This window comes from Yersinia bercovieri ATCC 43970 (assembly GCF_013282745.1).
In the GTDB taxonomy this organism is placed as follows: Bacteria; Pseudomonadota; Gammaproteobacteria; order Enterobacterales; family Enterobacteriaceae; genus Yersinia; species Yersinia bercovieri.
Genome location: NZ_CP054044.1, coordinates 3108958 through 3224300, shown reverse-complemented (window position 1 = coordinate 3224300; position 115343 = coordinate 3108958). Strand labels below are relative to the sequence as shown.

Genomic DNA, 115343 nt, shown 5'->3' with positions numbered 1-115343 from the left:
GTACCAATTGCGCCACCCAGCGCAATCAGTTGAATATGGCGATTTTTTAAACCGCGTTTTAGTGTTGAATCCTGCAACTGCTGTTCCATCCTGTCCTCTGCCGCACCTATCCCCCACTAGCGTGGTAAACAGTGCCTGATAAATGAATCTGCGGCGGTTTTTTAACACTTAAAACTGATTGCATCAAGGATAAAGGTGGTTAGTGAACGATAGGAGAGGCACCAATCAGTTTACGTTATATAAACCCCTGTTGATGCTAGCCGTCGAGAGTTTGACTCTCATTCAGGGCTATACTGCGGACATGCCACATAACTTACTCAGATTGCGGGCACCAATCATCAATGTGGCCACATATGACTGACGTCGGGTGACCACTTCAACCGCAACGCGATTATTCTTATAGCGGATAAGATAAGTTGAAGGCCAGCCCTGACGCCGCTCGCCGTAAGATTTTTGATGGTGGTCAATTGCCGCATGAGCAATAACCAGATGTGATAAATTTGAATCCCCTTTAATAATACGTTTCATCATCAGCTCCACGAAAGTCGTTAAAGAACTTCTTACCGTTTGTTATTCCCGCCACTTAATGCGCGAGGGGTATTCACTCTTGCTGAAAATTATCGATATGGGTACGAAGTGGCATCGTTAATTAAGCTTCCTGACTCAACAAATAGCAGATCATTGCCGCACGCAATGGGCTTTGGCTATAAGCTTGCCACTCGCCCCGTGGGTTAGTGATTCGGGCATTCCACTGATTATTATCATCAATTTCTGGCGAGTAGAGGCCAATTTTATTGGCATAGATGATAGGCCATGCATCAATTGGGTTTTTGCAGTAATCCTTACCTTTAATACCACCGTAGGGATACCACTTATCTGGTTCTTCACCGGTAAGCAACGCAATGCTTCTGTTTACTTCACTATCACTCTCTTCATACCATTTAATCATCCGAATCACCGTTATCTTAAAAAGTTCTGGCTACATTACGGCGAAAATAAGACAAATTTATGACAGTCAACACGGTTTATTTCGGCTTGATAAAGAGGACGTTAAAATCTGCAGGAGGAGGAAAAGCGCGAGGTCTCTCGACTCAATATAGGCAAGTGCCTACTGGATTGAATATCACTCTGACACGTCCTTGCGGCAGCGCCAGAGTCTAAATGAGTTTAGCGCTCAGGAATAAAGCCTTTAAAATCGAGAGGAGAAACTATATCACTGTCATTTTGCTCATCACTGCTGCCAGTGGCGTTGACTAATAATGCTTTAAGCAACTCTGTTTGCTGTTTCTGCTGTTCGACCATCTCTTGCAGCAGATGAATTTGTTCATTGGCTCGCACACTGGCACGGCTCAAAAAGAACCAAACTATCAAGAAAAAAATGACAGTAAACAGTGACAGTGCGATTGGGACGACACCTAGCCCGCCCATATTGGTCTCTAACATTGACTCCCCTATTACATGCGTGACGAAGAGAGTATCTTATCACTCTGCCCACAACAAAGGTGAATCTAGAGGGCGATTAACTGTTAATAGTGGTAACAGTTAAAAATAGTTACGTACTGAAACTATAACAAGAGTAGCCAGCAGCACTTACCATGGAATAATCGAAGTAATAGTACAAATACCCGTTGCGAAAGTTCCCCCTTGATCGCAATAGCTATCAAGGGCTAATAGATAAAACAAGCAACAAACGGCAATGATCCCTACCGTTGCGACAAGTTTTTTTATGTTCAAATCAGGCACCTTCTTCACTGTTTTTTTAAATTATACTGGATCGAACATCAACCATTTATAGCCAATATGTAATTACTAATGTCACTATCGCCCTATGACACTACTTTAACTAGAGTTTTTACTGTTTCGTCTTATAAATCAATATAATTTAGGATTTTTACTATTAATTAACACACTATTATAAGCTAAAATATTAAATATATGCACAACATAATAAGTAAAACTAATTACATGGAGTGACTACATGAGTTTATTCAGACTGTTTTTGGTAGCAGCAATCATATATCTTGGCCTACTCTTTTCAGGTTATGGTGTCCTTATCGGTAGTGAGAAGAACGCGGCAGGCCTGGGTTTACAGTGTAAGTACCTAACAGCCAGAAATATCGTCACCGCTCAATTTATAAACGGCGAAAATGGCCTCATTGGTGTCAGTAACTGCCCATTAGTGAAAAAAATAGGTAACAACATATTTGAATAATCAATCTGCGGGTTTGCTATTAACCCGCGGACTATTTTACCCATTACTGGTGGAAATACCCGCCGCAGCGTTGATTTGCATGCTATATGCGGATAAATCACTCAGCATAAATAGCTAATCAACTATTTTTGTGTAAATTTCATATCAATCAATGCAATTGCTTTCTCAACTGCACGTTTAGTCACCGGATCAGCACCTGCTGGATGGGTTGAGAAATCAATAGATTTCAGCTGCTGTGACATTTTATCCCGCACCTCAGTTGGTGCGATAATATCAATTACATCAAGAAGTTGCTTAATCACCAGTTGGCAAGCAACCAGATCAGAGACCAGTTCTTGGTCATTAGTGAACATATCAGACATCAGTAATTCCTTCACAGTAATATCGTGTAAGAGTATCATGCTGCCGAGAATATTTCTTTATCCTCTCGTGTCATATCACCACCTGACGATCAACTGATCAAAATTATCGCTGGCTCATTAATCAACGGAGATTAATGGTATTGGGCGCTAAATAAGTTGGCGGATTGATTATATTATATACAAAATAGGTTGTCGGAATACGACTTATCATCATGCTGCAAAGAGTTGGATATAAAAAAACCAGGTACGATTATCATCAGTTACCTGGTTCTAGGGATAAATCATTGCATCTATGCCGTTCACAATATTCCTAATCTCACAGTTCATCACCTCCTGCGCCTTTACCTTTATGCAGGACCATCACTGGCATCTTTAGAAAAACGGTTACACCAACAACCGCTATCAGAGTCATAATCACTGTTATCAACATGCGATCACCTCATCATTTTTAATTTCTATTTTTCCAAACTCAACCTTCTACCCTCGGGATACACCCCTTCCAGATGACACTACCCTTTTACTATGGCACCAGAAAACTCTTTTGCAAATACTCCCTGAAAACTCTTTATGTCCCATCTCGTGTCGTAGCGGATAATTTGGTGTTTTGTGTTGTTCGATTCAACTTGTGTATACTGCACTACTCCTAACCTGAAAAAACAGACTAAATAATGTCACAAGAAAATCATCTCGCGTTAGTCTGCGCCCTCAGTAAATGGGTCGAAACCCATCTAGGGCGAGTTATCTACCTCGAAGAGTTAGCCGTATACTCAGGCTACTCACTTTGGCATATGCAGAAAATATTTAAAGAAGTGACCGGAATATCATTAGGTAAGTACATTAGGGAGAGGCGCTTAGCAGGTGCGGTTTATCAACTAAGAAGCAGTGATAGCACCATTTTTGACATTGCTTTGGACTTTGGCTTTGGTTCTCAGTCACACTTTACTTATATGTTCAGAAAACGTTACGGCATAACGCCCTATGATTTTAGGCAAAATACGGATATTGATCTTAATATCGCACTGCCCTTGCATGCCATTCACCAGAAACTGGCATAGTCGGCCAAAGGCCCCGCTATTTGCCTGAAGTTATCCCATCGTTATTCGGCGAATATCAACTCTTTTTGTAGCAATTCTGCACATCAATGGGTTGTGCTTCGTTACGCTGGCGATCAGCCATATAGGTCATAACAAACATGGTGCTAACCACAATCAACGCGGCCAACAGCAAACCAATCAGTGCAATGACTTTATTGTCATCAAACAGGCCCTTATCCATACATTCTCCCTAATTTCTATGGCAAGTCAGATTAACCATAGGATCACAATCAACGTTATTGCAATCAGCAAACATGATGTTGTTAGTAAAACCACGAGCGCAAATTGCGCATCGCCAATCCCTGCCAGGTAATCGCCATTTTTGGTGACATTTTGTTGTTTTTTCAAATTGATGCCTGCTGGTGAATACGCACCTGTCATGACCGTGCATTAAAATTTTGCACTTTTTATTGGCTGCATTTTATTAAATACCGCGCCAAAACCAACTTAATAGCAGGCCACTCCAACGCGATCCTGTCGTAGTCTGACTTATAGATCAAGCCCATCCATTGTAAAGTTAGGGGCATCCTCCTGACACATTAAAATTGATTATGTATCACCCCCCTTTTTAGATCGACATTAACCATCCGATCACACCGAAATTATTCCGGTTGCCAGGCTATATAGCGCCACAGCGGCAGCGAAAATGGCTACGGCAAAAAGGCATTTCTCGATAGGGGTAAATATTGGCTTATTCTGCTCACGTTTAGCGATAATAAACAACACGGTACCGGGGCCGTATATCACCGCTGACAATAAGATATATTTCAAACCACCAGCATAGACCATCAATATGGCATACAGTGTGGCAATCAATGCAAAAATAAAATCTTTCCGCTGATCAACTGAACCTGTCGGGTAGGTTTCTCGCGTCCAGGCTAATTTCAATCCATAGGCGGCAACCAGCAGATAAGGGATCAAAACCAACGAACTGGTTAACTCCAGTGCGAGCTGGAATGCATACTCAGTAAAAAGCGTAACAATTAAGAATAATTGGATAAAAATATTCGACATCCAAACCGCAGCAGAGGGCACACCTCGCTTATTTTCAGTCGTAAATACCCGAGGCATGATATTACTTTTAGCGGCCGAATAGAGTGCTTCCGCCGCCAAAAGCGTCCAAGAGAGATAGGCGCCCATCACCGAAATAATGAGTCCAATACTGATAAATATGGCCCCCCAGCGACCGACAATATGCTCTAACACACCAGCCATTGAAGGTTGACGTAAAGCCGCGAGGTCTGGGCGCAGCAACACACCATAGGATAGCATAGTGACTAAAACCAGCAGGCATAGTACACCAATAAACCCTAACACCGTCGCAATACCAACATGTTTTCTCTCTTTGGCATAGCGGGAATATACACTCGCCCCTTCGATGCCAACAAAAACAAATACCGTGACTAGCATGGTGCTACGAACTTGCGAAAAGAGAGACTCAGAACCAGCACCTATTTCTAATGCAGCATGTCCCGTATAACCATAATCATCAAGATGGCTGAGATCACCAATGGCCCCCAGAGGTTGAGTTCCCCAGAAGTTTAATGCGAAGGTATCAGTATGAAATGCAAATGCCAGCACGATGACAAAAATAAATATCGGAATAACCTTGGCGAAAGTGGCAATGGTATTAATCGCGGCAGCTTCTTTGATGCCACGTAACACCATAAAATGGAAACTCCATAAAATTAATGAGGCAATTAACACGGCGGACAGGGTATTGCCATCGCCAAATAGCGGGAAAAAGGCGCCCAATGTCGATTTGATCAAAACAAAATAGGAGACGCTGCCAATACACGCCCCAGACCAGAAACCGATAGCTGAAGCAAAACCAGCATAATCACCGAATCCTGTCTTGGCATAAATATAAACGCCGGAATCTAAATCCGGTTTACGCTGGGCTAAAGTTTGAAAAACAAAAGCCAGTGTCAGCATACCACCCCCCGCAATTATCCAGGCGATGATAGCGCCGAAGCCCCCCGTGGCGCGGCCAAATGTGGCAGGTAAAGAGAAAATACCGGCACCAATCATTGAACCAACAACAAGTGAGGTTAATGACCATAGTGACAATTTTTTATTTGATGAGGCCGCCATTTTCATTCCCATTAACAATAGCTAATTTAATATAAAATAGGTTAACCTAATACGAGATTAAGTCCTATAGATGCTCTCAGTAAAAATGTGAACTTCCGTTAAAAGTTGAATATTGATAGTTTGAGTATAACAAGAGAAAATAATGCACCTAGCCGTCACTCTGAGGATATCGTGCATTGATTGGGGTTGAATTCAGTTGAGCGGTAGCCTATTAGATAGCCATTTTGGCATCATAATACGCTACCTATTTAACCCTATTTGCAGGGCACTCTAGCCAATCAGATTTTTAATCAAATAATAGCGATGATACTCATCTACGACATTTTCTAGTGCCATTTTCAATTGATAGCCATGCTTTTCATAAAAAGGCCGTGCTTGAAAACTGAATGTATCGACTTGGGCAAATTTACATCCCCGCTGTAGCGCCTCCTGTTCTACGCTCCGCATTAATTTACTGCCAGCACCGGTATGGCGTAATGTCTCTGACACCCACAGTAATTCAATACTCAGGTAATTACCTAATGTATAGCCAGTAATCCCCCCTAACTTCTCCCCCTGCTCACCGGTGATAAAAACAGCTAATGGTTTGCGGCTCTTGTCGCCAACAAAATCACGATTAAAGGTTCTCAATCCCGCCATAATTTCTGCAACATCTTCAGTCGTTGGGGTATCCGTCATCGTCAACTTCATTGTCACTACTCCTCGCTATGATCACACTAACATGGTTCAATTTTATCTTTTTTCTAGCCTATTTTCGCAGATAAGAGTTTTATTATTGGCGAATAATTGACAAAAATAAATGCTATTAATAACCATTTGCATTTATAATACTGGCACTGTTTTTTATATTTGTACCAATACCCCTCTGTAATTGTAAGGATGTCTCAATGCTCCGCCGTTTCTTCTCTTATTACACCCCATATAAAGGGCTTTTCTATCTGGATTTCGGCTGTGCCATTCTTGCCGGGCTGCTGGAGCTGAGCTTCCCGATGGCGGTAAAATTGTTTATCGATAAGTTGCTGCCAAATCAGGATTGGGTGTTAATTGTCTGGGCAGCAGCGGGCCTGTTAATGATTTATCTGCTAAATACCGCGCTAATGGCGATCGTTAACTACTGGGGCCATGCACTCGGGGTCGGCATCGAAACAGATATGCGCCGTCAGGCATTCAGCCATCTGCAAAAGCTCTCTTTTAGCTATTACGACAATGTGAAGACCGGGCATATCATTACCCATGTCACAAAAGACCTTGAAGAGGTTGGGGAAATTGCCCATCACGGCCCAGAAGATCTTTTTATTGCCGTCATGACCTTTATTGGTGCATTTATCCTAATGGCATCCGTTCATCTGCCACTCGCCATGCTCACTATCATTATCGTGCCGTTTATGACCTATCTGGTCAGTCGCTACGGCTCACAAATGACCGAGACTTGGCGCAAGTTATTTGGCCAGGTGGGCAATTTTAATGCCCGGATTGAAGAGAGCATCGGTGGTATTCGCGTGGTGAAAGCCTTTGCCAACGAATCCCACGAAAAGAAATTGTTCGCCAAAGATAACGAAAACTACCGCATCACTAAGTTGCGGGCTTACCGCATTATGACCACTAGCATGACCATGAGCTATCTAAGTACCCGTTTGGTGCAGTTGATTGTGATGGTAGCGGGCACTTGGTACGTGGTTCATGACCAGTTAAGTTACGGCGGATTTGTCGGTTTTCTGTTGCTAGTTGAAGTCTTTTTCCGCCCGGTGGCGAAAATAACCTCAGTGCTGGAGAGCTATCCTAAAGGTATCGCTGGATTCAAACGATTCACTCAACTGATTGATACACTGCCCGATATTGTCGATCAACCCAATGCGCGTCCAGTAGGCCAGCTGCGTGGCGATATTTGTTACCAGAATGTCAGTTTTGGTTATTCACCGCAGAATAAAATTTTCACCCATTTGAATCTGCAAATCCGCGCGGGGGAAACCGTGGCATTCGTCGGGCCATCTGGGGCCGGTAAGACCACATTATGCTCCTTACTGCCCCGCTTCTACGAACTCGATGGTGGTACAATCACTATCGACGGTATCAATATTCGTGATATGACCCAGCAGTCACTGCGTAATAATATTGGTATTGTGCAGCAGGATGTTTTCTTATTCGGCGGCTCTATTCGTGAGAATATTGCCTATGGCAAGCTGGAGGCCAGTGACGACGAAATCATGGCTGCCGCACAGCAAGCTCGACTCGATGAGTTGATTGAAAGCCTGCCTGATGGCCTCGATACCGTTGTTGGTGAGCGTGGTGTGAAATTATCTGGTGGTCAGAAGCAGCGCCTATCTATTGCGCGCATCTTCCTGAAAAACCCACCGATTTTGATTTTGGATGAGGCAACATCGGCGCTAGATACCGCCACAGAACAAGCTATCCAGCTCGCGCTCACTGAACTCTCTCAGGGCCGAACCACGTTGGTGATTGCTCACCGCTTAGCCACCATTCAAAATGCCGACCGCATCATTGTGGTCGATAAAGAAGGGATTGTTGAGCAAGGGGGTCATCACGAGCTGCTCGCCCGTCAAGGGGCCTATGCCAAATTGCATAATGCCCAGTTCAGTGCAGCTTGATGCAGTGTAAAAACCCACCCGCAGATGGGCGTGAATGATAAACTGGAGGAAAATTCAGCCAAAGCCATTCCATCGCGGGCTTAAATAGGGTACAAGGACGCCATGAAAATTCCAAAACGAATCCAACCGCTGGTTGATGACGGCTTGGTTGACGAAGTCATCCGTCGTTTGAAAAGTGGCAAAGAAGCTGATGTCTATGTTGTCCGTTGTGGGCAGGATATCCGCTGCGCTAAAGTTTACAAAGAAGCTGAGAACCGTAGTTTCAAACAGGCGGTTCAATATCAGGAGGGGCGCAAGGTTCGCAATAGCCGTGACGCCCGCGCCATGGCCAAGGGATCTAAATTTGGTCGTAAGCAGCAGGAAGAGACCTGGCAAACCGCCGAGGTTGATGCACTGTATCTGCTCGCTAACGCTGGTGTTCGCGTGCCACAACCCTATGCATGTCTTGATGGTGTTTTGCTGATGGAGTTAGTCACCGATGCCGACGGCCTTGCGGCCCCGCGCCTCAGCGACGTCCCCTTTAGCAAAGAGCAAGCCCTGATTGACCATGGGGTGATGATCCAATATGTGGTGCGAATGCTTTGTGCCGGTTTGGTCCATGGTGACCTATCAGAGTTTAATGTCTTAATCGACAAAGATGGGCCGGTCATTATCGATTTGCCACAAGCGGTCAATGCCGCAGCCAACAACCACGCTAAAGCCATGCTACAACGTGATGTTGCGAACATGACCCATTATTACGGTCAATACGCGCCTGAGCTACTTGGCCGTAAATATGCCAAAGAGATGTGGGCGCTCTATGAAGATGGTAAGTTGCATCCTGAGACCCAACTGACCGGTGAGTTTGCCGAGAGTACAGAAGCGGCAGATGTTGAGGGGGTACTTGAGGAGATTAACGCGGTTATCGCCGAAGAGCAGGAACGTCTGCGTGAAGCCCAAGATCCATATTAATCCGTTACCCTAGGCTAATCTGCAGCAACAACAATAAAGGGGCAGGTGAAATACTACACCAGGCTATTTCGCCCGCCCTACTTGCCCCAACCTTTTTATTCATTCAATTTAACCCACAAACAGGTTTAGCGCTTATGCGTGTGATTTACCGACGGTGCATATACTGTACGGCCATATGATCAGAGGCGTAGGTCAGTAAAGCGGCAATAAGCGGCACTGTCATCATGCCCCCTACAGCACCTCCCTGGTTCAACCTGCCTATCACGGCATAATCTATTGTGCCATTAGACTGGTGTGTGGCTCGATTAGGGGATGCTATCTGATAGGGATGGGTTAATTGCGGTTTTAGCTGCTTAAGAGAAGCCTCTAACTCATCAGAAGAGCGATTATAATCCCCCATCACAACCCATGTGGCTGCCGGTCTATTCGGCTGCACCGTACTCGTCATATAATTGTCTATAAATTGAATGATTTGTGGTGCTTCATTATTCCTTGCAGCTCTGGCATGTATAGTGAAAAAATAGTCGTCACCAATACGAATACCCAATGTTGGCCGGGTATTATCACCTATTGCCATCGGCGGTATAATAAGCACTTCATCTGCCCGAACTCGGGAAACCAGGGCTAGATTGATGCGCGATGCCGCATCAGTTCGCCCATTATCAAACTGATAAATATAAAAATCCCTGGGGCGAGTGCTTGAACCTAAATTTAGAATAAACTCTTTCACCATATTTGGATTCACCCCTCCGCTACCGGGATTTATTTTAGTTGTACTGCCCCCAGCAAGTGAAGTTATCAATGATTTCACATTTGCCCGAGGAATTCTTCTCACTATCTCTGGGTGTTGACCCGCTGATATGGGTAAAACGATAGCACTTGGCGGTGCCGCTCCGGTTTCTTGCAAAGCAACAATATCTATTTCATTAATGTTCAACATTCCGGCAACCCCAGTCACCCACTTAGAATTACTACCATAACCACTTTGTGCACCCTGCATATTCCATGAAGCCAATTTATAATCAGTAACATCCCCATGGGCTGCCAGAAATTGCAGTGAAAAGCTATAAGCGCACACCTTAAATAATCGTCTCATCTTTTATCCATTATATAATAATGCTAAGGTTCTAAGGGGGGAATAATAGCCCAATAAAAACCCTTATCCGTTCTATCACAAACATCACTGTAGATCGAATAATAGCGAATACCAGAGCTCATATAAATGCACTCGTTATTATGAGCAAACTTAATTAATATGGCGCCAGTATCGATCAACTCAAAATTAAATTTTTGCTTTGAATGAACGCTGGTACAGGTATGTTCTACAACCTGATAACCTGTACCATAGTGTTGAAGACATAATTGCGAATTTTGATTGGAAAAAGAGATCGTCCCATCGTTGTTATATGATACCGCCCAGTTAGCATTAGCTCTCCAGTCTCCTGATAAATTATGGGCATAATCAGCCCATATATATTGATTCACCCCACTATTATGGCTGTATATCACGGCGCCATGATTAACATTATAAATAGATTTGTATATTACTTTGCTCGATGCACTTGCATGATTTGTTAATAATGCCACTGATATGATAAATATATTTTTTATCGAAATAAATCTATTTAGCTCCTTATTCATATCACTACTCCTTTGTAAAAAAGCTCATCTTGCAAGCTAGACTAAGTATAGAAATAGTGAAATTTTAATTTTTGTTACGCGCCTACTCTTTATTGGCTAGAAACACCCGATTGACTTGCTCCACAAGCTCCTAATATTCAGCTCACTATTATCGTTTCAATGCGGTTTTTCCCCGAGGCTTTCGCGCGATATAGTGCTTTATCCGCCGCATCTGATAAGTCCATTGCGGCAATATGCTCATCTGGAGCGGAGATCGAAGCCACGCCAACACTAATGGTCACTCGCCCTTGCGGTGACATCCCATGGGGAATATCTAACTCCTCAATAGAGTGACGCATACGTTCCGCAATGGCTTTCGCATCAGCCGGGGTGCTAGGTGCCAGCAAGACGATAAACTCCTCGCCGCCATAACGGGCCAAAATATCTGAGCCGCCACGAATTGATTTTGACAAAGTTTCGACAATGGATTTCAAGCAAACATCCCCCATCGCATGTCCATAGAGATCGTTAAAACTTTTGAAATTGTCAAAATCGATCATCAATACCGACAATGTCCCCCCCTCAATGCGATTCTTCTGCCAAATGTGCTGATAGAGGTCATCAAAGTGACGACGATTCGCCACCCCAGTCAGCACATCAGTTTGTGACAACGCTTTGAGGATCGACTCAGACTGCTTAAGCTCCGTAATATCAAAAAATGAGCCATACCAGATCACGGAGCCATCATCCTGACGGGTTGGGAAAGACTCGCCATGGATCCAATGTGTCCCTTTCCCCGGCAATATTACGCGGAAATCACAGCGCCAGACGGAGAGATTTTGCTGCGAAAGGATCACCGCCTGTCTTAATATCTCTATATCATCAGTATGAACCCGGCTAAATAGCGGATTTATCTCTCTCGGCACATACAAAACATCGTCTGGTGACAGATCAAATATTTTTCGCACCCCTTCACTGCAATATTTAAAATAGGAGTCACCCTCGGAATTTAAATAATAAGCATAAATCATCGCCGGCAGATTTTTAGTGAGCCGATCCATCATCTGCTTACTCTCTTCCAACGCTATCAGCAGGGATTTTCTTTCTGACACATCCGCAATGACACTGATATAGCCAACAGTATTGCTATTATCGGATGTTATTTCGTGGACACTGAGTGCCCCCCAAAATCGTTTACCATCTTTACGTTGATAACACCACTCACTGGCATCGCGGCGGTTAAGCAATAAGTAATCCAGCTCAGCCTGCGCCTCGCCATTTTCTGGAATACGTAAAATATCCCGAATAGGATGCCCCAGCACCTCATCTTTCGAGTAGCCAAACATTCTCTCTGCGCCCACATTAAATATCGTGATGCGGTTATTCAGATCGGTGGTAATGATGGCGACCTGTTTTTCGGCATTTAGCAAAACATCCAGTTGAAGATTAGATAATTCATCATTCCCATTCTCTCTCTTCACTGGTTCGCCTTTATGGTGCCGACCAAAGACTTTTTTGATCATGGCACTCAGCTGGTTATGATAAAAAGAGAATAAAGACATAGATATAAATCACCTATTATTCAAAAAGTAATAACAAAAAAGTTAAAATATAGCTAATCCAATAAATACTACCAATAGCGACTAAATAAATTATAACATATAGTATTGAGTCGGTGTAGGTTTGGCGTATTGCTACCGACTATTAGATAAGCACTGACATTCAACTTGATAAAATCATTACAAATCCTGCCAAGAAAACTGAAGTAACAATCCGTTAGGCTGGAGGCCAACCATCTCATGATGGCAAACACGACTGCCTGCCACCACCATCAGATAAAAAACCCGAGGTTAGAGCGACATAATTATTAGCCTAGCTAATTCGGTGGTAAAAGTAGATAACTTGAAAATTTCACTTTCCTTTATCTGCTTTCTATTATGTGCTTAATTACCAGTCAATATATTATAAATCAATAAATCATAATAGCAGTTTGCCTTTCTCATTAGACTTATTAATATTCAGCGAAGAGTTAACCATAGACTTTACTACTCAAGTATAGAAATCAAAAAGATAGCACTCAAAACTTAAGTTTCATAATAAATTTAATTATCATTCACCTGCTAAATTATCTATTATGCTGGAAAAATATAGTTTTATATTCCATGCTAAACTATGAGAAGAAAACCTCTCACTCACGCATTAATAATACCAGCTGAAATATAATGGATAGATAAGGAAGTAACCATGTTTTATAAATCTCTGCTTAATATTATCATTGCAATACTCTCACTCGCAGCAATTAATACCGTATTTGCTGCATCATCTCCTACTATACCTAGCGATATGACATGTAAGGAGTTCCTTGATCTTAATCCGAAAAGTATGACACCTGTGGCTTTCTGGATCATTAATCAGGATACCCAGTATAAGAAAGGAGATACTCTCGATTTTCAGGAGGTCGATACGATTTATACACCCAAGGTGATTGAGATGTGTAAAAAAACACCCGATAAAAAGGTGGCTGAGATGAAGAAAGAGATTGAGGAGGCGACCAACAAGAAGCCAATGTAATATCATCCCTAGCCCCACGCTGGGTAAGTGGGGCTATCATTACTCTTGGTAACGATGAGGAGTAACCATGCTTAAAAAATTGATGGCGCTTTTCACTATCAGCCGCAGCCCATCATTTAACGGCAAAAGCCCTAATGATGAATAAACTCAATGCCATATAGTCCACCAATGGCATTAATCGTCTCAAGTAAATGAGCGCCATCAGCCTGCGCTAACGCGGTTTCCCCCTCTTCTTCATGCCCTAATTGCCACTGGGGAAGTGCGGAAAACCATGCAATTATCTTAGTCATTGTCACCTCTGCGTACTCTCAAATGGGCCGAACTGCTTATTTAAGAGTAGACGCTGAATCGGACAATAAATGAACTAATCATTATTGCTTTGAATATGCAGAATTTAGATATTACAAAACCGACTTGGGATAGCGATTTAGAATTTATCATTTTATTGATGCCCGCTAGCGGTCAAGACGCTATCTTTAGCTGATATTCCCCCCTAAAGGAGTTTCGCATGTTTGTTGTCAGCCTGACTTACCACCAACCTATCGCGATTGCGATTCTGACCGCTGTTGCCTTTGCTCCATAATGCGATGCAGATTCGCCTCCAGCCAGACTGTCAGCCCCTCCACCTGCTCCTGAACCTCCCTTCCCAACGGCGTCAGCTTATATTCCACATGTGGCGGCACGACTGGATATGCGATGCGCTCGACAAAGCCATCTTCTTCGAGATTTTGCAGGGTTTGCGCCAACATTTTCTCACTGACACCACCAATCTTGCGTCTTAGCGCACTAAAACGCAGGATTTCGTTGCTTAATGCAATCAGCACCAAGACCCCCCAGCGGCTGGTGATCCGCTTGAGTATCTCTCTTGAAGGACAATCGGCATTGAGCAATTCACCACGCCGGAGTTGTTCCGGAAATGACATATTGTTGTTCAAATTTTGCGGCTCCACTATTTTTATACTAACCTTTTGGTGCGTACTTACTTAAAGTTAGTATATTGCATATGATGCTGCTAAGGGCGAATTTTTGACGAATATTCCCTTTTATTCCGAACAAAAAGTTCGCCACCTGATTCTACAACATCAATCTGGAGCCTTATTATGATCGCAGTAACCGGTGCCACAGGCCAATTGGGCCGCCTTGTTATCAACGCATTGCTTAAAAAAGTGCCTGCCAGTGAAATCATTGCCACTGTCCGCAGCCCTGAAAAGGCCAGCGACCTGGCAGCATCAGGGATTGAAATCCGTAAAGCCGACTATAGTCAGCCCGCCACCTTGGATAGCGCGTTTCAGGGGGTTGATAAACTGCTGCTAATCTCATCCAGTGAAGTGGGGCAACGTGTTGCCCAACATACTGCGGTGATTGAGGCGGCCAAACGTGCAGGGGTCAAACTCTTGGCCTATACCAGCTTGCTACATGCCGATAAATCCCCCCTGGGATTAGGTGAAGAGCACCGCGCAACAGAAGCATTATTACGTGCTTCCGGCCTGCCGGTGGTGTTACTGCGCAACGGCTGGTACACCGAAAACTATGCCGCAAGTATTGCGCCCGCCTTGGCCCACGGTGCATTTATCGGATCAGTAGGCGATGGCCGTATCGCCTCAGCCACACGCGAAGATTATGCACAAGCGGCGGCGGTGGTACTAACCCAAGAAAATCAGGCCGGTAAAATTTATGAGTTAGCTGGCGATGAGAGCTATACGCTGGCTGAATTCTCAGCAGAGATTGCCCGTCAGTCAGGTAAGCCCGTGGTGTACCAAGATTTGTCTGAAGCGGATTTCCGCCAGGCCCTGATTGGCGCCGGGTTACCAGAGGGTTTCGCCAGCCTGCTAGCCGATTCTGATGCCGGAGCCGCCAAAGGTGGCTTATTTGATGACAGCCATACATTGAGCAAACTTATTGGCCGCCCGACAACCCCTTACGCGAAAGTGATTGCCGCAACACTGGCAGCTGTTTAAACCTTCCCACCATGCTAATGACCAGTAACCTGCGGGCGACTGGTTTTTTTTATATGAGATAAATTTTACCCCTTATTTCGCTTTGCCAGTGCCAGCGTCAGATCGTCGATAATCTCATCAATAGGCACAAATGGTCGGCAGAGAATAGGTATTACACTGGCACTTTCGATATCATACGAGCCATCACACTCACCCGCTGACTCTCTTAAGATAGCTGAATGTAATCATCCATCACTCTCAATTGATGGCGGAAGTTATAACGCACACTGATTAAATTAGCTGTAACAAATAGTTATTGTGAACTTCATATTTGATAAACATTGTAAATAAAAACCATCTAAACGTGATATTTTTTAACTTTTCAGTAAAATAGCGCCTATTAACCTCATAAAATGAGGCAATAAAATCACATTAGCCAATTCATTCAATAAACTCATCAATTGATGGTTAGTATCATCAAAACACATAAATACAACTCATTGATACTTAAAACTTTAACAAAAAAATCTATTTTAAAAATGGCACGTCTTAAATTTTAAACAAAAAGTAAACTCATCTAACCATTCGTCAACAGAATATAAAAATGCTCCAAATAAGTGCAGAAGCACTAATAATCAGCACTAACATTGGGCATTAATAAATTAATGAATAAAAGTATAAAGTTTTATCTTATCGGGCCGATTACCCTAAGCAATTGTTGTCTTCATCTGTTATTCGGGAACTCCCCCAATTTACTGAGGTTATTATGAGAGTGAACAAGCCTGTCAGTCGGCAGGAGTATCCCATTGATCGCGATACCACCTTGCAATCGACTACCGATACGCACGGCAACATCGCCTATGCTAACGCCGCATTTGTTCGCGCCAGTGGTTTTGAATATCAGGATTTACTTGGTCAACCACACAATATTGTGCGGCACCCTGATATGCCACCAGCCGCTTTTGCCGATATGTGGCAGACCCTGAATGCCGGGCTTTCCTGGTCATCACTAGTGAAAAACCGCCGTCAGAATGGCGACTATTATTGGGTACGCGCTAATGCCACCCCGCTACGCCATAATGGTCGCTTGACCGGTTATATCTCCGTGCGCATCGCGCCGACCCGTGAAGAGGTTAAGCAAGCAGAAGCCCTGTACGCTGATTTTAACTCCGGCAAGGCCAGGCAGCGCCACATCAGGCTATATCGTGGATTGATTGTACGCTCTGGCTGGCTCTCATGGATGTCACTGTTCCAAACGCTGTCATTACGATGGCGTTTGCGCGGTGCATTACTGACCGCGGCGCTGCTACCGACTGTCGCTGCGGGCGTAATGGGTATGACAGGTTCACCGCTAGTGATACTGGGTGCGGTTACCCTTGCCAGCAGCATCATCACCGCATTGTGGCTGGAGCGCCAGGTCGCCCGCCCGATTGCCGCGATTTTGCAGCAAGCACAAGATGTCTCTTCCGGGCAAGCTGGTGACTATGTGCAGCTAAACCGCGTCGATGAGATAGGCTATCTGATGCGTAGCGTGAATCAATTGGGGCTAAATCTCCGCTCATTAACCGATGATGTTAGTGGTCAGGTTGATGGCATTAATACCGCTAGCAGTGAAATAGCCGCAGGAAATCGGGAGTTAAAAGTCCGCACTGAACAAGCGACGGCTAACTTGCAACACATCGTCAGCGCGACTGAACAATTAGTGGCAACCGTGCAAAACAGTGCCAATAGCGCCAATGAAACCACCTCGCTGGCAGCGATGAGCAGTCATGCTGCGGAACAAGGCAGCGAGTTAATGCACCAGGTGATTGAAACCATGGGGACGATTAATGACTCCAGCCATCGTATTGTCGACATCATTAGTGTGATTGAAGGCATCGCCTTCCAGACCAATATTCTGGCACTCAATGCCGCGGTTGAAGCCGCTCGGGCCGGAGAGCAAGGCCGGGGATTTGCGGTGGTCGCCAGTGAGGTTCGTCACCTGGCACAGCGCTCATCAACAGCAGCCAAAGAGATTAAGCACTTAATTGAAACCAGTGTAGAGCGGGTTCGCGATGGCAGCGCACTGGTACAAAATGCCGGTGCCACCATGGACAATATCGTCAAGCAGGCAGGTCAGGTCTCAACCTTAATCAGTGAGATCAGCACCTCAACCCATGAACAGACACAAGCACTTGGCCAAATTAGCCAATCGATTGGCCAGTTAGACCAAATGACACATCAGAATGCCGCCATGGTTGAACAGTATGCCGGCGCAGCGGAAGAGCTGGCCCACCGTACCCTGCGCCTGACAGCGGCGGTACGAATCTATCGGCCAGTAAAGTGAGATAACTATTTGATGGCACAATGCTGAAATAACGCCGATAAATTAAGGGATTATGCATAACCGCTACATTATCTGTTATGGCTTCCATGACAGTTAATTCATCTGTCATAGCAATAACTAGAAACCCCGTTATAGTGGATAGGTGGTTATTCAATTATTAAATAAGGAGTTTTATGTCATCACTTAATCAAACATCTGTTCGCGCTCAGCAAGGTGGACCCGATGCAAACTTACCTGGTGAAGATCATTTGATCGCCCATGAAGCTTTGCTTATCGCATTAATGGTTGAATGCGCTAATGAGTCCGATAACGATCAATTTCTATCGAGTGTCCGCGGGACACTTAACGAAATCTTAGGTACCGCACGCTATCTTGATGCCAGCAAGATAGCTAATGGCTTGATCGATGAGGCTGATGATAAAGCCAACCGCTAATAGTTAGCCCTCTTATTGAGGGCTATCTTGGTTTATCTCTAGGCGCTGAATAGCTATATTTATCATCCAGATAGCAACAATAGGAGTTGTAATGTCCGGGCAAGATAACACCACCGGCTCCATGATATGGTGGGAAAAAACCGTTGAATACTACTTCGTGGCTAAATATTTAAGTAAAACCGCAGCTATAGCCCCATTAGATGGCAACCACGAAAAAGCCGGTGACAATATATTTGCTCAGGGTAATAAGTGGGTATTAATTGAATTTAAAAGAAGTAAAGCCGATCTAGACTCTGAAAAAGAAAAATTTATAAATTATGACCAAGCTAAAAATACATTGTCCGCGTTTGATAGCCACCACTTCCTAATATACGGTGGTCTGCTTAATCCGGGACAATTTGAACTCTGGGCACAAACCTACTTCTCCGGTAGAACCGGCATCGTCCTAGATGAAATTCTCAATAATGGTAAAGGCATAAGAGCTTTTATTCTTTATGTCAAAGCATTTATTGCATTTAAAAAAGGCGGTAATCCTGGTGGTTCAGGAGGACTGGGGCTAACAGATTATGCTCAAGTGGCTTGCATCAATAAGGATGGGGAGATATGCGCTTGTATGTCTCTTACTGATTTCCGTCGATCACTGGGTGTAAAACCGACACCTGAAGCCCAACATGAAAGTGCAGCACCGGGTATGTAATTATCCACCTGTTGATATTAAGCGTGGTACTCATTACCTAATGAGTAATAGTGCCACCTTATCTTTGTGCCATCCCCAGATATTATGAAAGGTGATTTCAGGCACAAAAAAACCGCCTCTCGGCGGTTAACGACATACTCATACTACTTTGTTTTACTTAGAATATTTTCCATGGTGCCCGGGGCGGGACTTGAACCCGCACAGCCATAAGCCGAGGGATTTTAAAATCCGCGTTAATTTGATTTAAATCAATAGGTTAGCCAGAATCATCCTAACATGGGCATTGATAACCCACCAAAACAATCAATAAGTTACCGCATTCTCATGCCGCAAGTTAGGAACAATATCTTGGATAAAACATCCTAATTTAAACCGAACAATTAAGCCCAGTTTGAATTTTACTCTTACGGTGCTACCGGCTACTCAATATCAGGTACCTTTGATGTATAAATGCGTATCGATGCTACTATCCATGCCCCCCACCCCCGTATAAACCTCAATCAACTTAATATGACTGGTACGCAGTCTTTCGGGCCGCGTCCATAATATCACTCTATTTTCAGAATATTCGGAGCTTAAATCATTAGGAGTAACCAGATAAAACCCAATATGCTTGAACGAAAAACAATGTCGTATTATCGGATGAGTCAATAAACACAGGGAGATAAAGAAATGGATGCGACGTTGCTTTCAAGGATGCGGTCAGGTGGCAGGATTACAAGCTGGTCAGAAACGATGGTGAACCTGGAGGCCCGTAAGCTAATTAATATCGCGAACACGCTGTCCGCTTCCCACCTTAGTGATAGTCTGACCCGGATAAATTTTATCCAGGAAATAAAGGAAGTTGTTGAGCAACAGTTCGCTGCCGCGCGGCGTGCTACATCGGACGAAGAGTGTATGACCTGCATACAAAATCTGAGAGTGGAGACGGAAAACCTTCAGGCACAGGACCAGATGTTGCGGCTGAAAACCGCGAAACTTTACGCCAAAGTGGAGTTCGTCCGGGAAAATAACAAAATTGTTGGGTATGTTATTTCAGCTGTACATATTGTTGTTTCCGGTGCTGCTCTATTCGGCGGATTTATAATGATTTCGACGATGAATCCAGTAGGGGTTTTAGCGGGGGCCACGCTCATTGTTGATGGTTTCAATGGAATCTCAAAAGAAATTATCAACCATTCATCTTATGGAGAAAACTCGCCATCTCAAGGTATTTTTGCTGATGGGGCTATGGAGATAGCTCAGTTTATGGGGTTCAGGCCGGAGTCTGGACTGGCTTTTTATAACGCAACAACGCTAGGTGCTAGCGTATATAGCATTTTCGGACTTGCGATTAAACCGGGGGCTTGGCGATTATTCCGGTGGATACCTCGGGACTACTATCGTAAGGTTGAAACGATAAGTCGCCCCAAACTGACGATGAAAATAGTGGGCTATGGTGTAAAGGCTAAAGTGATTTTCGATCTGCTTTCCACAAATGACCCGTCACATTAATTTCGGTTGGCTCTCCAGAATCGCCAGGACTTATAAGTAAGTACTGGTGGTTGAGCAAACATCATAATGGATATGCCTAAAAGAAAAGATAGGCCCCCGGCCACGATTTTTATCGTTGAGCTGAATATAACCAAAAAAATAAAAACCAATACACATCCCGTGGCTACCCAGGTCAGAGCCCGGAAGCGATTAGCTAGATCTTGAATGGCTTCTTCAAGGGTTCCGCCATAGCTTTCTACGTTATTTTTAATTTTCTGAAGATCTGTATGACTGAAGCCAGAGCTTAACAGTGCTTCCTCGCTTACTCTCATTTCCTTTTCATCCTTAAAAACGATTGACATTCCTTAGTCTATATACCAGAAAATAAACCGTTGGTCGATGAATATCAATTTTAATGTTAAGTAACATATAGTTATATTCTTATCGTGTTTTTTTGTACGGCCATCCCCATCAAATACAGGTGTAAGGATTTATAAACACGGGTTATTACAGTTAGGGAGTTATACCCGTAGACTGACTGAATAGACCGGACAATTAAGCCCGGCTTTGTATTTCAGTGGTCAATTAAGCCACAATGATCGTTTTCAACGATCAATCTCAAGAAATTGATCGTCACAAACAATTTGATTACATTCTGTGTTGCGGTGAGGATTGCTTATTCTTAAAAGAAGGGGCTGTGTACTTGAAAACGTTACTGATTGTGATCGCAATTTTGGCAGTTATTGGTCTGATAGCCTGGTTCATCTTTCGCTCAGCAGTTGAAGATACCAAAGATGACTACTTATAAAATCCGACAGTTACCGTAAGACAGAACTTATTACCATTTTCTATCTTTGCATCATTTGCAGATAGGAACATATTACCGTTAATATCAAACAAGGTAATTCGACAATTTTTATTCGAATCCCCTCCTCCATTAGATAAGCTGGCACCAAGTTCAATCCGATGCCCTGAAAAACCCGCGTTCATGCCAAAAGACCAACCGATCAGCGAAATGTAGGGTTTATATAAGTCAAAATATATTCCGAACTCATCATCAATATCATAACGAATAGCTACTCAATCTGACCGTCAGCTATGAGCGAGGTATAGTCATTCGGTCCCTGAGAATTACACTTTGAAGTGATTCAGGGTATGCGCTTACTGGTTACGAATATTGAGCGAGAATCACGTGATGATCGCCGCTTTTCTTTCGAGCCAGTAGGTGCTCCACGTTCGCTAACGAATACTCAGGGCATGCAGATAAACTGCTGGCTATATTTCTTTCGAAGAGCGTGGAATGCATACCAATCCCCGATAAAAAGGAGTTGGTGATGACTGTGACTAATCAATTTGCTGCGCACGTTGGTCTGGACTGGGCTGATAAAAAACACGATGTCTGTGTTCAGTTTAAAAACGGTGAACGCGTATTCGATGTGATTGAACATACAGCAGAAGCGCTTGATGCCTGGCTTACTGAGTTACACCAGAAAGTAAAAGGTAGAATCGCAATTGCTCTCGAACTGAAGAAGGGCCCTGTAGTATATGCTCTTCAAAAATATCCCTTTATCACCGTTTTCCCCGTCCACGCTTTGTCCCTGGCTCGTTACCGACAAGCCTTCTCGCCCAGCGGCGCTAAAGATGATCCGCAGGATGCCGAGCTGGCATTAGAGTTAATGCTGCGTTACCCCCAGAAGATAAAAGCTATTGAACCCGACAATGCGGATATTCGCTTACTTCAGCAACTGGTTGAGCAACGTCGTCAGTTGGTTGAAGATAAACGACGCTTTGTGAACCGGATAATCAACACGCTTAAACAGTATTATCCTCAGCCACTGGAGTGGTTCTCACATAGGGGTAGCTTACTGTTGTGTGAGCTGATTATCCGGTGGCCCAGTCTGCAACAACTGAAACGAGCCAGGCGCGACACGATCCGCAACTTTCTGAATGCCAAAGGTGGCCGCGCAATGGCCCTTACCGAGCAACGTGTTGCGAGTATTGATAACGCGATCCCATTGACTACAGACCCGAGTGTTATAGAGGCTAATGCTTTGATGGCAACAGCACTGGCGACACAAATTAAAGTCGTGAGTGAAATCATCAAAACCTATGACGAACGAATCGAAACGCTGTTTGACACATTGCCAGATGCGGGGCTGTTCAAATCACTTCCGGGCATGGGGCCGTGTATGGGCCCACGGATGCTTGCTGCACTTGGTGATAACCGTGACCGGTTTAACAGCGCTGAAGAAATTCAAAACTACGCAGGTATTGCACCGGTGACAGAACGAAGTGGCCAGAAATCCTGGGTTCACTGGCGATGGCAGTGTGCCAAGTTCGTCAGGCAGACCTTTGTTGAATGGGCTGCCAAGACGGTTAACTCATCATACTGGGCCAGACTTTATTATCAGGGACTGCGAGAAAAAGGAAAATCTCACCAATCTGCAATCCGGGCTCTGGCGTTTAAATGGATAAGGATCATTTACCGCTGCTGGAAGACCAGAACCCGCTACGACGAAGCGAAATATTTGCTGGCTCTCGAAGCGCGACACTCGCCCTTACTGAAGCCATAAAAAGCTTGTCGAATGTCTCAGGGCGTGAAGCGGACAAAATGTCTTACAAAACCCACTGCTCAGAACGCTACCGGTTTTAAATGTGTACTTTTCCAGAACCCGCTCAAGCGATACAATCGACTCTGTTACAGATAATTTGCAATTAAATGGTCAATCGTATTTTTCTAAGTCGGTCAATGCATATTTCCCCCGCTCTGCTACTGATTTGGATGTATCAGAAGCAAGTATATTTGCCAGTTTAAATGCTTCATCACCAATATTATCCAGTTCTTTTATAAGCATTGCACCAGCTATACGTCGAACCATAGGGGAGCGGTCGGTTGTTGCCATCCTCAAATTCTCAATAAAGGGAGTTGTAGAAGAAATTATTCGTTCTTTAAGAACAGGAATGCGTCGCCGTATACCGTTTACTTTGTCAACCCACTGCCATGTCATTCCCTCAGCCCAAACAAATTTACTTTCAAACTGACAACGATACGCTTTTGCTCGTAGGGAGGGTTGAATGGATGTTTCTGCAATCTCAGCGATGAAGTTGTCTAAAGCGGTTGTTCGCCCAGCTTGTACAAATATTGTAGAAACAGGCCCTGAAGATGATTTTAGAAGGCGCTTTTTCAATGACTCAGTTACTTTCTCCATTAAAATAACTTTCATCAACGCTTCTTTCTCTACACTCCCCATTCTTCCCCAAGAATCCCAGTAAGGCAGTGTTATAAACAAGACATCAACAATAAATTCAGGGTCAGATTTTTCAGCGATTAATGGCAGTGCATCACAAGCTGCAGCTCTTACTTGGGGAACCCAGTCATTTAGTTTTCTTACAACTAAAGCTAATAAAAAACTATTCGGTGCCCCACCTGATAATGTCCTTAATGCTCTCTCCCGCCTGAAACCATCGGCGTTACATAAGTCCATCCATTTGAGTGAACCGACCTGGGGAATCTCATTGCCACTTTGTTTCTGACTGTATTTTTGAAGTGAATAGAAAATCTCTTCTCTAATTAAACGCTCCCAGTCATCTAGGCTTCTTAAGGGCAACTTTGAGGTGACAGCGATAAACTTGGATATATCTGGCCTTATTCTTTGATACAATATATCAAAGGTTAGTGACTTTTTAACAGATTCAACAACTTCCTGCTTAAGACTATCCTGCGGCAACATGAATCACTTTCCTTGTAGAAATTTATCGGCTTTTATTTCTCTATAAAATAACAAGAAATCAAAGTCAATAAATATTTTCCTGCTGGGTTTTTCTTTGTATATAACCCCCTCCTAAAAGGAGCTAAATTCCGTAAAATAAAAGACTGTATAAGCAGTCTTTGTCTGGACCTTCCAGAACTATGTAAGTCAGGACTATATCTCTGCTCCTTGCACAAAATGGACAGGATCTTGGGACTCAGGGTCTGCTATGAGCAAACCCCCTTGATTGAGTATAATTATCCCATCCAGACGAACCGCGAGCTTTTAGATGTCTGACCTAACAAGCCAAAGATGTCCGTTCCTGGCACAGGGCCGACTGTCGGATCTCTAATTACATCCAGAACAGAAAAGTGTCAGATTAAGTATGAGTCAGTACAAGCTATTACTTATTAAAATACGGATTCACCCGCTCCATCGCCTGCTGTACCAGTTTGTTTCTGGTTGCCATCAGCCGGTCTATCTTTTCTCTTTTCTGATCCGCCGTGAGTATTCGGTCGCGCCGCATCATTTCAATCTGGGCATTCAGTGCTTTCACTTGTTTCTGCGTCGCTGTTAGCCCCTACCCTCACATTGTCATGACGTAATTATAGCCACTTAACAAATATAGCCCCTTGCCACCCAAGACCAAGCAACCATAATAAGGGCGTAGCATTGTCGCGCCCTTTCCTATTGAGGAAAGACCAATGACCAAACTACTGACTCACACTGAATTGAAAGAGATCACTGGTTTTGTTCAACCCAAGAAGCAGTGTGAATGCTTACGTGAAAATGGCATTTTTTTCATCGAGCGTAAAGATGGTAGACCTAGCACCACATGGGCGCATGTTGAGTACCCTCTTTCTTCACGCAATAGCACTCATAGCATGCCTGAAGACCAACCTAATTATGGGGCTATTTAATGTCACGTCCACGCAAGAATCCTACAGATAACTGGATGCCTCCACGGGTTCGTAAAGGCAAGTCTGCATATGAGTTCAGGGCAATAGACGGGAGAACAATCCGACTATGTAGTTTTGAATGCAGTCAGGCTGATGTATGGATTGCCTTTGAGAAATTAATGATCAGTCAAAAAGAGGATTCGACATTTGCTGGTTTGATTAATGAGTTTCTATTGTCAGGTGATTTCTGCGAACTGGCTTTCGATACTCAAAAGGATTATCGAAAATACTCATCAAAGATAATAGCTGTGTTTGGAAAAATGTCTCCAGACAACATAAAGCCAGAGCATATTCGAAAATATATGGATAAACGCGGAGCAAAAAGCAGAGTTCAGGCAAACAGGGAGAAGTCCTTTATGTCGAGAGTGTTTCGCTGGGGATATGAGCACGGAAAGGTAAAATTAAATCCTTGCCAGGGGGTGAAGCAATTTAAAGAAAAAGCCAGAACTCGCTATATAACAGATGACGAATACATCGCACTTTATGATGTTGCTCCTGCGGTCGTTAAGGTGGCGATGGAGTTGGCATATTTATGCTGCACCAGGCAAGCGGATATTCTAGATATGAAGATAGGACAGATACTGGAGAGCGGCATACTTATACAGCAAAGTAAAACTGGCGTTGCCCAAATTAAAGCTTGGACACCTCGGTTGCATGAGGTTATACGACTGGCAAGCACTCTTCCCCTAAACAGCGGCGTTATGAGCATCTACTTGTTACACCAACAATCAGGGTCACGTTTCACCCGTGATAGTTTTAATGCCACTGGATGAAAGCAAAAAAGGCAGCAACTGTGAAGTATCCCGAACTGGAATTTAATTTTACGTTCCACGATCTGAAAGCAAAAGGCATCTCAGATCAAACTGGTTCGCTATATGATAAGCAGGCAATTTCAGGACACAAAAATGCATCACAGACTGCAAAATATGATAGAAAAATTAATATTGTTCCAATCGTTGGCGGGCAAGATATGGCGAAGTGATATGGCGACACAATGGTGAAAGGTGATTTCAGGCACAAAAAAACCGCCTCTCGGCGGTTAACGACATACTCATACTACTTTGTTTTACTTAGAATATTTTCCATGGTGCCCGGGGCGGGACTTGAACCCGCACAGCCATAAGCCGAGGGATTTTAAATCCCTTGTGTCTACCGATTTCACCACCCGGGCTCTGGAAAACTGGAGGCGCGTCCCGGAGTCGAACCGAGGTAGACGGATTTGCAATCCGTAGCATGGCCACTCTGCCAACGCGCCTTATTCTCTGTGCCTTTACAGCTTAGGTCCGCTTACAGCCAACCTATTAATTTGGAGCGGGAAACGAGACTCGAACTCGCGACCCCGACCTTGGCAAGGTCGTGCTCTACCAACTGAGCTATTCCCGCAACATCAGAACTTACTGATTCTTTTGCTATCTTTCGACATTTTGTTACTGCCGTCTGATGCGATGCATTCTACTTACCTGACGCAATGAGTCAATAAAATTATCTGACTAATGCGTTCGTTTGCTGCTTTTTACGGCGCTTCGATCAAGGTTCGAGCAAATCTTTCCAGGCAGCGTTTAAATATTGAAACATTGACCAGAATGTCAGTACCGCAGCAATGTAAAGAAGAACAAAGCTGGCAAGCTCAATGTTATGGTCTGGGCGCCAAAGTAAGCCAACGAGTGATCCCATTTGAGCTGTTGTTTTAACTTTACCAATCCATGATACCGCGACACTACTGCGTTTACCGAGTTCCGCCATCCACTCACGGAGGGAGGAGATGATAATTTCTCGGGCTATCATAGTCGCAGCGGGTAGTGTAATCCACCAGACATGGTAATGCTCAGCAACCAGCACTAACGCAATGGCTACCATCACCTTATCCGCTACCGGGTCAAGAAAAGCCCCAAAGCGGGTTGTTTGCTTCCATCTACGGGCTAAAAAGCCATCAAACCAATCAGTGGCTGCTGCAAACACAAATATGATGGCACAAACCATCGGAGCCCATACGAATGGCAAATAGAACGCCAGAACGAAGAATGGGATGAGCACAACACGAAACAGGGTAAGCCAAGTCGGTATATTCAATTGCATAATGCTACGATAACTATCTGGCTGGTGTGGACATTATGAGTATGGTGCAACATTAGCCTCAGTGTTTCAATGCATTGTAGATTTTTTCTGCCAATGCTTGTGAAATACTCGGCACTTTTGCAATTTCCTCGACGCTTGCGTTAAGTAAAGGTTGTAGCCCGCCCATATATTTCAGCAAAATTTGCCGTCTCTTAGGGCCGATCCCCTCTATCATTTCTAACGCGCTGGTATTTTTTACTTTAGAACGACGCTGTCTGTGCCCGGTTATTGCGTGGTTGTGAGAGTCATCACGGATATGTTGAATCAAATGCAACGCTGGTGAGTCTGGTGGTAGAGAGAAACCTTCCCCTTCCGCCGCCAAAAACAGTGTTTCCAGCCCCGCCTTTCTATCACTCCCCTTTGCAACCCCCACTAATAACGGTTTTTGCTTATCCCACGGCACGTTGAGTGAAGCAAAGACGTCAAAAGCCTGAGACAGCTGACCTTTCCCACCGTCAATAAAAATAACGTCAGGGATTTTTTTCTCATCTAACGCCTTGCCATACCGACGCTTAAGCACTTGAGACATCGCGGCATAATCATCACCGGGCGTGATACCACTAATATTGTAGCGCCTATATTCTGAACGTACAGGCCCATTTGCATCAAATACAACACAAGATGCTACCGTTTGCTCGCCCATCGTATGACTGATGTCAAAACACTCCATACGATTGATCTCATCAAGATTAAGTATCTTGGCTAACTCTTTCATTCGCTGATGAATAGTTGATTGCTGCGATAAACGAGTAGTCAATGCAGTTGAGGCATTTGTGCGCGCAAGTTTCAGATAACGCGCCCGATCGCCCCGCGGGCGACTTTGGATCTGAATTTTCCTTCCGGCCAACTCAGAAAGAGATGAAGCCAGCAGCTCCTTCTCTTCAAGTGTGAAATCCAGCAGTATCTCGCCTGGGAGTGTACGCCCCTGACTTCCTTGCAAGTAAAACTGCCCGACAAATGTCTGGACCACTTCGCTTAGCTCAGTTCCCGCAGGAACTTTCGGGAAGTAACTTCGGCTCCCAAGCACTTTCCCCTGTCGTATAAACAGCACATGGACACAAGCCAGTCCGGCATCAAATGCAACACCGATAACATCGAGATCCTCACTGTCACCGGAAACAAACTGCTGCTCGGTAACTCGCCGTACAGCCTGTATTTGATCACGAATACGCGCCGCATCTTCAAAATGCAGCGATTTACTGGCTTCCTCCATACGAGAAATCAGTTGGGTTAAAACTTGCTGATCTTTGCCCGACAGGAACAAGCGCACATAATCAACCTGGCGCTGATACTCTTCATCACTCACCAGCCCCGTAACACAGGGGCCTGAACAACGACCAATTTGGTATTGCAGGCAGGGGCGTGAACGATTGCGATAAACACTATTTTCACACTGCCTGACCGGAAAAAGCTTTTGCAATAAAGCCAAAGTTTCGCGAACAGCATAGGAGTTTGGAAACGGCCCGAAGTACTCCCCTTTCTCGTGCTTTGCTCCGCGATGGATAGCCAGACGCGGATGGGTATCCGCGCTTAAAAAAATAAGTGGGTATGACTTATCATCTCGCAGCAACACATTGTAACGAGGCTGATAAAGCTTGATGTAATTATGCTCAAGCAGCAAAGCTTCCGTTTCTGTATGCGTCACGGTCACGTCAATCTGAGCAATATTTTTGACTAAAGTTTCTGTTTTACGACTCGCGACTTGGGCACGAAAATAACTCGTCAGGCGTTTTTTAAGATCTTTTGCTTTGCCGACATAAATAACTGTCCCCGCCTTATCATACATACGGTATACACCAGGCTGGCTGGTGACAGTTTTTAAAAACTCTTTAGAATCAAAACAATCAGTCACTATTAGATAACATCTCCGCGTTAAACAGACCATGGCGGATAGCCAAATGTGTCAATTCAACATCACCACTAATATTAAGTTTGCTAAACATCCGGTAACGATAGCTGTTCACTGTTTTTGGGCTCAAGTGAAGTTGCTCCGATATCTCATTCACCTTTTGGCCTTTCGTTATCATTAGCATAATTTGTAATTCACGCTCTGACAAACAGCTAAAAGGTGTTTCAGCAGGCGGCTCCAACTGACTCAGCGCCATCTGCTGTGCAATATCCGAAGCAATGTAACGTTGCCCCGAATGAACAGCACGGATAGCCGTGACAACATCCTGAGGTGCCGCACCTTTACTTAAATACCCACCAGCACCCGCCTGCATGACTTTCGCCGGCAAGGGATTTTCCGTATGAATGGTTAGCATGATAACTTTAGTATCCGGAGAGTAACGCAAAATCTTGCGCGTAGCTTCCAACCCGCCGATACCGGGCATATTCATATCCATCAAAACGATATCGACAACATGGCTACGGCACCATTTTACCGCATCTTCACCACACTGCATCTCACCCGCTACCTTGATACCCTTGATATCTTCAAGAATGCGTCGTATCCCTGCGCGCACCAGTTCGTGGTCATCAACAAGAAGAACGCTAATCAAAGAAAATTCTCCAAAAATAAGGGAGTAACCTAATCATGCTTTGTTTACGACAATGATATTACTTGTTTTCGACCAAATAATGAATACAGAAAAATTGCAAAATCATATCTATATTGTTTGACATATATTATTTTCATCAACATTTTAACTATGTACATAAATTTGCAGACATATCATTTAACAGCCTGATAAAAAAGAGAAGTTTTTTTAAGATTTTTCTTGCTGCAACTCAGCTATTCATACAAAAAAATAATTACCTGCATTAAGAGAATTAGTTTATACCCAAGAAACACAACGTATTGATACATCTAAAGATCAAGTGACGTGACACTCATTCTCTGATATAGGAATTATTCTTAGTTTTGTTTATTTATTGTTTATCTCTTATTCATTTTCACGGCGTGTGATTCTTGACACAAATTACCATTCGAAAATGATATGGTTTTTATGAACATAACTAACTTAATTAAGATAAAACGTACATTAAGATAAGAAATATTGATAAGCAGCGCCTGTCATCGGCACAAGTACGGTCGAATTTTGGGCTACCAATAAAAGATTGCGCACTTGTTATCAAAGCAAACTATCAGTTTATGGTATAATGCAACAACTGTTTAATAATGCCGCGAATGTTCACTGCGATACTGGGCTCCCCAACATCACCTTGTTCACTGGCAAGCTATCACTTCAGGAAAAAAAATGAGTAATCCAGACTTTACCACTTCTGCTGACCCAGAAACTTTAGCAAATGAAGTTGCGTGCTTAAAAGCAACATTGACTCTACTGCTAAAAGCAATCGGCCAAGCCGATGCTGGGAAAGTAATCTTAAATATCGAACGCTCTATTGCCGGTATCGAAGACACTGCTCAAGCTGAAGTTTTCACCAATACAGTAGCCCAAATCAAGAACGGTTATCGTCAATAGCAGCTAGAAATAACATGTAATAAGCCAATTTTACCCTGCTGCCTGATTTATAAGTTTCATTATTTTCATTGAAATATATTCAATCGGCAGCTTCTTTTTTATCTTTCGAGAGTGTCATGGGATTATTACTTAAGGCACTGATCGGTGCCAGTGTTGTGATATTGATTGGGATATTATCGAAAACGCGTAATTACTATATTGCGGGCTTAATTCCCTTGTTCCCTACTTTCGCCCTCATTGCACACTATATTGTCGGTAAAGAGCGTAGTATTGAAGCATTGCGCACAACAATTATATTTGGTTTGTGGGCCATCATCCCTTACTTTATCTACCTGATATCCCTTTATTATCTCATCGAGCATTTACGCTTATCACAAGCTTTAGTTGTCGCTGTTATATGCGGGACTATTGCTGCATGGGGACTTATCTCCGTCTGGAGTCAATGGCACAGCTAACGAAAAATCACACCCAAACCTCATATAATCAACGCAATAACAATAAGATAAGTGCATGAATAGCTAACATTGTCACAGAGAAAATAAGATTCAGGTTATTGATAGACCGCGACCTGAGCTCATCTGAAGACTCATCGCTTACCTGAATTTTCCTAATTCTGTAGATCCAATACCCGCCAAGTAGCACAAAAAGCAGCGCTAACGACACCGCCAATAGGGGATATCCCCACACTAGATACTCACTCAGCGCTGCAATAGCAAACCAAAGAATGACAAAGACCATAATGACCACCTAAATTTTTAGTCATTCGAGCTTAGCACACTCCTTAAAAACCATTAAGTTGTGCCAAGAAGAAAGTAGTAAAATTTCAAAAACGATAAAAAACTTCAAGTATAAATACATCATAAAGATTAGCATCAGGTTAGTAATTCGTTAATTTCCCTACAGAACGATGACACTAATCGAGCATAAAATCAGAATATAATATTTAGCAAAAACCACAAAACCAGTTCAATCACCTAATCACAAACTAGAGAGTAACAAAGAAGACCAATAAGGTCACAATTCACTCTACATTGCGTACAAAAATAAAATGCTAAAAAAACTAAATTAAGTAGTTTTACTACATCAAGAATTCATCGCATTGGCCGTTATACATTACACCTATTTTAATAAACGTAAAGATCATGAAAAAGTTCGCCGAACTCTCTATTTTAACAAAATTACTCTCCGGATTCTCTGTTGTTATTGTCATGATGTTGTTACTTGGCGCAGTAGCGCTATCTCAGTTAAGTAGCAATAACGCCAGACTAGAGGCCTATCGAGACAGTTGGTTACCAGGTGTCCGTTATGCCCTGGAAATGCGCGGTGTTTTGGCAGAATTACGGCTACAGCAAGTGCAATACATCGCCTCATCGACAGAAAAAGAGCGTGAAGGCCACCGGTTGGAGATTTTACAGGCCGTTGATAACTTCCGTGCAGCACAAAATCGATTTTTAAAGTTACCTGAAGGCTATAATGACTCCGAATTATTTAAGAGAATAATGTCAGACTTTGATAATTTCTCTCAGGCAAACAGTTTCGTTATTGATGCGGTTAATAATAATCAATTAGCTGAAGCCAGTAAGATAAGCGGCGATACCTCCAGAAAATACCGCACGCAGTTAATGAAAGATTTAGCTGAATTGGTGGTGCTAGAAGTTCAGGGGGGAGAAAAAGCAGCAACCGAGGGTCAGCAAAGTTTTAATACGGCTAAAAGCTTACTGCTCGCTCTATTATTATTCGCAGTTCTTATTTCAGCGTTGCTTGCTAGCATGATTGCTCGCAATTTATCCCGTTTATTGGGCGGAGAGCCGGCTTACGCGGTAGCTATTATGGGGCATATCGCGGCTGGCAACTTATCAACTGAAATAAAGCTTCGCCCTGGTGATAAAAATAGCCTACTGGCTTCCTTGAACACAATGAATCAGCAGTTGAAGAGCACTATTAATGAGATCATGCATGGTAGTGAGTCAATTTCTGTTGCATCAAATCAAATTGCACAAGGCAATACTGATTTATCACAACGCACTGAAGAGCAAGCATCTTCACTTATCCAAACCTCTGCCAATATGCAGGAGTTAACCCAAACCGTGCGGCAAAATGCTGATAATGCACGGCAAGCAAGTGAATTGGCTGTCAATACCGCCGCTACAGCAACCGAAGGGGGAGTTATTGTTGATGAAATGCTACTTCGTATGCAGGAAATATCAAATAGCTCGAAGAAAATTGTCGATATTATTGCTGTGATTGAGGGGATAGCTTTCCAAACCAATATATTAGCCCTAAATGCTGCCGTTGAAGCTGCCAGAGCAGGTACAGAAGGCAAAGGGTTCGCCGTTGTTGCAAGTGAAGTGCGAACATTGGCCCAAAAAAGTGCAAATGCAGCGAAAGAAATTAAGCTGCTCATTGTTGGTACGGTTGAAAAAATTAATGCCGGTTCAGAGCGTGCTGACCATGCCAGTCAGGCAATGGGTGAGATTGTTGATTCGGTAAGTAAAGTTGCACATATTGTTGGCGAAATATCTATTGCGTCACAAGAGCAACATATTGGTATTCAAGAAATCGGCATTGCGGTAGAACAAATGGACCAAGTGACGCAACAGAATGCGGCATTGGTTGAGGAGGCCGCAGCCGCGGCGCAATCATTAACTGAGCAAGGTGCGGAATTACGTCAGGTTATTCGCTTCTTTCAGATTAATGGCCCCGCAGTAAGCTAGGAAAATAATGAGCAAGAGCTAAGTCCAATAAGTACCAGGGACTTAGCTCTTAGCCCTAGTATTAATGAAATTCATGTTATTTATGACAACAAATCTTTCAGCACCCAAAGACTGACACTTCCACCATTCACTGGAAATACCGCCTCCCCCGCGTCATCGGTAGTAATAGTAGCGGGGTGATTACCTAAATAGTCGGCGAACTCTTTATTCGGGAAATCTGCACCAAGTGCAATTGTTTTTTCATTTTCAGCGCTATTAGAAAGGATGACGACACAGCCGGGATCTTCCTCCGTGCCTGCACGAACAAAAGCGATACAGTTCTTATCATCAAAATAATCTGTCTGCGCTCCATGAGCGAAACGTTTCCTGGCTTGAATTAACTTTTCTAACTCAGTAACAACCGGCATTTCTATCTGATAAGTTCCGCCATCATCACCACTATCTTCATAATTGGCACCGAAAAGATCAGGATAGAAAATACAGGGGATGCCCTGTTCACGAATTAAAATCAGCGCATAAGCTAACGGCTTAAACCAAGGTTCAACCGGGGCCTCCAGTGATTGTAGGGGTTGAGTATCATGATTAGCGACTAAAGTTATAGTATGCATTGGATCAACTTCGATTAATGAGCCATTGAATACTTTCGTTAAATCAAAATCCTCACCTTGTTTAGACGCGTCGTGAAAATTGTGATGTAAAGCGACATCAAACAGCATCGCATTACCCTCTACCCGCGCCAAATACTGCTGTAATTTTTCAATATCCGGTGACCAATATTCAGCAATAATTAGCAGATCTCGTCCCGCTTTACTTCGTACATGCTCTATCCACTCTTTAAAAAACCAGGCAGGAATGTGTTTCACTGCATCCAAACGAAAACCATCAATTGGCAGTGAATCAAGCAGCCATTCACCCCAATATTTTAACTCACCCATCACCGCAGGATTACGGAAATCAATATCCGCCCCCATCAGATAATCAAAATTACCTAATTCATCATCAACCTCGCTATTCCAACCCTCATCACTATAATTATTTACGATTTTAAAAATACCTTCATCTGACGGCTCTTCAATATAATCAACCCCAGAAAAGCACTGCTTATCCCAGATAAATGATGAGTAAGTTTGATGGCGTCCAGGGAATGTAAAACGGGTATAAGCCTGGGCGTCAATAACCTCATCATCAATTTCAGTCCGGTTTTCAGGATTCACTTTGCGAACACTAACTTGCTCTTTTTCGTCGGCACCCATTTTGTGATTGAATACCACATCAAAAAGTACTTTTATATCCACTTCTTTTAATCGATTAATCGCATTCAGCAGCCCCTCTTTATCGCCATATTTTGTCGCCCGCGTTCCCTTCTGATCAAATTCGCCCAAATCAAATAAGTCATAGGTGTCATACCCGACAGAGTAGCCTCCGGAGGCACCTTTATAGGCAGGAGGAAGCCAAACAAAATTAATCCCAAGCTGACTGATATGCTCCGCTCGTTCAGAAACTTCCTGCCATAATTTGCCACCGTCTGGGTAGTACCAATGGAAAAACTGGAAAATCGTGGGATTTTTCATAGGCTTGATAGCTCCATTTTACCTTCTACCCCATAGTATGGCCCACTTTATAAAAATTGGACTGATAATAAGGTAATAGACTGTGTATTCCTTTTGAGAGTGCGTTAATGTGAAAGCCGTTTATCTATATTAGAAATATGAGGCTTAAATGAATATAGTGGATATTCCATTTGGTATCACCGATTGGTCAACAATAGATAAAACCGAGCATAAAGGAGAGCACGGTGTTGCCTATTGGCGAACACAGAATTTTGGCAGCATAAGAGTGCGTATGGTTGAGTACAGTGCGGGATATCTGGCAGACCACTGGTGTTCCAAAGGCCATATTTTGCTCTGCATTGGCGGTGAATTAAGCACTGAATTGGATGATGGCCGAATTTTTATATTAAAGGCAGGGATGAGTTATCAGGTTGCGGATCATGCGGAAGCACACCGTTCGTCAGCAATCTCAGGGGCTAAACTTTTTATTGTCGATTGAACCAGAGTCGCGCCGAATGCCGACTTTTTTGTGTGTCAGCTAACAGCCCGTCCTCGACTGTTAGCTGAAATAACATTTTATTACTGCCCTTCAGGTAGTGAGTCAACCGGATTATCCGGATATAAAACCCGAATACGGCGCCTGACAATTTCAACCTGAAATGCGGCCATCACTGCGATTATAATCAGGATTTCACCAAAACCACCTTGTTCCGTTGGCTGATTATAAAGGTATTGCAGTGTGCCAATAATCCATTTAGACCCGACAAGCAGCAGGAATAAAGTAATGGTCAGTGGTGTCCCTTTACAAAAAATACGTCCATCTGCTTCACGCCAAATTTCTATAAGGCGGCCTTGTAAAACACCAATGACAATACTAAAGACAACACCGCTACCTAACACCAACCAGGAGGTCATTGTCGCTGGCATATATGTGCCACCCACGACCAAACCGACCATCCCGTATACCCAAGCCCATTTAAAACGAGCGGGACCTAGCGGCACCTCGTGACTGGCCGACTGACGGTACAAGGCAAAAAGTGTTAGCACCAGAATAATCAGTATTTGTACGGGAGTCATCGCTATCTCCTTCAAGAGAAGCATCTAGTCAGGGATAAAGCACTTTAATCGTGATAATGACCAACTGCACTAGCAATACATGCATGCTTTATCAGTCTTTGGAGAAGCCAGAACGATTAGCAATCATTCGCCAATCGCGCTGTACAAAGTTTAGCCTATTTATCGACAAATAACACTATTGCAATAATATTAATCCCATCTCACATTCGTATTAATTAGTTTAAGCTATCAGATATTAACCCTCGTGACTCAGTCAACTAATCCCAACTACCAAATGTTGCAGGGGTAATAATATTCAGCGCACTCGCCAGTCTATTTAATCGTCGCATGGTAATGCTAGACTAGCAGTGCTTTTTATTAGGCAATAATAGACTCATTTAACGAGATAAATAGATGACTCAAAATATTTATGATGACCAAGCTTTTTTTCAGCTTATGCCAAACTTAGCCGCTCAGTCGATGGGCTGGATGGTGCAACTGAGTGGCCAGCAATCCGCCAAATCCTACCACCACTGTCTGGCCGTAAAGTTGCAGATCTCGGCTGTAGTTATGGTTGGTTAATTGCAGATAACGGGCGAAAATTGAACTTTATTACCAGTATGCATATCTGTTGTATATGAATATTCTTGAGTCAACAGATGGGCTACGAATGAAAAAACTTTTAATTATCTTAACTATTCTGATTGGTTCTATCGTGTTGATAACCTTTACTACACATGTGGCGTGCATGGAACTGATTGAGTTTATTATGCAAAAAATCGGAGTTCGTTGTTATATGAAGAGATTAGTAAATATAATAAATGGCTTTTTAAACTCAGGACTGCGTGGCTTAATTGAGCAATTAAGTTAAGTTAAATTAAATTTAATAGTTATCGAGCTTTTCTGGCGGCCAGTTTGCACATTGATAAGGAACATAGCGGTGTTTTTTTGTTCACATGCCTTTTGCAGTGAAATCAAGCGAAAAATTAACACCTGAAATGAGAGAAATGGGGGTTGACGGAAATAAGGCCTGAAAGGCTGGAGTAAAAATAATCGGAATAGAAGATTTTCGATTTTATGATTTAAAGCATACATGCCAAGATTGGTTAGTTCAATCCGGCGATCCTATTTCTGTATTACAAGAAATGGGTGGTGGGAGTCAATTGAAATGGTTAAAAAATACACTCATCTTTCACCAAGTTATTTAACTCAACATGCTAAAAAAATAAGCAAGATATTAAGCATTAATGGCACAAACATGACACGTTAATAGAATTGAAATATATTTAATGCGATCTAACTCATTGATTTTGTTGGTGGGTCGTGGCGGGTTCGAACCGCCGACCAATTGATTAAGAGTCAACTGCTCTACCAACTGAGCTAACGACCCAACGGCGATAATTATTCTCCTGTTAGCCTTAGCTGTCAAACACTTCATCGGATTTTTCTCTTTATACTCGGTTATTTCCGCCATCGCAGATTAATTATTCATCTGATACTGACGATTATTGTTAGTTATGTAAGTTCATGTTGTAATTCCACGCGCTGTGATGAACTTAACAAAATTCAGTGTATGAAATATCAACACTGGAAAACGAGGCGTATTGTGTAATTATTGTTACTGAAATATTAAATTATTCGCAAAACATGATGTAAATATAGAAAAATCAGACAGACAGACAGGTTAAGACCAAAGAGCCAACATAGAGCTCAACAACTTCACAAATACAGGAAGAGGGAATGGGAAAGATGGTAGACCAATCCAAGATAGTGGCAGAGCCTTTGCCGGAACCTGAAGAGCACCTTCAAAGGAATCTCTCCAACCGCCATATTCAACTAATTGCTATTGGCGGTGCCATAGGTACTGGGTTGTTTATGGGATCGGGTAAAACCATCAGCCTTGCCGGGCCGTCGATCATTTTCGTCTATATGATTATCGGTTTTATGTTGTTTTTCGTGATGCGAGCAATGGGTGAACTGTTGCTATCGAATCTAAAATATAAGTCATTCAGTGATTTTGCCGCTGACCTACTTGGCCCTTGGGCCGGATTTTTCACTGGCTGGACCTACTGGTTTTGTTGGGTCATCACCGGGATCGCCGATGTGGTCGCCATTACCGCTTATGCGCAATTCTGGTTCCCCGGTTTCTCCCAATGGGTCGCCTCACTGTTAGTGGTTTTACTACTGCTATCACTGAATTTAGCGACGGTAAAAATGTTCGGTGAAATGGAGTTCTGGTTCGCCATGATTAAGATCGTGGCCATCGTGGCTCTGATTTTTGCCGGGTTGACCATGGTGTTAATCAGCTATCACTCCCCTTCCGGCACGACCGCGTCATTTACCCATTTATGGAGTGATGGCGGGATGTTCCCGAAAGGCATCAGCGGCTTCTTTGCCGGTTTCCAGATCGCTGTTTTTGCGTTTGTGGGTATTGAGTTAGTCGGGACCACCGCCGCTGAAACCAAAGATCCTGAAGTGGTATTGCCCCGCGCTATCAACTCCATTCCTATCCGCATTATTATGTTCTATGTTTTCTCATTGATTATGATTATGTCGGTGACCCCATGGAGCTCGGTGGTTGCGGATAAAAGCCCGTTTGTTGAGCTATTCGTGTTGGTCGGGTTGCCCGCAGCCGCAAGTGTAATCAACTTTGTGGTCTTGACCTCCGCCGCCTCTTCAGCCAACAGCGGCGTATTCTCCACCAGCCGTATGCTGTTCGGGCTGGCAAAAGAGGGTGATGCACCAAAGCAATTTGGTAAGTTGTCACGCCGCTCTGTTCCGGCCTCTGGCCTGACATTCTCTTGCATCTGCCTGCTAGGCGGTGTGGTGCTGATCTACCTGATCCCGAATGTCATGACCGTCTTCACACTGGTCACCACGGTTTCGGCGATTCTGTTTATGTTTGTTTGGACCATTATCCTTTGCTCTTATTTGGTCTATCGCAAAAGACGTCCAGCGCTGCATAAAAAATCGATCTACAAAATGCCAGCCGGTATTTTCATGTCTTGGCTCTGCATGGCGTTCTTCGCCTTCGTGCTGGTGCTGCTAACCTTGGAGAGTGATACTCGTCAGGCACTGATGGTCACGCCGCTGTGGTTTGTGATACTGACCATCGGCTATCTCATCTTGAAGAGACGCAAAACCCAGCTGTTCGACAGTGATAACCGCTAAGTTATCCGGCGTCAGAGCCTCTCTGACGCCAATTTTCTCTGCCCTTTTCAGCTATCCCTAGCTTGCCGAACAACATGAGGATGCGACCGCCTATCAGCAAGGTGCTTTTAACATTATCCATTACACCAGACACACAAACTCTTTGTGATGCAAGGCGGTAAAGATTTACTCCATGTGGAGTTGCTGGCCCTGCCAGGATAGCTGTGTCACCGCGGATGTCGCGACGCCATCCGTGGTTTCTCCCCCCACCAGAATCACCCTATTATTATCCTGAATAGAAACACCGTAACCCAGTGGTTGAGGCAATTTACCTGCCAGTTGCCACTGGCCATCTACCTGCGCATAAACCTCTTGTTGCCACTGTTTTTTCAACCCCTTGTGCGCATAAAGTTGACCTGCACTGAACTGTTGCCAGGCCCCGGGGAAATTGGCGCCGCCAGCCACCAACACCGCGTTATGGCTGACACCGGAAAATGCCCCTGCCAACCCCTCTTGCGCCGCTCCCTTTTCTACCCCGATCAAATCGGGCAGTTGCTGCCATTTCAGCTCTGCGCCCTGCTTCTCCCCCTGCCAAACTGCCGCAGTCCGCAAACCGGGCTTAATTTCACCATTAATTAATATCAGCCGATTATTCATGGCAATTATTGCTGATCCGGCGGTGCCTAAAAATGGCACCTGACCGCCACTTTTCCACTGATTCTTGGTTGGCTCATAAATAAGCACATCACGGTTATAGAAATAGTCAGCGGGGGCCTGATCAAAATAGGCATTAATCACTGCGCTCTTCTGCGTTTCATTGCTTCCGGCTGTCGCCAAATCAGCGAAATAACCATCAAAAACCGCTTTATTTACCCCCCCGAGCAGCAGCACCTGAGTGCCATCCAAGGTGGTGGCCGCCGTGCCGACCAAGCCACGCGGAGCGCGCGTCGCCAACTGCTGCCATTGATTCGTTGATGGATCAAATCGGTAGACATCATTCAGCGCCCGCACTTGAGTATCACTGGCGCTACTTTTGCCCACGCCACCAAAGACATAGAGTTTCCCATCCAGCGCCACCGTGACAGATTGCTCTCGCGGTTGTCCGGGGAAATCCGCTATTTTCTGCCAACCGCTGCTGAGGTTATCCGTATCAAGGTGAAACCAGGATTGGCCGGCACTGCCCAGACCAATATATAAATGGTTATTCACCCGCGCACCCGTCCCGTTTTTAAAGGGAACCGGCACATCCGGATAGTGCCGGGCGTTGGCCTGCGGCAAGGAGAAGCTCACTAATAGTGTGAGCGCGCTAAACAGTACTACTCTTGCACTCCATTTTTTCTTATATTGACGGTATATCTGAGTCATCGGTGGTGTTCCCCATTGATCAATAATTCAGGCGAGTGTGTGCTGGCTAATTGCCGAAAACAAAACTCCACTTTAATAATTAAAATGGAGCTTAACTATCAATCAAGATATTAACCGCGCCGGGTTCTGTCAATATGGATGGCAAGTAACTGTGATAAATAACCCGGTGATGGGGTAGATATTGGGCTGAGATAATCAGCAAAATAGGCCGTGATGTGACTGTCTGCCAGGCGTCGGGAAGATGTCGGGTTACTGTCGTGGTGATGTCGAACGCGTGCGCGTAGGTTTGCCGGTATACCAACCAACCCCATGGGGAGCTTAATATGAATCTTTATCGTATTCGCGAATTACGGCAGGCTCGCGCCTGGTCACAAGAGCAGTTAGCCGAACTTTGCAGTCTTAATGTGCGCACTATCCAGCGAGTAGAGAGTGGCGAGCAAGCTAGCCTGGAAACCTTGAGTGCCATTGCCGCAGTTTTGGAGCTGAAAGTCAGCGAGCTCTACACCCCCGGTGCCAGCCAGCAACAAGCGGCACCCGCTGATGCCGTTGACCAGCGGGTACTTGATGCCCGTGATGCCGTTGACAATGAAATGGCTTTTTTACGCCAATTACTGCGCGCGGTTATCCTGTGTGCACTGCTGTTTGCCATTAACTGGTTCACCTCACCGGATTATATGTGGGCATGGTGGGTCGTGCTTGGATTGGGTATCCCATTAGGGCTAAGGGCCATTAATATGTTTTTACTGGGCAATTGGCTGGAGCGCTGGCAGCAAAAGCGCCTGCAAAAGAAGCTACGTAATCTGTGATAATAGCTAAAACTCAAGGGCAGCCCAAAAGTTGCCCTGAGTGACATCACCCCGCTAAAGCTGAGAGCGGATAATCCTTTTCATGTATCGCCAAAATAATATTAGCACCATGCCAATCAGTATTATCGCTATTAATCATAATATATGAATCTCTAGATTAATTATTAACTCCTCATGCTTATTATTATTTTTAGCTTGGTAATCACCCAACAAGCAGCCATAAATTATGCATACTGAAACATAAACAATTAAAAATCTATTACTATAAAAAGATCTGTTATTTTAAATAGTAGCATGTTAGATCTATAGACCCCTTTTTGCACATTGCACACAACTTCAAACTGGAGTATTTATGGACGTTACAAATAATCAATTTGAAATTAATTGCACTAAAATGCGAAATGCTTTTTCTCACTGTTTTGACTGGGATAATGTAGCCATTAACTATGCCATGGTTGATATTAAAAAGAAGAAAATAGATGGAATAACCAGTGATTATGAGTGGCACTTATTATGTTGGGAAGATGATTTAGACTTACGTATTAGCGAGCGATTAGCTACGGGAGTACAATACTGGGAGAACTACTCATCAATATTTTCAGAAACACTATTTAAATTTAAAAATAAAAAATACAAAGAAAAAGTAGATATGTGCACTTGCCATGGCTCAGTATTCGAATTAATTTCTGTAAATTCAACAAAAGCATTACCCCCTAAAGATATAATGGCGTTCCTAAAGTTTAAACCTATATTAAGTGATTACACTAATAAATTATGGAAAAAGCAGCATCCGCAAGAGACCGCGCTACCACTAAGAGAGGAGATTACACTTGATAAAATCGCAGCCAATAATATGTACGAAGATTCACTTGATTATCACCCCTATATGCGTTTTGGCAAGATTCGCTTTACCCGCAAGGAGATCTCGACTATTCGACTTTTACTTTCACATCGACAAGTCAAAGAGATTGCCACATTTCATGGCTGCACCGTGACGACCGAGCGAGCACGTATTCACCATATAAAAGAGAAACTCAATTGTCAGCATCAATCATCTGCCTCATTATTCAAAGCGCTTAAAGATCATGGGGTAACATTAGCTTGTCTGGACGTTCTTATCAAAACAACCCAATAAAACAGTGTGATAGATTGAGGGAATAGGATGAAATGGAAATTCAGATTAGGGGCAGTAGCCGGTAATACATTGGAATATTATGATATTGCGGTATTTGCAGCGATATCTATGTATCTGAGTGCCGAATTCGCGCGGCAAGGGTATCAAAATCCCGAAAGTATCGTCTGGGGTATATTTGCCTTAAGATTTATCACAAGGCCGCTGGGTGGATATATTATTGGCCGTTATGCGGATCAAGCTGGCCGGAAAGCCGCATTAGTCCTCACCAGTTTAATCACCGGGCTTGCGACTCTCTGTATGGCATTATTACCCATCAATACATTGGGCTATTATGCGCCCTTAGTCGTTTTGCTATTACAAATGACATTATCACTTAGCTTTGGTGGTGAAGTGGCCTCGCTAACCACTTACCTTTTCGATGACCCTGCAACTAATGAGCGCGCCAGAATTTGTAGTTTGATTGTTGGTAGCTCTCTTATTGGGGTTCTCGCATCACTGATTATTGTCTATCTACTTGAGCACACTCTTGACTCGGAAACTATGCAAACCGTCGGCTGGCGAATTCCTCTACTGCTTGGCATCGTCAATATCGCCGTAAGTTTTTGGTTTAGGATTAAATTACCCAGCCAAGCGACAATGGCTTATAAGCGCCGGGTTAATTGGGTCGATGCCATGCATATATGTTTGATTATGGCTCCGGCTACCACTGTTTTCTATGCACAAAACATGTCAATGTCGATAATACGGGAGTCGCTACATATAGGTGATTTTAAAAATCTTTATGCGATATTTTCCACCGCTCTGTTCTGCCTGCTATTGATGTTAACTGGCTGGCTAGCAGACAGATATGCCAGTGCATCAAAAGTATTTGCATGGGGGGTGTATAGCTTAATCATATTTTCAACACCTCTCTACTTGCTCTTATCCAGCACTATTTTTGAGTTTGTTCTATTGGCGCAGCTATTTATTAGCGCCAATGCAGCCATGATATTGTGCGGTAACTTATCTGTTATAGCGCAAGTAGCAAAGGGTCACACCGCAACTATGGGGGTTGGTTGCAATATCTCAATCAGTTTATTTGGTGGTATGACGCCATTAATTATTGATAGCCTATTACCCTATGGTCTGACTTATGCGGGGATATATATCTCCCTCTCCGGCTTCGCACTCCTATTGTCATATTGGATTTTTAAAACACGTTATTAGCTGCACCCTATTTGCTTATCTCAGCGCGTTGTCCATGCTTCACTTTCTGTGCGGGCAAAGTTGCAGCCTGCTGGTATTGGCGTATGGTTAATATGTGTCATAAGCAGCGACTATGATGACCTCATCAGCGTTATTCAATATATTTGATTGGAGCAAAGCGAGATGGCGAAAATTTTAGTACTTTACTACTCCATGTATGGACATATCGAGACACTTGCCGGTGCAATAGCCGAAGGTGCAAAGAAAGTCAGCGGCGTTGAAGTGACGATAAAGCGCGTGCCAGAAACCATGCCTGCCGAGGCTTTCGCCAATGCGGGCGGTAAAACGGGCCAACCCGCGCCGGTGGCCACACCGCAAGAGTTAGCCGATTACGACGGTATCATTTTTGGTACACCAACCCGCTTTGGTAATATGGCCGGACAGATGCGCACCTTCCTCGATCAAACCGGCGGCTTATGGGCATCTGGTGCGCTATACGGCAAGGTCGCCAGCGTATTCTCCTCAACCGGTACCGGTGGCGGGCAAGAACATACCATTACCTCAACCTGGACCACGCTGGCACATCACGGTTTTATCATTGTCCCTATCGGTTATGGTGCTAAAGAGTTATTTGATGTTTCGCAGACTCGCGGTGGCACCCCCTATGGCGCTACCACTATTGCCGGTGGGGATGGCTCCCGTCAACCTAGCGCTGAAGAGCTGGCGATTGCCCGTTTCCAGGGTGAGCATGTGGCGAAAATTACGGCCAAGCTGAAGAGCTAAAGGCCATAAAAAAGCACCGTGTGAAAACGGTGCTCAAGGTTATTGATAAAGCCGCCTGAGCGGAGAGAACATGCAGATCGTAAAGACGCCGTAAAATCATCCCTGGCGCGGACGCTTTACTCTTCTACCTCTCCTCACCGTTATCGATCGAGTCGTCGGTGTTTAAAATTAAGTGACGAGCAGATTTAGGCTTCGAGCAGAGCTTGGGCTAAATAGTGATTGGCATCCGCCACACCCGGTAGCGTGAAGAAATATCCGCCGCCAATGGGCTTAATGTACTCTTCCAACGCCTCACCGTTCAGCCGTTTTTGTACCGTCAGAAAGGCTTTTTCTAAATCAGATTGGTAGCAGACAAATAGTAACCCCATATCTAATTGCCCCGAATTGGAGACACCCAGCGAGTAGCTGTAGCCACGGCGCAGCATCAGGTTACTCTGGGTGGCTATGGTTCGTGGATTGGCCAGACGAATATGTGAGTCCAGGTTAATCACTTTGCCATCGGGATCTTTGCTGAAATCCGGCTCATCGTGCTCATGCACCATGCCCAGCGGCGCGCCACTGTGCTTATCACGACCAAAAATGGTTTGCTGTTCCTGCAATGGGGTGCGATCCCAAAACTCTACTTTAAAGCGGATAATTCGTGCCGCCTGATAACTTCCGCCGACAGCCCATGCCGGTTCGCCAGCCCCCTCCTGTACCCAAACCACTTGATTGATCAAGGGCTTATCACTGGTTTTTGGGTTCGCGGTGCCATCTTTAAAACCCAACAAGTTGATAGGCGTCTCTTTGCCTTTACTGCGAGCCGCATGGGCTGAGATAAAGCCCTCGCGCTTCCAGCGAACACTGAGAAGATCTGGTGAGTGCTTAATGATATCGCGCAGTGCATGGATCACGGTTTCATTGGTATTGGCGCAAATTTGCAGTAATAGATCACCATGACAGAGAGCCGCATCCAGTGAATCATTCGGGAAACGTGTCATTCTCTGCAACCGCAATGGTTTTTGCCCCTGCAAACCAAAGCGCTGGTCAAACAGTGAATCACCGACGGAAACCGTGATCGTCAGGTTATCCGGGTAGATTTCTGGCCCCATAATACCCGAGTCCAGCGGTGGCAATTTGGCATTGACTGATGGCGCATCTCCGCCGGTGGTCAAAAAGGCGATGCGCTCGGTCAGCAGTTTGAACAAGCGGGTCAATGCGGCTTTATCCGCTGCCAGCACATCAAATGCCACCAGCATCATTGCCGCCTGTTGTGGGGTTAATATGCCGGATTGATGCTGACCGTAAAAGGGCTGTTTCTGCCAACGTTCATCCTGGGCAGACGATACCTCAGGGGCTGGGCAATCCGCCGCACGAGCAACTTTTGCCCCACCGAGCGCCAGTGCGCCACTCATCACCCCCATACCCAGCAGTAGGCGCCGACGGGACGGCAAAGCCGCCCCGCTATTTTGCTGATACGATCCCTGTTGTGGGCCGGTTTTCTGACTCATGCTTAATGCCTCAATCCAGACCTAATACACCACGCAACTGAGCAAGATCTTCCGCCAGCGCCGTAATTGGCCCTTTCATCGCATTACGATCGGCATCGGTTAACTTCTCGTAGGACTCATAGCCCTCTTTAGTGCGGTATTTAGCCAATACGCTATCCACTGTTTTGAAGTTGGCATCGATTTTTTGCAGCAGCGGCTTATCGGCTTTTTCCAGCAGTGGCCGCAGCAGATTGACAATTTTCTGTGCGCCATCAACGTTGGCCTGGAAATCCCACAAATCAGTGCGGCTGTAACGATCCTCTTCACCGCTGATTTTACTGGCCGCAACTTCTTCAATTAAGCCCGCAGCCCCGCCAACCACTTTATTCGGCGCAAATGTCAGGCCGGTAATGCGTTTTTGCAGCTCCAGGGTATCCAGATAGAGTTGGTCGGCAAATTTATCTGCACCTTTGGTGGTATTGTCGCCAAACAGGATTTTTTCTAAACGGTGGAAACCAGTAAATTTCGGATCAGCGGCTTTCTGCTCAAAGTCATCCTCACGGGCATCGATACTGCCATCTAGATCAGAGAACAGTTCCGCAATCGGCTCAATGCGCTCGTAATGCTGGCGCGTCGGCGCGTACAATTTACGGGCCAGGGCCAGATCCCCTTTTTTCACCGCATCGGTAAAGGCTTTCGTTTGAGTGACTAACTGGGCAACCTCTTGTGTGACATAAACTTTATATTCAGCGATCGGCCGAACCAATGCCATGGCATCCGGTTTCACTGCTGTTTCAGCACCAGCCGCCGTGACGGTCAACTTACCTTTCGGATTGCTCAGCAAACCGCAGGTCATATCATATTCACCCGGTTCCAGATTAGCGGTCATCTTTTGGGTAAAACCAGGGGCGATATTTTCACGCTCCTCAACCACCATGACACCTTTGAGGATCTCCCACTCCAGACCTTTCTGGCTGACATTATGGACAATAAACTGAGTTTTACCGGCGGGAATAGTCAGCGCCATTGGTTCGCACTGCTTATCATTAACCGTGATTTTAACTTGTGGAATATCAGCAGCTTGTGCGTTGATAGCCACAGCAGGCAGTGCCAGTAGAGCGGCGTGCAAAGCAGTGCGACGGAAGAACCGGTTAGACATGTGATAAATCCCTGAATGATTAGTTAGTTTTCCGCACAGCAGGTACGGTTGAGGCCGCCGTGGTGCGTGGTGGAAGGAAAAAGAGGATTAATGCCGGAATCAGATAGATAAAGTAGACTGCCACTTCACTGACTGTTGGCGCTTCTTGGTAGCCGAACATGCCTTCGAGGAAGGTGCCGAGCAGTGAGTGGGTCGAGAGCACATTGGTCAGATCAAACGCAATAGCTTGGAAATGGTTCCACAGACCCGCTTCATGGAAAGCTCTTATCGCGCCCGCGGCAAGCCCTGCGGCAACAAATAGAATAAACAGGCTGGTCCATTTAAAGAATTTCGCCAGATGCAACTTAATGCCGCCCCAGTAGATAGCCATACCGACCAGAATGGCGCAGGTCAGCCCCAATATTGCGCCGATGGGTGCGCCCATACCGACATCCTGCTGGAAAGCCGCCAGTAAGAAGAACACCGATTCAAGCCCTTCACGGGCCACGGCAAAAAACACCATTGCCACCAAGGCCCAGCCCTGACTACGACCAGAGTTTAGCGCGCTATCGATAGCACCTTCCAAATGCGTTTTCACCGACTTGGATACTTTGCGCATCCAGAAAACCATATAGGTTAATATGCAAACTGCCACCACCGCGATGACCCCTTCAAACAGCTCTTGCTGCTTTTGTGGGAACTCACCGGTGGTTTCATTAATAAAGATGCCGATAGCCAGGCAGAGCGCCGCCGCTGTTATCACGCCAATCCAAACTGCCCCCATCCATTGACCGCGTTGAGTACGTTTAAGATAGCTGGCGATCAAACTAACAATCAGCGCGGCCTCCAGCCCTTCACGAAACATAATAAGAAATGGGACGAACATGCCAGAACCCCTGCGGTAGGTATGGGTATAACTTGATGATGACAAGTAATGTCAATTGGCGTAAAGAAAAGTAAAACTTAAAACGATAGTGATTATCATTCTGTTAAAAAGAAATTCAATAGACGCCGTAAGAATATTGTTAATCAAAGTGTGGCAAATTGTTTCTAATTGGTTAGATAACAAATAAATTCATCAAGATAGCCATTCATATCACCACCAAAGGCACACAGGATTTTCTGTAAAAAAAAAGCCCCCGGTAAAAACAGGGGGCCGATGTAAGTAGAGCCAACGTGGTGATTAAACGGTTTTGAACTCAGCTTCAGCATGGTGGAAACGTTCGGTAATCGCATTGCTTGGTGTTTTACCCATCAAGCTCACGACAACAATGGCGATACTGGCAAACACGAAACCTGGGATAATTTCGTACAAGCCCAGCCAGGCGTACTGTTTCCAGACGATAACGGTGATAGCACCAATCAGCATCCCCGCCAACGCGCCATTACGGGTCATGCGTGGCCAAGTCACCGAGATGAGCACCACTGGGCCAAATGCAGCGCCAAAGCCCGCCCATGCATAACTCACCAAACCAAGAACCCGGTTATCGGGGTCCGCTGCCAGCGCAATGGCAATTAATGCCACTAGCAACACCATGGCACGGCCTACCCAAACTAACTCTTTCTGGCTAGCTTTTTTACGCAGGAAGGCTTTATACAGATCTTCTGTCAGCGCGCTGGAGCACACTAGCAGTTGGCAGCTTAAGGTACTCATTACCGCCGCCAGGATCGCGGAGAGCAAAATACCGGCAATCCATGGATTGAACAGCAGTTTGGCTAACTCAATGAATACCCGCTCACCATTTTGGCTGACGTTCCCCGCGTGTTCCGGGTGGTTTTCAAAGTAAGCAATACCAAAGAAGCCCACCGCGATAGTCCCTGCCAGACAGAGGATCATCCAGGTCATACTGATGCGGCGTGCACTACGAATAGTCCGATGGGAGTCTGCCGCCATGAAACGCGCCAGAATATGTGGTTGACCGAAATAGCCTAAACCCCAGCCCAATAATGAGAGAATCGCAACCAGGTTTAGCCCTTTGAACATATCAATATTGGCTGGATTTTTCGCAGCGATAACCATCATTGATGTATCGATACCACCCACAGCCAGAATAACGATAATCGGCGTTAATATCAGGGCGAAAATCATCAGTGTTGCCTGCACGGTGTCGGTCCAACTGACCGCCAGGAAACCACCAATAAAGGTATAAGCGATAGTGGCAGCAGCACCGGCCCACAATGCAGTGCTGTAACTCATATCAAAGGTACTTTCGAACAGACGTGCACCGGCAACAATGCCTGAAGCACAATAGATGGTAAAGAAGACCAGAATAACCACGGCTGATATCACCCGTAGCAATTTACTTTTATCTTCAAAGCGGCTGGTGAAATAATCCGGCAGTGTCAGCGCATTATTATTGGCTTCGGTATGCACCCGCAAACGCCCTGCAACCAACTTCCAGTTAAGGTAAGCACCAATCGTCAAACCAATGGCTATCCAGCTTTCCGAGATACCCGACAGGAAAATAGCACCCGGCAGCCCCATTAATAGCCAGCCACTCATATCGGAGGCACCGGCAGAGAGTGCAGTCACCACACTGCCTAAACTTCGTCCGCCCAGAATGTAATCATCAAAGTTATTGGTTGCCCGGTAGGCCATAAGGCCAATCAATATCATCCCAAAAATGTAAACTAAAAAAGTCACCAACATTGGTGTATTCATGGTCATGCAACGTCTCCATAGTGCGTATTATCGTTTTAATATGTCCCGCTATTTTTAGTTCTTCTCTCTGAGTGCGGCGTCATGTTTATCTCTGGCGGTCGGAACGTGACACTCAGTTGCACCAGGGACGAACGATTAACCTCAGATAAATTATCAGTACAACTATTTGCTAGCAAACCGCTATCTTGCGATGGTTATCCTAGTGGAGGACTTTCTCCACCCACAACAATTTAAACAATTTATTTACAAAAAATTCACGCCACATCACATTAATCCCTGTCTGGAGTGACACCTTCCATAACAAAATGAGTCACACCTTAGGTAAACACTCCACAAACCCTATTATTATTAGGGTTAGTCACCATGCTACGTAATATTCTCGTCATCGCCCCTGCTGATTAATTGTTAAAAACCGGACTAATTTCACAGTTCATTCACGAACCTGATTTAACACGGTTGCACAAAGTTGCAACATGATTGATATTGTCTGAAATAAAATGATAACTCCCCTTATAAAAGGAGCCTGGCAGCATGGCTAGTACCACAATGGGTGTGAAACTCGATGAAGCAACACGCGACCGTATCAAGGCCGCAGCACAACATATTGACCGCACACCCCACTGGCTGATCAAGCAAGCCATTTTTAACTATTTAGAGCGGCTGGAGAGTGGCAGTGAATTACCTGAGCTACCAACCACCCATGCCCCCCCTCAATCCGAAGCGGACGACATTATGCCGCAAGTCGCTGACAGCGCCCACCAGCCATTTTTAGATTTTGCCGAGCAGGTGTTGCCACAATCAGTGGCCCGCGCCGCCATCACTGCCGCTTACCGCCGCCCGGAAACAGAAGCTATCCCCATGCTACTGGCGCAAGCACGTTTGCCCGCTGATTTAGCGCAAGCGACACATTCACTCGCCTACTCCATTGCCGAGAAGCTACGTAATCAAAAAAGTGCGAATGGCCGCGCAGGTATCGTGCAAGGTTTGCTACAGGAGTTCTCCCTCTCTTCGCAAGAGGGCGTGGCATTGATGTGCCTGGCGGAAGCGCTGCTGCGTATTCCCGACAAACCTACCCGTGACGCGCTGATCCGCGATAAAATCAGCAACGGCAACTGGCACTCCCATCTGGGCCGCAGCCCATCTATGTTTGTCAATGCCGCCACCTGGGGCCTGCTATTTACCGGGCATCTGGTCTCTACCCATAATGAAGTCAAACTCTCCGGTGCATTGAACCGCATTATCGGCAAAGGTGGCGAACCCCTGATCCGCAAAGGCGTGGATATGGCGATGCGCCTGATGGGTGAGCAATTCGTCACCGGTGAAACCATTGCCGAAGCATTGGCCAATGCCCGTAAGCTGGAAGATAAAGGGTTCCGCTACTCTTACGATATGTTGGGGGAAGCCGCACTGACTGAAGCTGACGCACAGGCCTATCTGCTCTCCTACCAGCAGGCGATCCACGCCATTGGTAAAGCGTCGAATGGACGCGGAATTTATGAAGGGCCGGGGATCTCAATCAAACTTTCCGCCCTGCATCCCCGCTATAGCCGTGCTCAATACCAGCGAGTGATGGATGAGCTTTACCCGCGATTACTGTCGCTCACCCTGCAAGCCCGCCAGTATGACATCGGGATCAACATTGATGCAGAAGAGGCCGATCGTCTGGAAATTTCACTCGATCTGCTGGAAAAACTCTGCTTTGAGCCAAAACTTGCCGGTTGGAATGGTATCGGCTTCGTGATCCAGGCTTACCAGAAGCGCTGCCCGGCAACTATTGATGCTGTGATAGATATGGCTCAGCGTAGCCGCCGCCGGCTGATGATTCGTCTGGTCAAAGGGGCTTATTGGGACAGCGAAATTAAGCGCGCCCAAGTGGAGGGCTTAGAGGGTTATCCGGTCTATACCCGCAAAGTGTATACCGATGTCTCCTATCTGGCCTGCGCCCGCAAATTACTGGCGGTGCCTAGCCTGATTTACCCTCAATTTGCAACCCATAACGCCCATACCTTAGCGGCGATTTACCATCTCGCAGGGCAGAATTACTACCCCGGCCAGTATGAGTTCCAATGCCTGCATGGCATGGGTGAACCGCTGTATGAGCAAGTGGTGGGGAGAGTCGCCGACGGCAAACTGAACCGCCCATGCCGTATTTATGCACCGGTAGGCACTCATGAAACCCTACTCGCCTATCTGGTGCGCCGCCTGTTAGAAAACGGGGCGAATACTTCATTTGTGAACCGCATTGCGGACGCCACACTGCCGCTGGATGAGCTGGTCGCAGACCCGGTCAGTGCCGTAGAGGCTATTGCGGCAACTGAAGGTCAGCTCGGTTTACCGCATCCACGCATTCCATTGCCGCGTGAGTTGTACGGCAAACAGAGGGCCAATTCCAGCGGGTTAGATCTGGCCAACGAACATCGCCTGGCCTCACTCTCCAGCGCCCTGCTCACCAGTGCCAGCCAGGTGTGGCGGGCAGAACCTATCATTGATGCCGAGCTAGATAGTGGCGTTGAGCTTGATAACAGCGCATTGCAGCCAGTGATCAATCCGGCGGAACCGATGGATATCGTCGGTTACGTACGCGAAGCCACGGAGGCTGAGGTCAGCCGCGCCCTGGATGCTGCCGCCAGTGCGGGTGCTATCTGGTTTGCCACACCACCGGCTGAGCGCGCCGCAATCCTGGTGCGTGCCGCCGAGTTGATGGAAGCTCAGATGCAAACCCTGATGGGGATACTGGTTCGCGAGGCGGGTAAAACCTTCAGTAATGCCATTGCCGAAGTGCGCGAGGCCGTTGATTTCCTCCACTATTACGCCGGACTGGTGCGAGATAATTTCGCCAATGACAGCCACCGCCCACTAGGCCCGGTGGTCTGTATCAGCCCGTGGAACTTCCCGCTGGCTATCTTTACCGGTCAAGTCGCCGCTGCACTGGCGGCCGGTAACAGTGTGCTAGCGAAACCAGCAGAACAGACGCCGCTGATTGCCGCGCAGGCGGTGCGTATCTTGTTGGAAGCCGGCACTCCTCGCGGTGTTTTGCAACTGTTACCGGGCCAGGGTGATAGTGTCGGGGCAGCACTGGTAAATGATGACCGCGTGCGCGGCGTGATGTTTACCGGCTCCACTGAAGTGGCGGCCATTTTGCAACGCAGCATTGCAGGCCGACTCGACCCGCAAGGTCGTCCAACGCCACTGGTTGCCGAAACCGGGGGCCTCAATGCCATGATCGTCGACTCATCAGCACTCACCGAACAGGTGGTGACGGATGTGGTGGCCTCCGCCTTCGACAGTGCCGGGCAACGCTGCTCTGCCCTGCGTATTCTCTGTGTTCAGGATGATGTTGCTGAGCATACGTTACAGATGTTACGTGGCGCGATGGCTGAATGCCGCATGGGCAATCCTGAGCGCCTCTCTACCGATATCGGGCCGGTGATTGATGCCGACGCTAAAGCCGGTATTGAGCGCCATATTCAAGCAATGCGCGCCAAAGGGCGTAAGGTTTACCAAGCGGCGCGCGCCAACACGCAGGATGAGCAAGAGTGGCAACGCGGCACCTTTATCAAGCCGACACTGATCGAGCTGGAGAGCTTTGATGAGTTGCAAAAAGAGATCTTCGGGCCGGTGCTGCATGTCGTGCGCTTCCAGCGCCAGAACCTCAGCACGCTAATCGATCAAATAAATGCATCGGGTTATGGTTTAACTTTAGGTATTCATACCCGTATTGATGAAACCATTGCCCATGTCACTGAAAAAGCCAAAGTGGGCAACCTCTACGTTAACCGCAATATGGTCGGGGCCGTAGTGGGTGTCCAACCTTTCGGTGGTGAGGGGCTATCCGGAACCGGGCCGAAAGCCGGCGGGCCACTCTACTTATATCGTCTGCTGTCCCATCGGCCAGAAGATGCGGTGATTAACACACTGGCGCAGCAGGATAGTGAGTCGGCACCCAATATCGCTGGCCGTGAAACATTGCAAACTGCCCATCAGGCACTGATCAAGTGGATGGGCGAACAGCAGCGGGGTGAGTTGCGCTCGTTGGCACAGCGCTATGGCGAACTGGCGCAAGGGGGCACTGTCCGCTTGCTACCAGGGCCGACCGGTGAACGCAACACCTATGCCCTGCTCCCCCGTGAGCGTGTTCTCTGCCTGGCGGATAACGAAGCGGATACACTGCTGCAACTGGCTGCCGTATTGGCCGTCGGCAGTGAGGTTTTATGGTCGGAAAATGGCGTACAAAAAGATCTGTTGCGCAAATTACCTGCGGTAGTGCAAGCGCGCATTACCCTCACCGACAATTGGCAAACGGCGAATATCACCTTTGATGCCGCCATCTACCATGGCGATGTCGATCAGCTACGCACGGTCTGCGAGCAGATCGCGCAAATCAATGGGCCGATTGTCTCGGTGCAAGGCTTTGCCCGTGGTGAAACGAATATCTTGCTCGAGCGCCTGTTAATTGAGCACTCCCTCAGTGTCAATACCGCAGCGGCGGGCGGTAATGCCAGTCTGATGACTATCGGCTAGTTTTGCAGATTAGCGGTTTGGCAAATTCGCGTTGCAATCATCCACCCTCAGGCCCCTCTCGGGGCCTCTATTTTTACCTCACCAATAGCATGGTTTGTGGCTCACTCTTCGAGATGGCTCGCATCACATAATGCAAAACCGCAACAAAACCATTTTCTTCTGGCAGCATCCCGCACCCTTCACTTGACATCCTTGCGCTCTTGGTTGCCATTAACCCATTATTAATTCAAGCAAATGACTGAGATGTTTACGGCCCTAGCTTTCTTCTGAGTGAAGATATTGTGTACAACAACCTACAGAGGTGATTATTATATTCATGGCTGATAAGAAAATTGTCGATGAGCTTCATAAAATTGCTAATCGGCGCGGTAATGGTCAATTACGTCGTGAGATATGGGCTGACCAGTACGGTGTTGTTACCCGCTATAATTTAGCCTATATCAACCATCGATTATCGCGGGGTGATAATGGCCGGGTAATCGGTTATGACAATGCCCATGGTTTCCATCATCGTCACTACCTAGGCGGGATTGAAGCGGTTGATTTTATCAGTTTTGAACAGATAGAGGATTGCTTTCAAAAGGATTGGACTTCACTAAGGAGAAGTTAATGGACAAGCTATTCATCAAAACAGCAACGGAAGATGAGTTTTTCAAGCGAGGCAAAAAACTCGCGACCTTGGCTGATGCAGGGAAAGCATTACCCGAGGAGCACACAATTACCTTCGAAGACCCGTTGGAGATGGTGCGGGTATTAAGTGCTGCACGTATCCTGTTGCTGCGGACAGTAAAGATGTATCCCGGTTCTATCACCTCCCTTTCAGCACGGCTAAAAAGAGATCGCAGTGCAGTTACCCGCGATGTGGCTATTTTGAAAAAAGCCGGATTGGTCACCGTTGAACAAAAAGTATTGCCCGGTCATGGGCGGATGAAAGAAGTTAAAACCACCGCCCACCGCCTTAAACTCGAGGCATTCCTGTAAGGCGGACGGATAAAACGGGGGCAATAGACAGCCCCCTTATTTCACTTTGCTTATCTCACTAATATCTAAACAAATTAGTGATTATTCAAAAACTTATCGAGGAACTGTCGAGTCCGATCATGTTGCGGATGGGCAAACAACTCTTTTGCCGGTCCTTGTTCAACAATCCGTCCGTGATCCATAAAAATCGCCCTGTCTGCCACATCGCGGGCAAAACTCATTTCATGGGTCACGATAACCATGGTGCGTTTTTCCTCTGCCAGTGCGCGGATCGTATTTAAGACCTCACCGACCAGTTCCGGATCCAACGCAGAGGTCGGCTCATCAAACAAAATAACCTGTGGTTGCATCGCCAACGCACGCGCTATCGCAACCCGTTGTTGCTGCCCACCAGATAAGCGCCGTGGGTAAGCATCTTCCTTGCCGCTCAAGCCCACTTTTGCCAGCAACTCACGAGCGCGTTTCTCCGCCACAGCCCGTTTTTCACCTTTGACAAAAACCGGCCCTTCAATAATGTTCTCCAGCACCGAACGATGCGGAAACAAATTGAAGCTCTGAAAAACGAACCCGACTTGCTGGCGTAGCGCACGTACCTGACGCTGCTGCTTGCTAATAGGTATGCTGCCATCAATCTCAATATCACCGACACGAATCATCCCCGAATCGGGGATCTCCAGCAGGTTAATACTGCGCAATAAGGTGGTCTTGCCGGAGCCGCTCGGGCCGATGATCGCGACCACTTCACCGCTATTGACCTCAAGATCGATACCGTGCAGCACCTGTTGACCTTTAAACTGTTTGGTCAGTTTTTTAACGTCGATGGCACTCATGGCTACTCCTGATCCTGACGATTAACGTGGGCTTCCAACCGATTTTGTAGCGCTGACAGCAACGTCGCCATAATCCAGTAAATCAATGATGCCGCCAGATACATAGTGAAAACTTCTAGTGTGCGGGAGGTTACCAATTGCGCCTGACGGAAAAGTTCGGGAACTTGAATCGTCGCAGCCAGAGACGTGTCCTTAACCAAACCGATGAAGCTGTTACCTAGTGGCGGCAAAGCCGTGCGCCCGGCCTGTGGCAATATTACCCGATAAAGTGTCTGCCAGCGTGTCATCCCAATACTGGCTGCGGCTTCCCACTGCCCTTTCTCAATCGATGAGATAGCCGCGCGCAATGTTTCTGACGTATAAGCTGCGGTGTTAAGTGATAGACCGATCAAGGCCGCAGGCATTGGGTCTAGCTCAATACCAAACTGTGGCAAACCGTAATAGATCATAAACAGTTGGGCGATTAATGGGGTGCCACGAAAAATCGAGACATAAAAACGCGATAGGAGTGAAAACGGCAAGAAGCTTGATAACCGCATCATTGCCAACATAAAACCTAGCGCCAGGCCAAAAAACATCCCCCCAGACTCAATTGGAGGGTAAACCAGGCACCTTTCAATAAAAATGGTGCTGAATCCAGCACCAATTGAATACTTTCATGCATTATTTAGTTACATCCGCACCAAAATACTTCTCAGAGATCTTGGCCAATGTACCGTCTTTTTGCATCTCAGCGATGGCCTGATTGATTGCTGCTAATAATTCAGGGTTATCCTTACGTAGCGCGACTCCAGACTCCTGACGAGCAAACGCCGGGCCTGCAACCGCCAGTGTATTGTTGGTTTTCTTCACCAAATCCAGAGCCGCCAAACGGTCAACCAGGATGGCATCGGTACGGCCAACACGCAGATCCTGATATTTTGTTGGGTCATCATCATAAGTGCGAATATCAACGCCTTTCAGGTTTTCGCGTAACCACTGCTCGTAGTTACTACCCAACCCGACACCCACTTTTTTGCCTTCCAAATCTTCAGGTTTGGTGAAGTTGCCTTCGTTGCCTTTTTTGGTCAACACCTGAATACCGGAAACCGTGTAAGGGGTTGAGAAATCATATTTTTTCTTACGTTCGTCTGAAATGGTGACCTGATTGATCGCCACATCAATTCGCTTAGACTCCAGTGAAGCCAGCATACCATCCCATTTTGTCGGAGTGATCTTTGCTTTAATGCCCATATGCTCAGCCAGAGCATTGGCAAAATCCACTTCGAAGCCGGTGAGTTTGCCATCTTCACCCTGGAAGCTGAATGGCGGGTAAGTGCCCTCTAGCCCAACAATCAGGGTGCCTCGCTCCTTAACCTGATTCAGCAGATCACCCGCCGCGTAAGACTTCACATTCAAACCTGTTGCCAGTGCCACCGCAACCATACCCAGAACGACTCGACGACGCACAATTGAAAAACCCATAAATACCCCGACTGTTATGTTTATTTTTGATATTCAACACTTTATCAGTGCTACTAATGAAATAAAGGAATATAAACTAATAACCATAGTTACAAATAGAATAAGCAATAACCAAAGGTCACACCCGCGGATGATAGGCAAAAAGTGCCGGTGCGCCGCCGGTATGAATAAATAGAATTGGACCATCATCGCGAAACTTTTTCAGCGCCAAACCATCAAGTAAGCCCGCCATCGCCTTACCGGTATATACCGGATCTAACAACACCCCTTCTAGCCTTGCCAACAGCGCAATCGCGGCCAGCCCCTCTTCATTTGGCATACCATATTGCGGGCCGAAATAATCATCCCACAAAGTAATCTCTGCCTGCGGGGTGGTGATAGCCAAAGATGCTGCCAGTTCTTGTTGAATATGTGTCACCTTTGGTCGCTGCTCGTCGGCTTTACGCGAAACCGTGACACCAATCAATTCAGCATCTGGCAACAATTGCTGCAAACCAACCGCCAGCCCGGCATGAGTGCCCGCACTACCTGAGGCCACAACGACCGAGCTAAAAGCAACATTTCCCGCTGATTGCGCGGCAATTTCCAATGCACACTGCACATAACCCAGGGCACCCAGGGCATTAGAGCCTCCCACTGGCACCACATAGGGGCGAAAACCTTGCGCTTCGAGTCGAGTCGCTAACTCAGCCAATTGCTGATTGGGGGCATGTAATCCGTCACACATCACCACCTCAACATTAAACAAATCCAACAGCAATCGATTGCCATTGGTCAGATAGTTTTCCTGCGATGTGTCGATAGGATTCTCAAGCAGCGCCACACAGTGCAGCCCGAGTTTTGCTGCTACTGCCGCGGTTTGGCGCACATGATTCGACTGAATCGCACCCGCGGTAACCAATGTGTCCGCTCCCTGATGCAATGCATCGGCCGCCAGAAACTCAAGCTTACGCAGCTTATTCCCGCCTAAAGCCAGCGGCGTGACATCATCACGTTTGATATAAATTTCACGTCCCAGATAATCGGACAGTCGGGATAGCTTTTCTAATGGCGTGGCATTGCCGACCAGATCCAGACGTGGAAATTGCGCCAGTTTTTGTTGAAACGTCACGGGTCCCCCAGGGAGTTAATATTTTAGGACGATTATTACCCAAAATAGTTAAAATTTCAGAGCAGCAACAAGCAGCCAATACCCTGCGACTTCAACTAGCAAGGGCATATAGATTTATCAGATGTAACATTAATAATCACTGATTTTATTATAGATGTCAGTAATTGATAACGCAGGGGAATAACTTAACTTGCGGGATAAATAGGCTATAGCCAATAGATCTCAAGGGGCTGGAAAGCGGGGGAAAGTGGATTTCAACGAACTTGCGCCCGAAAGTCATTCGAGTTAGAGAGAGCAATCACCGTGGATGTAGCGTGGAGGATGGCAGTAATAGAGACTAAAACGCCCGGCGAAGGTGAACCTTGTCGGGCGTAGCATCACTACAGATAATAGCTTGATATTTTTACGTTATATCATCAGTAATGACGGTGAAAATGCAGAGTTTTCTCAACTGCTGACAGCTCTCACGGCAGGACTTAGTAACTCTTTTGCCACGCCAAATACTGATCATACTTACGCAAAGCAATGCGGTAATTGTTATGTGCTGCATTTGGTAGCTCATCAATAATGCGTTGATGCATAGTTTCACTGGCGAATTTCTCTGCCGGATAATTAGTAGCAACCAGCATTTCATCCAAGCGACGCAAGCGCACGACATATTCGCGAACCGTGCTATGGCTCATCTCTGTTTGTTCAAATAAGTACTGCTTGAACGCCATAATATCAAAATAGCCCGGTGTACTGTTGCAATATATCTCGCTGCAAAAACGGCACAATGCAGTTAATTCATGCTGAAGTTTTGACCACACTTGATCGTCGATCGGTTGATCCATACCGGCGATCGCTTCTTTATTAATAATTTGTCCGCGAAAAACCAACGCCATGCGGTCAAGTTGCTTATTACAATGTGAGCAATGAGTTTGGCCGTGCTTATAATCTTTTAAATAACGGCTCAGTGGCCGCTTTTTTAGCTGAAGTCCTGGCATAAGAAGACCTGCATTTATAAAGTTAAACACTGTGATATCACTGAGCGAAAGTGAATTAAGAGTCGTTATTCAGACGGGCGCGTAAGCGTTTTATCGCCTGGCTATGAAGCTGACTGACACGGGACTCCCCGACTTCAAGCACTGCTCCTATCTCTTTCAGGTTCAGCTCTTCCTGGTAATACAGCGTCAACACCATCTTTTCGCGTTCCGGCAATGCCTCGATCGCTTCAATCACGCGTTGCCGCAGATTTCCTTCCAACAAATGTTGCAACGGATTGGCATCTTCATGCCCCTCCAGCAAGGGTTCGACACTTTCGCCATGCTCCTCCCGCCATTCGTCATAGGAGAAAAGTTGGCTATTGTTGGTATCCAACAGGATCTGGCGATACTCCGCCAAATCAATATCAAGAATTTTCGCCACCTCCTGCTCAGTGGCAGGACGCCCAACACGTTGTTCAACCTGCTGCATAGCACTGGCGACCTCGCGGGCGTTACGTCGCACACTGCGTGGTGCCCAATCTCGGCTACGCAGCTCATCCAACATCGCGCCACGGATACGCTGCACCGCATAAGTGGTAAATGCAGTTCCTTGCAAAGCGTCGTAACGCTCGACAGCATTCAGCAGACCAATACCCCCAGCCTGCAACAAATCGTCCAACTCCACACTAGCCGGCAGGCGAACCTGCAAACGCAGTGCTTCATGGCGAACCAGAGGAACATAGCGTTGCCAGAGGGAATTTTTATCGATCACGCCTTCGGCGGTATACAAATCGCTCACTAGACAGGCACCTAAGGGTAAGAGAGTCGTACCATTATCCTGTCAGGCCAGTCAGACAATCGCCGGAATAGACCTATAAAAAGGCGGCTATTTGACTTATGCCCCACGTTATAAGCTTTGATGCCTCTTTTTTATCGACTTAATTCTGTATTTATCCGCATAATTTTTTGCACTCATTGTTTTATGCGCTATATCAGTAGTTGCAACGAAGAGAGATCGTCATTCACTTTGACTTTATCAATTTCCTCAATGAACATCGTTGTAACACTAGAACTATGTTGGCTAAATGCATGATATGAGTAGAAGATATCGATAATGATATCTTCAGTTAACTGTTTGTTATTTTTTACATAAACGCTGATCAGTGATCTTATAAAGAAGAAATCAACAATAATTAAATAAAATTGTTTCAGTAGTGAAAACTCATCAAGTATTGCAAATTGGTTATGGTGTAATCGATAAAGAAAATAGTTGCGAAGAATATGCGGGTTATCACTAAAGAATGGGCCTGCATCCTCACACCAGACTCGGCTTAATTCTTTCATTTTATCGGCGACAAGCTCCACATCAAAACCTACAACTATATGATCAAGGAGCGGATTCAGGTAATTAAACATGGTTTCCCGCCCTCTGGATTCAGGCGTCTTCGTCATGAAATTTTGTAATCTTATGAGCAACTGCCATTGTAGCTCTGCATTGAAAGTGAGCTTACCCAAACAATCTAAAATCTCATTAGATTCAAATTGTTGCAATAATCCTTCATAACCAGATTCCATATATGGCAGCTTAGTATTAATATCGCCCTCTAGCTTTTGATAGAAAAGCAAAAAGGACGCAATTGCATAAAGATTTTCTTCTATTTTAGGTTGATCGGACATCAATAAATTAGCACAGAATAGATTTATTAACTGCCCCTCTATATTTAGTTCAGGTGCTTGAAAAAAACTTTTCAGCTCAATCACCTGGGTATTCATATTTAACCCATCAGGATTAAACAATACCTGCCGTGCCGCTTCAGGGCACGAGATATTCAGGCTATTTCGTTTTTCAGTTTTATATATATGCTCAGAACGTGGATATACGGTACATGTATCACTTAATGCGTCTTTACCTAAGCGCTTATAAATACCGCAGAGCTGATCGACATCTAAATAGGGGCAATTACCCTGTTCAGTCAATTTGATTGCGGCCCAATTAGCGGAACTGGTTCGAGTAACGGCAATATTCGTGACCGCAATGCGCTTAATATCAGGATTATGGCTTTTGGCGTACTTACGATAGGTCTCTTTATCCAGAGAGATAGTCCAGCGTTTACAGCAGTGATCGCGACAAGATGCTCCAATGCAACTGAAGTTCTCAACATAAACGGGTTGAACTACGGTAAGTTCTTTCACAAGCAAACCTCAATATTAACCATGAATCCAATTCTTTTATGCTAAGTGAATTAATCTGTCACAATAATTAACTTAGAATAATAAGGCGGCACAATATGCCGCCTTTTTTATATAACTCGATATATCAATTAACGCAGCAGAGACAGAACAGTTTGTGGAACCTGATTAGCCTGTGCCAATACTGAAGTACCTGCTTGCTGAAGGATCTGAGCACGGCTCATGTTGGACACTTCAGTTGCATAGTCAGCATCCTGGATACGGCTTTGTGCAGCAGTCAGGTTGTTAACAGTGTTGTTCAGGTTAGTTACAGTAGATTGGAAACGGTTTTGTACCGCACCCAGGGAGCTACGTTGAACGTCGATATCAGAAATCGCTGCATCCAGTGCTTTCAACGGATCGTTGGTCGCGCCAGTGGTCAGTTTTTTCAGGCTCAGGCTAGCAGTATCAATTGAAATCGCTGCAGTGGCTGCTGTTGTAGTGGTATCAGCAGTTTGTGGGTCAACAGCGATATAGAATGACTTAGTTGCACCAGAAGCGATGTCGAAACCATTGGCTTTCAGGTTGTTAGCTTCAGTAGCGTCATTTGCTTTGATATCAACTTTAGTGAACCAGTTACCTGCGCTATCTTTAGTTGGTGCAGTACCAACAGTTACACTCGCCTTCGCAACACCCAGACGGGCTGCCAAAGCACCATCAGTGGTCTCTGCTGAAGTTGCAGTAGTCATTGCAGTGGTAGCGCCAAAGGCTTTTTGGAAATCAGCAGCTGCTAAAGCCGCCGTTGCACCACCTTTAGGACCGGTTACGTTGAAGCCTTCCAGGTTCAGAGTCTTGGAGGTCACTTCTTTCAGGCTGATATCGATAGTTTCGTTATCGTTAGCACCGACCTGGATAGACATTTTGGTGTCTGAGCTCAGAACTTTCACGCCGTTGAACTGAGTTTGAGCAGATACGCGGTCGATTTCATCCATACGCAATTGAATTTCGTCTTGGATTGAAGAGAGGTCGCTGGTAGAGTTGCTGCCGGTAGATGCCTGAACAGTCAGTTCACGCACACGTTGTAAGTTGTTGTTGATTTCGTTCAACGCGCCTTCAGTAGTCTGTGCAACAGAGATACCGTCGTTAGCGTTACGAGCAGCCTGAGTCAGGCCTCTGATGTTAGAAGTGAAACGGTTAGCGATTGCCTGACCCGCAGCATCGTCTTTCGCACTGTTGATACGCAGACCAGAAGACAAACGCTCAATGGCTGAGCCTAAAGCGGACTGGGATTTGGTCATGTTGTTCTGAGTATTCAGAGACAGGATGTTAGTATTAATTACTGACATAGTGAATTCCTTAAATGCTATTGGGTTATGATTTGGGCTTACTGCCCACGGCTTCATCACCGTCACAACTTGTATCGGCGCTCTTTAAGGAACCTTTAGCCATTCTTTGAAATAATTTTAAAATTAGCTGAAAATTATTCTTTATCTCTTCTTTAATTACTGCTCTATTCAATGGAGCAAATAGCCCCCTGTTATCCCCCGTTATTCTAGCCATCATAAATTCTATTTTATGTGTAAACTTTTCCTCTTCTTGGCCGATAACCCGGTAACGACACTTGAATATTAAGGATTAGACATGGCAAGTATCAGTACACTGGGTATCGGGTCAAATATGGAATTAGGCACTTTGCTGGATAAGTTAACCGCAGCAGAGCAGACCCGGTTAACACCGTTAACCACCCAGCAATCCAGCTATAAAGCTAAACTCACCGCCTACGGTGTATTACAAAGCGCACTGGCAAAGCTGGAAACAGCATCTGCGGCATTACAAAAAGCAGATACACTGAGCACGACTACAATCAGTAGCTCTAACACTGCGTTTAGTGCAACAACCGATAGCAAAGCAACAGCTGGCAACTACTCAATTGAAGTGACCAACATTGCTAAAGCGCAGTCTTTATTATCTGCAGATGTCCCTAATGCGACAGATAAATTAGGAAATGACAATGCTACTCGTACCATCACCATTTCCCAGCCAGGGAAAGAAAAACCACTGGAAGTGACATTAACTAACCAGCAAACCTCCCTGACAGATATTCGCGATGCCATCAATAAAAAAGAGGGCAGTGTTAGCGCCAGTATTATGAAAGCGGATGATGATACCTATTATCTTTCATTAACCGCCAAAGATACCGGCACCAAGTCAGAAATGACGATCAGTGTCACCGGCGATGACAAGTTAAATGACTTCCTGAATTACACGCCAAGTAGTACTGGTGGCAGCGGCGCAATGACGCAGAAAGTTAAAGCTGAAGATGCCACATTAAGCGTCAATGGCGTCTCCATTACCCGCCAAAGTAATACGATTACGGATGCACCACAGGGTGTGACCATTAATATCAAAACATTAACGAAAACCAATGAGCCGGAACAACTGGTTGTTGCCCGCGATAGCACAGCGACCAAAGCGGCAATACAAAGTTTTGTTGATGCCTATAACTCATTACAAACCACTTTTGGTTCTTTGACTAAATATACCGCGGTAGAAGCAGGCAAAGATCAATCTGCGGGTAATGGGGCTTTAGTCGGTGATGGCGTATTACGTAATATTCAAACTCAATTGAAAAGCCAACTGGCATCTTCGCAAGTCGGAGATCTAAAAACATTGGCCAGTATGGGTATCACGCAGGATCTTGATGGCAAATTAGTCATCGACTCAACCAAATTAGATACCGCGCTAAAAGATAAGCCAAACAGTGTGACGGCATTTTTTGTCGGTGATGGTACTACCACGGGTTTCGCTACCCAGACTGATACTTTGCTTAAGACCGCACTGGATACCACCAAGGGCACCCTGAAAACGGTGACGGATGGCATCAATAAGACGTTAAAAAATCTGGATAAACAGGTCACGGCAACCACTGAAAGTATTACTGCCACGATCGAACGGTATAAGACGCAATTTACTCAACTTGATAAGTTAGTCAGCTCGTTGAATAACACCGCCAGTTTCTTAACGCAGCAATTTTCTTCATAAGGGAATAGGACATGTACAACCGATCAGGGAGCCAGGCCTACGCTAAGGTAGGCTTGGAAAGTGGCGTAATGAGTGCGAGTCCACACCAATTGATCGTGATGTTGTTCGACGGGGCGCAAAGCGCCCTGGTTCGAGCTCGCATCCTGATGAGTCAAGGCGATATTCCAGGTAAAGGCACAGCACTATCCAAAGCAATTGATATTATCAATAACGGCCTGAATGCAGGGTTGGATTTGGAAAAAGGCGGCGAAATGGCTGAGAATTTATCTGCTTTGTACGATTATATGTCACGGCGTTTACTGCATGCCAATTTGCACAATGACGAGCAGGCAATTAATGAAGTCGCTGCTTTGCTCGAAAATATTGCGGATGCCTGGCGGCAGATCGGCCCCAATTATCAACCCAACTAGGACCCCATTTAATGGAACGTCACCAGCATCTTTTGTCCGAATATCAACAAATCCTGACCCTCAGTGAGCAAATGTTAATGCTGGCGACCGAGGGTAATTGGGATGCGCTGGTTGATCTAGAGATGACTTATCTCAAAGCAGTTGAAAGTACCGCTAACGTCACCATCTCTTCATGCTCATCTTTGGCATTACAGGAGTTATTACGGGATAAGTTAAGCGCTATTTTGGCTAATGAAGTGGAAATTAAGCGTTTATTACAACAGCGCCTTGATGCATTAAGTGAGTTGGTTGGGCAATCCACCCGACAACAAGTGGTTAATAATACTTATGGTCAGTTTCCCGACCACGCATTGCTGTTAGGTGAGACACAGTAATCGTAGGTCACCGAGTCTTAATATATCGATTCGTTGTGAGAAATCACATGTAACTGCAACTATTAACATGGTAAGCAGTTTTTATTGTCACTATTTTTAACATGAGATTATATTGACAGTAACAATTACTCAGGTCTAACTGGCTATTATTATAACCCCTAAAACTTTTCGCTAAAATAGTCAGTCACTGTGAATTTTCTATTAAAATGAGTTGCTAGTCTGCCATTCAAAGCGTAAAGATATTCTCAGGCTAAAATTGTGAAATGAATATCGATGGAACGTACGATTAATTTTTGCCCTGGTGTGGGTAGCTCGGCACATGTTATTCAACACACAGAGCTACTACTCACTTCAGTCTATATTGAGAATCCCTTACTCATTATGGTTAACCGTGGGCAGAAGATCATTCGCTGGGATAATCAGGAGTGCGTTATTCAAGCCGGTGAAATAGTTGCAGTAAGTAGCGGACAAACTGTTGATGTAATTAACGGCTTATCTGATGACGGACTATTTTTTAGCCACCAACTTCGCTGTGACCCCCGTTTGATAGCTACCTTTGCCAATCATCCCGCCTCAGCTGGGCTTGGGTTAGTTCCTGGGGTTATGCCGGTGCGTAATTTAGCACCTGAGTTTATTAATACATTCGGCAATACCTTTAAAGCAATTTCAGATATCGGTGATATTCCCCCCGCCATCGTCAAGCATCGGATGCTTGAATTACTACTTTGGTTAGCCCAACGTGGCGTTAAATTTTCGCTTAGTGAAGGTCATTCGCTAAGTGAAAAAGTGCGTCGTTGCTTGGCTATTGATCCGCATAAAATATGGTCTGCATCAGAAGTGGCAGATCATATGGCGATGAGTGAAGTGGTATTACGACGTAAACTCGCGGTGGAAAATATACTGTTACGTGATTTAATGATTGATGTACGTATGACCAGCGCACTGCGTTTATTGCAAGGTACTGATTGGCCAATTTCTTTAATTGCCAGCCAGGTGGGTTATGAAAGTGCATCACGTTTCGCCGAACGTTTTCGTAAACGTTTTGGCTTTGCACCTACGGCCATACGCGGGCATCATCGTTTACAGGCAACAGATAATGACTCAGCATCCGATGGTTATCATAATTATTTAAGCTTGCACGCGCCTGATTTAGGACGAATGTAACGCACTCGGTTTATCCCTTATCCTTACCATAGCACTTGCTCAACCGTTCAATAATATCACCACATCTCATTTAGTTAACTCGCCAGAATCCTTTTTACAGTCAACATTCAGGACTGCTAAATACTGCTTTTAGATATTCCGCACGTTAAATCATTCTTTTTCACACCGCGATTAGTTTTTTCATCCAACAATCTTAACCCAATATCGAACAAAGCCTTTTCAATCATGCAATTACTTATAACTCACTGAATATTAGGGATCTGTGTTTATAGTTTCAGCACATTCTATGATTATGATTGATTGAATAATAAACTTCGGGATGGCTATGATGCTAAGCAACCTGTTCGGACTAAAAAGCCGCTATCCTTTGCACATCCAGATAGCAGCCCTATTTACTCTACTGATCGTCTCAATTGGGATTATCATTATTGCTTTTGGTCATAGCCAATTGACCAAATTGACCGAGATCAGCACCAACCGTCAGTATCAAAAAACCGGGGAAGCCATTGCGGCTGAATTGGATGCGGTAACCCGCCCTATGATGATGTCAGTTAACCTTCTCGCCAGTATGCAAATAACAGAATTATCGACCCTTGAGCAAAGAATGGCTTTTGTCGGTAAGTTTATTGAAGTACTGCAACAAAATAACTATGCCAGTGCTATCTATAGTGCTTATCCCAACGGCGATCTATTTATGTTGCGACGTCTGACTGAGGCTAACCGTTTACTATTCCATGCCCCGGAAGAAGCTGAATGGATGATTCAAAGTAATCGTTTTCTTGATAGTCTGCCGGAAAAACGTTTTATTTATCTCAATAAGCAGCAACAGGTTATTGCGGTGATGCCACGAGATAATGATAACTACGATCCTAGGCAGAGAGATTGGTTTATTTTAGCCGCCGCAAGCCCTACGCTGGTCACCTCCCCTATCTATATTTTTAAAGGTACAGGCGAAGTCGGTTTTACTTATAGTCGTCAGGCCGAAAATAAACAGGCAATCATTGGATTAGATGTTTCTCTGACTTCGCTATCACAGTTCCTAATAAGACAAAATCTGCCGCCAGGTAGCCAGGCCATTATTATCAACTCTCGCGGTGAAGTTATCGCTAGCCTGCCAAAAACCAAAGAGACTACTGTAGTAGCCGCTAGCGAAGATAAGCAAGTTCCTGTATTGCAAGCGCTACTCAATATTCAAAAAAGCAATCTTGCCAGCAATAATACTCAAGGAGATGAGCATCCCAATAGCATCATGTTTGAAGCGAAAAACCAGCACTGGTTCGGCTCAGTGGTTGATATCAATACCAATGGTAACGTCTATCAGTTGGTTATTGCCACGCCAGCGAGTTATTTGACTGCTGATGCTAACTCTATTCGTAATCATTCAACCTTTATTGCGTTTATCCTATTGATGCTTGGTTTACCGCTGGTTTGGTACTTCTCAAGAAAGATATCCAAACCGCTGATTCGACTACGTCAAGATGCTGACTCCATCAGTAATTTGTATTTCGAAGAGCGTGAATTAGAGCACTCTGTCATTGAAGAAGTGGATGAGCTACATAAATCCATGTCAAAAATGAAATCAACACTAAAACAGTTTATTTCGATGGGTAATATGCTGACAACAGAAAGTAATTTCCATCGTCAGATGCAGGGGTTATTAAGTGAAACCACAGAAATTGCGGCCATGACTGGCGGGATTATTTTTCTCACAGATAAAGATACCGGGACTTTTACGCCGACAGCATTCCGCTGGAATGGCGAAAATATCCCCGTTGCAGAGATGTCTTCGCTACAGGTAGAAAAAGATAATTTTAGTGCCTTCCAACAAGTGCTTGAGGGAAAAACCATTGTCGGAACATTGAATAATGAGAATATATTTAATCAGCTACAAGACTTCCTGCAACCGTATTTACCTTTACGTTTTATTGCTGTACCGATGAAAACACATGATGACCAATTATTAGGTTTCTTACTGCTGTTTAATCCTTATGTCTTAAATGCCGAACGTGAACGCTCGAAAATCCAATTGGTCAATGCGCTGGTGGGTAGCTTATCGGTTTCAGTAGAAACCCAGCGCCTGCTGCAAGAACAGAAAAACCTGCTCAATGCCTTTATTGAGCTTATTGCTGGCGCAATTGATGCTAAAAGTGCTTATACCGGCGGGCACTGTCAGCGCGTACCGGAAATAACCAAGATGCTCGCCCGGGCAGCAATTAATGTTAAAGAAGGGCCTTTTGCCCACTTTAATTTATCCGAGAGCGAGTGGGAAGAACTGCATACTGCCTGCTGGTTACATGACTGTGGCAAGATAACCACCCCTGAATTTGTCGTCGATAAATCAACAAAACTGGAGTTAATTTACGATCGTATTCACGAAATACGTATGCGGTTTGAAGTATTAAAACGTGAAAAAGAGATTACCTTCTTGCGTCGTCATGCCACCATCACGGCCAGCGAGGCTGATCAACAAGCACTGGCTGACGAACTCCACCAGTTAGATGAAGATTTTTATTTTATCGCGCACTGTAATATCGGTGGCGAATTTATGTCTGATGAAGCCATTGCGCGCATCCAACAAATTGCAAGCCTCCATTGGACTCGAACATTGGATGATAACGCCGGTATTGCCCATGAAGAGCGGATTCGCAAGGCGCGGCACAGTACACCTTCATTGCCGGTACAAGAACCGATGCTGGCAGATAAAGAAGAGCATATTATCTACCGTGATAATAAAAATAAGCGTCCGGAATATTATGATTTCAAGGTGCAGGAACCAACTTTCCTCTATAACCGTGGAGAGATTTATAACCTCAGCATTCGCCGTGGAACACTGACGGAGGAGGACCGCTACAAAATAAACGAACACATTATGCAAACTATTGTGATGCTAAAAAAATTACCTTTCCCGCGCACCATGGCGAATGTTCCGGTGATTGCAGGTGGACATCATGAGCGGATGGATGGCAAAGGCTACCCTTACCAACTGACCTATAAGCAGATGAGCATCCCGGTACGCATGATGGCTATTGCCGACGTATTTGAAGCCCTTACCGCCGCAGACCGCCCTTATAAACCAGGTAAACTGTTATCTGAAGCGCTGAATATCATGGTTAACATGGTGAATGAAAATCATCTGGATCGGGATCTGTTTATTCTGTTTCTGCAATCCGGTATCTGGCATGAATATGCCGTTGCTTATCTACAAGCGGATAAAGTTGATATTATTGATATCTCAGTATTACTGCAAAAAGTGGGACACCAAAATATTTCGCTGGCAGAGACGGCTTAGAGAGCAAGAAAGGGAGAGTCATTATCCTGAAGTGGCGCTATGCTAAATAGCGCCCTACGGCGTGTTAGGATTTTATTTAGTTTTGCCTTCTCTTAGGCGCTGACTGGAGTGAATAGGTGTTCTATAGCTACGGTGAAACCGAAATCAATCATCTTAAGCGGCGGGATAAAAAAATGGCCGCCGCCATTGACCGCTTGGGCATGATCGCTCGTCCATTATCCCCGGATCTATTTGCCGCGTTAATCAGAAATATTGTCGATCAGCAGATATCGGTTAAAGCTGCAATCACGGTTAATGCGCGATTGGTGGCGTTACTGGGTGCAATTACGCCGATAACTGTTGCGCAGGCATCGGCAGAGACGATTCAGGGCTGTGGCATGACGATGAAAAAGGCCGGATATATTAAAGGTGCCGCAGAGGCTGCACTTGATGGCTCGCTGAACTTAGCGGCTATTGCGCAATTGCCCGATAATGAGGTGATTACGCAGTTATCCAGCCTCAATGGCGTGGGAGTTTGGACTGCAGAAATGCTATTAATATCATCACTCGCCCGCCCGGATGTACTCAGTTGGGGTGATTTGGCGATCCGCCGTGGCATGATGAATCTATATCGCCATAAAACAGTGCCGCGCGAACGTTTTGAAAGATATCGTCGCCGCTATGCCCCTTATGGCACAACAGCGTCGCTATATTTATGGGCTTTGTCACACGAAACAGAGTGAAATCAGTGTCCCGCTAACATCACACCCCCATATTCATGACATCTTGATAAGCTGCGACCAGTTTATTACGCACCTGAATACCCAGTTGCAAAGAGACTGATGATTTTTGCATATCCACCATCACGTCATTCAAACCAACACCGGGGACACCTAATTCAAAATTCTGTGCCTGAGTACGGGCATGTTGCTGGGTTTCACTGATTTTACCAATAGCCGCTCTCAACTCGCTGGCAAAACCGGCCTCAGCGGGTAATGTTTTCGCTGTACCCGATGCCTGCAATGCCGTGACCTGCAACTGCTGTAAAACGCCTTCAATACCTTGAACAGACATGCTCATCCCCGAATAGGTCGTTGGTCAAAATAGCTATTTTGATCGAATAACAGTGTGGCAAATGATCCCGTTGCTGCAGTTATGCCCCGCTATCACCTATCACCTATCACTATTTTCAGGATGACACCCTAACACATCATTTTTGTGCTAAAGCGGCTAATTAGGCCCAAAAATACCAGCTTATTGACCCATCGAATTCATAACTTACAGCAAATAATGGCGTGCCCATAAAAGGGGAGAACAGCTATTGATGCTTTATTGCTCACAGCACTTGGGAGTCTGTTTTGTTCCAACACATTAATTATATAAAAAATACTCACTCAAACGTTGTTCAGCTTGGCCAAGGACGTGTATGAATGCCTCAATAACTGGCGGTGAAAATCGTGATAATGCTTTTACGACGACGCTGGCACGCCTACGCGCGAATCCAAAAATCCCACTGCTGATTGCGGCGGCGGCGGCTGTCGCTATCATTGTTGCGCTGATGTTATGGGCGAAAAGCCCGGATTATCGCGTCCTTTATAGCAATCTGAGTGATCGTGACGGTGGTGAAATCGTTACGCAACTGACGCAACTGAATATTCCTTACCGCTTCGCTGATAATGGCGGCGCATTGCTTATCCCGGCAGACAAGGTACATGAAACTCGTCTGCGTCTGGCGCAGCAGGGGTTGCCGAAAGGCGGTGCGGTCGGTTTTGAATTACTGGATCAAGAAAAATTTGGTATCAGCCAATTCAGTGAACAAATTAACTACCAACGGGCATTGGAAGGTGAACTGGCCCGCACTATCGGCACACTGGGGCCGGTACTGAATGTGCGGGTTCATTTGGCGATGCCGAAACCCTCACTATTCGTCCGTGAACAGAAATCCCCGACCGCCTCGGTCACCCTCGCCTTGCAACCTGGACGCGCACTTGATGACGGCCAGATCAACGCTATCGTGTATATGGTCTCCAGCAGTGTGGCCGGTTTGCCGCCGGGCAATGTGACGGTGGTTGACCAAACCGGTCGTCTGTTGACGCAATCCGACAGCGCCGGTCGTGATTTAAATGCCGCGCAACTCAAATTTACCAATGAAGTGGAAAACCGCTTCCAGCGCCGCATCGAAACTATCCTCGCGCCAATGGTTGGTAGCGGTAATGTCCATGCGCAGGTCACGGCACAAGTTGATTTTGCCAGCCGCGAGCAGACCGATGAAGAGTACAAACCGAATCAGGCCGCCAATCAAGGGGCGGTGCGCTCCCAGCAAACCAGTAATAGCGAGCAATTGGGCGGCAGCAATGTCGGTGGCGTACCTGGCGCACTATCCAATCAGCCCTCGGCTACGCCAGTGGCACCAATTGAAGTACCTCAGCCAGCGCCTGTAGCTGGAGCTGCCGGAGCGGCTGCAAATAACGCCAATGCCGCCAATCGCCCTGCAACCACCACGGCAGCCCGTTCGACGGCCACATCCAGCAATAGCCGTCACGACCAAACCACTAACTTCGAAGTCGATCGCACTATTCGCCATACCCAGCAACAAGCGGGCATGGTGCAGCGCCTGTCGGTGGCGGTTGTGGTCAATTACGGCAGTGATAAAGCGGGCAAGCCGGTTGCCTTGTCGAAAGATCAATTGGCGCAAGTGGAGTCACTGACGCGCGAGGCGATGGGCTTCTCTACCGATCGTGGCGACACCTTAAATGTGGTCAATACACCATTTAATGCCACCGACGATGGTAGCGGCCTCTCCCTGCCCTTCTGGAAACAGCAGTCGTTCTTTGATCAGTTGCTAAATGGCGGTCGTTATCTGCTTATCTTGCTGGTGGCATGGATTCTGTGGCGCAAACTGGTGCGCCCAATGATTGCCAAGAAACAACTTGCGGATAAAGCCGCAGCTTCAGTCAATAGCATGGTGCAGACCGCGCAGACCGCTGAGACTGTGAAGCAAAGTAAAGAAGAGCTGGCCCTGCGTAAGAAGAATCAGCAGCGCGTGAGTGCTGAAGTTCAGGCCCAGCGTATACGCGAACTTGCGGATAAAGACCCACGTATTGTTGCGTTGGTTATCCGTCAATGGATGAGTAATGACCAATGAGCCTGACCGGAACTGAAAAAAGCGCCATCATGCTGATGACTCTGGGTGAAGACCATGCCGCCGAGGTGTTTAAGCATCTCTCCTCGCGCGAGGTACAGCAACTCAGTACCACTATGGCGAGTATGCGTCAGGTTTCACACCAGCAGTTGGTCGATGTCCTTGCTGAGTTTGAAGACGACGCTGAACAATATGCCGCACTGAGTGTTAACGCCAGCGACTATCTGCGCACCGTGCTGATCAAAGCACTGGGCGAGGAGCGGGCTTCCAGCTTGCTGGAGGACATTCTGGAGTCGCGCGAAACCACCAGTGGTATGGAAACACTCAACTTTATGGAGCCGCAGATGGCGGCTGATCTGATCCGCGACGAGCATCCGCAGATTATCGCCACCATTTTGGTTCATCTGAAACGTGCTCAGGCGGCCGACATTTTGGCCCTGTTCGACGAGCGTCTGCGCAACGACGTCATGCTGCGTATCGCCACCTTTGGCGGTGTCCAGCCAGCGGCGTTGGCTGAATTGACGGAAGTGCTGAACAACCTGCTCGATGGTCAGAATCTCAAACGCAGCAAAATGGGCGGGATCCGCACCGCCGCCGAGATTATCAACCTGATGAAAACCCAGCAGGAAGAGACGGTTATGGACGCGGTGCGCGAGTACGACGGCGAGTTGGCACAGAAGATTATCGACGAAATGTTCCTGTTCGAGAATCTGATCAGCGTCGACGACCGCAGCATTCAGCGCTTGCTACAGGAGATCGACAACGAATCACTGCTGGTGGCATTGAAAGGTGCCGATCAGGCATTGCGCGAGCGCTTCCTCAGCAACATGTCACTACGCGCGGCAGAGATCCTGCGCGACGATCTGGCAACCCGTGGGCCGGTACGTATGTCACTGGTCGAAAACGAACAGAAATCTATCTTGCTTATCGTCCGTCGTCTGGCGGAGAGCGGCGAGATAGTCATTGGCGGTGGCGAGGATATCTATGTCTGATCGGATTAATGCCCTGCCCTGGCAGCCCTGGTCACTCAATGACTTCGCCAGTCAGCCAGAGAGGCCTCCGGTGGTCCAGGCACCGGATATCAGTATGCTGTTTACAGATGAGCCGGGCGTTGATGCACAGCCAACTGAGGTTGATGAGCAACAAACATTGCTGAATCTGCAACTCGAAGCGGAGAAGCAGGGTCGTCAACAAGGGTTCGCCAAAGGGTTGCAAGAGGGGCTGGATAAAGGGTATCAAACCGGGCTGGAAGAGGGTCATCAACAGGCATTGGCAGATGCTCAGAAAGAGCTGGCCCCGATGACTGCGCATTGGCAGCTGTTGGTAAATGACTTCCAAAGCACCCTTGATGCACTGGACAGCGTGATCGCCTCCAGATTAATGCAAATGGCATTAGCCGCCGCGAAGCAGATTCTGGGGCAGCCGGCTATTTGCGATGGCACCGCGTTACTGGCCCAAATTCAGCAACTGATTCAGCAAGAGCCGATGTTTGCCGGCAAGCCACAATTGCGGGTCAATCCCGAAGATTTAGCCATCGTCGAACAGCGTTTGGGTTCCACGCTTAGCCTCAATGGCTGGCGTTTACTGGGTGATAGCCAAATTCATCCGGGCGGCTGCAAGGTTAGCGCCGAAGAGGGTGACCTTGATGCCAGTCTGGCCACCCGCTGGCATGAGCTGTGCCGTCTGGCTGCGCCGGGAGAGTTATGATGACCGCCCGTCTTGGTCGCTGGCTCGCATCGATGGATAAGTTCGAAGAGCGTATCAGCCAATCAACCACTATTCGCCGCTACGGGCGGTTGGTTCGTGCTACCGGCCTGGTGCTAGAGGCCACCGGGCTGCAACTGCCATTGGGCGCAACTTGCCTCATCGAACGCTACGATAACGGCGAAGTGCAGGAAGTTGAGAGCGAAGTGGTCGGTTTTAACGGCCAACGGCTGTTTTTGATGCCACTGGAAGAGGTTGAGGGCATTGTACCCGGTGCGCGAGTCTATGCGCGCATGACCACGGGTGGTGCCTCTGCCAGTAAACAACTGCCACTTGGCCCTGAATTACTAGGCCGCGTGCTGGATGGCAGTGCGAAACCCCTTGATGGCTTGCCAGCACCGGAAACCGGCTATCGTGCGCCACTGATCACCCCCCCTATCAACCCCTTGCAGCGTACTGCCATTGAGCAGGTATTGGATGTCGGTGTACGCACCATCAATGCCCTACTCACCGTGGGTCGCGGGCAGCGTATGGGCCTGTTCGCCGGTTCTGGGGTAGGGAAAAGCGTGCTGCTGGGGATGATGGCCCGTTACACCCAAGCGGATGTGATTGTGGTTGGCTTGATTGGTGAGCGTGGTCGTGAAGTCAAAGATTTTATCGAGAATATTCTAGGCCCAGAAGGTCGCGCCCGCTCTGTGGTGATTGCCGCCCCGGCCGATGTCTCGCCATTGTTGCGGATGCAGGGGGCCGCTTATGCCACGCGCATCGCCGAGGATTTCCGCGATCGCGGCCAGCACGTATTGCTGATTATGGACTCCCTAACCCGCTATGCCATGGCGCAGCGCGAAATCGCCCTCGCCATCGGCGAACCGCCAGCGACCAAAGGGTATCCGCCATCCGTATTCGCCAAACTACCCGCGTTGGTCGAACGGGCCGGTAATGGCGTAACCGGCGGTGGCTCCATCACCGCATTTTATACCGTATTAACCGAAGGTGATGACCAGCAGGACCCTATTGCTGACTCCGCACGCGCCATTCTTGATGGGCATGTGGTGTTATCACGGCGTCTGGCGGAATCCGGTCACTATCCGGCCATCGACATTGAAGCCTCGATCAGCCGTGCCATGACATCGCTTATCGACGAGAACCACTACAGTAAAGTTCGCCAGTTCAAGCAGTTACTGGCCAGTTATCAGCGTAACCGCGATTTAGTCAGTGTCGGTGCCTATGCGGCCGGTAGTGATCCGCTGCTGGATAAAGCCATTGCGCTCTACCCGCAGATGGAGATCTTCTTGCAGCAAGGGATGTATGAACGCAGCAGTTACGAAGATGCCTGCCAGCACTTAAAGAGCCTGTTTCCTGGCTAAAAACTAACAACCCTGCGGCGTCAAGAACGAAAATGCATACCCAAAGTTATTGGCGTTGCAGGTAGGCAGCAAGTGAATGAGTCCCCGATGAGCTGACTCAAGTCAGTGATTCGGGTGAGTGAACGTAGCTAACAACCCTGCGGCGTCAAGAACGAAAATGCATACCCAAAGTTATTGGCGTTGCAGGTAGGCAGCAAGTGAATGAGTCCCCGATGAGCTGACTCAAGTCAGTGATTCGGGTGAGTGAACGTAGCTAACAACCCTGCGGCGTCAAGAACGAAGGGTATGAGGAATGCGATGAAAAGTCAGTCACCTCTCGTGACCTTGCGCGATCTGGCCCAAAAGGCGGTCGAACAGGCCACTACTCAATTGGGGCAGGTTCGCTTGTCATACCATAATGTTGAGCAGCAACTTACGATGTTGCTCTCTTATCAGGATGAGTATCGGGTGCGATTGAATGACACGCTGAGTAACGGGATGGCCTCCTCCAGTTGGCAAAATTATCAGCAGTTTATTCAAACCCTGGAACAGGCCATTGAGCAGCATCGTAATCAGTTAGCGCAGTGGAATGTCAAGGTTGAACAGGCAGTCAAGTATTGGCAAGAGAAGCAGCAACGGCTGAACGCGTTTGAAACCCTGCAAGAGCGCGCTGAAACCACTCAGCGCCTGCATGAGAACCGTTTGGATCAAAAATTGATGGATGAGTTCGCCCAACGCGCCTCACAAAGGAGTCTTAATTCATGAATATCGCCCTACTGCCTGCCACTGCGACCGCCAGTGAAACCGAGGGTGCGGCATCCTCTTCATCTATTGCGGCGCTATTTACCGATGCGGGCCTACCGGCTGATTTTGCCAAACTGTTGGGTGATCAGCTGGGTAAAGAGCTGACCGCCATTGATGCCTCAACACTGAAATCATCATTGGCCGCCACCGCGGATATCACCGCCGATGTTGACGGTGGAAAATCAACCAGCGGCAACAGTAAGTTGAATCAGTTGCTCGCGGCATTGGGCGATATCAGCGCCACACTACCGGCAGGGCTGACTCACGCGGGGCAAAGCGGTGAAGCGGCTAGCCTGAAGAAAACCACAGTTGATGATGACAGCACACTGGATAAAACTGCCGACAAAGCTGATCTCAGCGCCTTGCAAACCTTGCTGGCGATGTTACCGCATCAGGTTGCCACCACATTGGGCACGGCCAATCATGGGCAAAAAGCCGCTTTGGCTGAGGGCAATGGCCTGACCGACAGTAAAACCAGCACCCGGCAAGATTTGGCCACGTTGACTAATCTGACATCACAAGATAGGGGCTTAGCCGCCCTAATGGGCAGCACTCTTGCCACCGTCAGCAATGTGAAAAGTGATAAAACGGTGAGCAGTGACCCACTCTCTGCCAGCAGCGCGAAAAGCAAAAACGCACCAGATAAGCTAGCCCGCTTGACGGCGCAAGATGCCGATAGCGCCCTTAACCTGAAAGCTGCTCCGCTGGCAGCACAGGTAGATCGCGCGGTAACGGCCCCCTCAGCGCTGGATAAAACATTGGTCAGCTCATCGGCCGTCACCCCCTCTCTTGCGCCAATTTCCAGCCCTGTTCTGAGCACCACCACAGGCCCTCAAGTCAGTGTGCCGGTCAGCGGTCATTTAAGCGCCCAATTGGGTAGCCAGGAGTGGCAGCAGTCACTGGGGCAACAGGTGGTGATGTTCAGCCGCAATGGTCAGCAGAGTGCCGAACTGCGATTACATCCGCAGGAGTTAGGGGCATTGCAAATTAGCTTGAAGATGGAGGATAACCAGGCTCAGCTACACTTTGCTTCAGCCCACAGCCAGGTCCGCGCCGCCCTTGAAGCAGCAATGCCAAGTTTGCGCAGCGCATTGGCTGAAAGTGGTATTCAACTGGGCCAGAGCAGTGTCGGCAGTGAAGGACAGTGGCAACAAGCTCAGCAGCAGAGCCAACAAAATCAGCAAGGTTTCGCCGCACGCAACCAGCCAACCTATGGTGACACCGCTTCAGTCGACGCCCTTGCCAGCACACCATTAGTCACGCCAGCAGCACTGCAATCATTGGCTAACGGCAGTGGCGGTGTTGATATTTTCGCCTAAAAGGGGTGCGAGTTTCGCCAAAAGGTGACAAACGGGCAAGTTAGGCCGTTTTTCGCCACCTATTCTGCCTATTGGCATTGAGGATACGCGGGATAATCATCAGTAATAATTCGGATAACCTGGGGTCATTTGCCCCACGTTATTATCGTGATCCACCGGTTTGATACCGAAACAGGAATTTGTCTTCTCCATGTCTGAAAATACTTTCCCGGCCAAGCGTAAGAGTTCGATCTGGGTAATCCTGTTGGTGCTGATTGCTGTAGCAGCATCTGCGGGCGGCGGTTATAGCTGGTGGCTGCTCAACAAAAGCAAACCTACCACCGCGAAAGCTGCCCCTGTTATCCCGGTATTCATGCCGCTGGAGACCTTTACGGTCAATCTGATCACGCCAGATAACAATCTGGATCGCGTGCTTTATATCGGATTAACGCTAAGACTGCCCGACGATACCACTCGCACAAAACTCAATGACTATCTGCCGGAAGTGCGCAGCCGCTTGCTGTTGCTACTCTCCCGCCAGTCTGCCGATAGTTTGTCGAATGAAGCGGGTAAACAGCGTTTAGTCGATGAAATTAAAAACGTACTTAGCCCGCCAATGGTTAAAGGCCAACCTAATCAGGTAGTCAGCGATGTGCTGTTTACCGCATTCATACTGCGATAATCATTATGGGCGATAGCATTCTTTCACAAGCAGAGATTGACGCACTGTTAAACGGGGATAGCGGGGGTGAAGAACCTGAAGCTGTCGCGGGTACTGAAACAGACGTTAAACCTTATGATCCGACGACCCAGCGGCGGGTGGTGCGTGAGCGCCTGCACGCGCTGGAGATCATCAATGAGCGGTTTGCCCGTCAGTTCAGGATGGGGCTGTTTAACCTGTTGCGCCGCAGTCCGGATATCACGGTCGGCCCGATAAAAATTCAGCCTTATCATGATTTTGCCCGTAACCTGCCGGTGCCGACCAATCTCAACTTGATCCATTTGAAACCCTTGCGCGGCACGGCGCTATTCGTGTTCGCCCCGAGTTTGGTGTTTATTGCCGTTGATAACTTATTTGGTGGTGATGGCCGCTTCCCGACAAAAGTAGAAGGGCGCGAATTTACCCACACGGAACAACGGGTGATCAATCGGATGTTGCGGCTGGCGCTGGATGCTTACCGTGATGCATGGGCGCCTATCTATAAGATAGATGTTGAGTACGTCCGTTCTGAAATACAGGTGAAATTCACCAATATCACCACCTCCCCCAACGATATCGTGGTCACCACCCCTTTCCATGTGGAGATCGGGGCGTTGAGTGGCGAGTTTAACATCTGTATTCCGTTTGCCATGATCGAGCCGCTGCGCGAGCTGCTGACCAATCCACCACTGGAAAACTCCCGGCAGGAAGATAGCCATTGGCGTGAAACGCTGGTTAAGCAAGTGCAGCATTCAGAGCTGGAACTGGTGGCTAATTTTGTTGATATCCCGCTGAGACTGTCGCAGATACTCAAGCTACAGCCAGGGGATGTGCTGCCGATAGATAAACCGGATCGACTGATTGGTCATGTCGACGGCGTACCGGTACTGACCAGTCAGTACGGGACATTAAACGGGCAATATGCCCTGCGTGTTGAACATTTGATTAACCCTATTTTGAATGCTCTGAATGAGGAACAGCCCAATGAGTGACCCTAAGCTTCCGTCTGACGATGGAAAGGAATCCGTGGACGATCTGTGGGCTGATGCGTTTAATGAGCAGCAGGCGATGGAGAAACCAGCAGCCACCACCGAAGGCGTATTTAAATCACTGGAAGCGCCGGATGCACTGGGTAACCTGCAAGATATCGATTTGATTTTGGATATCCCGGTAAAACTGACCGTTGAGTTGGGTCGCACCAAGATGACCATTAAAGAGCTGCTGCGCCTGTCTCAAGGCTCAGTGGTCTCACTGGATGGCCTGGCGGGCGAACCGCTGGATATCTTGATTAACGGTTATCTGATTGCTCAGGGTGAAGTGGTGGTGGTGGCCGATAAATATGGTGTTCGTATCACCGATATCATTACCCCATCCGAACGTATGCGTCGCCTGAGCCGCTAATGACTGCAACACAGACGGTCACTGTTGAGACGCCGCCCCCCGCCGCCGAAGCTGCGGGGGCGGCTATACCATTAGCAGCCCATACGCCAGTCACCGCGCATACCCCCATCACCACCACATCGGTGCCCACCACCGGTTTTGCCACTAGCCATCCCGGTGTCGCGGTGCAAGCACCTGCCATGCCCGCCGGTTCGGTGTTAACTCAGGTCGGCAGTGTGTTGGGCGGTATTTTACTGCTGATTCTATGCGGAGCCTGGCTGGTGCGCCGTTTGGGTTTTGCGCCGCAAGCGCGCAACAATAAGTTGTTGAGTGTGAAGGCCAGTTGTCAGGTGGGTCAGCGCGAACGTGTCGTCATCGTCGAAGTGGATAACACTTGGCTAGTGTTGGGTGTGACATCACAACAGGTAACGTCACTCCATACGCTACCCCGCCCGCCGGTGGATGACAGCGCTGGCGAGTTGCCAACTAAAAGTGCCAAACCTGCTGATTTTCGCCAGCTACTGAATCACCATCTGTTTAATAAGAAATTGAAACATCCGGAAGAATCGGCATGATGTTACTCCGCCTGAGACTCAATAAAATCACCCTGCTGCTGCTAACCTTACTCTGCTCCCCGGCGGTCTTTGCGCAACTCCCAGGGCTTATCAGCCAACCTCTGGCGAATGGCGGGCAGAGTTGGTCATTGCCCGTGCAGACACTGGTCTTTATCACCGCGTTAAGTTTCCTGCCCGCGGCCTTACTGATGATGACCAGCTTTACCCGCATCATTATTGTGCTAGGTTTGCTGCGCAACGCATTGGGTACACCCTCTGCACCACCCAATCAGGTGATGCTAGGTCTGGCGCTGTTTTTGACCTTCTTTATTATGTCGCCGGTGTTCGACAAGGTGTATCAGGATGCTTATCTGCCCTTCAGTCAGGACAAGATAAGCATGGAAGTGGCGATGGATAAAGGCTCGCAACCATTACGCGAATTTATGCTGCGTCAGACCCGCGAATCCGATCTGGCGCTCTATGCCCGTTTAGCCAATCTACCGCCACTGGAAGGGCCAGAAGTGGTGCCGATGCGGATCCTGCTGCCCGCCTATGTCACCAGCGAGCTGAAAACCGCTTTCCAGATCGGTTTTACCGTTTTTATTCCCTTTCTTATTATCGACCTGGTGGTGGCCAGTGTGCTGATGGCGCTGGGGATGATGATGGTGCCGCCCGCTAGTATTTCACTGCCCTTTAAGCTGATGCTGTTTGTATTGGTTGATGGTTGGCAGTTGTTATTAGGTTCACTGGCGCAAAGTTTCTATAGCTAATCATTCGCCGCATTGAGGCAAGGGTAAACAGATCATGACACCTGAATCGGTAATGGCCCTCGGCGTCGAGGCAATGAAGGTCGCCCTTGCACTGGCCGCGCCACTATTGCTGGCAGCGCTAATAAGCGGCCTGATTGTCAGCCTGTTACAGGCGGCAACGCAGATTAACGAAATGACACTGTCATTTATCCCGAAAATATTGGCGGTCTTCGCTACCATGGTGATCGCCGGCCCGTGGATGCTGAGCTTGATACTGGACTATATGCGTAACCTGTTCACCAGCCTGCCCACGTTGATAGGCTAGGGCTGCTCTCAACGATGCTCTCCCTCGACACCACCCAGCTTGCGACCATGGTCAGCCACTATTTCTGGCCATTAATTCGCGTACTGGCGCTGATCACCACCGCGCCGGTATTAAGCGAGAGGCAGATCAACCGCAAAGTTAAAGTGGGCTTGGCGGTATTGATTACATTTCTGATTGCCCCTGCGCTGCCGCCAGTGAATATCCCATTGGTCTCCAGTGGCGCGCTTTGGGTCGCCGCCCAGCAAATACTGATTGGTGTCACTATCGGCTTAACCATGCAATTTGCATTTGCCGCCATTCGACTGGCCGGTGAGGTGATTGGTTTGCAGATGGGGCTATCCTTCGCCACCTTCTTTGACCCGTCTGGCGGGCCAAATACCTCGGTATTATCCCGCCTGCTTAACTTGCTGGCGATGCTGCTATTTCTCAGCTTCAATGGTCACTTATGGCTGATTTCGTTGCTGGCCGACAGTTTCCATACCCTACCCATTCAGTTCGAACCGCTCAATGGCAGCGGTTTTCTGACCCTGGCGCAGACCGGCTCACTCATCTTTATGAATGGCCTGATGCTGGCCTTGCCGCTGATTACCCTGCTGTTAACCCTGAATTTAGCCTTAGGGATGCTTAACCGCATGACGCCACAACTCTCGGTATTCGTGATCGGTTTCCCGCTGACCCTGACAGTTGGCATTTTGTCGCTGGGATTAATCATGCCGCTACTGGCCCCCTTTGCTGAGCACCTGTTTAGCGAATTCTTTGACCGCCTGGCGCTGGTGTTAGGTGGGATGGCGAGCTGATAACGTTTTGGGGAGAGAACCTGTGGGGCTAGCCCACAGGTTAAGGCAGGATTACTTATTCAGTTGGAACAGAGACAAGCCCTGCATATTGGTAAAGGTGGTGTAAGAGGCCTGCAATGCCGCCTGCTGCATGACGTAAGAGGAGATGGCAGCGGTATAATCCACATCCACCAAGTCAGTCAATCGCTGTTTATTACTCAAGGTGCGATCACTACCCAGACTATCCAGGTTATCCAACTCTTGCAGTTGCGTACCGACTTCAGACTGAACCGACAACACATTATTCAATGAGTTGGCCATGCCGCGGATCCCTTTGTCCATATCGGCCTGCGCCTGCTCTTTCACCGCATCGGTGGCACCCGAAAGCGGCGTCTTCAGCGATTTTAAAACCGTATCGATGGTATTAAAAATATTGGCTTCAGAGGCAACCGGATTACCCGCAGCATCATCAGGTTCTGGTTTTGCGTTGCTGGTCAGCGCCATAAAAACACTGGTCCCAGTGTGCCCGATGGTCATCGAACGGCTGGCATCCACTTTTTGTTCAATGGCAACATCCCCACCCTGATAGGTCACCTCACCGGTGGCACTGACCACAAACGGTGGCTTGTCACTTTTAAACGCCGCGAAGGCGTAACGACCACTGCCGTTTGTCGAGTTGGCCTGATTGAGCAACTGATCTTTCAAACCCTGTAACTGAGTCGCATATGAGGCGCGGTCATCGTCACTCAACACATCACTTTTCGCACTGATAATGATGCTCTGGATCGACTGAATGGTGCTAGTCACCTGCTCCAGTGTTTTGGTCTCCTGTGATAGCTCATTACGGGCAAAGCTACGCGCCAGGGTATATTGGTTATTTTCCGATTGGGATTGCGACACCATCACCGCTTGTGACGCAGCCATTGGATCATCTGAGGGATTAACCACGCGCTTACCGGTGGAGAGCTGTTGGCCCGACTGCATCCAGAGGGATTGGGCTGTGGAAACGCCCTGCATAGTTTGCTGATAGATCATGCTAGTACTTAAGCGCACAATGTCAGTTCCTTTTAGTTACAGTTCAGCCAGTTAATGGGTTTCGACGAGCCATCTGTTGCAACTATCTATCTGTTGCAACAATCAAAACTATCTCAACACTCATGCTGGCTAAACGCAAAATAGTGGTAAATTACGGCACTAAAACTCTACCGCAGACAACAACTTAACGCAGATCCAGTAGCGCATTAAACAGCGTCGAGGCGGTTTGAATCACTTGCGCATTGGCCAAATAATATTGTTGGAAACGTTGCAAATCACCGTACTCTTCATCCAGATTCACGCCGGAAATAGACTGCTGCTCGGCGGTCAACTGCGTAACAATATTGGCTTGTGCCGCACTGTTGGTTTTCGCGGTATTGGTCTGGTTACCGACATTACTCACTAAGCCCGCGTAAGCCCCCGCAAGAGTTGCTTTGCCGTCCACCAGTTTCTGGGTTTGCAGATCCAGTAAAGCTTTGGCGTTAACGTTATCACTCGCGCCACCATCGGCCGTACCGGCGGCGGCAATTTTGCTGGAGTCGGTGATATCAACCTGAAGGTTAGCCGCCACATTCGATACGGTTTTCACCAAGAATTTATCTTTGGCTTGTGCGCCAGTGGTGCCGTTATCAATGCTGACGGAGAGGCCGTCGAAGCTCAAACCGGTGGTATCGCCATTGACATCGACCACCGGATTGGCCGGCACTTTGGTGTTATCAGACAGCCGGGTCACCTGCCAATTGGTGCCATCAAACTCCACGCTGTAGTCGCTGGCTTTGACTTTCGAGGTGTCGGCATAGCTCACCGTCAGGCTGGCATCACCTTGATTATTCGAGTTTTTCAGCACGTTTGGCTGAGCAAAACTAAAGAAGTTCTCACCTTGGTCGCCATTGATATCAAACCCGGCTTTATGTTGCGTATTAAAGCTATCTGCCATCACCAGGGCCAGTTGGCCTAACTGATTGCGGGCGCTATCCAGCGCTTCACTGCGGAATTTCAGGGTGCCGCCGAGGCTACCTGTCGCCAGACGACTCTCATCCACTTCCATCACATCGCCGCTACCATATTTGTAACCAATAGCTAATCGAGTGGCATCACTGCCGGAGGCGATGGCTTCAACTTTGTAAGAGCTAGAACCTTGTACCAATGGCAAGCCGCTAGCAAAGGCGACGTTATAGGCATCGCCATCTTGCTGAGTGACAGTGACGCCCACAATCTGGTTCAGTTCAGTGACCAGCTGATCGCGCTGATCAAGCAAGGCGTTAGGTTCGCTGCCACTGCTGCCGCGCAGGCGGGTGATTTGGTCATTTAACTTAGCGATTTGCTCGGCATAGTTATTAATTTTGGTCACACTTTCGGTGATCTTCTGGTTGACGCCCGTATCCATGTCACGCAGATATTTATCCGCATTCTGGAACTGGTTAACCAGCCCTTCTGCCTTGCCCAATACCGTTTTACGCGCAGCATCATCACCGGCGTTGCTCACCAGGTTTTGCAGGTTACTAAAGAAGTCCTGCATGGTAACGGAGAGGTTATTGGAGGAGTTGGACAGCAAGTTATCGATTTGCGAAATTTGCTGATAATAGGTGGTCAAGCCGCTGCTTTGCGTCTGTGAAGAGCGCAATTGATTGGTAATAAAGGAGTTATATTCACGGTTGACACCGGTCACTGTCACGCCATTACCAATAAAGCCTGCCGGGCTTAATGTGCCACCATTTTGCGCAAAGATGGCGTTTTGGCGGTTATAGCCCGCCACCTGGAAATTGGTGATGTTATTACTGACAGTGCTCAGGGCATATTGCGCGGCGCTCAGACCACTCATCGCAGTATTCATTAAACTATTGGACATGAAGAGATCCTTTTACCGCAGGTGATTAACATCGCGCACCTGCATTTATTAATATTGGGATACTGCCTGAGGAAACCTAAGCCCCCGCACAGCCTGTAATGATTATCGGCCCGACATTGAGAAACTTGAGTAAAAATATGGGTGTTATTGCCAGTAAATCCAATGAGTAAAGCGGTGCACGTTGCGGTGATTGATCTCTATCCAATAGGCGTTATTGTCGCAGGCAGTTTGGGTGCGGCCAGCGCACAGGCAACGGAGCGTACACGTAGTACGTGACGGCGCCGAGCACTGCCCAATCCCAAAATGACCTGTAAAATAGCCTATTTTTAGAAGAGCTGGCTTAGGTCGCTGCTGTATGCTTTAACCGCCTGCTCACCGGCACTCCTCATCTGCTGGATCACACTAACCAACTTTTGTGCATATTGCGGGTCGGTGGCGTAACCGGCTTGTTGCAGCGCATGTGCCCCCTGTTCAGGGCTTTGTGCTGCGGCGACATTGGCGTAGCGCGGATTTTGTGTCAGCAGTTTGACGTAGTCACTAACCGCCTCGACATAAGAGCCATAGACCCGGAAGCGGGCTTTGGTTTTCGTCGCCACCCCCTGCTCATATTCCGTGGTGGTAATTTCACTGACCGGGCCATCCCAGTTGCTACCCGCTTTAATACCAAAGACGTTGTAGCTGGTTTTGCCGTCAGCGGTTGGGATCTCACGTTGCCCCCAGCCGGACTCCAGCGCGGCCTGCGCCATAATTAGCTGATGAGGGATCCCACTTTGTTGACTGGCAATTTGTGCCGGAATCGACATGCGCGCCACAAAATTACCGGGGCCTTGTGGTAGTGATACGCCACTGTTGCTCGGTGGTGTCGGCATTGCCCGGCGCACCATTTGAGCCAATGCCTGTGCCGGTAGTGTTTGCAACACATCATCATCGAGCATCATCGGCACTGTACCTGCGGTTTCACTTGGCGAGGTGGCACCTGACAGCTGTTTTACCATCATGTCGGCCAGACCTAACCCCTTGACCGACATTTGCTGAGCAATCTGCTGGTCATACATTGAGGTATAAAGCCGGGTTTGATCACTGTTCATCACACCATCTTGCGGCAAGGCAGAGCGCATACTTTTCAGCATCATCTGCACAAACATCCCCTCCACTTGCTGGGCCACCTTTTTCAGGTTCCCCTCGGGATCTCTTGCTGCATCACGTTTTAAGCTATTCAGTGATTGAGCGTCGTAGGCCGCCCCAAACATCTCATTGGCGGTGCCGGACATGCTCATCAGATCGCTCATCAGATAATCTCCAATTTAGCCCGTAGGCAGCCAGCACTTTGCATCGCCTGCAAGATAGACATCAAATCGATAGGTGTTGCCCCCAGCGAGTTCAAGGCGCGCACCACATTGTTCAGATTCGGGCTAGCATTGACTCGCTGCAACACGCCACCTTGCTGCTGAACAGAGATCTGAGTGTTAGGTGTCACCACTGTTTGACCGCCGCCGAAAGGGGTATCCGGCTGGCTGACGGTATTTTGCTTATCAACCACCACCGACAGGTTCCCTTGCGCCACCGCACAGGAGTCCAGCACCACATTGCGGTTCATCACCACCGAGCCGGTACGGGAGTTGATAATCACCTTGGCATCACCAGCATCGACATTCACCGGTATATTCTGAATATCGGCCAGGAAACGGACCTGTGAACTGTTACCCCGCGGCACTAAAATCTGAATAGTGCGCGCATCAATCGCCGTCGCCGAACCAAAACCGCGCTGGCGATTAATGGCATCACTGACCTGCTGCGCCATGGTGAAATCTTCGGTATTCAACTGCAGGTTAATCACGCCATCGGAACCAAAGGTGGTTGGCAGTTCACGTTCGATAGTGGCACCACCGCTGATGCGCCCGCCCGTCAACTGATTAACCTGCACGCTGCTCCCCCCCGATGAGGCCCCTGCGCCCCCGACCAAGACGTTACCCTGCGCCAGGGCATAAACCTGATTATCCACCCCTTTCAGTGGTGTCATCAGCAGTGTGCCGCCACGAATACTTTTGGCGTTCCCCATCGAGGAGACCACCACGTCGATGGTCTGTCCGGCGCGGGAAAATGCCGGCAACTTAGCCGTGACCATCACCGCAGCCACGTTTTTGAGCTGCATATTGGTGCCCGGCGGTACGGTAATCCCCAGCTGCGACAACATGTTACTCAGGCTTTGCGTGGTAAATGGTGTCTGCATGGTCTGGTCACCGGAGCCATCCAGACCAACCACCAGTCCATAACCGATCAACGCGTTATCACGCACTCCCTGAACGGTCACCAAATCGCGAATACGCTCTGCTTGCGCGGGCATCCACACCAGCGAAAGCAGCGTGATAAAAAGTGTGATAAGTGATTGTTTACGCATTGATGGGCCTCTTAGTACGGCGAGATATTAAGGAAGAACCGCTGCAACCAGCCCATGGTCTGCGCTTCATTGATATAACCATTACCCACATATTCGATGCGTGCATCAGCCACCTGTGTTGAGGTCACGGTATTGCTGCCGCTGATGGTGCGTGGGTTGACTACCCCAGAGAAGCGAATAAATTCGGTTCCCTGATTGATGGCGATCTGTTTCTCACCGACCACATGCAAGTTGCCGTTGGCCAGCACCCGGTCAACCGTCACGGTGATGGTGCCACTGAAGGTGTTATTGGCATTCGCCCCCCCCTTGCCACCAAAGGTGTTGTCGCCAGAAATATCCATGTCGGCGCGGGCATTGCCTAACAACCCTTCCAGATAGCGAGGCGCCGTCGCCACACCAAATTTGCTCGAGCCATTACGGCTGGCATTCGCGGAGGAGCTCTTACTGGCGCTAACATTTTCCTGCAAGGTGATGGTCAGGGTGTCACCGACGTTACGTGGGCGACGGTCTTCAAACAGCGGCTGATAACCATAGTTCATCGGCTGGGCAGCTTGGAAAATAGAGCCATTCGGTAATGGCGCACTGGCCGGTGCCGGCTGGGCAGAGGTCGTGCCATCCACCAGTGATTTATGCGGAATATACGCGCAGCCATTGAGTAGCATTGCCGTCAACGGCATGCAGACCCATTTCAATCCACCTGATTTGCGCAGCGGCTTTCTGTCCATCTCTGATTATCAGTCCTGTTACCTGTTAGAGGCTGGCAAGGTCAGCCCCGAATACTCATTATTCTGCGGCAATCAGGGGGCGCTATCGCCCCCCGAAAGCGGATTTACAGCTGGGTCAGTTTTTGCAACATCTGGTCGGAAGTTGAAACCGCTTTACTGTTGATCTCATAGGCGCGTTGCGTCTGGATCATATTGACCAACTCCTCCGCGACATTGACGTTAGAGGTTTCAACATAGCCCTGATACAGCAAGCCACCGCCATTCAGGCCCGGCGTGGTATCATTCGGCGCGCCGGAGCTGGCGGTTTCCTGATACAGGTTTTCACCCATACTCTCCAGGCCGCTGTTATTGATGAAGGTGGTCAGTGTCAGTTGCCCCACTTGCTGCGTGGCGGTCTGCCCCTGCAAGGTGACACTGACTATCCCGTCACGGCCCACGGTCATACTCAGCGCATTCGCCGGAATGGTGATCGCCGGCTGCACCGGAAAACCGCTGGCAGTGACCAACTGACCATTTTGGTCAACCTGGAAAGATCCATCGCGGGTATAGGCATTGGTGCCATCCGGCATCTGCACCTGAAAGAACCCCTCACCTTTGATGGCGATATCTTTGGTGTTATCGGTCTTGGCCAGGTTGCCCTGACTGTGTAAGCGCTCCGTCGCCACCGGACGAACCCCCGTACCAATCTGTAAACCCGACGGCAAGGTGGTCTGTTCGGAGGATTGCGCCCCCGGTTGACGCATGGTCTGGTAGAGCAAATCTTCGAATACCGCACGTTGACGTTTAAAACCATTGGTGCTGACGTTCGCCAGGTTGTTGGCGATGACGTCCATGTTGGTTTGCTGTGCATCCAAACCGGTTTTGGCAATCCATAATGATCGGATCATCAGTTTACTCCTCTGCGCCTGCGCGCTTAGCCCATTGCTAACAGCTGATTAGCGCGCTGTTCGTTTTCATCCACACTGTGGATAATTTTCATCTGCATTTCGAAACTGCGGGCATTGGCAATCATGTCTGTCATGGCCTCAACCGCTTTCACGTTGCTACCTTCCAGCACGCCCGGCATGATTTTAATCAGCGGATCATTGGCCAACTGAGCACCCCGCGCCTGTTGCGTGGCAGGGGTCAGATGGAACAAGCCATCATCGCCGTGCATCACTTCACCCGGTGTGGCCCGAACCCGTTTGATTTGCCCTAGTTGCGCAATGGTATTGGGTGAATCACCGGCGTTCAGTGCCGAGATGGTGCCATCCGCCGCAATGGTAACCGCCGCCTGAGGGGGCACTTCGATCGGGCCGTTATCACCCATTAGCGGGTAACCCTGCACGGTCATTTGGCCGTTAGCCGCCACCTGAATATTCCCGTTGCGGGTGTAGGCTTCAGTACCATCGGGCAGTTGCACCGCCAGATAACCATCCTGCTGTAGAGCCACATCCAGTGGGCGACCGCTAAAATTTATCGTCCCCTGGCTGATATCCACGCCGGGGGTTGATGCCACGACCATAGTGCGGGTTGCCATGCTCGGCCCGTCGATAGGGACAGCACGCATGGCGGACAGCTGCGCGCGGAAACCCGGCGTTGAGGCGTTCGCCAGGTTGTTCGCCGTGACCGCCTGCTGATCCAGCGACTGTCGCGCCGCGCCCATCGCGGTATATATTGCGTGATCCATGAGCTTATCCCGTCAGTTCGATTAACGCAGGTTAACCAGAGTTTGTAAGATCTGATCCTGGGTTTTGATGGTCTGCGCGTTGGACTGATAGTTACGTTGCGCCACAATCATGTTCACCAGCTCTTTACTCAAATCCACGTTAGAGGACTCCAGCGCACCACTGGTCAAAGTACCGAAACCACCACCGCCTGCCGTCCCCAACATTGGGTTACCGGAGGCCAGTGTCTCTTTCCACACGTTATCGCCTTCCGATGACAGCCCTTCTGGGTTAGCAAAGTTAGCCATCACGATTTGACCGAGCAGCTGAGTCTGTGAGTTTGAGTAGGTGCCAACCACAGAGCCATCGTTGTTGATCTGGAAACCGGTGAACTCACCAGCGGCATAGCCGGTTTGGTTTTGCGAAACAATGCTGTCGGTGCCGGTATTTTGCTGCTTAGTGCCGGCGACACTCAGTGTGAAGGGAGCTGCTGTCGCGCCATTGACCACCCCCATTGGGATAGTCAGAGTGAAATCAGTGGTGCTGGCCGGATTCGCCCCATTGGTCACGGTGCTCAGTGCGCCATTGGTATCAAACTGCATGGAGCCACGTAGGGCCGCAGTTTGCGCTGGATTGGCGCTGCTATCACGGGTGTAGACATCCCATGAGTTGCCCGCTGTTGAGCTTTCGGTGCGCTTAACATAGAACACATTGATCTCATGGCGGTTACCCAAGGTATCGAAAGTGGTCATGTTGTTGACGAAGCTGTAAGTGGCGGGTTTGTCCGGATCGAAAGCTGGGGTGGCAGGAACAATATCGTGGGTTGAGGTCAGGTTCGCCACCATGGAGCCGGAGGTTGTCGCTTTAGCAGAGATCATATCCTGCGGAATCGACAGCGGAATCGGGTTTGCGCCCTGCTGAATGGTTGGCGGTGTTCCTGTTGCCGGGTAGCCGGTCAGGCTCAGACCCTGCATGTTGATGATATTGCGATCCGCATCCAGCTTAAATTGGCCGTTACGCGCATAGAAGATACCACCGCTGCTATCTTGCATCCGGAAGAAGCCATTCTGGCTGATAGCCAGATCCAGACGACGGTTGGTGGTGGTGGCAGTACCGTCGTTGAAGTCCTGCGTAATCCCCGCCACTTTGACGCCCATACCGGTTTGAGAACCTGCAAACATATCGGCAAAAGAAACTGAGCCGGCTTTAAAACCTGACGTCGCCGAGTTGGCGATATTGTTACCGATCACATCCAGGTTGCTGGATGCTGCGTTCAAACCGCTGACTGCTTGAGAAAAGCCCATTTTCTTCTCCGTTAAATTCGGGGTCCGTTACAGACCTTGCGCATTGATGACATATCAATGCTGCTTTTAAAATTGATGGTGAGTCAGTTCGAATCCCTGGCCCACCGTCGTATTGGTTTGACTACTGCTGGCGACGAATCACTGACCTACAAAATCTGACGAACTTTATCCAGGGTGATAGTGCCTGCCAGCCCGAGATCCAATTTGGAACCATCACTGCCACGGGTAACGCCATTAACCACCGCATAACTTAACGGCGTCGCCATCAGCGATGAGCCACCATTGCTGGCGGTGATCGCCACGGTGTAAGCACCATCTGGAGCATTACCACCGGCATCCAGTGAGCCATCCCAGGTAAAGGCGTGTACCCCCGCTTTCAGGCTGCCGATCTCAATGGTGCGCACCACCTGACCATTTTTATCGCTGATAGTGGCGGTCACTTTGTCCGCCGCCCGATCCAGCTCAACGCCAAATGGGGTGGTGGTGACAACACCATCTTTGCTACCCGCCAACACATTGGTGCCAGGGATCATCACCCCGTGACCAATCAGGCTACTGGCTTGCAGCGATTGGCTGCTATCAATTTGACCGGAAATGGAACCCAGTGTGGTATTCAGCTTTTCAATGCCGCTCACGGTGTTGATCTGCGCCAATTGCGTAGTCAACTCGTTGTTTTGCATTGGGTTAGTCGGGTCCTGATTTTTTAACTGCGCAACCAACAACGTCAGGAAGCTGTTTTGCAGATCCTGACTGGTGCTGCCACTGGTGGCATTAGTGTTCGTGCCGCTGCTGCTGTTAATACCGTAATCGCTATCGGTCAGGGAATTGGTAATGGCCATGTATGCAGGCTCCTGTTATTGACCCAGTGTCAGCGTCTTGAGCATCAGAGATTTGGTGGTATTGAGCACTTCAACATTGGCCTGATAGCTGCGTGAGGCGGAGATGGTGTTCACCATTTCGCCGGTCACATCTACGTTAGGCATACGGACATAGCCCTTCGCGTCGGCCAGCGGGTTACCCGGTTGAAACACCAAACGATCCGGTGCGGGGTCATCAACCACCTGTGACACACGCACGCCACCGGTCTCCTGCCCCGGTTGCGCCGCCACCTGAAAGACCACTTGCTTGGCGCGATACGGCTGACCATCCGGGCCGGTCACACTGTCGGCGTTAGCCATGTTACTGGCGCTAACGTTCAATCGTTGCGACTGAGCTGATAATGCCGAACCGGCAATATCAAAAATATTCAGTAAAGACATGCGTCTTATCCTTGTTGTAACACTGACAACATCCCTTTGATTTGGCTGCTAATCACAGTCAAATCAGTTTGATATTTCAGGCTGTTATCGGCAAAGTTGGTACGTTCACGATCCATATCCACGGTGTTGCCATCCATTGATGGCTGGTCCGGTACGCGGAATAACAGATCAAGATCAGGGGGTTGAACCGTACTTGCCGGGATATGACGGGCTGACGTTAAACTGAGCGACACCCCTGTACCGCTAACACGTCCTTGCTCCACCACTTTTTTCAGTTGGCTGGAGAAATCGATATCACGTGCCTGAAAGCCAGGTGTATCCGCATTCGCAATGTTGGACGACAGAATCTCCTGTCGTTGAGCGCGCAAGTTCAGCGCCTCTTGTTGAAAACGCAGAGCACCGTCCAGTTTGTCGAGCATAGTCCCCCCGCAAGGTTAGAATTTGGAGTCGACAGCATAAACGCCGCATAGGGAAGCCTATCGTCAGAATAAGGGCAAAATGCGTCGCTATTTGTCCCCTTAACCTGATAACGGTACGGGTACACTAGGATGCGAAAATGGGCTGTGTGTTAAAAGGCAGAGTCTGGTTTACCCGATGACAGCGGTGGAGATGGATGTGATGGCAATAAAAAGAATTGATGCCAAAACCTTAGCTTTGGGGTTGCTGCTGATGAGCCAGCCATTTGCCCATCAGGCGGTGGCGGCAGATTTATCCGCGCAGGTAAATCAACTCTTCCAGCAGCAATATCCGGATAAAGAGAGTCGGGTTAATGTCATTATCAAAACGCCGCAGAGCCAATGGCCGCAGTGCGAAATGCCTGAAATCACACTGCCGACCAACGCCCGCCCTTGGGGGAATATCAGCCTATCGGTACGTTGCGATGGCGTGCGCCGCTTTATCCAGACGCAAGTTCAGGTGAGTGGGCGCTATGTAGTCGCCACTCGTCAACTGGCTGCCGGCGCAAAAATTACCGCGCAAGATGTTGAGATGAAACAAGGCCGGTTGGATACCCTGCCGCCCGGTGCCTTACTGGAACCCCATTTTGCGCAAGGGGCTGTCAGTTTGCGGCAAATCAATGCGGGGCAACCATTAACCCGCAATATGTTGCGCCGCCTGTGGATCATAAAATCGGGGCAAGATGTGCAGGTGCTGGCGCAGGGTGAAGGGTTTAATGTTAACAGTTATGGTAAAGCGATGAACAATGCGGCCATTCAAGATAACCTCCGCGTGCGCATGGCATCGGGTCAGATAGTCAGTGGTGTCGTGGGCGAAGATGGCACCATTCGCATTATGTTATAACCCTTCGCCCTTAAAGCTGCAGGGTTGTTGACGGCGCGTATTCACCCGAATCACTTACTCATGTAAGCTCATCGGGATTAACACGCTTGCTGCCTACCTGCAACGTTAAGTTCTTTGGGTGTCGTGATTAAAGTTTTTTTAACCTTTGCCGATAACACTAATATGCAGTTATTTGCGGGTAAAATAGTGACAATCCCGCCATCAAATTGCGGGTCGATAAACCTCAATCCCGCACTAGAGGGAGCAACACAACATGAGTATTGAACGCACTCAACCGCTATCACCAGCAACAAAAGTGCAGCCACGGGAAATCAGTGACATTGCGCAACAATCGCGTAAGCCTTCTGCCCAGACAAAAACGCAGGTGAGCGGTACAGAGGTTAAATTGAGTGATGCGCAGGCAAAACTGATGCAACCGGGCAGTCAGGATATCAATGTTGAACGCGTAGAAACGTTAAAACAGGCTATTCGTTCAGGCCAACTGACCATGGATACCGGTAAAATTGCCGATGCTTTGCTGAAAAATGTCGCGGATGACCTTAAGAACAGTTAGTTGTGACTCTATTGCTCATCGCTACTAAGTTGATGGCTAATCGCGACTAAATTGCTAGTGGTAACAACCCGTATTTATCGTAAAAGGAAAGTGGTGGTGGAGAGATTACAGATCAATCTGGACCAGCAATTAGAACTGCTAGAATCATTGACGACTGTTGTGGCACAAGAGCAGCAATTACTCTGCTCCGGTCGGATTCAGGGTATCGTGCTGCAAGGGGTGACTGAACAAAAAAGTTCAATACTGGCGACGCTGGCTTATCTGGAACAAACTCGACTTACCGCTGAAACCGCAGCCAAGATCCACGCGCCCTATAGCAATAATCAGCCCCTCGCTGAGCGGTGGCAACGGATGTTGCAGCTGGCCGAGCATCTTCAGTACAGCAACCTGCACAACGGGCTACTGCTGCAACAGCATATTGAGCATAACACTCAGGCGCTGGCGATTCTGAACACTCGCCACGGTCAGTCACTCTATGGCCCTGATGGTCACGCCAAAGGTGCCAGCTTACTGGGCCGCAAGATTGGCGTTTAATATTTCCCCTGTCTCAGAATAAATTTATTTGCCACAGAGATTAACTGCTGCACTGCGGGGTTTATCTCTGTGCGATCCCTACCTCACTCCCCATATTGCCATCTTAATGTCATTAGCTTCCTACCTACTCAAAAAAGGGTTTTTTCTCTTTTTTTGCAGCGCGCTACTCTGCTGTGGCTAAGCATTGTTTGCTTGGTTTCGATGAGGAGAGGAGAGATGAAAAAGCAGAGAATAGCGATGTTGTGGAGTTTGCTGTTTTTCGGTGTACTGGCGCTGTCGACGACTCAGGCAGCACAATCGTTTGAAATCAAAGGGAATGGTTATTTCCCCTACGATTACTGCTTCACTTGTGTTCACCCAATATGGGGTTACCGATAATTGACCAATACCTGATTGTTGATCACTTGCAGCGGCGGGTTGACCCGACCTTTGCCGGCAATAAAGTAGACAAAAGTGAGTTGAGTCGCGGCGGCTTCACCGGCCAGCCCCCGACTCTGGCCGCTGCCGCCCTCAAGGGGCATACAGCGTGTGGGAGTGCATAACTTCACCTGCAAACCATCTGGCGCTGCTGACATTAATTGGTAGCGCCAGCCTACGGACACAATCCGTGCATTCTCCTGAGCCAGCGCCGTCGGCGATTGTAGCGGCCTGGCAGAGGTTGCCACACCGCGCAAACCTTGCGTTACGCCAATGTCATCTGCCACCCAACTCCCTGAGGCAACAGCACTCAGCGGCAACAAACAGAGCGAAAGTAAACCGGCAAACATCACTCGAGAGAGACGAATCGGCATCAGGCCGCCCCTATGGTTGAGGTCATCCGGATCTGGCGATTATCACCAATTTCCAGATTAGATAGCACCACCATCTGCGGCAGGCTGCGGCGCAGGAAGCGGGCCAATAGTGCGCGCAGAGCGTGATTCACCAGCAGCACTGGCGGTGCACCCAGCATCTCTTGCCGTTGCAGCGCTTGTTTGGACTGCTCTAGCAGACGATCAGCCAGACCCGGCTCTAAACCACCGCCACCCTGTAGTGCCTGTAACAACAAGCGCTCCAGTGCCGCATCCAGCCCAATAACCTGGATTTCACCGGTGCCAGGGAACCACTGTTGCGCAATGGAGCGCCCCAATGCGACGCGCACCACGGCGGTGAGTTCGTAAGGGTCAGTTTGATTTGGCGCGTGTTCCGCCAGTGTCTCAATAATGGTGCGCATATCGCGGATCGATACCCGCTCCATCAACAGATTTTGCAGCACTTTGTGTAGCGTGGTTAAGGTCACGATGCCGGGAATAAAGTCTTCTGTCAGCTTCGGCATCTCTTGTGTCACCCGATCCAGAAGCTGCTGGGTCTCCTGACGGCCAAACAGTTCACTGGCAAATTGGCTAATCAGGTGGTTCAGATGCGTCGCCACCACGGTACTGGCCTCAACCACGGTAAAACCTTGAATCTGCGCCTGCTCACGCAGTGCACTTTCGATCCAGACCGCCGCCAGACCAAAAGCAGGGTCATGCGTCGCCTCGCCGGGTAAGGTACCGACCGCGTTACCTGGGTTAATTGCCAGCCAGCGCCCCGGATGGGCTTCGCCACTGCCAATCTCGACCCCTTTCATTAATATCCGGTAGCTGGCGGGCGGCAGTTCCAGATTATCCCGGATATGCACCACAGGCGGCAGATAGCCCATCTCTTGGGCAAACTTTTTACGGATGCTGCGGATGCGGCCCAACAACTCGCCATTTTGCTGGAAATCCACCATCGGGATCAGGCGATAGCCCACCTCCATCCCCAGAGGGTCTTCTAACTGAACATCTGACCAGGTCGCTTCAGCCGCCTGTTGTTGATCCTGAATCATCGGTGCTTCTGCTACCGCAGATTTTTGTGTCTGTTTGCCGCGTAAGCGCCAGGCTAATGCCAGCAAGGCGACGGTGAATAGCAGGAACACAAAGTTAGGCATCCCCGGCACCATGCCCAGCAAGCCCAGTACACTGGCACTTAATACCATCACCCGTGGATTATTGAACAGCTGGGTAACCATCTGCTGGCCGACATCCTGATCGGTACTTACACGCGTCACGATGACACCTGCCGCCGTGGAGATGACCAGGGCGGGGATTTGCGCCACCAGACCATCACCGATGGTCAGCAAGGTATAGGTTTCTGCCGCGTGGCCTACCGCCATATCGTGCTGAAGTACCCCGACCAGTAAGCCGCCGACCACGTTAATGACCATGATCATTAACCCGGCAACCGCATCACCGCGCACGAATTTACTGGCCCCATCCATGGAACCGTAGAAATCAGCCTCTTGCGTCACATCTGAGCGGCGTTTTTTCGCCTCATCTTCGCCAATCAATCCCGCATTTAAATCTGCATCGATCGCCATCTGCTTACCGGGCATCCCATCCAGAACAAAGCGCGCGCCAACCTCAGCAATACGCCCCGCCCCTTTGGTGATAACCATAAAGTTGATGATAACCAAGATGATAAAGACCACGATACCGATGGCGAAGTTACCGCCCACCAGGAAGTGACCAAAGGCTTCAACCACACGGCCCGCCGCCGCTGCCCCTGTGTGACCATCCATCAGAATGATACGGGTGGAGGCGACGTTTAGCGACAAACGCAGCAAGGTTGAGAACAGCAAAATAGTGGGGAATGCCGCAAAATCCAGGGTGCGCTGGGTAAACATCGCCACCAACAGCACCATGATGGAGAGTGCAATATTGAAGGTAAACAGCAAATCAAGGATGAAGGGTGGCAGTGGCAATACCATCATCGACAAGATCATCAGAATCAGGATTGGCCCGGCAAGGATTTGCCACTGCGTATCTTTAAAGTTGCCCGGTAAACGAAGCAGGGCGGCCAAATTTGCCATTAGTCAGTCTCACTCTCTGTTGCAAAATCCAGTGCTTCCGGCACTGGCAGATGTTCAGGTTTTTTCGGAATTAACCCACCTTCCCGCTTCCAACGTTTCAGTTGATAGACCCAGGCGAGCACTTCCGCCACCGCGGCATAAAGGGTGGCTGGAATGTGTTGCCCCACCTCACTGTGCCGGAACAGTGCCCTCGCCAGCGGCGGCGCTTCTAATAAGGGAATGCGATGTTCCGCGCCCAACTCACGAATACGCAGCGCAACCGCCCCCGCGCCCTTCGCTAACACTTTGGGCGCACTCATTTTTGCTTCGTTGTACTGCAAAGCGACGGCATAGTGGGTCGGGTTGGTGACGATGACATCGGCTTTAGGGATATCCGCCATCATGCGGCGGCGGGCCATCGCGCGTTGCTGCTGACGAATGCGCCCTTTCACATGAGGATCGCCCTCTTGATCTTTAAATTCGTCCCGTATCTCCTGTTTGGTCATACGCAACTTTTTGATATGGCTAGTTATCTGGAAAAACACGTCAAAACCGACCATGGGTGTTAAACCTAATACCACCACCAGTCCGCAGATAATAATCAAGTGCAGCGCGTCGCCTAATGCCGCCACTGGCGGCGCTGCGATCAAGCGCATAATATCTGGCCAGTTATGCCACAGGAAGATGCCGGTTACCCAGCCGACCAGTGTCGCCTTCAAAATCGCTTTGAGTAACTCAGCCAGCGCCTGAGCAGAGAACATCCGCTTTAAGCCGGAGATAAGGCTCATGCGCTGCAGATCAAATTTGATCGATTCACCGCTAAACAGCACCCCGCCCAGCAGCATCGGAACCGCCAGTGCCACTATCACCAATCCGGCAAAAATCGGCACCAGAGCTATCAAGGTTTGGCGCAGCAACATGCCAAGTTGGCGCAGCATCTGCTTATCATTGGTGACCACGCCGTGATCAAAGTGCATCCCTTGCGCCACCATGGCGGCAAGTTGTCGCGCCATCGACTCCCCCGAAAACCACAAGATAGCCAAACCGGCCCCGAGCATCAGCATCGAGGTCAGTTCGCGTGAGCGCGGAATCTGGCCTTTCTCGCGAGCCTTCTCCAGCTTATGGGCTGTGGGTTCCTCGCTTTTTTCCAGATCGCTATCTTCAGACACAGCCAATATTCCTATTCAGCGTGAGCGTTCCGTATTAGGGAGATGGATAAGAGATAAAAATTGCTGCTTAGCATGACAAATATTCAGCTAGCCGATGGATGGAACAACGCGGTAATTAGTGGGCTATTTATTGGATGAGGGTTATTGCGAAGAGGAGAGATTGCAGATGAGAGTCTCTCATCTGCAGGTATATTATGGTCATCCGATAGCTTAGAAGCCCAGGCTATCCAGCAGATCGTCAACCTGATCTTGATTGGCAATCACCCCAGCACCGGTTTTATCCATCTGCGGCCCATTGAGTAAACTGTCCGTCGGTTTTTGCGGTTTGGACGGCATATCTGGGATGTTTTCCATCAATACCATCAATAGTTGCTTCTCAATCTCTTGCACCACATCCATCATGCGCTTGATAACCTGACCGGTCAGGTCCTGGAAATCCTGCGCCATCATGATCTCCAACAATTGCGCATTGGTAAATGAGGTGTGCTGTGGAACCACATCCAGGTAATCACGGGTATCCGTGACCAGCGAGCGCGCATCGGAAAGCTCGATTGGATTGGCAAACCACTCATCCCAGCGAATTTTCAGTGCTTTCGCCGATGACTCCAGCTCATTTTGTCGCGGCTGCGCGGCTTCAACGCAATTTAATGCTCGCTCTGCGGCCTGTGCGGTCATATGAACCACATAGTCCAGACGGTCACGGGCATCCGGAATAGCTTCCGCTGCCTGAGCAATTGCCTGATCCAGACCTAACTCACGTAGGCTATCGCGTAACATCCGCGTAAGGCTACCAATACGGCTAATAATATCACTGGCTGATGCCGCATCTGATGCAGGCATTTGATGGTTACTCATTCCGCCTCCTTACATACCCAACTTTTCAAAGATCTTATTGAGTTTCTCTTCCAAGGTAGCGGCAGTGAAAGGTTTCACTACATAACCACTGGCACCGGCTTGCGCTGCTGCGATGATATTCTCTTTTTTAGCTTCGGCAGTGACCATCAAAACCGGTAGAGAGCTCAGAGCACCGTCAGCACGGATAGTTTTCAACAGGTCTAAACCATCCATATTTGGCATATTCCAGTCAGAAACGACAAAATCAAAACCACCTGTTCGTAATTTATTCAATGCGTCGACACCATCTTCGGCTTCATCCACATTGTTAAAACCTAGCTCTTTTAGCAGGTTTCGGACAATACGACGCATGGTCGAAAAATCGTCTACCACCAAAAATCTGAGATTCTTATCCGCCATACCAACTCCTAAAGTTTGTTGCTCACCGCTGAGCGATTAACTATCAACGCCCGATTTCCACCGGAAAAATGAATACCTAAAGTCGCTTTATATACGTAGCGCCTGGCCACTACTAATCTGTGCCAACATCCGCTGGCTTATCTGATTCAGATCCAATACTTCATTCACGCCGCCCATACCAATGGCTTCACGCGGCATCCCGAAGACCACACAGCTGGCTTCGTTTTGTGCAATGGTATAGGCCCCTGCCCGATGCATCTCCAGTAAACCGGCGGCACCGTCATTACCCATACCGGTCAGAATCACCCCCACGGCATTTCGCCCCGCATACTGCGCCACGGAGCGAAATAGCACGTCAACCGAGGGCCGATGGCGATTCACCGCCGGGCCATCATGGATGCGCACCTGATAGTTTGCCCCACTGCGCGCCAGCTCCATGTGCCGATCACCGGGTGCAATGTAGGCGTGTCCGGGCAATACGCGCTCACCGTCTTCTGCCTCCTTCACCGTGATCTGGCACAATTTATTGAGCCGCTCAGCAAATGAACGGGTAAAACCCGGTGGCATATGCTGAGTAATCAATAGCGCCGGACTGGTAGGCGGCAAAGGCTGTAACACAGTACGGATAGCTTCTGTCCCCCCCGTTGATGCCCCAATGGCAATTAGCTTTTCACTACTGAGCAACGGGGTGTGGGTTAACATTACCGGAGCATGTTCTGGGCCGCGTTGTGGCAGGCGGGCTTTAGCGGCGGTGCGGATCTTCTCCGCAATCAACTCACTGTAAGCCAGCATCCCCTCTCGAATGCCCAACTGGGGTTTGGTCACGAAATCGATCGCCCCTAACTCCAGCGCCCGCATGGTTATTTCGGAGTTCTTACCGGTTAGGGATGAAACCATCACCACCGGCATGGGTCGCAGCCGCATCAGTTTCTCAAGAAAATCCAGACCATCCATGCGCGGCATTTCAACGTCGAGCGTCAAAACCTGCGGATTGAATTTTTTGATCAAATCGCGGGCGACCAACGGATCCGGTGCCGCTGCAACCATCTCCATATCTGGGTGACTGTTGATAATCTCTGTCATTAGCTGGCGCATCAATGCAGAATCATCAACGCATAATACTCTGATTTTACTCATCACCTCTCCTTGGTCAGTCCATAAACGGTCTGCCCGCGCAAATAGAATTCCCGGCTAATTTGACTGAAATTCTCCGAGTGACCCGCAAACATCAGGCCACCGGGTTTTAGCAAAGGGACAAAGCGACGCAGAATGCGCTCCTGCGTCTCTTTATCAAAATAGATCATCACGTTACGACAAAAAATAGCATCAAATTGCCCCGGTAACGCCCACTCTGGTGCCAATAGATTGAGTTGCTGGAACTGAATCATATTGGCCAGTTCTGGCCGCACCCGCACCATACCCTGATGGGGGCCGGTGCCACGCAAGAAATAGCGTTGCATCTGTTGCGCCGACAGTGAGCGCAGCTCATCCTGCCGATAGACGCCGCTGGTCGCTTTCTCCAGCACTTGCGTATCGATATCACTGGCCAGAACCTGACACGATCCCGCCCGATTTCCCAGCGCATCACTTAATGTCATGGCGATGGAGTAAGGCTCCTCACCGGTCGATGCTGCGGTACTCCATACCGAATAACTCCCCTGACGCTGGCGAGCGTGTTCAGCCAGAATCGGAAAATGGTGCGCCTCACGGAAAAATGCCGTCAGATTGGTGGTCAACGCATTCACAAATGCCTGCCACTCGGCACTATTCGGGTCGCTCTCCAACACCGCAAGATATTGACCAAAATCGTTAATATTCAGCAATCTTAACCGCCTGACCAGGCGGTTATAGACCATTTCCCGTTTGTGATCGGCCAGTACAATCCCGGCTCGTTGGTAAATAAGTTGGCAAATGCGCCGGAAGTGGACATCCGACAGCGGGAGCCGTTGAATCATCTGAGTCAGAATCGACCCAGACTCCAGGGGTGATGGCTGAGCTGCTTGATTCAAAGACGATTGTTTCATCGATGATGATTTCATCCAGCCTCCCCCCACAACAAAGTCTTGGTTACGTCATTTGACAATCTGGGATTTCCTTTGCGACCGTGGCTTTTACAACAGATTGCTTACTACTGCTTTGCCCCTCCCCGCTGTCGCTATCCTGCTCCAAACGAAAAACAGACACTGCATTGGAGAGCATACTTGCCTGCTCTTCCAGTGCATTAGCCGCAGCCGCAGCCTCTTCCACTAATGCGGCGTTTTGCTGAGTGACCTGATCCATCTGTGTTACCGCGAGTGAAACCTGCTCAATACCCCGGCTTTGCTCATCCGAGGCGGAAGCGATTTCACCCATAATGTCGGTAACCCGAGTCACTGAGCGAACGATCTCTTCCATGGTAGTACCCGCATTTTCAACCAGTGTGGACCCCTGGCTAACACGACTGACCGATTCATCGATCAACACTTTAATCTCTTTTGCCGCTTGCGCACTGCGCTGGGCCAAATTACGTACTTCACCTGCCACTACCGCAAAACCACGCCCCTGTTCACCGGCACGTGCGGCTTCAACGGCCGCATTCAGCGCCAGAATATTCGTTTGGAAGGCAATACCATCAATCACGCTGGTAATGGCACCAATCTTCTTCGAACTGGTGGCGATATCATGCATGGTGGTGACCACACCGCGGGTCAACTCGCCCCCTTTCGCGGCGGTTCCCGATGCATCTTGCGCCAACTGTGTTGCCTGACGCGCATTATCCGCATTCTGTTTCACGGTGGCGGTCAGTTGCTCCATACTGGCCGCTGTTTGCTCCAGTGATGCTGCCTGCTGTTCTGTTCTCGCAGACAAATCATTGTTGCCGGCCGAGATCTCCTGAATCCCTGTCAGCATCGATTCAGTCCCATCACGGACGTGGCTGACAGTGGTGATTAACGAGCGCTGCATGGTGCGTAAGCTGGCAAACAGTTGACTAATTTCATTGCGGCCAGAGACATCAATATGAGCGGACAAATCCCCCTCAGCAATGCGATCGAAGTGGGCGCTCATAATCTTCAGCGGGTTCACGAACATTGTGCGTAACCAAACCAGCGAAGAGAGCGCCATCAGAATCACCATCAAAATCGCGCCACCAAATATCCAGATGGAGAGATGGTAAGCTTGTTGATTCTCTGTACCCGCCTCGGCAATCACCTCATTGGCATATTGCAAATACTGCAAAAAATCTGCCTCGAACAGATCTTGTGTTTTCTGGGTGGGCTGATCCATAAAACCTTGTAGATTGCCGGCCTCCAGAAAATCGATGAGTTGCCGTAACGAGAGCCGTAAATTCTGATAACTGTTTTTGGTGGCATTCAGTAACTCGCCGCCAGTTTCACTCTCATCAAGGCGCGGCACCGCCAGAAACTGATTAAAATAGAGATCCGCTTTCTGTAATGAGCTGCGTGCATTGCCCATTAATGCGTTAACTTGCTCCTGAGGGACTTTGAGAGCCGAGCGCGTCCCCGCTCGGTTTAAGGTATTACGCGCCTGAAGCAAGGATACCCAACTGAGGCTTAATGCATCCCGTTGCTGACTGCTAAGATCCACACGATTTAAGTTTTGGTTGTCTGAGCGAAAAGCCGTAAATGACAGACCACTTGAAATTAACTGTATGGAGCAGATCAATATCAGTAACAGGAAAAAGCTGGTAGAAATCCGGATTCGGCCAAACATCGTAACCTCTTCTCAGCCGGCTCATAGGCCGGCTTTATCTATTTTTTGTGTAGGGGGGATATCTAGAAAGTTTCCCAATTATCTTGCAGGTCACTTCCCAGTGTTTTTTTAGCAGTACCGCTCAGATCCTGTGTCGGCTGCTTGATTTTTCTCACACTCTTGGTGCTACTACCGTTATCCATACGTAAAACGAAGACGGACATGGATTGGGTCAACATGCTGGCTTGCTCTTCCAGTGCGGCGGCGGCAGAAGCAGACTCTTCCACCAACGAGGCGTTTTGCTGGGTCACACGGTCCATCTCGGTAACGGCCTGACCAACCTGGTCGATACCGCGGCTTTGTTCATCAGAGGCGGAAGCGATTTCACCCATGATGTCCGTGACGCGCGTGACGGCATTAACGATATCGCCCATGGTTTCACCCGCGCTTTCAACCAGCACCGATCCCATGTCGACCCGGTTGACGGAGTCTTCAATCAAACCCTTAATCTCTTTTGCTGCTTGTGCACTGCGCTGCGCCAGATTGCGCACTTCACCGGCGACCACGGCAAAACCACGACCCTGCTCACCGGCACGGGCCGCTTCCACGGCGGCGTTCAATGCCAGGATATTGGTCTGGAAGGCAATGCCGTCGATGACGCTGGTAATATCGGCGATTTTCTGCGAACTGCCGGCAATTTCGTGCATGGTTTGCACCACGTTTGCCACCACTTTCCCGCCTTTTTGCGCTGTTTCTGATGCGCTCAATGCCAGTTGGCTAGCCTGACGGGCATTTTCAGCATTCTGTTTCACGGTGGCAGTTAACTGCTCCATGCTGGCGGCCGTCTCTTCCAGTGACGCGGCTTGCTGTTCGGTACGCGCGGACAGGTCGTTGTTACCGGCGGCGATTTCAGATGCCCCGCTGTAGATGGCATCAGCGCCTAAACGCACGTCATTAACCGTGGTCGCCAATTCAGACTGCATGTGCTTCAGGCTGGCAGCCAAGGTGCCCATCTCATTGCGGCTATGTACTTCGATGGTTTGGGTCAAATCACCATTGGCGATATGCTTGATATGCTCAATCAGGTGTTTCAGCGGATTAATCAAGATGTGTTGCATACCCAACCACACCAAGATAATCACGGCTGATACCGCAATCAGTACAGCCACAATCACACCCATAGCAAAGCTGAATGAGTGGTTGCTGTCTTCCACGGCGGAAGCATATAGACGGTCGTTCTGTGTCAGGTAAGTGTTGTAATCCTTCTCAAAAGCATTCTGGAAACTGGAGGTTGGCTGATCAAAGAATTCGTTGATTTTACCCGCTTCCATCAATTGGATAAGCTCAGTCAGTGCGCCAAAGTATTGGTCATAGGTCTGTTTTAATTTTTTAGCTGACTCTGCATCTTGCTGACTATCCAGCGGAATCTGTTCGTAGTTTTTAAAACGGTCTGCCGCCACACCCAATGTACCTTTGGCTGAAGCCAGAAGATCATTGACGGTAGGGCCGCTGCCGGTGTGATTGACATCCATCATGTAGCGGATGCCTGCGCGGTTCAGTGTATTACGTGTTTGCAGCAGATTTACCCAGCTCTCATTCAACACCGATTGTTGCTGACGGATAACTTGTAAAACAGCGAAGTTTTCTTTGTCATTTTTCAGGGAGTTGAAGAAAAGCCCGCTGGAGACCAGCTGTAAGGCACCAAATAGCACTAACACCAGCAGCAGGCTGGTGACCACTTTCATACGCTTAAACATGTTGTCCCTTCATAAGTACGTCAAAACATAGGTATGTCAAAATACGGGTACGCCAAATCACAAGACGCCTAATTAACACTGTTATCGGCATCAAAGGGGGGAACTTTACCGGGGAGGGGGATTATTTTAATGAGGTGTTAATGGTTATGGGGGTGGTTGAGTTGGGATTAGTGCTCACTTTGCCTGCGTGGTGGATTGGATCTGGTTTGGGTTGATAGTCGTTTGGGGATTGGGATTGGGATTGGGATTGGATCTGGTTTCGGTTGATATTCGTTCAGTGATGACCTGATCTCCGTCGCCTCAACCGAGTCGGGCCGCAGGGCGGCGGCCCAACACCCGCGCCTGGCGCGAAATATTCCTGATTGCGCTTAAGGTCAAAAGAGAAAGTCAAAATCAAAACCCTGTTTTTAGCTTTTGAAGTTAAAAGCACATTTGAGCTGCCGAGTGAAGAGTGGATGCCGAGCGATACGTGCGCTAGCGCAGGGGTTCCAAGGGGGTTACGCGCTTGTAACCCCTTTGGCGGTTGGTTCATTGGAGGCAAGGTGAGCGGTGAAGCTTTAACAACCGAACTTATCACCCAACTGAATATCAACCGAAACCAGATCCAGATCTTGCCCCGAAACTCTTACCCCTTCGCCACCGCATCAATCAACGACATCTCTTCGCTACTCAACAACTTCTCGATATCAACCAAAATCAGCATTCTTTCGCCCAGAGAACCTAACCCCGTTAGGTACTCGGTTGCCAAAGTGACGGCAAATTCAGGTGCCGGACGGATTTGTTCATTGGTCAATGACAGCACATCAGAAACACCATCAACCACAATACCGACAACCCGCTGCTCAAGATTCAGCACAATCACCACGGTATTTTCGTTATAGCTGACGCCTTTTTGTGCAAATTTAACCCGTAGGTCAATAATAGGGACAATGACGCCACGTAAGTTAGTCACACCCTTGATGAACGCGGGGGTGTTAGCAATACGGGTCACCTGATCGTAACCACGGATCTCTTGCACTTTCAGAATATCAATGCCGTACTCTTCATCACCCAGCGTAAAAATCAGGAACTCTTGTCCTACCGTTTCGCCAGCCAGCTTCGTGACGGTTGCTAGTCCTGCCATGTGTTTACCCTTCAATCAGTAGGTTGAATTTATGTTTTTTTTCAGGGCCGAGAACATCTCCACGACCCTGCACCTGTTTACATATGGATTCCATACAGGCGCTATACGGGACAACTGTTATGCGGCGGTATCTTCAACCGATACACGCTTTTCCCGGTTTAGAGCCTGCAAAGCTGACACATCAACAATTAGCGCCACGCTGCCATCACCCAATATGGTCGCGGCTGAAATTCCTGGCACCTTGCGGTAGTTGCTCTCCAGGTTTTTCACCACCACTTGGTGCTGACCGATCAGTTGGTCTACCAACAGCGCATAACGGCGACCGGCACTTTGCAGAATGACAACAATGCCCTGAGTGGCTTCAGTTTTAGCATTTTCAACATCAAATACCCGGTACAGTTCAACCAGCGGTAGATACTCGCCGCGCACTTGTAACACCCGTTCGCCGCCGGCCAGCGGGTGTAGATCTTCCGCCAAAGGTTGCAGCGACTCCATCACCGCGTTCAGTGGCAAAATGAAGACTTCATCACTAACTTTAACCGACATGCCATCAAGAATAGCCAGCGTCAATGGCAGCAGGATACGGATCGAGGTGCCAAGACCCGCCTGGAAACTGACCTGCACATGGCCGCCCATCTCCTGGATATTTCGCTTAACGACATCCATCCCGACGCCACGGCCGGAAACATCCGTCACTTGCTCAGCGGTGGAGAAGCCTGGTGCGAAAATCAGCATCCCGACATCTTCATCACTCATATGCTCATTGACCGCCATCCCCTGAGACTGCGCTTTCGCCAGGATTTTTTGCCGATTCAGCCCGGCGCCATCATCAAGAACCTCGATGCAAATATTGCCGCCCTGATGCTCAGCGGAGAGTGTCAGATTGCCCACCGGCTGTTTACCAGCGGCGATACGGGTCTGTGCATCTTCAATACCGTGATCCAAACTATTACGAACCAGATGGGTTAATGGGTCGATAATGCGCTCGATCAGGCTTTTATCCAGTTCGGTCGAGCTACCCAGCAGCGTCAGTTCAACCTGCTTATTGAGCTTGCTCGCCAGATCGCGCACTAACCGTGGGAAGCGGCTGAACACATACTCCATCGGCATCATCCGGATGGACATCACCGACTCTTGCAAGTCACGCGCATTGCGTTCCAACTGCCCCATGCTATTGAGCAAATCACCATTAATCACCGGGTCCAGGATGCCGGAGCGCTGTGCCAGCATGGATTGGGTGATAACCAATTCGCCCACCAGATTAATCAACTGGTCAACTTTCTCAACTGCAACACGGATACTAGTGGATTCACTGGCTTTCGCTTTCGGCTTCACATGCTCTGGGCTAGTGGGTACGGCAACCGCACCCACTTGGGGGGCGATTTTAACTTCGGCAACAGGCGCAACGGTGGCAACTGGCGCAGCGACTTCTGGCGCAGCTTCTGACTCAGCCGGTAAAAAACTAATTTGCTCCGGTTCCAGCACAAAACAGAGTACCGCGCTGATATCATCTTCATTGACCGAGGTAATCAAGGTCGCTTCAAGGCTATCGGCACTTTGGTGGGGATCTTTGACTTCGCCCAAATTGCCCAGCTCTTCCAGCATCAGCGGGATCTCTTGCTCTTTCAGGCCAGACAGGCGAATGCGCATCCCCCCCTGAACCAGAGCCGGCGACTTACCGCTAGTTTTCGCTTCAGCGGTTGCCGCACCACTGCCCTGCGCGGCGGCTGGGGCATCACCCACACTCTGTTGTTCTAAAGCTTCAAGTGCCAATTGGCGCAGCGCGTGACAGATATACTCAAAGCTTTCCGCATTGGGTTCCTGCGAGGTTTTGTAGGCGTCCAACTGTTCCTGCATAATATCTTTCGTTTCCAAAAACAGGTTGATGATATCAGTGCTCAGGCGCATCTCGTCGCGGCGAGCACCATCCAACAGGTTTTCCAACAGATGGGTTGTCTCTTGCAGCACCGTAAAGCCAAACGTCGCTGCCCCACCTTTGATGGAGTGAGCAGCACGGAAAATGGCATTGAGTTGTTCATTGTCTGGTGCCAGCGGGTCCAGCAATAACAAGTGCTGCTCCATATCCGCCAGCAGTTCATCTGCTTCATCAAAGAACGTCTGATAAAACGCGGTAATATCCATGCTCACGGTGTCACCTCTACTGTGCGTCGCGGCTTGTCGGAGAGACCGGTGCATGACTTGCAGGTGCCGCTGGCAACGATGTCGTTGGCCCGCTGGCAGCTGGAGTCATATTCCCCGTGCTCAATGGTTGTGTTTGTGGTGCTGGTGCTGTTGTTGTCGATGATGATGCTGTTGTCGATGATAATGTTGTCGATGATGATCCTGGCGATGCCGCTACTTTCACTGCGTCATCAGCTGCTGCCTTGGCAGGTTGCGGCGCATTGGTTGAACCTGCCGCTGCCGAACCGGTGGCTACCGCCTGCTCAGTGGATGTTGCCGCTACAGCTGGCGGTGTTGCAGCAGTGACCGCTGATGTCGCCGCTGGCGCAGTACCCGTGCTCTCAATCTGCTTCAAGCTTTCCGCTTTTTCGATATCCAGCGCTCTGTTATCTAAATTCTCATGCTCAATATCATGTTGAGTCTGTTTGTTCAGCACCAGGATACTGATACGGCGGTTGACCGGGTCATCCGATGCCTGCTCTTTGAGGCGCATTGTTGAGGCCATGCCCACCACGCGCAGCACTTTGCCCTCATCCAGGCCGCCAATCAGCAATTCACGTCGTGAAGCATTGGCGCGATCCGCTGACAACTCCCAGTTGCTATAACCCCGTTCGCCGTTGGCGTAAGGCAAGTCATCGGTGTGACCCGACAGACTGATTTTATTCGGTATATCATTCAAGATAGGGGCTATTGCACGTAAAATATCGCGCATATACGGCTCAACCTGAGCACTCCCCATCTTGAACATCGGCCGATTTTGACTATCAATAATCTGAATTCTCAGACCTTCTTCCATCATGTTAATCAACAGATGTGGCCGCAGCGCTCTCAGTCTTGGGTCGGATTCGATCAGCTGATCCAGCTTTTCCCGTAATTTATTGAGGCGATACTCCTCTTTGCGGCTCTCTTCCGAATCTATGTGCTTACGCACCTCACCCACCTGCTGAGTCGGGTCATCACCCCCCCCTGGAATCGGGCTGGTGCTGGAACTACTTTTATCACCGCTAGTCAGCGCGACTTTCAATGGCGTCCGGAAATAATCGGCAATTTGCGTCAGTTGTTGCGGGCTGGAAACCGATAGCAGCCACATCACCAGAAAGAAGGCCATCATCGCGGTCATAAAGTCAGCGTAAGCGATTTTCCATGACCCACCATGGTGGCCACCACCATGTTTGGCCTTGCGCTTTTTGACCAGAATAACGGGGTGGTTCTGATGCTTCATGCGTCCTCTTCTGTCGCTTGCGGTACTGGAGCTTTCACTCTGCGTACATGCTCTTCCAACTCAATGAACGATGGACGCTCCGTGGTGTAGAGTGTTTTACGACCAAATTCCACGGCAATTTGCGGTGCATATCCGTTCAGACTGGAAAGCAGTGTCACCTTGATGCACTGCATCATTTTGGTGGTTTCTGCACTCTGTTGACGCAATAAAGTCGCCAAAGGTGAAATAAATCCATATGCCAACAAAATACCCAGGAACGTCCCCACCATCGCGTGGGCAATTAACGCGCCAAGTTCTGCGGCAGGTCGGTCGGCGGAGGCCAGGGCATGGACGACCCCCATCACCGCGGCAACAATACCGAATGCAGGGAGAGAGTCCCCCACCATCGCCAAACTCCCAGCGGGAACTTCGCACTCTTGCTCGTGGGTCTCTATCTCTTCATCCATCAATGCTTCGATTTCAAAAGCGTTCATATTTCCGCTAACAATTAACCGCAAATAGTCGGTAATAAATTCGACTAATATCTTATCGGCCAGAATCCTCGGATAATTAGAGAATATTTCACTTTCACGTGGATTTTCTATATCACGTTCCAGTGACAACATTCCCTGCTGACGGGATTTTGCTAATAAGCGGTAGAGCAGCGCCATTAAGTCCATATATAGGACTTTGTTATATTTAGAGCGGCGCATCAATCTTGGCATTGCCTTCATTGTGGCTTTTATTGCTTTACCATTGTTACCCGCAATAAATGCACCAATACCTGCCCCGCCGATAATTAAAAATTCAGCTGGCTGATAAAGTGCGCCAAGGTGACCACCAACAATCATGTAGCCACCGAAAACCGCACCTAAGACCACGATATAACCCAAAATAACTAACACGCGACATCCTTAGCAAAGTGTGTGGGTGGAAGGTGAGGTGTTAGCACCCTTTGAGTGTGATGAGTTGTCATTAACTGGCTACAGAAACGGTATCCATACCGCCGCTGTAACCAAAAATTCAGACAAATCAAAGAAACTCAAACTGCGCGTCTAACCTGCTCATCCAGCAGTTGTGAAGTTATATCGGCAGATTGCGGAGAAAGTTTACGTTTTTTTACTGCGCGGGAAGGTGGCTGGCAGAGACTACAGACAAAGCTGTTTCGTGGCTGGTGCGCATGGGTGATAAAAGTCCCACCACAGCAATTGCAACCTGAGAGCTGCAACATACCACTGTCAACGAATCGAACCAGTGTCCAGGCACGGGTTAACGCCAGTAATGGCGGGATTCCCGACTGATCAGGGCACTGTTCCAGATAGAGACGATAAGCCTTAATAACGGCCTCAACACCGGTGCATTGTCCGCTTTTTAGCAAGAAGCTATAGGCGTTATAAAACATCGATGAATGAATATTTTGTTCCCAAGTCATAAACCAATCGGTGGAAAATGGTAACATTCCTTTCGGTGGCGGGCTGCCTCTCAGCTCTTTGTAGAGCTTAATTAAACGCCCCCGGCTGAGTTGCGTTTCGCTTTCCAGCATCTGTAAACGCGCACCTAAAGTTATCAACTCCATTGCCAAATGAATGTCTTTGGCTTCCTGGACAATACTTTTCTCAACCATCTGTCATGCTCTTCTCTTAGGTGCACTACCATCTTTTAACGATAGTTCGTGGAGTAAGTGGCTCGACAATAAAATTCCGGTATGGATTTGCTGCAAGTCATCCACACGAGACTCTTTCGTCAGATGATGAATAGTGTTGTGATCACTGAAGCGGAAATGACAGACTAATTGGTTAGTCTCAGCTAATTTAACCATTTGCGGTAAGGTTAACTGTGATAATGCATCGGCCATGCTATCAGTAATACCCAAGCGAAACATCGCTGAGGCTTTCTCATCGTTAATTAACCGCTGCGCTAAGAGCAAATATGACAAATTAATATCATAAATATGTTTGAGTAATTCAGACGTACTCATTTTACACATCCCGACTGATTATGTTTTAAAACATAAGTTGGATGATAGTATTTTTCACCCAAGACCTGGGATCCTTCCCGTTATACAGTTAATTAGCACCTATAGAACTAAAAATAATTGAAACCTACTGGTGTTACGTTACAAAAATACCATTTTGGTATGAAACAACATGTCGTTGGCCTGGCAGCTGAATTTTTTGCTGCTCTGATAATGCACCACCATCATGGAACTTTTCTTACAAATTATTAGGATTATTCCTAAAGAGGCCCAACTCTACTCCCGAATCGTTAGCACATACAATGTGACTAGTGATTCATTTTAAATGTAATGTGATATGGATCACAAAAATAAAATAAAAAGTTGCTACCACCCAACAAAATTGTTCATTTACTAACCACTTGCGCGCTCAAAAAACAACCAGAAGTCAGAAAAGAGCTAAAAAACTAAGGATATAGGCCCAATTCTTACTGTTTTTAGATCAATTCGAACAAACACATTCCTAAAACAAAATAGCAGAACATAAATCTGTCATAACACGAAATTATCAGCATTAAGGACTGCAATACCCCTTAATTACTCGGTAAGACTATAAGTAACCTGCCGAAACTATTTTTCTTTAACGAATATTTATGCGATTACAATAACTACCGATTATCGAACGCTTATTAGCCAATCGACCTTTTAGCGTTAAAAATATCAACGCTGAGTAGTAAAAAAAGCAACAGAGGTAACTACATGTTTCACTCTCGCTTAACCAGATACATTTTCATCACTCACCTTTTCAACTTTGGTTTATATCCTCATTTTTGCAAAGTATTTGTAAACAGAATGTAATATAAATTAATTAATAATGTTTGAGTCATAAGTTTACCCTGCGTTTTTTTAGCTATTCGATTAATTAAGTCCCTGCAATAGCTAGCATTCTTAACCAGTTACTACCAAATGTGATTAACCTCCCATTTATGAAATCTGTGATCCCCTACTCTTAATCAATAGCCGTGCTTATGAGAGCCTAATAATGGGATACAGCAATGTACTGGTCGCAGTTGCTCTTTCACCCGAAAGCCAACAATTGGTTGATAAAGCCGTTTCCATCGTTCGGCCCTATAACGGCAACGTTTCGCTAATTACATTGACGACCGAACCCGAGATGTACAGCAGTTACGCGGCACCTATGCTCGGTGATTTGCGATCAGTGATACAAGAAGAAGCACAGCTATTTATGGAGAGATTATCTATTAATGCTAACTATTCGATTAAGAGTAGAACCGTGATTCATGGTGAATTCGCCGATAGCCTGACTTACTATTGCCAGCACCAGCATATTGATTTGGTTATCTGTGGCAATCACAGTACCCATTTGATGAATAAACTCTCTTGTTCAGCGGCTCGGCTGATTAATACCAGTACAGTGGATGTCCTCATCGTCCCTCTTTGAGTGGCCACTTTTTCGCCTCATGGCGGCAGTGGCAGCCAATCAGCAACAATAAATCTCAGTTATTATTCCGGGGCTATTTGGCCCCGGATATCTTTCTATCACATCATGTTATGCAAATATGGTTACGGTTAGAACCACTTGCCGAAACGGCGGATATAGAACTGTTTCATCAGTTGCGCAACGACACAGTAGCTGATCAATGTTCCTGCCAGCCATGGGAAATATTCCCATGGTAGTGGTACTAAGCCGACCAAAGTTCCCAGTGGTGAAAACGGAATATAGATACCGATAGCCATAATTAACCCCGTCGTCAGTAGTACTGGCAACGCCGCCGTACTTTGAATAAACGGAATTTTTTGTGTGCGCAACATATGAACAACCAACGTTTGCGATAACAGACCCTCAATAAACCAACCTGACTGGAACAAAGCCTGATGCTCGACACTGTTAGCGGCAAAAACAAACCACATCAATGCAAAGGTAGTAATATCAAAAATGGATGAAGTTGGCCCAATCCATAACATAAAGCGGCCAATATTTTTAGCATCCCACTTGCGCGGTTTACGTAAAAACTCTTTATCCATCTTATCCCACGGCAGTGAAAGCTGGGAAATGTCATACATCAGGTTTTGTAACAGTAGGTGGATAGCTAACATCGGTAGGAATGGAATAAATGCGCTGGCCACTAATACCGAGAATACATTACCGAAGTTAGAACTGGCTGTCATATTCAGATATTTGATGATATTGCCGAAGGTTTCACGCCCAATAATGACCCCCTCTTCGAGCACCATCAGGTTCTTTTCCAACAAAATAATATCTGCTGACTCTTTGGCTATATCCGTGCCGGTATCAACCGAAATCCCCACATCAGCATCGCGCAACGCTGGCGCATCATTGATGCCATCCCCCAGAAAACCAACGGTATGCCCATTACTTTGCAGCATTTTCAGCACCCGTGATTTTTGCAGCGGCGTCAACTTGGTAAACAGCGTGCGCAACTCCACTTCCCGCGCCAGGGTCTCATCATCCATGCTTTCAATATCACGACCACTTAGCGGCTCGCCCGGTTCCAGCCCCACCTCACGGCAGATTTTTGCCGTAATAATCGGGTTATCACCCGTTAACACTTTGACTGCGACGCCGTTTTCACGCAACGCGGTGATTGCGGCCTCAGCGCTCTCTTTCGGTGGGTCGAGGAAGGTCAGTAACCCTTGCACCACCAGATCGCGTTCATCAGCAATATTTAACGGCAATTCGCTGGCTTGAGCCTCCAACTCGCGGGTTGCCAGTAGCAAGACACGAAAACCATCTTCGTTATATTGCGTGGCTAACGCCAGTAATTCAGCCCGGCGGCTATCATCCAATGGGACAATTTCACTCCCCT

111 protein-coding genes, 4 tRNA genes and 4 pseudogenes (2 of these 119 only partly in view) are annotated in these 115343 nt (G+C 47.8%); 50 read left to right on the top strand and 69 right to left on the bottom strand.

The window, feature by feature from the left end; all coding sequences use genetic code 11:
• From HRK25_RS14570 to mgrB, 5 genes are all read right to left on the bottom strand, one after another.
• Positions 1–89 carry the 5' portion of an amino acid permease gene (locus HRK25_RS14570; protein ID WP_005278531.1) on the bottom strand. It extends 1303 nt beyond the left edge of the window, so only the first 89 of its 1392 coding nucleotides appear in the window; the start codon lies at positions 87–89; the stop codon falls past the left edge of the window.
• A 199-nt stretch (positions 90–288) separates the two neighbouring features.
• Positions 289–528 carry a DUF4060 family protein gene (locus HRK25_RS14565; RefSeq protein ID WP_032898748.1) on the bottom strand — a complete coding sequence of 80 codons (240 nt, stop codon included), beginning with the start codon at positions 526–528 and terminating at the stop codon, positions 289–291.
• A gap of 121 nt (positions 529–649) precedes the next feature.
• The gene (locus HRK25_RS14560) at positions 650–949 is read right to left on the bottom strand and encodes a phage protein NinX family protein (RefSeq protein WP_005278535.1); all 300 of its coding nucleotides are present in this window, start codon (positions 947–949) and stop codon (positions 650–652) included.
• A gap of 218 nt (positions 950–1167) precedes the next feature.
• The gene (locus HRK25_RS14555) at positions 1168–1443 is read right to left on the bottom strand and encodes a YebO family protein (protein WP_005278539.1); all 276 of its coding nucleotides are present in this window, start codon (positions 1441–1443) and stop codon (positions 1168–1170) included.
• A gap of 147 nt (positions 1444–1590) precedes the next feature.
• A complete protein-coding gene (gene mgrB, locus HRK25_RS14550) occupies positions 1591–1734 on the bottom strand; it encodes a PhoP/PhoQ regulatory lipoprotein MgrB (RefSeq protein WP_071984948.1) in 144 nt (47 codons plus the stop codon).
• A gap of 244 nt (positions 1735–1978) precedes the next feature.
• Here mgrB and HRK25_RS14545 point away from each other — a divergent pair, with 244 nt between their 5' ends.
• A complete protein-coding gene (locus HRK25_RS14545) occupies positions 1979–2212 on the top strand; it encodes a YobH family protein (RefSeq protein WP_032898751.1) in 234 nt (77 codons plus the stop codon).
• A gap of 122 nt (positions 2213–2334) precedes the next feature.
• On the opposite strand, the gene HRK25_RS14540 is transcribed toward HRK25_RS14545, so the two are convergent.
• A complete protein-coding gene (locus HRK25_RS14540) occupies positions 2335–2574 on the bottom strand; it encodes a DUF2766 family protein (protein WP_032898752.1) in 240 nt (79 codons plus the stop codon).
• Positions 2575–3242: 668 nt separating this feature from the next.
• On the opposite strand from HRK25_RS14540, the gene HRK25_RS14535 reads away from it, so the two are divergent.
• Complete coding sequence (locus HRK25_RS14535) at positions 3243–3629, top strand: helix-turn-helix domain-containing protein (protein WP_032898754.1); 387 nt, start codon at positions 3243–3245, stop codon at positions 3627–3629.
• A 55-nt stretch (positions 3630–3684) separates the two neighbouring features.
• On the opposite strand, the gene HRK25_RS14530 is transcribed toward HRK25_RS14535, so the two are convergent.
• From HRK25_RS14530 to HRK25_RS14520, 3 genes are all read right to left on the bottom strand, one after another.
• The gene (locus HRK25_RS14530) at positions 3685–3849 is read right to left on the bottom strand and encodes a hypothetical protein (protein WP_005278549.1); all 165 of its coding nucleotides are present in this window, start codon (positions 3847–3849) and stop codon (positions 3685–3687) included.
• A 410-nt stretch (positions 3850–4259) separates the two neighbouring features.
• Positions 4260–5762, bottom strand: a complete 1503-nt coding sequence (locus HRK25_RS14525) for an amino acid permease (RefSeq protein WP_032898757.1) — start codon at positions 5760–5762, stop codon at positions 4260–4262.
• A gap of 270 nt (positions 5763–6032) precedes the next feature.
• Positions 6033–6452, bottom strand: coding sequence for a GNAT family N-acetyltransferase (locus HRK25_RS14520; RefSeq protein WP_005278557.1), 420 nt, complete (start codon positions 6450–6452; stop codon positions 6033–6035).
• A 197-nt stretch (positions 6453–6649) separates the two neighbouring features.
• Between HRK25_RS14520 and HRK25_RS14515 the strand changes: the two genes are divergently transcribed.
• Together HRK25_RS14515 and HRK25_RS14510 are read left to right on the top strand one after the other, a co-directional pair.
• Complete coding sequence (locus HRK25_RS14515; RefSeq protein ID WP_005278560.1) at positions 6650–8368, top strand: ABC transporter ATP-binding protein; 1719 nt, start codon at positions 6650–6652, stop codon at positions 8366–8368.
• A gap of 102 nt (positions 8369–8470) precedes the next feature.
• Positions 8471–9319, top strand: a complete 849-nt coding sequence (locus tag HRK25_RS14510) for a PA4780 family RIO1-like protein kinase (RefSeq protein WP_005278564.1) — start codon at positions 8471–8473, stop codon at positions 9317–9319.
• 145 nt (positions 9320–9464) lie between these two features.
• On the opposite strand, the gene HRK25_RS14505 is transcribed toward HRK25_RS14510, so the two are convergent.
• From HRK25_RS14505 to HRK25_RS14495, 3 genes are all read right to left on the bottom strand, one after another.
• On the bottom strand, positions 9465–10415 hold the full coding sequence (locus tag HRK25_RS14505; RefSeq protein WP_005278567.1) for a cytolethal distending toxin subunit B family protein: 951 nt from the start codon (positions 10413–10415) through the stop codon (positions 9465–9467).
• A 23-nt stretch (positions 10416–10438) separates the two neighbouring features.
• Positions 10439–10960 (bottom strand): RICIN domain-containing protein, encoded by a 522-nt coding sequence (locus HRK25_RS14500; protein ID WP_032898759.1) that lies wholly within the window; start codon positions 10958–10960, stop codon positions 10439–10441.
• 137 nt (positions 10961–11097) lie between these two features.
• Positions 11098–12501 carry a sensor domain-containing diguanylate cyclase gene (locus tag HRK25_RS14495; protein WP_005278569.1) on the bottom strand — a complete coding sequence of 468 codons (1404 nt, stop codon included), beginning with the start codon at positions 12499–12501 and terminating at the stop codon, positions 11098–11100.
• A 682-nt stretch (positions 12502–13183) separates the two neighbouring features.
• Between HRK25_RS14495 and hdeB the strand changes: the two genes are divergently transcribed.
• Positions 13184–13510, top strand: coding sequence for an acid-activated periplasmic chaperone HdeB (gene hdeB, locus HRK25_RS14490; protein ID WP_032898760.1), 327 nt, complete (start codon positions 13184–13186; stop codon positions 13508–13510).
• A 131-nt stretch (positions 13511–13641) separates the two neighbouring features.
• Here the strand turns inward: hdeB and HRK25_RS14485 are convergent, their stop codons facing one another.
• Together HRK25_RS14485 and HRK25_RS14480 are read right to left on the bottom strand one after the other, a co-directional pair.
• Complete coding sequence (locus HRK25_RS14485; protein WP_005278574.1) at positions 13642–13800, bottom strand: hypothetical protein; 159 nt, start codon at positions 13798–13800, stop codon at positions 13642–13644.
• A gap of 249 nt (positions 13801–14049) precedes the next feature.
• Positions 14050–14445: a winged helix-turn-helix transcriptional regulator gene (locus tag HRK25_RS14480; protein WP_032898765.1), complete on the bottom strand. Its 396-nt coding sequence runs from the start codon at positions 14443–14445 to the stop codon at positions 14050–14052.
• A gap of 165 nt (positions 14446–14610) precedes the next feature.
• On the opposite strand from HRK25_RS14480, the gene HRK25_RS14475 reads away from it, so the two are divergent.
• The 5 genes from HRK25_RS14475 to HRK25_RS14455 all read left to right on the top strand — a co-directional run bounded on the left by HRK25_RS14475 (position 14611) and on the right by HRK25_RS14455 (position 20398).
• Complete coding sequence (locus HRK25_RS14475; protein WP_005278580.1) at positions 14611–15468, top strand: SDR family oxidoreductase; 858 nt, start codon at positions 14611–14613, stop codon at positions 15466–15468.
• A 745-nt stretch (positions 15469–16213) separates the two neighbouring features.
• Positions 16214–17773, top strand: coding sequence for a methyl-accepting chemotaxis protein (locus HRK25_RS14470; RefSeq protein ID WP_032898761.1), 1560 nt, complete (start codon positions 16214–16216; stop codon positions 17771–17773).
• 173 nt (positions 17774–17946) lie between these two features.
• Complete coding sequence (locus HRK25_RS14465) at positions 17947–18207, top strand: hypothetical protein (RefSeq protein ID WP_032898763.1); 261 nt, start codon at positions 17947–17949, stop codon at positions 18205–18207.
• A 91-nt stretch (positions 18208–18298) separates the two neighbouring features.
• Positions 18299–18904 carry a hypothetical protein gene (locus tag HRK25_RS14460; RefSeq protein WP_005278594.1) on the top strand — a complete coding sequence of 202 codons (606 nt, stop codon included), beginning with the start codon at positions 18299–18301 and terminating at the stop codon, positions 18902–18904.
• A gap of 672 nt (positions 18905–19576) precedes the next feature.
• On the top strand, positions 19577–20398 hold the full coding sequence (locus HRK25_RS14455) for a DUF4225 domain-containing protein (protein WP_099460455.1): 822 nt from the start codon (positions 19577–19579) through the stop codon (positions 20396–20398).
• On the opposite strand, the gene HRK25_RS14450 is transcribed toward HRK25_RS14455, so the two are convergent.
• On the bottom strand, positions 20395–20739 hold the full coding sequence (locus HRK25_RS14450; protein ID WP_338113427.1) for a hypothetical protein: 345 nt from the start codon (positions 20737–20739) through the stop codon (positions 20395–20397). The genes HRK25_RS14455 and HRK25_RS14450 overlap by 4 nt on opposite strands.
• A 972-nt stretch (positions 20740–21711) precedes the next feature.
• Here HRK25_RS14450 and HRK25_RS14445 point away from each other — a divergent pair.
• Positions 21712–22950 carry an IS110-like element ISEsa2 family transposase gene (locus HRK25_RS14445; RefSeq protein ID WP_032899238.1) on the top strand — a complete coding sequence of 413 codons (1239 nt, stop codon included), beginning with the start codon at positions 21712–21714 and terminating at the stop codon, positions 22948–22950.
• A gap of 150 nt (positions 22951–23100) precedes the next feature.
• Here the strand turns inward: HRK25_RS14445 and HRK25_RS14440 are convergent, their stop codons facing one another.
• The gene (locus HRK25_RS14440; protein ID WP_005279928.1) at positions 23101–24108 is read right to left on the bottom strand and encodes a hypothetical protein; all 1008 of its coding nucleotides are present in this window, start codon (positions 24106–24108) and stop codon (positions 23101–23103) included.
• Positions 24109–24529: 421 nt separating this feature from the next.
• On the bottom strand, positions 24530–24682 hold the full coding sequence (locus tag HRK25_RS14435) for a hypothetical protein (RefSeq protein ID WP_005279930.1): 153 nt from the start codon (positions 24680–24682) through the stop codon (positions 24530–24532).
• 148 nt (positions 24683–24830) lie between these two features.
• Here HRK25_RS14435 and HRK25_RS14430 point away from each other — a divergent pair, with 148 nt between their 5' ends.
• Together HRK25_RS14430 and HRK25_RS14425 are read left to right on the top strand one after the other, a co-directional pair.
• On the top strand, positions 24831–25046 hold the full coding sequence (locus tag HRK25_RS14430; RefSeq protein WP_032899198.1) for a DUF4224 domain-containing protein: 216 nt from the start codon (positions 24831–24833) through the stop codon (positions 25044–25046).
• Positions 25046–26067, top strand: a pseudogene (locus tag HRK25_RS14425) (tyrosine-type recombinase/integrase). Before HRK25_RS14430 ends, HRK25_RS14425 begins: the two are co-directional and overlap by 1 nt.
• A 103-nt stretch (positions 26068–26170) precedes the next feature.
• On the opposite strand, the gene HRK25_RS14420 reads toward HRK25_RS14425, so the two are convergent.
• The 6 genes from HRK25_RS14420 to uvrY form a co-directional block, all read right to left on the bottom strand.
• A tRNA-Leu gene (locus HRK25_RS14420) sits at positions 26171–26256 on the bottom strand.
• A gap of 10 nt (positions 26257–26266) precedes the next feature.
• Positions 26267–26340: transfer RNA gene (locus HRK25_RS14415), tRNA-Cys, on the bottom strand.
• A 52-nt stretch (positions 26341–26392) separates the two neighbouring features.
• Positions 26393–26468, bottom strand: a tRNA-Gly gene (locus HRK25_RS14410).
• Positions 26469–26612: 144 nt separating this feature from the next.
• Positions 26613–27161 (bottom strand): CDP-diacylglycerol--glycerol-3-phosphate 3-phosphatidyltransferase, encoded by a 549-nt coding sequence (gene pgsA / locus HRK25_RS14405; protein WP_032815476.1) that lies wholly within the window; start codon positions 27159–27161, stop codon positions 26613–26615.
• Positions 27162–27219: 58 nt separating this feature from the next.
• Positions 27220–29052: an excinuclease ABC subunit UvrC gene (uvrC, locus tag HRK25_RS14400; RefSeq protein WP_032898139.1), complete on the bottom strand. Its 1833-nt coding sequence runs from the start codon at positions 29050–29052 to the stop codon at positions 27220–27222.
• A complete protein-coding gene (uvrY, locus tag HRK25_RS14395) occupies positions 29045–29701 on the bottom strand; it encodes a UvrY/SirA/GacA family response regulator transcription factor (protein ID WP_032898140.1) in 657 nt (218 codons plus the stop codon). Before uvrY ends, uvrC begins: the two co-directional genes overlap by 8 nt.
• Positions 29702–30400: 699 nt before the next feature.
• Between uvrY and HRK25_RS14390 the strand changes: the two genes are divergently transcribed.
• The gene (locus HRK25_RS14390; RefSeq protein WP_005275539.1) at positions 30401–30625 is read left to right on the top strand and encodes a DUF2594 family protein; all 225 of its coding nucleotides are present in this window, start codon (positions 30401–30403) and stop codon (positions 30623–30625) included.
• Between the two features lie 116 nt (positions 30626–30741).
• Positions 30742–31080, top strand: coding sequence for a GlpM family protein (locus tag HRK25_RS14385; RefSeq protein ID WP_005275545.1), 339 nt, complete (start codon positions 30742–30744; stop codon positions 31078–31080).
• 28 nt (positions 31081–31108) lie between these two features.
• On the opposite strand, the gene HRK25_RS14380 is transcribed toward HRK25_RS14385, so the two are convergent.
• The gene (locus HRK25_RS14380; RefSeq protein WP_032898141.1) at positions 31109–31363 is read right to left on the bottom strand and encodes a hypothetical protein; all 255 of its coding nucleotides are present in this window, start codon (positions 31361–31363) and stop codon (positions 31109–31111) included.
• A gap of 404 nt (positions 31364–31767) precedes the next feature.
• Between HRK25_RS14380 and HRK25_RS14375 the strand changes: the two genes are divergently transcribed.
• Complete coding sequence (locus tag HRK25_RS14375) at positions 31768–33339, top strand: methyl-accepting chemotaxis protein (RefSeq protein ID WP_005275548.1); 1572 nt, start codon at positions 31768–31770, stop codon at positions 33337–33339.
• An 80-nt stretch (positions 33340–33419) separates the two neighbouring features.
• Here the strand turns inward: HRK25_RS14375 and amyA are convergent, their stop codons facing one another.
• Positions 33420–34910: an alpha-amylase gene (gene amyA / locus HRK25_RS14370; protein ID WP_005275550.1), complete on the bottom strand. Its 1491-nt coding sequence runs from the start codon at positions 34908–34910 to the stop codon at positions 33420–33422.
• 148 nt (positions 34911–35058) lie between these two features.
• On the opposite strand from amyA, the gene HRK25_RS14365 reads away from it, so the two are divergent.
• A complete protein-coding gene (locus HRK25_RS14365; RefSeq protein ID WP_032898142.1) occupies positions 35059–35388 on the top strand; it encodes a DHCW motif cupin fold protein in 330 nt (109 codons plus the stop codon).
• A gap of 80 nt (positions 35389–35468) precedes the next feature.
• Here the strand turns inward: HRK25_RS14365 and HRK25_RS14360 are convergent, their stop codons facing one another.
• Entirely contained in the window at positions 35469–35966 is a 498-nt protein-coding gene (locus HRK25_RS14360; RefSeq protein ID WP_032898143.1) for a hypothetical protein, read from the bottom strand.
• Positions 35967–36359: 393 nt separating this feature from the next.
• Between HRK25_RS14360 and HRK25_RS14355 the strand changes: the two are divergent.
• Positions 36360–36523: pseudogene (locus tag HRK25_RS14355) on the top strand (SAM-dependent methyltransferase); the annotation flags it as partial.
• 736 nt (positions 36524–37259) lie between these two features.
• Here HRK25_RS14355 and HRK25_RS14350 read toward each other — a convergent pair.
• Positions 37260–37335: transfer RNA gene (locus HRK25_RS14350), tRNA-Lys, on the bottom strand.
• A 359-nt stretch (positions 37336–37694) separates the two neighbouring features.
• Here HRK25_RS14350 and cycA point away from each other — a divergent pair.
• Positions 37695–39116 carry a D-serine/D-alanine/glycine transporter gene (gene cycA, locus HRK25_RS14345; protein WP_173361785.1) on the top strand — a complete coding sequence of 474 codons (1422 nt, stop codon included), beginning with the start codon at positions 37695–37697 and terminating at the stop codon, positions 39114–39116.
• A gap of 165 nt (positions 39117–39281) precedes the next feature.
• On the opposite strand, the gene HRK25_RS14340 is transcribed toward cycA, so the two are convergent.
• The gene (locus HRK25_RS14340) at positions 39282–40460 is read right to left on the bottom strand and encodes an N-acetylneuraminate epimerase (RefSeq protein ID WP_005275564.1); all 1179 of its coding nucleotides are present in this window, start codon (positions 40458–40460) and stop codon (positions 39282–39284) included.
• A gap of 323 nt (positions 40461–40783) precedes the next feature.
• Here HRK25_RS14340 and HRK25_RS14335 point away from each other — a divergent pair, with 323 nt between their 5' ends.
• The 4 genes from HRK25_RS14335 (at position 40784) to wrbA (ending at position 44369) form a co-directional block, all read left to right on the top strand.
• Entirely contained in the window at positions 40784–41266 is a 483-nt protein-coding gene (locus tag HRK25_RS14335) for a helix-turn-helix domain-containing protein (RefSeq protein ID WP_005275565.1), read from the top strand.
• Positions 41267–41618: 352 nt separating this feature from the next.
• Positions 41619–42401: a helix-turn-helix transcriptional regulator gene (locus tag HRK25_RS14330; protein WP_005275567.1), complete on the top strand. Its 783-nt coding sequence runs from the start codon at positions 41619–41621 to the stop codon at positions 42399–42401.
• 27 nt (positions 42402–42428) lie between these two features.
• The gene (locus HRK25_RS14325) at positions 42429–43607 is read left to right on the top strand and encodes an MFS transporter (RefSeq protein WP_005275569.1); all 1179 of its coding nucleotides are present in this window, start codon (positions 42429–42431) and stop codon (positions 43605–43607) included.
• 162 nt (positions 43608–43769) lie between these two features.
• Entirely contained in the window at positions 43770–44369 is a 600-nt protein-coding gene (gene wrbA, locus HRK25_RS14320; RefSeq protein WP_032898149.1) for an NAD(P)H:quinone oxidoreductase, read from the top strand.
• On the opposite strand, the pseudogene HRK25_RS20460 reads toward wrbA, so the two are convergent.
• The 5 genes and pseudogenes from HRK25_RS20460 to putP all read right to left on the bottom strand — a co-directional run.
• Positions 44366–44470 (bottom strand): annotated as a pseudogene (locus HRK25_RS20460) (gluconate 5-dehydrogenase); the annotation flags it as partial. The gene wrbA and the pseudogene HRK25_RS20460 sit on opposite strands and share 4 nt — an antisense overlap.
• Positions 44471–44554: 84 nt before the next feature.
• On the bottom strand, positions 44555–45859 hold the full coding sequence (gene efeB / locus HRK25_RS14315; protein ID WP_005275575.1) for an iron uptake transporter deferrochelatase/peroxidase subunit: 1305 nt from the start codon (positions 45857–45859) through the stop codon (positions 44555–44557).
• A gap of 10 nt (positions 45860–45869) precedes the next feature.
• On the bottom strand, positions 45870–46997 hold the full coding sequence (gene efeO, locus HRK25_RS14310; protein ID WP_005275578.1) for an iron uptake system protein EfeO: 1128 nt from the start codon (positions 46995–46997) through the stop codon (positions 45870–45872).
• Between the two features lie 19 nt (positions 46998–47016).
• Positions 47017–47862, bottom strand: a complete 846-nt coding sequence (gene efeU, locus HRK25_RS14305) for an iron uptake transporter permease EfeU (protein ID WP_032898150.1) — start codon at positions 47860–47862, stop codon at positions 47017–47019.
• Between the two features lie 297 nt (positions 47863–48159).
• On the bottom strand, positions 48160–49644 hold the full coding sequence (putP, locus tag HRK25_RS14300) for a sodium/proline symporter PutP (RefSeq protein WP_005275586.1): 1485 nt from the start codon (positions 49642–49644) through the stop codon (positions 48160–48162).
• A gap of 525 nt (positions 49645–50169) precedes the next feature.
• Between putP and putA the strand changes: the two genes are divergently transcribed.
• From putA to HRK25_RS14285, 3 genes are all read left to right on the top strand, one after another.
• A complete protein-coding gene (gene putA / locus HRK25_RS14295) occupies positions 50170–54159 on the top strand; it encodes a trifunctional transcriptional regulator/proline dehydrogenase/L-glutamate gamma-semialdehyde dehydrogenase (protein ID WP_032898151.1) in 3990 nt (1329 codons plus the stop codon).
• Positions 54160–54475: 316 nt separating this feature from the next.
• The gene (locus HRK25_RS14290) at positions 54476–54769 is read left to right on the top strand and encodes a toxin-antitoxin system TumE family protein (RefSeq protein WP_032898153.1); all 294 of its coding nucleotides are present in this window, start codon (positions 54476–54478) and stop codon (positions 54767–54769) included.
• Positions 54769–55140 carry an HVO_A0114 family putative DNA-binding protein gene (locus HRK25_RS14285; RefSeq protein ID WP_005275593.1) on the top strand — a complete coding sequence of 124 codons (372 nt, stop codon included), beginning with the start codon at positions 54769–54771 and terminating at the stop codon, positions 55138–55140. The genes HRK25_RS14290 and HRK25_RS14285 overlap by 1 nt, the downstream gene beginning before the upstream one ends.
• Before the next feature lie 74 nt (positions 55141–55214).
• On the opposite strand, the gene tcyN is transcribed toward HRK25_RS14285, so the two are convergent.
• The 8 genes and pseudogenes from tcyN to HRK25_RS14245 all read right to left on the bottom strand — a co-directional run bounded on the left by tcyN (position 55215) and on the right by HRK25_RS14245 (position 63025).
• Positions 55215–55970, bottom strand: coding sequence for an L-cystine ABC transporter ATP-binding protein TcyN (gene tcyN, locus HRK25_RS14280; RefSeq protein WP_005275595.1), 756 nt, complete (start codon positions 55968–55970; stop codon positions 55215–55217).
• A 2-nt stretch (positions 55971–55972) separates the two neighbouring features.
• Positions 55973–56634 (bottom strand): annotated as a pseudogene (gene tcyL, locus HRK25_RS14275) (cystine ABC transporter permease).
• On the bottom strand, positions 56634–57434 hold the full coding sequence (gene tcyJ / locus HRK25_RS14270) for a cystine ABC transporter substrate-binding protein (RefSeq protein WP_032898154.1): 801 nt from the start codon (positions 57432–57434) through the stop codon (positions 56634–56636). The pseudogene tcyL and the gene tcyJ overlap by 1 nt, the downstream one beginning before the upstream one ends.
• Positions 57435–57552: 118 nt before the next feature.
• Positions 57553–58545, bottom strand: a complete 993-nt coding sequence (locus HRK25_RS14265; RefSeq protein ID WP_005275600.1) for a D-cysteine desulfhydrase — start codon at positions 58543–58545, stop codon at positions 57553–57555.
• Positions 58546–59021: 476 nt separating this feature from the next.
• On the bottom strand, positions 59022–59531 hold the full coding sequence (gene fliZ / locus HRK25_RS14260; RefSeq protein ID WP_005275602.1) for a flagella biosynthesis regulatory protein FliZ: 510 nt from the start codon (positions 59529–59531) through the stop codon (positions 59022–59024).
• A gap of 55 nt (positions 59532–59586) precedes the next feature.
• On the bottom strand, positions 59587–60309 hold the full coding sequence (locus tag HRK25_RS14255) for an RNA polymerase sigma factor FliA (RefSeq protein WP_005275605.1): 723 nt from the start codon (positions 60307–60309) through the stop codon (positions 59587–59589).
• A gap of 188 nt (positions 60310–60497) precedes the next feature.
• Positions 60498–61703, bottom strand: a complete 1206-nt coding sequence (fliB, locus tag HRK25_RS14250) for a flagellin lysine-N-methylase (RefSeq protein ID WP_005275610.1) — start codon at positions 61701–61703, stop codon at positions 60498–60500.
• Positions 61704–61831: 128 nt separating this feature from the next.
• On the bottom strand, positions 61832–63025 hold the full coding sequence (locus tag HRK25_RS14245; protein WP_032898155.1) for a FliC/FljB family flagellin: 1194 nt from the start codon (positions 63023–63025) through the stop codon (positions 61832–61834).
• A gap of 295 nt (positions 63026–63320) precedes the next feature.
• On the opposite strand from HRK25_RS14245, the gene fliD reads away from it, so the two are divergent.
• From fliD to HRK25_RS14215, 6 genes are all read left to right on the top strand, one after another.
• Positions 63321–64721 (top strand): flagellar filament capping protein FliD, encoded by a 1401-nt coding sequence (gene fliD / locus HRK25_RS14240; RefSeq protein WP_005275616.1) that lies wholly within the window; start codon positions 63321–63323, stop codon positions 64719–64721.
• Positions 64722–64732: 11 nt separating this feature from the next.
• A complete protein-coding gene (gene fliS, locus HRK25_RS14235; protein ID WP_032898159.1) occupies positions 64733–65131 on the top strand; it encodes a flagellar export chaperone FliS in 399 nt (132 codons plus the stop codon).
• Positions 65132–65142: 11 nt separating this feature from the next.
• On the top strand, positions 65143–65505 hold the full coding sequence (gene fliT / locus HRK25_RS14230) for a flagella biosynthesis regulatory protein FliT (protein ID WP_005275622.1): 363 nt from the start codon (positions 65143–65145) through the stop codon (positions 65503–65505).
• 273 nt (positions 65506–65778) lie between these two features.
• The gene (locus HRK25_RS14225) at positions 65779–66669 is read left to right on the top strand and encodes a helix-turn-helix transcriptional regulator (RefSeq protein WP_032898161.1); all 891 of its coding nucleotides are present in this window, start codon (positions 65779–65781) and stop codon (positions 66667–66669) included.
• A 328-nt stretch (positions 66670–66997) separates the two neighbouring features.
• Positions 66998–69958 (top strand): HD domain-containing phosphohydrolase, encoded by a 2961-nt coding sequence (locus HRK25_RS14220; protein ID WP_032898167.1) that lies wholly within the window; start codon positions 66998–67000, stop codon positions 69956–69958.
• Positions 69959–70074: 116 nt separating this feature from the next.
• Positions 70075–70680: a DNA-3-methyladenine glycosylase family protein gene (locus tag HRK25_RS14215; RefSeq protein ID WP_005275628.1), complete on the top strand. Its 606-nt coding sequence runs from the start codon at positions 70075–70077 to the stop codon at positions 70678–70680.
• Positions 70681–70699: 19 nt separating this feature from the next.
• Here HRK25_RS14215 and fliE read toward each other — a convergent pair whose 3' ends face one another.
• Positions 70700–71011 (bottom strand): flagellar hook-basal body complex protein FliE, encoded by a 312-nt coding sequence (gene fliE / locus HRK25_RS14210; RefSeq protein WP_005275629.1) that lies wholly within the window; start codon positions 71009–71011, stop codon positions 70700–70702.
• A gap of 352 nt (positions 71012–71363) precedes the next feature.
• On the opposite strand from fliE, the gene fliF reads away from it, so the two are divergent.
• From fliF to fliR, 13 genes are all read left to right on the top strand, one after another.
• Positions 71364–73082: a flagellar basal-body MS-ring/collar protein FliF gene (gene fliF / locus HRK25_RS14205; RefSeq protein WP_005275631.1), complete on the top strand. Its 1719-nt coding sequence runs from the start codon at positions 71364–71366 to the stop codon at positions 73080–73082.
• Positions 73079–74071 carry a flagellar motor switch protein FliG gene (gene fliG / locus HRK25_RS14200; protein WP_032898163.1) on the top strand — a complete coding sequence of 331 codons (993 nt, stop codon included), beginning with the start codon at positions 73079–73081 and terminating at the stop codon, positions 74069–74071. The genes fliF and fliG overlap by 4 nt, the downstream gene beginning before the upstream one ends.
• Positions 74064–74786, top strand: coding sequence for a flagellar assembly protein FliH (gene fliH / locus HRK25_RS14195; RefSeq protein WP_032898165.1), 723 nt, complete (start codon positions 74064–74066; stop codon positions 74784–74786). Before fliG ends, fliH begins: the two co-directional genes overlap by 8 nt.
• Positions 74786–76150, top strand: coding sequence for a flagellar protein export ATPase FliI (fliI, locus tag HRK25_RS14190; RefSeq protein ID WP_005275635.1), 1365 nt, complete (start codon positions 74786–74788; stop codon positions 76148–76150). The genes fliH and fliI overlap by 1 nt, the downstream gene beginning before the upstream one ends.
• 297 nt (positions 76151–76447) lie before the next feature.
• Positions 76448–76894, top strand: coding sequence for a flagellar export protein FliJ (gene fliJ, locus HRK25_RS14185; protein WP_032898537.1), 447 nt, complete (start codon positions 76448–76450; stop codon positions 76892–76894).
• The gene (locus HRK25_RS14180) at positions 76891–78252 is read left to right on the top strand and encodes a flagellar hook-length control protein FliK (protein WP_032898539.1); all 1362 of its coding nucleotides are present in this window, start codon (positions 76891–76893) and stop codon (positions 78250–78252) included. Before fliJ ends, HRK25_RS14180 begins: the two co-directional genes overlap by 4 nt.
• Before the next feature lie 190 nt (positions 78253–78442).
• Positions 78443–78913 (top strand): flagellar basal body-associated protein FliL, encoded by a 471-nt coding sequence (fliL, locus tag HRK25_RS14175; protein WP_005277434.1) that lies wholly within the window; start codon positions 78443–78445, stop codon positions 78911–78913.
• A gap of 5 nt (positions 78914–78918) precedes the next feature.
• Positions 78919–79923, top strand: coding sequence for a flagellar motor switch protein FliM (fliM, locus tag HRK25_RS14170; RefSeq protein WP_005277436.1), 1005 nt, complete (start codon positions 78919–78921; stop codon positions 79921–79923).
• Positions 79916–80332, top strand: a complete 417-nt coding sequence (gene fliN / locus HRK25_RS14165; protein WP_032898540.1) for a flagellar motor switch protein FliN — start codon at positions 79916–79918, stop codon at positions 80330–80332. The genes fliM and fliN overlap by 8 nt, the downstream gene beginning before the upstream one ends.
• Positions 80332–80886: a flagellar biosynthetic protein FliO gene (fliO, locus tag HRK25_RS14160; RefSeq protein WP_032898541.1), complete on the top strand. Its 555-nt coding sequence runs from the start codon at positions 80332–80334 to the stop codon at positions 80884–80886. Before fliN ends, fliO begins: the two co-directional genes overlap by 1 nt.
• Positions 80883–81635, top strand: a complete 753-nt coding sequence (fliP, locus tag HRK25_RS14155) for a flagellar type III secretion system pore protein FliP (RefSeq protein WP_032898542.1) — start codon at positions 80883–80885, stop codon at positions 81633–81635. The genes fliO and fliP overlap by 4 nt, the downstream gene beginning before the upstream one ends.
• Positions 81636–81669: 34 nt before the next feature.
• A complete protein-coding gene (fliQ, locus tag HRK25_RS14150; protein WP_005277439.1) occupies positions 81670–81939 on the top strand; it encodes a flagellar biosynthesis protein FliQ in 270 nt (89 codons plus the stop codon).
• A 14-nt stretch (positions 81940–81953) separates the two neighbouring features.
• Positions 81954–82736, top strand: a complete 783-nt coding sequence (fliR, locus tag HRK25_RS14145) for a flagellar biosynthetic protein FliR (RefSeq protein WP_005277441.1) — start codon at positions 81954–81956, stop codon at positions 82734–82736.
• A gap of 51 nt (positions 82737–82787) precedes the next feature.
• Here fliR and flgL read toward each other — a convergent pair whose 3' ends face one another.
• The 11 genes from flgL to flgB form a co-directional block, all read right to left on the bottom strand.
• A complete protein-coding gene (flgL, locus tag HRK25_RS14140) occupies positions 82788–83768 on the bottom strand; it encodes a flagellar hook-associated protein FlgL (protein WP_032898543.1) in 981 nt (326 codons plus the stop codon).
• Between the two features lie 166 nt (positions 83769–83934).
• The gene (flgK, locus tag HRK25_RS14135; RefSeq protein WP_032898544.1) at positions 83935–85599 is read right to left on the bottom strand and encodes a flagellar hook-associated protein FlgK; all 1665 of its coding nucleotides are present in this window, start codon (positions 85597–85599) and stop codon (positions 83935–83937) included.
• 326 nt (positions 85600–85925) lie between these two features.
• The gene (gene flgJ / locus HRK25_RS14130) at positions 85926–86888 is read right to left on the bottom strand and encodes a flagellar assembly peptidoglycan hydrolase FlgJ (protein ID WP_032898545.1); all 963 of its coding nucleotides are present in this window, start codon (positions 86886–86888) and stop codon (positions 85926–85928) included.
• Complete coding sequence (locus HRK25_RS14125; RefSeq protein WP_005277450.1) at positions 86888–87997, bottom strand: flagellar basal body P-ring protein FlgI; 1110 nt, start codon at positions 87995–87997, stop codon at positions 86888–86890. Before HRK25_RS14125 ends, flgJ begins: the two co-directional genes overlap by 1 nt.
• Positions 87998–88008: 11 nt before the next feature.
• A complete protein-coding gene (gene flgH / locus HRK25_RS14120) occupies positions 88009–88722 on the bottom strand; it encodes a flagellar basal body L-ring protein FlgH (protein ID WP_005277452.1) in 714 nt (237 codons plus the stop codon).
• A 104-nt stretch (positions 88723–88826) separates the two neighbouring features.
• Entirely contained in the window at positions 88827–89609 is a 783-nt protein-coding gene (gene flgG / locus HRK25_RS14115) for a flagellar basal-body rod protein FlgG (protein WP_005277453.1), read from the bottom strand.
• Positions 89610–89635: 26 nt separating this feature from the next.
• Positions 89636–90391 (bottom strand): flagellar basal body rod protein FlgF, encoded by a 756-nt coding sequence (locus HRK25_RS14110; protein WP_005277455.1) that lies wholly within the window; start codon positions 90389–90391, stop codon positions 89636–89638.
• Positions 90392–90412: 21 nt separating this feature from the next.
• Positions 90413–91672: a flagellar hook protein FlgE gene (gene flgE, locus HRK25_RS14105; RefSeq protein ID WP_005277456.1), complete on the bottom strand. Its 1260-nt coding sequence runs from the start codon at positions 91670–91672 to the stop codon at positions 90413–90415.
• Positions 91673–91818: 146 nt separating this feature from the next.
• Positions 91819–92511 carry a flagellar hook assembly protein FlgD gene (gene flgD / locus HRK25_RS14100; RefSeq protein WP_005277458.1) on the bottom strand — a complete coding sequence of 231 codons (693 nt, stop codon included), beginning with the start codon at positions 92509–92511 and terminating at the stop codon, positions 91819–91821.
• Positions 92512–92526: 15 nt separating this feature from the next.
• Positions 92527–92931, bottom strand: coding sequence for a flagellar basal body rod protein FlgC (gene flgC / locus HRK25_RS14095; protein WP_004877518.1), 405 nt, complete (start codon positions 92929–92931; stop codon positions 92527–92529).
• Positions 92932–92936: 5 nt separating this feature from the next.
• A complete protein-coding gene (flgB, locus tag HRK25_RS14090) occupies positions 92937–93350 on the bottom strand; it encodes a flagellar basal body rod protein FlgB (RefSeq protein WP_005277461.1) in 414 nt (137 codons plus the stop codon).
• Between the two features lie 199 nt (positions 93351–93549).
• Here flgB and flgA point away from each other — a divergent pair, with 199 nt between their 5' ends.
• From flgA to HRK25_RS14070, 4 genes are all read left to right on the top strand, one after another.
• The gene (gene flgA, locus HRK25_RS14085) at positions 93550–94230 is read left to right on the top strand and encodes a flagellar basal body P-ring formation chaperone FlgA (protein WP_032898553.1); all 681 of its coding nucleotides are present in this window, start codon (positions 93550–93552) and stop codon (positions 94228–94230) included.
• 253 nt (positions 94231–94483) lie between these two features.
• Positions 94484–94783: a flagellar biosynthesis anti-sigma factor FlgM gene (gene flgM, locus HRK25_RS14080; protein WP_005277465.1), complete on the top strand. Its 300-nt coding sequence runs from the start codon at positions 94484–94486 to the stop codon at positions 94781–94783.
• A 93-nt stretch (positions 94784–94876) separates the two neighbouring features.
• Positions 94877–95317, top strand: a complete 441-nt coding sequence (locus tag HRK25_RS14075; RefSeq protein WP_032898547.1) for a flagella synthesis protein FlgN — start codon at positions 94877–94879, stop codon at positions 95315–95317.
• A 216-nt stretch (positions 95318–95533) separates the two neighbouring features.
• Positions 95534–95695 carry a hypothetical protein gene (locus HRK25_RS14070; RefSeq protein ID WP_153802294.1) on the top strand — a complete coding sequence of 54 codons (162 nt, stop codon included), beginning with the start codon at positions 95534–95536 and terminating at the stop codon, positions 95693–95695.
• Here the strand turns inward: HRK25_RS14070 and HRK25_RS14065 are convergent.
• The 15 genes from HRK25_RS14065 to flhD form a co-directional block, all read right to left on the bottom strand.
• Complete coding sequence (locus HRK25_RS14065) at positions 95686–96108, bottom strand: flagellar protein FlhE (protein ID WP_032898548.1); 423 nt, start codon at positions 96106–96108, stop codon at positions 95686–95688. The two genes, HRK25_RS14070 and HRK25_RS14065, sit on opposite strands and share 10 nt — an antisense overlap.
• A complete protein-coding gene (gene flhA / locus HRK25_RS14060) occupies positions 96108–98186 on the bottom strand; it encodes a flagellar biosynthesis protein FlhA (RefSeq protein WP_005277469.1) in 2079 nt (692 codons plus the stop codon). Before flhA ends, HRK25_RS14065 begins: the two co-directional genes overlap by 1 nt.
• Positions 98186–99334, bottom strand: coding sequence for a flagellar biosynthesis protein FlhB (gene flhB, locus HRK25_RS14055; RefSeq protein WP_032898549.1), 1149 nt, complete (start codon positions 99332–99334; stop codon positions 98186–98188). The genes flhA and flhB overlap by 1 nt, the downstream gene beginning before the upstream one ends.
• A gap of 210 nt (positions 99335–99544) precedes the next feature.
• Positions 99545–100189: a protein phosphatase CheZ gene (gene cheZ / locus HRK25_RS14050; protein ID WP_005277471.1), complete on the bottom strand. Its 645-nt coding sequence runs from the start codon at positions 100187–100189 to the stop codon at positions 99545–99547.
• A gap of 9 nt (positions 100190–100198) precedes the next feature.
• Positions 100199–100588 (bottom strand): chemotaxis response regulator CheY, encoded by a 390-nt coding sequence (gene cheY, locus HRK25_RS14045; protein WP_032815462.1) that lies wholly within the window; start codon positions 100586–100588, stop codon positions 100199–100201.
• An 87-nt stretch (positions 100589–100675) separates the two neighbouring features.
• Entirely contained in the window at positions 100676–101725 is a 1050-nt protein-coding gene (locus HRK25_RS14040) for a protein-glutamate methylesterase/protein-glutamine glutaminase (protein WP_004877496.1), read from the bottom strand.
• The gene (gene cheR, locus HRK25_RS14035) at positions 101725–102543 is read right to left on the bottom strand and encodes a protein-glutamate O-methyltransferase CheR (protein WP_049599568.1); all 819 of its coding nucleotides are present in this window, start codon (positions 102541–102543) and stop codon (positions 101725–101727) included. The genes HRK25_RS14040 and cheR overlap by 1 nt, the downstream gene beginning before the upstream one ends.
• A gap of 112 nt (positions 102544–102655) precedes the next feature.
• Positions 102656–104299 carry a methyl-accepting chemotaxis protein gene (locus HRK25_RS14030; protein WP_032898550.1) on the bottom strand — a complete coding sequence of 548 codons (1644 nt, stop codon included), beginning with the start codon at positions 104297–104299 and terminating at the stop codon, positions 102656–102658.
• Positions 104300–104361: 62 nt separating this feature from the next.
• The gene (locus HRK25_RS14025; RefSeq protein WP_032898552.1) at positions 104362–106035 is read right to left on the bottom strand and encodes a methyl-accepting chemotaxis protein; all 1674 of its coding nucleotides are present in this window, start codon (positions 106033–106035) and stop codon (positions 104362–104364) included.
• A 625-nt stretch (positions 106036–106660) separates the two neighbouring features.
• Positions 106661–107158 (bottom strand): chemotaxis protein CheW, encoded by a 498-nt coding sequence (cheW, locus tag HRK25_RS14020; RefSeq protein ID WP_005277374.1) that lies wholly within the window; start codon positions 107156–107158, stop codon positions 106661–106663.
• 117 nt (positions 107159–107275) lie between these two features.
• Complete coding sequence (cheA, locus tag HRK25_RS14015) at positions 107276–109300, bottom strand: chemotaxis protein CheA (RefSeq protein ID WP_005277376.1); 2025 nt, start codon at positions 109298–109300, stop codon at positions 107276–107278.
• A 16-nt stretch (positions 109301–109316) separates the two neighbouring features.
• The gene (motB, locus tag HRK25_RS14010) at positions 109317–110561 is read right to left on the bottom strand and encodes a flagellar motor protein MotB (protein ID WP_032898531.1); all 1245 of its coding nucleotides are present in this window, start codon (positions 110559–110561) and stop codon (positions 109317–109319) included.
• Entirely contained in the window at positions 110558–111445 is an 888-nt protein-coding gene (gene motA / locus HRK25_RS14005) for a flagellar motor stator protein MotA (protein WP_005277380.1), read from the bottom strand. Before motA ends, motB begins: the two co-directional genes overlap by 4 nt.
• 137 nt (positions 111446–111582) lie before the next feature.
• On the bottom strand, positions 111583–112164 hold the full coding sequence (flhC, locus tag HRK25_RS14000) for a flagellar transcriptional regulator FlhC (RefSeq protein ID WP_005164496.1): 582 nt from the start codon (positions 112162–112164) through the stop codon (positions 111583–111585).
• A 3-nt stretch (positions 112165–112167) separates the two neighbouring features.
• Positions 112168–112518 carry a flagellar transcriptional regulator FlhD gene (gene flhD, locus HRK25_RS13995; protein ID WP_005277382.1) on the bottom strand — a complete coding sequence of 117 codons (351 nt, stop codon included), beginning with the start codon at positions 112516–112518 and terminating at the stop codon, positions 112168–112170.
• A gap of 1018 nt (positions 112519–113536) precedes the next feature.
• On the opposite strand from flhD, the gene uspC reads away from it, so the two are divergent.
• A complete protein-coding gene (gene uspC / locus HRK25_RS13990) occupies positions 113537–113956 on the top strand; it encodes a universal stress protein UspC (protein WP_005277384.1) in 420 nt (139 codons plus the stop codon).
• Between the two features lie 128 nt (positions 113957–114084).
• Here uspC and mgtA read toward each other — a convergent pair whose 3' ends face one another.
• Positions 114085–115343, bottom strand: partial view of a magnesium-translocating P-type ATPase gene (gene mgtA, locus HRK25_RS13985; RefSeq protein ID WP_049599069.1) — the 3' portion only. Its footprint extends 1441 nt past the window's final position; only the last 1259 of its 2700 coding nucleotides appear in the window; its start codon lies off the right edge, out of view; the stop codon is at positions 114085–114087.

What these genes read in the sequence shown, in the direction of transcription:
- HRK25_RS14540 (WP_032898752.1), bottom strand. Translation starts at nt 2,574, where the DNA reads ATGTCTGATATGTTCACTAATGACCAAGAACTGGTCTCTGATCTGGTT.
- cheR (WP_049599568.1), bottom strand. Translation starts at nt 102,543, where the DNA reads ATGATTCAACGGCTCCCGCTGTCGGATGTCCACTTCCGGCGCATTTGC.
- HRK25_RS14505 (WP_005278567.1), bottom strand. Translation starts at nt 10,415, where the DNA reads ATGAGACGATTATTTAAGGTGTGCGCTTATAGCTTTTCACTGCAATTT.
- HRK25_RS14525 (WP_032898757.1), bottom strand. Translation starts at nt 5,762, where the DNA reads ATGGCGGCCTCATCAAATAAAAAATTGTCACTATGGTCATTAACCTCA.
- HRK25_RS14375 (WP_005275548.1), top strand. Translation starts at nt 31,768, where the DNA reads ATGAAAAAGTTCGCCGAACTCTCTATTTTAACAAAATTACTCTCCGGA.
- fliZ (WP_005275602.1), bottom strand. Translation starts at nt 59,531, where the DNA reads ATGCCAGGACTTCAGCTAAAAAAGCGGCCACTGAGCCGTTATTTAAAA.
- HRK25_RS14380 (WP_032898141.1), bottom strand. Translation starts at nt 31,363, where the DNA reads ATGGTCTTTGTCATTCTTTGGTTTGCTATTGCAGCGCTGAGTGAGTAT.
- HRK25_RS14330 (WP_005275567.1), top strand. Translation starts at nt 41,619, where the DNA reads ATGGACGTTACAAATAATCAATTTGAAATTAATTGCACTAAAATGCGA.
- HRK25_RS14245 (WP_032898155.1), bottom strand. Translation starts at nt 63,025, where the DNA reads ATGTCAGTAATTAATACTAACATCCTGTCTCTGAATACTCAGAACAAC.
- HRK25_RS14510 (WP_005278564.1), top strand. Translation starts at nt 8,471, where the DNA reads ATGAAAATTCCAAAACGAATCCAACCGCTGGTTGATGACGGCTTGGTT.
- putA (WP_032898151.1), top strand. Translation starts at nt 50,170, where the DNA reads ATGGCTAGTACCACAATGGGTGTGAAACTCGATGAAGCAACACGCGAC.
- HRK25_RS14125 (WP_005277450.1), bottom strand. Translation starts at nt 87,997, where the DNA reads ATGCGTAAACAATCACTTATCACACTTTTTATCACGCTGCTTTCGCTG.
- HRK25_RS14040 (WP_004877496.1), bottom strand. Translation starts at nt 101,725, where the DNA reads ATGAGTAAAATCAGAGTATTATGCGTTGATGATTCTGCATTGATGCGC.
- fliJ (WP_032898537.1), top strand. Translation starts at nt 76,448, where the DNA reads ATGAAAAGTCAGTCACCTCTCGTGACCTTGCGCGATCTGGCCCAAAAG.
- cheW (WP_005277374.1), bottom strand. Translation starts at nt 107,158, where the DNA reads ATGGCAGGACTAGCAACCGTCACGAAGCTGGCTGGCGAAACGGTAGGA.
- flgM (WP_005277465.1), top strand. Translation starts at nt 94,484, where the DNA reads ATGAGTATTGAACGCACTCAACCGCTATCACCAGCAACAAAAGTGCAG.
- pgsA (WP_032815476.1), bottom strand. Translation starts at nt 27,161, where the DNA reads ATGCAATTGAATATACCGACTTGGCTTACCCTGTTTCGTGTTGTGCTC.
- HRK25_RS14500 (WP_032898759.1), bottom strand. Translation starts at nt 10,960, where the DNA reads ATGAATAAGGAGCTAAATAGATTTATTTCGATAAAAAATATATTTATC.
- HRK25_RS14445 (WP_032899238.1), top strand. Translation starts at nt 21,712, where the DNA reads ATGACTGTGACTAATCAATTTGCTGCGCACGTTGGTCTGGACTGGGCT.
- HRK25_RS14325 (WP_005275569.1), top strand. Translation starts at nt 42,429, where the DNA reads ATGAAATGGAAATTCAGATTAGGGGCAGTAGCCGGTAATACATTGGAA.
- HRK25_RS14335 (WP_005275565.1), top strand. Translation starts at nt 40,784, where the DNA reads ATGAATCTTTATCGTATTCGCGAATTACGGCAGGCTCGCGCCTGGTCA.
- HRK25_RS14555 (WP_005278539.1), bottom strand. Translation starts at nt 1,443, where the DNA reads ATGTTAGAGACCAATATGGGCGGGCTAGGTGTCGTCCCAATCGCACTG.
- efeO (WP_005275578.1), bottom strand. Translation starts at nt 46,997, where the DNA reads ATGTCTAACCGGTTCTTCCGTCGCACTGCTTTGCACGCCGCTCTACTG.
- HRK25_RS14225 (WP_032898161.1), top strand. Translation starts at nt 65,779, where the DNA reads ATGGAACGTACGATTAATTTTTGCCCTGGTGTGGGTAGCTCGGCACAT.
- flhD (WP_005277382.1), bottom strand. Translation starts at nt 112,518, where the DNA reads ATGAGTACGTCTGAATTACTCAAACATATTTATGATATTAATTTGTCA.
- putP (WP_005275586.1), bottom strand. Translation starts at nt 49,644, where the DNA reads ATGACCATGAATACACCAATGTTGGTGACTTTTTTAGTTTACATTTTT.
- HRK25_RS14070 (WP_153802294.1), top strand. Translation starts at nt 95,534, where the DNA reads ATGAAAAAGCAGAGAATAGCGATGTTGTGGAGTTTGCTGTTTTTCGGT.
- HRK25_RS14385 (WP_005275545.1), top strand. Translation starts at nt 30,742, where the DNA reads ATGGGATTATTACTTAAGGCACTGATCGGTGCCAGTGTTGTGATATTG.
- fliO (WP_032898541.1), top strand. Translation starts at nt 80,332, where the DNA reads ATGACTGCAACACAGACGGTCACTGTTGAGACGCCGCCCCCCGCCGCC.
- HRK25_RS14535 (WP_032898754.1), top strand. Translation starts at nt 3,243, where the DNA reads ATGTCACAAGAAAATCATCTCGCGTTAGTCTGCGCCCTCAGTAAATGG.
- HRK25_RS14365 (WP_032898142.1), top strand. Translation starts at nt 35,059, where the DNA reads ATGAATATAGTGGATATTCCATTTGGTATCACCGATTGGTCAACAATA.
- HRK25_RS14460 (WP_005278594.1), top strand. Translation starts at nt 18,299, where the DNA reads ATGTCCGGGCAAGATAACACCACCGGCTCCATGATATGGTGGGAAAAA.
- fliP (WP_032898542.1), top strand. Translation starts at nt 80,883, where the DNA reads ATGATGTTACTCCGCCTGAGACTCAATAAAATCACCCTGCTGCTGCTA.
- fliD (WP_005275616.1), top strand. Translation starts at nt 63,321, where the DNA reads ATGGCAAGTATCAGTACACTGGGTATCGGGTCAAATATGGAATTAGGC.
- HRK25_RS14450 (WP_338113427.1), bottom strand. Translation starts at nt 20,739, where the DNA reads ATGTCAATCGTTTTTAAGGATGAAAAGGAAATGAGAGTAAGCGAGGAA.
- cheZ (WP_005277471.1), bottom strand. Translation starts at nt 100,189, where the DNA reads ATGAGTAACCATCAAATGCCTGCATCAGATGCGGCATCAGCCAGTGAT.
- HRK25_RS14515 (WP_005278560.1), top strand. Translation starts at nt 6,650, where the DNA reads ATGCTCCGCCGTTTCTTCTCTTATTACACCCCATATAAAGGGCTTTTC.
- flgG (WP_005277453.1), bottom strand. Translation starts at nt 89,609, where the DNA reads ATGATCCGATCATTATGGATTGCCAAAACCGGTTTGGATGCACAGCAA.
- HRK25_RS14485 (WP_005278574.1), bottom strand. Translation starts at nt 13,800, where the DNA reads ATGACTAAGATAATTGCATGGTTTTCCGCACTTCCCCAGTGGCAATTA.
- fliN (WP_032898540.1), top strand. Translation starts at nt 79,916, where the DNA reads ATGAGTGACCCTAAGCTTCCGTCTGACGATGGAAAGGAATCCGTGGAC.
- fliH (WP_032898165.1), top strand. Translation starts at nt 74,064, where the DNA reads ATGTCTGATCGGATTAATGCCCTGCCCTGGCAGCCCTGGTCACTCAAT.
- fliQ (WP_005277439.1), top strand. Translation starts at nt 81,670, where the DNA reads ATGACACCTGAATCGGTAATGGCCCTCGGCGTCGAGGCAATGAAGGTC.
- flgC (WP_004877518.1), bottom strand. Translation starts at nt 92,931, where the DNA reads ATGTCTTTACTGAATATTTTTGATATTGCCGGTTCGGCATTATCAGCT.
- tcyJ (WP_032898154.1), bottom strand. Translation starts at nt 57,434, where the DNA reads ATGGGTTTTTCAATTGTGCGTCGTCGAGTCGTTCTGGGTATGGTTGCG.
- motB (WP_032898531.1), bottom strand. Translation starts at nt 110,561, where the DNA reads ATGAAGCATCAGAACCACCCCGTTATTCTGGTCAAAAAGCGCAAGGCC.
- HRK25_RS14475 (WP_005278580.1), top strand. Translation starts at nt 14,611, where the DNA reads ATGATCGCAGTAACCGGTGCCACAGGCCAATTGGGCCGCCTTGTTATC.
- flgA (WP_032898553.1), top strand. Translation starts at nt 93,550, where the DNA reads ATGGCAATAAAAAGAATTGATGCCAAAACCTTAGCTTTGGGGTTGCTG.
- HRK25_RS14530 (WP_005278549.1), bottom strand. Translation starts at nt 3,849, where the DNA reads ATGGATAAGGGCCTGTTTGATGACAATAAAGTCATTGCACTGATTGGT.
- efeU (WP_032898150.1), bottom strand. Translation starts at nt 47,862, where the DNA reads ATGTTCGTCCCATTTCTTATTATGTTTCGTGAAGGGCTGGAGGCCGCG.
- efeB (WP_005275575.1), bottom strand. Translation starts at nt 45,859, where the DNA reads ATGAGTCAGAAAACCGGCCCACAACAGGGATCGTATCAGCAAAATAGC.
- fliF (WP_005275631.1), top strand. Translation starts at nt 71,364, where the DNA reads ATGAATGCCTCAATAACTGGCGGTGAAAATCGTGATAATGCTTTTACG.
- HRK25_RS14110 (WP_005277455.1), bottom strand. Translation starts at nt 90,391, where the DNA reads ATGGATCACGCAATATATACCGCGATGGGCGCGGCGCGACAGTCGCTG.
- fliS (WP_032898159.1), top strand. Translation starts at nt 64,733, where the DNA reads ATGTACAACCGATCAGGGAGCCAGGCCTACGCTAAGGTAGGCTTGGAA.
- HRK25_RS14220 (WP_032898167.1), top strand. Translation starts at nt 66,998, where the DNA reads ATGCTAAGCAACCTGTTCGGACTAAAAAGCCGCTATCCTTTGCACATC.
- HRK25_RS14025 (WP_032898552.1), bottom strand. Translation starts at nt 106,035, where the DNA reads ATGTTTAAGCGTATGAAAGTGGTCACCAGCCTGCTGCTGGTGTTAGTG.
- cheA (WP_005277376.1), bottom strand. Translation starts at nt 109,300, where the DNA reads ATGGATATTACCGCGTTTTATCAGACGTTCTTTGATGAAGCAGATGAA.
- hdeB (WP_032898760.1), top strand. Translation starts at nt 13,184, where the DNA reads ATGTTTTATAAATCTCTGCTTAATATTATCATTGCAATACTCTCACTC.
- wrbA (WP_032898149.1), top strand. Translation starts at nt 43,770, where the DNA reads ATGGCGAAAATTTTAGTACTTTACTACTCCATGTATGGACATATCGAG.
- cheY (WP_032815462.1), bottom strand. Translation starts at nt 100,588, where the DNA reads ATGGCGGATAAGAATCTCAGATTTTTGGTGGTAGACGATTTTTCGACC.
- HRK25_RS14465 (WP_032898763.1), top strand. Translation starts at nt 17,947, where the DNA reads ATGTCATCACTTAATCAAACATCTGTTCGCGCTCAGCAAGGTGGACCC.
- fliI (WP_005275635.1), top strand. Translation starts at nt 74,786, where the DNA reads ATGACCGCCCGTCTTGGTCGCTGGCTCGCATCGATGGATAAGTTCGAA.
- HRK25_RS14440 (WP_005279928.1), bottom strand. Translation starts at nt 24,108, where the DNA reads ATGTTGCCGCAGGATAGTCTTAAGCAGGAAGTTGTTGAATCTGTTAAA.
- flgB (WP_005277461.1), bottom strand. Translation starts at nt 93,350, where the DNA reads ATGCTCGACAAACTGGACGGTGCTCTGCGTTTTCAACAAGAGGCGCTG.
- HRK25_RS14180 (WP_032898539.1), top strand. Translation starts at nt 76,891, where the DNA reads ATGAATATCGCCCTACTGCCTGCCACTGCGACCGCCAGTGAAACCGAG.
- flgH (WP_005277452.1), bottom strand. Translation starts at nt 88,722, where the DNA reads ATGGACAGAAAGCCGCTGCGCAAATCAGGTGGATTGAAATGGGTCTGC.
- fliT (WP_005275622.1), top strand. Translation starts at nt 65,143, where the DNA reads ATGGAACGTCACCAGCATCTTTTGTCCGAATATCAACAAATCCTGACC.
- HRK25_RS14030 (WP_032898550.1), bottom strand. Translation starts at nt 104,299, where the DNA reads ATGTTTGGCCGAATCCGGATTTCTACCAGCTTTTTCCTGTTACTGATA.
- HRK25_RS14455 (WP_099460455.1), top strand. Translation starts at nt 19,577, where the DNA reads ATGGATGCGACGTTGCTTTCAAGGATGCGGTCAGGTGGCAGGATTACA.
- flgD (WP_005277458.1), bottom strand. Translation starts at nt 92,511, where the DNA reads ATGGCCATTACCAATTCCCTGACCGATAGCGATTACGGTATTAACAGC.
- flhA (WP_005277469.1), bottom strand. Translation starts at nt 98,186, where the DNA reads ATGGCAAATTTGGCCGCCCTGCTTCGTTTACCGGGCAACTTTAAAGAT.
- HRK25_RS14340 (WP_005275564.1), bottom strand. Translation starts at nt 40,460, where the DNA reads ATGACTCAGATATACCGTCAATATAAGAAAAAATGGAGTGCAAGAGTA.
- HRK25_RS14565 (WP_032898748.1), bottom strand. Translation starts at nt 528, where the DNA reads ATGAAACGTATTATTAAAGGGGATTCAAATTTATCACATCTGGTTATT.
- HRK25_RS14390 (WP_005275539.1), top strand. Translation starts at nt 30,401, where the DNA reads ATGAGTAATCCAGACTTTACCACTTCTGCTGACCCAGAAACTTTAGCA.
- HRK25_RS14285 (WP_005275593.1), top strand. Translation starts at nt 54,769, where the DNA reads ATGGACAAGCTATTCATCAAAACAGCAACGGAAGATGAGTTTTTCAAG.
- fliM (WP_005277436.1), top strand. Translation starts at nt 78,919, where the DNA reads ATGGGCGATAGCATTCTTTCACAAGCAGAGATTGACGCACTGTTAAAC.
- fliR (WP_005277441.1), top strand. Translation starts at nt 81,954, where the DNA reads ATGCTCTCCCTCGACACCACCCAGCTTGCGACCATGGTCAGCCACTAT.
- HRK25_RS14545 (WP_032898751.1), top strand. Translation starts at nt 1,979, where the DNA reads ATGAGTTTATTCAGACTGTTTTTGGTAGCAGCAATCATATATCTTGGC.
- HRK25_RS14560 (WP_005278535.1), bottom strand. Translation starts at nt 949, where the DNA reads ATGATTAAATGGTATGAAGAGAGTGATAGTGAAGTAAACAGAAGCATT.
- fliE (WP_005275629.1), bottom strand. Translation starts at nt 71,011, where the DNA reads ATGTCTGTTCAAGGTATTGAAGGCGTTTTACAGCAGTTGCAGGTCACG.
- fliL (WP_005277434.1), top strand. Translation starts at nt 78,443, where the DNA reads ATGTCTGAAAATACTTTCCCGGCCAAGCGTAAGAGTTCGATCTGGGTA.
- flgK (WP_032898544.1), bottom strand. Translation starts at nt 85,599, where the DNA reads ATGTCCAATAGTTTAATGAATACTGCGATGAGTGGTCTGAGCGCCGCG.
- HRK25_RS14495 (WP_005278569.1), bottom strand. Translation starts at nt 12,501, where the DNA reads ATGTCTTTATTCTCTTTTTATCATAACCAGCTGAGTGCCATGATCAAA.
- HRK25_RS14470 (WP_032898761.1), top strand. Translation starts at nt 16,214, where the DNA reads ATGAGAGTGAACAAGCCTGTCAGTCGGCAGGAGTATCCCATTGATCGC.
- uspC (WP_005277384.1), top strand. Translation starts at nt 113,537, where the DNA reads ATGGGATACAGCAATGTACTGGTCGCAGTTGCTCTTTCACCCGAAAGC.
- HRK25_RS14360 (WP_032898143.1), bottom strand. Translation starts at nt 35,966, where the DNA reads ATGACTCCCGTACAAATACTGATTATTCTGGTGCTAACACTTTTTGCC.
- flhC (WP_005164496.1), bottom strand. Translation starts at nt 112,164, where the DNA reads ATGGTTGAGAAAAGTATTGTCCAGGAAGCCAAAGACATTCATTTGGCA.
- tcyN (WP_005275595.1), bottom strand. Translation starts at nt 55,970, where the DNA reads ATGAGTGCCATCGACGTTAAAAAACTGACCAAACAGTTTAAAGGTCAA.
- cycA (WP_173361785.1), top strand. Translation starts at nt 37,695, where the DNA reads ATGGTAGACCAATCCAAGATAGTGGCAGAGCCTTTGCCGGAACCTGAA.
- HRK25_RS14430 (WP_032899198.1), top strand. Translation starts at nt 24,831, where the DNA reads ATGACCAAACTACTGACTCACACTGAATTGAAAGAGATCACTGGTTTT.
- HRK25_RS14290 (WP_032898153.1), top strand. Translation starts at nt 54,476, where the DNA reads ATGGCTGATAAGAAAATTGTCGATGAGCTTCATAAAATTGCTAATCGG.
- flgE (WP_005277456.1), bottom strand. Translation starts at nt 91,672, where the DNA reads ATGGGCTTTTCTCAAGCAGTCAGCGGTTTGAACGCAGCATCCAGCAAC.
- fliG (WP_032898163.1), top strand. Translation starts at nt 73,079, where the DNA reads ATGAGCCTGACCGGAACTGAAAAAAGCGCCATCATGCTGATGACTCTG.
- flgJ (WP_032898545.1), bottom strand. Translation starts at nt 86,888, where the DNA reads ATGAGCGATCTGATGAGCATGTCCGGCACCGCCAATGAGATGTTTGGG.
- HRK25_RS14520 (WP_005278557.1), bottom strand. Translation starts at nt 6,452, where the DNA reads ATGAAGTTGACGATGACGGATACCCCAACGACTGAAGATGTTGCAGAA.
- amyA (WP_005275550.1), bottom strand. Translation starts at nt 34,910, where the DNA reads ATGAAAAATCCCACGATTTTCCAGTTTTTCCATTGGTACTACCCAGAC.
- HRK25_RS14065 (WP_032898548.1), bottom strand. Translation starts at nt 96,108, where the DNA reads ATGCCGATTCGTCTCTCTCGAGTGATGTTTGCCGGTTTACTTTCGCTC.